Origin of the sequence: Actinomadura sp. SCN-SB (assembly GCF_043906805.1) — a bacterium.
Lineage (GTDB): Bacteria > Actinomycetota > Actinomycetes > Streptosporangiales > Streptosporangiaceae > Spirillospora.
The window spans coordinates 54,439-165,024 of sequence record NZ_JBIMPP010000011.1; the positions used below are offsets into that span (position 1 = coordinate 54,439).

Sequence of the window (110,586 nt, forward strand, 5' to 3'; positions counted from 1 at the left end):
ATCGGTCGTCATCGGGTCCTCCGCAGGAGCAGCCAGAGCAGATAGGGGCCGCCGAGGACGGCGGTCAGCACGCCGACGGGAAGCTGGACGGGCGCGAACGCGGTACGCGCGACGAGGTCCGCGAGCACGGTCAGCAGCGCTCCGGTGACCGCGGCACAGGCCGGCGGCGGGCGCTCGGCACGGACGATGCGCCGGGCGAGCTGGCCCGCGGCCAGGGCCACGAAGTCGACGGCGCCCGCCTGCGAGATGGCCAGCGCGGCGAGCAGCACCGCGATCGCGCCCAGCGCGAGACGCCGCCGCTCCACACGGACGCCCAGGCCGCGGGCCACGTCGTCGTCCAGTCCCGTGGTGCCCGTCGCCCGGCCCGCCCACAGCAGGGCCGGCAGCAGCACGACCAGCGGGATCAGCAGCACACGGGCCTCGTCGTATCCCGTCCCCGCCAGACTGCCCGCCAGGAAGATCTGCGCCCGTTGCCCGTCGATCGGGTCGGCGCCGACGATGAAGACCTCGGTGAGCGCCTTCGCCGCCATGGCCACGGCGATGCCGCACAGGACGAAACGCTCGGCGGCCAGCCCGTACCGCAGCGACACCACGAACACCACGGCGGCCGCCCCGAGCCCGCCCAGCAGCGCGAGCGGCCCCAGCCAGACGGCGCCCGCACCCGTGCTGACCGCGATGGTGGCCGCGAGCCCGGCGCCCTGGCTGATGCCGACGACGTCCGGGCTGGCCAGGGGGTTGCGCGCGATGGACTGCAAGAGCGCCCCGGACAGCCCGAACAGGGTCCCGACGGCGAGCGCCACCACGAGGCGGGGCAGCCGCAGGTCCTGGACGACGACGGTGAAGGGGCCGTCGCCCGCGAGCGCGCGGACGACCTCGCCCGGCGCGATGTACGTGCTGCCGACCCCGAGCGAGAGCACCGCCGCGCCCGCGGTGAGCACGGTCAGGACGAGGAACACGACGGCCGCGCGGTGCCGCAGCACGAAGGTCATCGGGCCGGCGGCCAGGACGGTGCTGCCCGCCGCCGGATGGGCCGTTCTCACGCGGTCACCGTCCGTCCGCGACGGACCAGCAGGATCAGCAGCGGCGCGCCGATGAGGGCGGTGACGACCCCGGCCTTGACCTCGGCGGGCGGCACGACCACCCGGCCGATCACGTCCGCGGTGAGCAGGAGGGCGGGGCCGAGCAACAGCGACACCGCCATCACCCAGCGGTGGGCGGCGCCGACCAGCCCGCGTGCCAGATGCGGCACGGCGAGCCCGACGAATCCGACCGGCCCGGCGGCGGCGACCGCGGCGCCGGCCAGCACGACCGCCGCGACGGCGGCGACCAGGCGCACCTTGTCCACGTCGCGGCCGAGCCCCCGGGCGACGTCATCGCCCAGGGCGAGCGCGTCCAGGCCGCTCGCGACGCCGAAGGCCATGACGGCACCGACGGCCACGAACGGCAGGACCCACAGCGCGACCTCGCCCGTCCGGCCCGCCAGGGACCCGACCGCCCAGAACCGGTACTGGTCGAAGGTCTGGGTGTTGAGGGTGAGGACGGCGATCACCACGCCGGTCAGGGAGGCGTCCAGGCCCGCCCCGGCCAGTGCCAGGGTGACCGGTGAGGCCCCGTCCCGGGTGCGTGCCGCCACGGCGTAGACGAAGGCGCCCGCCAGCGCGGCGCCGGCGACGCCGAACCAGATGTAGGAGCGCAGCGTGGTCAGCCCGAGAACGCTGATCGCCACGACCACGCCCAGCGAGGCGCCCGAGGAGACACCCATGATCCGTGGATCGGCCAGAGGATTGCGGGTCAGCGCCTGCATCAGCACCCCCGCCACGGCCAGGGCGGCACCGGCGGCCACGCCGACGACCGTCCGGGGCACCCGCAGTGAACGTACGATCAGGGTCTCGTCGTCGTTACCGGAATGCAGGAGGGCGTGCACCACGTCGCCGGGCGCGATGCCCCGGCTGCCCGCCGCCAGGCTCGCCAGCGCCGCGGCCACCAGCAGCACGGCCGAACCCGTCAGCACGGCCAGCCGCTTGCGCGTCCCCGCCACTCGCCACCTGCCGTTCCCCGAATCGACCCAACGAGTTAGGTTAGGCACACCTAATCGCGGCGCGATCTTAGAGGACGAGGGTCGTGTCCCACAAGTCCGTACATGTCACAGGCTGGATCGGGGGGCGGCGGGGTACCGGTCAAGCCAGGGGCCTCGCACCCCGGAAAAGGGACTTTCGGCCCTGGCCTGAGCCGTGCGCGACGGGCAAGGTGGCTCCGGTCGTGTGCGTGGCCGTGGAGGGTGGTCGCGTGATGAGGAGGCGAGCGATGCCCGGTGACGAGCGGTACCGGTCATGGGCGATGGCGGGACGCGCGTACGAGGTGGTGTCCCGCCGATCCGCGGCACCGGGCGAGATGACGCTCACGCTGCGCCCGGACCACGGTCACACCGGTCATGCCGAGCCCGCCGTCGCGGCCCTTCCGGGGCAGTACTGGGTCCTCCGTACGGCCACCGGGATGCGCCTGCCGGTGGTCGGCGCCCACGCGCCCGAGGGGCCGCTGGAGCTCACCACGGTACGGATGCCCTGCGGGCCCCCACCGGCCCAGGTGGGCGAGCGCGTCATGGTGCGCGGCCCGTTCGGCAGCGGCTGGGACCTGGAGATCGCGGTCGGCCGGACGGTGCTGTGCGTCGCCTGGGAGTCCCGGCTGGGACTGCTGCGATCGGCGGCGGACCAGCTGATCGCCTCCCGCCCCCGGCACGCCGGCCTGCGGATCTGGGTGGGCGGGCGCACCCCTCCGGCGGCCTCGTCCCGCGCCGACCTGAGCCGGTGGGCCCTGCGCGGAGCGGACGTCACGGTCGTCTCCGGGGGCGATGTCGCGATGACCGAGGCCGTCCGCCAACTGGACTTCCCCCCGGAGGCCGGCGTGGCGCTGCTCGCCGGTCCTCTCCCCATGATGAAGGCGACCGCCGAGGCGCTGGTCCGGCACGGCGTCCCGGCGGGACGGATCCAGCTCGCCACCCATCGGCTCATCCGGTGCACCAACGGGCGATGCGGCAACTGCCGGGTCGGGGGCAAGGGCCACCCCCTCTTCGCCTGCCAGAGCGGACCCGTGATCGGCTACGACCTGCTGACCGCGCCGTCACAGGGGTAGACCCCGCTTCGGAATCGGCCCGGCGTTACTCCGTGGATGCCACGGGAAGGGGACCTTCCACGTGGAATCGTATAGAGGGGGTCACGATGAGTGTCCTGGAACGCTGGGAGCCGAGGCATCTGTTCCCTGATCTGTTCGACTGGCTGGACTCGGCGCGTCCCGGCTTCAGCCAGGCCATCCGGGTCGAGGACTACTCCGAGAACGGCACCTACGTGGTCCGCGCCGAGCTTCCCGGCATGGACCCCGACAAGGACGTCGAGATCACCGTGTCCGACGACGTGCTGCACATCCACGCCGAGAGGCGCGAGGAGACGAAGGAGCCCCGCCGGTCGGAGTTCCGTTACGGTTCGTTCGACCGGTCTCTGGTCCTGCCCGCCAAGGTCAAGGCCGAGGACATCAAGGCGTCCTACGACAAAGGCGTCCTGACGGTGCGAGTTCCGATGCCAAAGGACACCCAGAAGGAGCCCAAGCGGGTCGCCATCGAGAAATAGCTCTCTCCCGCGAGGGTCGTGCCACCTGGGCACCGGGCCGTCTCTGGCCCGGTGCCCTTCACCCCGTACCCCCAGCCCCGGAACGAGGGACCCAGCATGGTCAGCGACAACTCCACCAGGCTCGCCGTGCTCATCGACGCCGACAACACCCGTCCCACGATCATCGAGGGGCTGCTGGCCGAGGTCGCCAAGTACGGAACCGCCCACGTCAAACGCGCCTACGGGGACTGGACCGGCACCGGGCTCAAAGGCTGGAAGGACCATCTGCTGGCCCAGTCCATCCAGCCGATCCAGCAGTTCGCCTACACGTTCGGCAAGAACGCCACCGACGCGGCGATGGTCATCGACGCGATGGACCTGCTGTACTCAGAGCGTTTCGACGGGTTCTGCATCGTCTCCAGCGACAGCGACTTCACCCGCCTGGCCGCGCGGATCCGCGAGTCCGGCCTGACCGTCTACGGGTTCGGCGAGCACAAGACGCCCAAGCCGTTCGTGGCGGCGTGCGACAAGTTCATCTACATCGAGAACCTCACCGCGCCCGACGGCGGGGCGCCGGCGCCCGCCCGCCAGGCCGCCAAGCTCAAGGCCGACACCGCGCTGGTGCGCCAGCTCCGCAACGCCGTGGAGGCCGCCTCGGACGATGACGGCTGGGCCCCGCTGGCTTCGGTCGGCCACATCATCACCAAACAGCAACCGGACTTCGACTCCCGCACCTACGGCTACACCAAGCTCAGCGACCTGATGGCCGCGACGAGCCTGTTCGCGCTGGACCGCCGCAGCCCCGGCGAGGGGAAACCGTCCGTCATCTACGTCCGCGACAAGCGCCACCGGAACAGCGGCCCCTAGGAACCGGCCGGTTCTTCGGGCCCGTGGACGACCGCCACAGGGCAGTCCGCGCTGTGGAGCAGGGCGTGGCTGACCGATCCGAGCATGAGGCCACGGATCCCGCCCAGCCCGCGTGAGCCGACGACGAGCAGGCGGGCACCCAGAGACGCCTCCAGCAGCACCTCATGCGGAACACCGGTCACGACCCTCCCTCGCGCGTCCACCTCGGGATGGCGCCTGCGCAACGGTGCCAGCAGCCGGGCCAGCCGTGTCTCGGCCAGCGCGCCCAGCTCGTGCTGCTCCACCAGTGGCGGCAGCGCGACCTCGGGTGAGGGGCTCCAGGCGACGATCGCGGTCAGCGGGACCCGATGGACATCGGCCTCGGTGAAAGCCAGCTCCAGGGCGGCCTGTGAAGCGGCCGAGCCGTCCACACCGACCACCACACGGCCCCGTTCCTCCCCCGCCCCGGCCTCGGGCTCGCCGCGGAGCACCACCACCGGGCAGGCGGCATGCGCGGCCACCTGGGCGCTCACCGAGCCCAGCACCAGACCGGCGAACCCGCCCAGGCCACGGGAACCCAGGACGATCATCTCGACCCGCCCGCTCAGCTCGATCAGCTTGGCGGCCGCCGATCCCCGTTCCAGGTCGGAGCGCACCTCAAGGCCGGGCGCGGCGTCGCGGAGACGCTCCACGCCCTCGTCCAGGATCTCTTGCGCCACGGTCCGCAGATCCACGACGGGCATGCCGATCGACGCGCCGAAGTTGAACTCCCACACGTACGTCACGGTGACGGGCAGCCCACGGGCCGCGGCCTCGTCCGCGGCCCAGCGGAGGGCCCGCGCACCGGCGTCGGAGCCGTCATAGCCGACGACGACGCCGGCCGGCTCGGCGTTCGTGGTGCTCATGCCCGCTTTCCCCCTGTCCAGGAACGACGCTGCCGGACTACCGATCCTTACCCTCAGCAGCGAACCCAATCAGCCTCGCCGCGGCAGTGGAGACGCTCAGTAGTTGGGCATGTACCTGATTCCAGGAGACGACGGCGAGGTACGAGCACGATGACCAGCGGACTGCTGACCGATCTGTACGAGCTGACGATGGCGGCGAGCTACCTTCGCCGCGGCATGACCGGCCCGGCCACCTTCAGCCTGTTCGTCCGCCGCCTGCCGCCCGATCGCGGCTTTCTCCTCGCCTGCGGCCTGGAGGACTGCCTGAGCTTCCTGGAGGACTACCGGTTCTCCCAGGACGACCTGTCCTACCTCGAAGAGCGACAGGGTTTCGACGCCCCGACGCTCCGGGCGCTGGAGGCGCTGCGTTTCACCGGGGACGTGTGGGCCGTCCCGGAGGGCCGCGTGGTGTTCGCCGGGGAGCCCCTGCTGGAGGTGACCGCGCCGATCAGCGAGGCCCAGCTGGTCGAGACCGCCCTGCTCAACCACATCACCTTCAACACCACCATCGCCACCAAGGCCGCGCGATGCGTGCGGGCGGCGGGCGGGGCCCAGGTCATCGACTTCGCCTTCCGCCGGACCCAGGGCATCGACGCCGGGATGACCGTCGCCAGGGCCTCCCACATCGCCGGGTTCTCCGGCACCAGCAACGCCGAGGCCGCCCGCCGGTACGGCATCCCGGCCGTGGGCACCATGGCCCACTCCTACATCGAGGCGTTCCGGGACGAAGAGGCGGCCTTCACCGCGTTCGGCACCGACTTCCCCGACCGCACCACGCTGCTGGTCGACACCTATGACACCCTCGACGGCGTCCGCACGGCGATCCGCACCGCCCGCCGGACCGGACTCGGCTCGCTCGCCGGCGTCCGGCTCGACTCCGGGGACCTGTACGAGCTGTCCGTCCAGTCCCGCCGCCTGCTGGACGAGGCGGGCATGACCGACGCCCGGATCGTGGCCAGCGGAGGGCTCGACGAGTACCGCATCGCCGAGCTCACCGAGGCCGGGGCACCGATCGACATCTACGGCGTCGGCACCAAGATGGGGGTGTCGGCCGACGCGCCCCACCTCGACAGCGCCTACAAGCTGGTCGCCTTCGAGGACAGGCCGGTCATGAAGCTGTCCACGGGGAAGGCGACGGCGCCGTGCGCCAAGCAGGTGTATCGCGGTCCGGAAGGCGACATCGTCGCGTTGCGGGACGAGCCCGCGCCACCGGGCACGCAACCGCTGCTCGTCCCGGCGATGACGGCCGGACGCCGTACGTCGCCCCCCGAGCCGCTGGACACGGCCCGCGAACGATGCGCGGCCGACCTCGCCGCTCTGCCCGATGCGTTCACCCGGCTCCGGAACCCGGAGACCGGCACGGTACGCCTGAGCGAGGCACTGGAACGCACCCGCGACCGCCTCCGCAGGGAGCTGGCGCCGGGCTGACGGCTTCCGCGAAGACCGCCGGGGGCGGGATCAGGGGGCGTCGAAGCCTGCCGCCGTAAGGACGTCCCTGCCCTGGGCTGACAGGACGAGCTGGAGGAACTGCTTGGCCAGGCCGGGTTGCGGTGCCTTGCTCAGGGTGACGATGGGGTAGTCGTTGATGGCCTGGGCGGACTCGGGGAAGTCGATGCCGATGACCTTGGCGCCGGCGGCCTTGACGTCGGTGCGGTAGACCAGGGCGGCGTCGGCCTCGCCCAGGGTGACCTTGTTGAGAGCGCTCTTGACGTCCCGTTCCAGGGACGCGGGCTTGACGGTCACCTTGGCGGCGGCCAGGGCCTTCTTCGCGGCGGCGCCGCAGGGGACCTGTTCGGCGCACAGCACGACCTTGAGGTCGGGATCGGCCAGGTCCTGGAGAGTGGCGACCTTCCCGGGGTTGGCGGCGGGGACGGCGATCTGGAGCCGGTTGCGGGCGAACGTCTGTGGCCGGTCATCGGCCAGGTCGGCGTCCGTGACGGTCTTCATGGTGGCGGGGCTGGCCGAGGCGAAGACATCGACCGGGGCGCCCTGGGTGATCTGCTGGGCGAGGCCCGAACTGCCGCCGAAGTTGAACCGGACCCTCACCCCCGGGTGGGACCGCTCGAAGGTCGTGCCCAGCGCGGTGAAGGTCTCGGTCAGCGACGCGGCGGCGAACACCGTCACCGTCTTACCGCCCCCGCTTGAGGCGCCGTTGTCGACGTCCCCGCAGCCGGCGATCGCCGTGGCGGCCAGGGCGAGGCCCAGGAGGGCGGTGGTCAGGTGTTTGAACGACACGGCGGGCTCCTTGGGAGGTGAGGCTCGGGTTGCGCCCCAGGTCAATGAGGAGTGGTGCGTTCGACCACGACGTTGGTCGACTTGATGACCGCTTCGGCGAGAACGCCGACCTCAAGGTCGAGCTGGTCCGCCGCCTCCCTGCTCATCAGCGACACCAGCCGGTAGGGACCGGTGGTGATCTCCACCTGCGCCATGACGCGATCGCGAACGACCTCGGTGACGATGCCGCGCAGGCGGTTACGCGCCGAGGAGGTCGCGGCGGTGTGCCCGGCCTCGCCGTCGGCGATCCTGGCGCGGGCGAAGGCGGCCAGGTCCGCGCCCTCGACCACGCGCCGTCCACCCTGGTCACGGCGCGCGGGCAGCCGACCGGCGTCCACCCAGCGGCGCACGGTGTCGGGGCTGACTCCCAGCACCGCCGCGACCTCGTTGATCCGGTACTCCGCCACGTTCCTCACCATACTCTCGCAAAATCCATGCCCCAAGGCCTCCTAGTGAGGCATCTGCGCTCGACTAGAGGGAATCGGCTTGCATCTGAGCAAGCTCATCGGAGCTGTCACGTCCGGGGGTGAACGCCCTGCCCGTTCTCACCCAAAGGCCAGTGAGAGGGCATCGCCGGGGGCGCGTGCGAGCGATCCATCCGAGCGACCGTCTCCGGGGCGAGCGGGCGGGTTTCACGCCTGGGCGCCTGGAGGGTCGGGGACGAGGACGATCTTGCCGAGGACATGGCCCTCCTGGACCTCGGCGAGCGCCTCACCGGCCTCGTCGAGCGGCCGGACCTGCGTGACGCAGGGATCCAGCCTTCCCGTTGCGACCAGCTCGGCGAGTTCTTCGAGAACGGCGGTGCTGCGGTCCCGCTCGACCGTCCGGCCGCCCAGCTCATGGACCAGCGGCCGGTCGGCCACCGACAGCAGCCTCGACCGGTCCTCGACCAGAGCCGCGACGGTGCTCAGGGCATCGCCGCCGACGAGGTCGAAAACGGCGTCCACCCCGTCCGGCGCGGCGGCGCGCACGCGATCCAGGACACCCTCCCCGTAGGCCACCGGGGTCGCGCCGAACCCGGCGACGAGGTTGTGCTTGGCCGGGCTCGCCACCCCTACGACCTTGAGCCCCCGGGCCCGCGCGAGCTGCGTGACGGGGATCCCCACGCCGCCACCCGCGCCATTGACCAGCAACGTCGCCCCGGCGGGCAGCGCGAGGTTCTCCAGCACGTCGTACGCGGTGCCCGCCGCGACCGGCAGGACCGCGGCCGCCTCCGGAGCCACGGCGCCGGGCCGGTGCGCCGCGAAGGACGCGGTGACCAGCGCCTGCTCCGCCCAGCCGCCGACCATTCCCGGGCAGCCGCCGAACACCTCGTCGCCGACCGCGAACCCCGTCACCTCCGGTCCGACGGCGGTGACGGTCCCGGCCACCTCACGCCCCAGCACCGCGGGGCCGACCGTTCCGTAGGAGCCCTCGCGGAGCCGCCAGTCGCCGGGGTTCACCCCCGCGGCACGCACCCGGACGAGCAATTCACCCGCACCGGGAGTGGGCACCGGGACATCGAGGAACGTCTCGTTCTCCGGCCCGCCAATCGCAGTGAATCCGTACGCCCGCACTCTCGCTCCCCACGACGTCGCGTCCCCCGCCGATCAGTCAGGGCCGCGATCATAGGACATCATCCAAGGCGAAGTTCGGTCCCGACGGGATCAGTGGCGGCTCGCGCGGGGCCTCTTGGGACGGGTGCCGTAGGCGCAGATCAGGAAGATCAGGGAGGCCACCGAGCAGATGACCGGGACCGCCGCCCTGTCCGCGGTCGTCCGGCCCGCCTGCTCCACGATGCCGCCCGGATCGGACTCGGGGTACTCGATGCGGACCTGAGAGCCGACCCCGTCCGGTTCGTCGTGCCAACGGTCCGATTTGATGGACGCCACGTGCCGTCTGCCGTCCGGCGTGGTGAAGGCCACGTCCCAGTACTTGGTCTTGTTCGAGGTGTATCCGCGGACCACGACGCCGTCCGTCTCGACGCCCCCGCGTGCGAGGCCGCGCTCGACGTTGGCGGTGATGAGCGCGGAGACGGCGAAGAACGCGGCCGCCACGAGGCAGAGCACCGTCATGCCCCACGGGAAGTTCACCGTCCGAAGCCGCGGCCGCTCCGAAGCGGCGGCGAAGCGCTTCGTGTGGCGGTTTTCGAGGGCCGCCATCCATGTGCTCCACACACCCATCGAAGCCTCCCTGTTCATGACAGGACGCCGACCGCTCCGATCTGGTGCCAGAGATGGCAGGTTATGGCCATCTTGGGCGGCATGTTGCGCCTTGGAGCGTCATCGGCTGGGACGCAGATGCCAGCGGCCGGTGCCGCCGTCCCCGTTGACCTGAAGCAGGGTCCACGGGCGCACCTCGATGCGTTCGTTACGGCCCGCCGCGATGACGTGTGTGGACGACGGGGCCATTGCGTCATCCAAGCGATGGATGGTGATTGCCTTCTTGCCTTTGTAGGAGGCGTCCACCATGGTGTGAGGTCCGGTGTACAGCAGGACCTCGGTGTCGCGTCCGTTCACGGAATCCTCGAATGTACGAAGGTGATTCACGCCGCGGCCATCCAGCAAGTCCTGGGTTCCGGGTGCAAGACGTAGTGGCAGGACCTTGAGGGACCAGTCACCTTCTCCACTGATTTGCAGCATGGCTCCGGCCGGGACGGCGAACACCGCGCGGAACGGGCTGCCGGGATACCGTCGCCATCTGTGCCACACGGCCGGGGCCGCATGGAGGGAACCGTATTCGAGGGTGAGGTCGGGCCTGCGCAGGAGCACCTGTGCGGCACCGGTGTTGCCGGTGAGGACACCAATGCCCGAAGGGCCTGTGTACGCGACCACGTCCGCGCCCTCGCCATGGATCTCCGAGTCGAACTCCGGTGCCGTCTCGGGCCCGGAAAGCGTGACCGTCCAGGAGCCGGACGCACGGATGCGCAAGTACCGTTCGTCTCCTCTGCGGGGCCCATCGGCGAGAACGACCCGAACGGGCGCCTGACCAGCACGCATGGACACCAGCGCACGGCCGCGGCCGTGTTCGGTCTGATGCAGCGTGGCGTCCAGTACGGTCGGGCCGTCGTTGCTGATTCGCGCCACGACCGGCTGCGGCAGCGCTCCCTTGATGGTGATGGTGCGATCGCCGACGCCGTGATGGGTGCTGCTTCTGCCATCCATGAAATGGTCGGTGGGCTGGAAACGGGGCTTTCGGACCACGGGGACCGAAGGACCCTGGCCGAGCCGGCGGCGCAGTTCCTCGGCGGTCCGTTCCGGTTGCCTCACTCTTAGCGAGATGCGCCGATAGGTCTCGTCGCGTCGTGGCAGGCGAGGCCGGTCGGCGAACTGCCGGCTCTCCACGAGCCAGATCCAGTTGCCCCACCTGAGATGCCGTCCGGGCAGACGTCGTTCGGCGCGGAGCAGAAGGTGAAGGTTGGGCTCCTCCCTGAAAGGGGTGAGTTCGGCGTATCGGCCGGGCACCAGGTACCCGCCTGTCTTGTGGTGCACTGCGGCGATGTCCTCACGGCGGATCCGCACGGTCTTCCACAGAAGGACGCTGTCCCGGAGGAGAATCGCGTCGCCGGTCACCCGCATCCTGGGGCGCAGTACCAGCATCCTGCCGATCTGCACCGCCATCCCCGTCAGAAACACAGAGAGAAGAGGGAACCAAAGCAGGACCAGCCTGTCCTCGAACTCCACAGTGCGAGGCAGTTCTTCCAGCGGCATCGCGAGCAGCCCGAACGCGAAGAACGCGAAGAGCGGCCACGCGGTTCCCCAGGCAATGGTCCTCCAGGGCGATCTGATCACGCGGACCCGTACGTCGGAACGGCCCCACGTGCTCACATCCCAGCGGTCGGGTTCCAGGATGCCGCGCACCCACCCACGGCAGGCAGCGATCACAGAGCGTCCCCGTGGCCGCCGCCTCACCCTGCTCCATGGCGTACGCCGGACAACGAGAAGGATCACTGCGGCGCCGAGCAATCCGGCCAACGACCCGAAAATCAGGGGCGCGGCCGCTTCGCTGGCCGGCGTTGGAGGGGTCGCCGTCGCGTACACGACCTCGCGCAACCCGACATCGATGGCGGGCACTCGCCGGCCTTGGACGATGGTCTCGTGGTCCGGGCCGCGTAACCTCACGCCCCGGCCCGGATCGCTCTCCGCCCGGTCGGTGGTGAACGTGCCGTGCCAGAAGCAGCCTTCGCGAGAGCAACGCAACCACGAGGCGGTGAACGTGCCGATCCGGCCGTCCCCGGCCACCGCACGCTCGGCGGCACGGTACTCGCGTATTCCGTTGCCAAGGCCGAACACGGCCCACACCACCAGAGACACGGCGGCCAGCCACCCCAACGAGAGAGGCAGCGACCTCGTGCCACCGGGGAGAGCGCGGACCATTGCACATCACCATCAACGGGCGGGAACGATGCCGTGGAAACACCGCGATGATCGCAGGATGCGGGCCGTACCGCATGCCCGGCCGGAAGATCCCGCTCTACCGGCGGCCATCGAGGTGGCGGTCTACCGGATCGCCGAGGAGGCGCTCACCAACACGATCCGGCCCCGCGGGCACACCGGTGCGGGCCACGTCCGGCACCTCACGACGGTGAGCGGCGAAGGGCTCCCTCGTATTGGGTGCGGGAGAACAGGAAGGGGCCCACGGCGGACAGGTCCCGGTCACGGCGCGAGTTGCGGAAACCCGACCACCGCACGGTGCCGTCCGCCACCTCGATCCGCGCCAGAAGTGACCAGCAGCCGGCCATGCCGCACCCCCGAGCAGGTGAGCAGCACGCTCTCGCCGTCTTCCCTGATGCCCCGGGGCTCGTCCTCCGGTTTCCCCAGGAAATGGCGGCTCGGCCAGTAAAAGTCCGTGAGCAGGCCGGTGTAGGCACCGGCCATCGCGAACGGCAGCTCCGCCTGACGCACCAGATCCACCAGCCGAACACCGTTGATCAGGATGCCGGATCGAGAGAACTCGATCGAGTCCATACCGGCACGATAGGACCTGGCCGTTCAGCCTGCGGGCTTCCAGATGCGTGGCGGCACGCGCCGCCGGCTCGTTTAACGTGCCTGGAACCTGCTTGGAACACGCCGTCTCTACGGTCGAGATCATGGAGAGGGAGGTCATCGGTGGCCGCCGCGAGTCCGTCCTGCTCGACAATTCCAGCCGCCGGGTCCGGCGGGCCTGGCATGTGGTCGCGGTGGCCGAGGACGTGGGCGACGAGCCCGTTCAGGTGTGGCTGCTCGGCGAGCCGTGGGTGCTGGTACGGCTCGACGGCTCGATCCGGGCGTTCCCCGACCGCTGCCCGCACCGGCTGGCGCCGCTGTCGGCCGGGTGGGTGAAGGACGGCACACTGCAATGCGGGTATCACGGCTGGCGGTTCGCCGGTGACGGAAGGTGCGTGGAGATCCCGGCGCTCGGCAAGACCGACCGCATCAGCCGCCGGGCGACGCTCGCGTCCCCCGCGGGGATCACCGAACGGTACGGGCTGGTGTGGCTGGCGCCCGAGGAGCCGCTCGCGCCGATGCCGGAGTTCCCCGAGTGGGAGGCCGCGGACTTCCAGCGGGCCATGTGCGCCACCGTCCGCACCCCGGTGAGCGCCGCCCAGCTCGTGGACAACTTCATGGACGCCTCGCACTTCCCGTACGTCCACGCGGCGACCTTCGGCGTCGACGAGAGCGCGCGGGTCGTCGACGCGGGGGTGGAACGCGACGGCTGGAGCGTGCACACCACCTTCTCGACGTGGTACCGCACGATGGACGACCCGCGCGCGGACGCCGGTGAACGCGACAGCCTGCAACGGCAGGACCTCTTCAAGCAGGGGTTCGCGTCCTACAACGTCTACCTGCGGCTGGACTTCCCGGACATCGGCTGGACGTTCGGGATCATGTTCTGCTGCCAGCCGGAGACCGCGGAGAGCACCCGCGTCTACAAGCTGATCGCCCGGCGCGACGACCTGCCGCCCGATCCGCGGCGCCTGGACGCCTTCGTCAAGGACGAGGACCGCATCACGGCCGAGGACCTCGGCATCCTTGAGCGCTACCCGCATCGCCACATCCATCTCGACCGGCACACCGAGATGCACACGAAGGCGGACCGGCTGAGCCTCGCCTGGCGGAACCTGATGGCGGAGATGCCCGGCTGAGTCCCGGGCCTCAGCCGTGCTCGGCGAGCAGCGGGTTGCGGTAGCTGTGCGTCGCGTCGAACCGGGACAGCAGGTACGGCCCGGCCGTCAGCGGCTCGTACCGTGGTGACCCGCCGGGTTCCAGGCAGGTGGGCAGGCAGCTGATCTCGGCGTTGAACGGCGGCGTGACGAACAGCGGCATCGAGTACCGGTCGGTGTCCGGCGGGTTGACCACCCGATGCGGGTTGGACACCCAGCGGTCGTTGGTCCAGATCGACATGAGGTCGCCCAGGTTCACCACCAGCGCGTCCGCGGGCACCCGCACCTCGATCCACGTGCCGTCCCGCCGCATGACCTGGAGGCCGCCGATGCCGTCGTCGGCGAGCAGGGTGACGGTGCCGTAGTCGGTGTGGGCGCCGCAGCCGAGCTGTCCCGCGGCGGGCCGGAGGTCGCGCTGCGGCGGGTAGTGAATGAGCCGCAGGTGGTACATCGTCTCGCCGCCGGGCAGCCCGATGATGTGCCCGTCGGGCATGCCGAGCGCCCGCGCCATCGCCCGCTGCACCCGCTCGGCCGCCTCGATCGCCTGGGCGCGGTACTCCTCCCAGGCCGCGCGGAACCCGGGCAGGTCGGGGAACTGGTTCGGCCCGGCCAGCGGCACCCCGGCGCGCACCTCGGGGTGGTCGGGGCCGCACTCGTTCCCCGTGTCCAGGGTCTCCTTCAGGTCCCCGGTGCGGCTCCCGGTGTCATCGATGACCTCGGACTCCATCGCGACATAGCCGCGGTGGGCGGGGGACCTGCCGATCGCGATGGCCTCCTTGTCCCGCTCGGGCAGCGCGAAGAACGCGCGCGCCGCGTCCAGCATCCGATCCTTCACGGCCGGGTCGATCCCGTGGCCGGTGACGAGGAAGAAGCCGATCTGACGGCAGATCTCGTCGATCAGCTTCGCGACCTCGTCACCGGCCGCTCCGGGATCGGCCCCGGTGGCGAACGGGCTCACGTCGACGACCGGCAGGCCGACATCCATAGCGCAGAACCTTTCCCTCGACCTTTTCCTACGTTCCGCCTCGTACGAAGGGGACGGCCAGCGCCCGGGGCGTGCGGCTGTCACGCGCCCGCACCATGAGCGCCACCAGGGTGACAAGGTAGGGGAGGGCGAGGAACACCTCGTAGGGCACCGCGGTCGCCGTCCCCTGCAAGCGGAGCTGGGCGGCGTCGCAGAATCCGAAGAGCAGCGCCCCCAGCACGCAGGGAACCGGCCGCCACCGCGCGAACACCACCAGGGCCAGGGCCACCCAGCCGCGCCCGGCCGTGACGTTCTGGACGAACAACCCCAGCGGCCCGCACACCAGCATCGCACCGGCCAGCCCGCCCAGGGCGCCGCCCGCGACGGTGGCGGCGAACCTGACCCGGTCCACCCGGTAGCCGAGGGCGTCCACCGCCTCGGGCGCCTCGCCCGCCGCGCCGAGGACGAGCCCGGCGGTCGTCCGGTTCAGCACGAACCAGACGACGACCAGCGCGACCAGCACCAGCACCACCAGCGGCGGCATCGACAGGCGCGGGATGCGCGGCGGCGACTGGCCGATGGCGTACGAGCGTTCGTAGAGGTAGGTGGTGGCCGACAGGGCGAGCAGGGTGAACGCCAGGCCGGTCACGATCTGGTTGGCCTGGACGACCACCACGAGCACCGCGAACACGGCGCCGCAGAACGCGCCCACCGCCAGTCCGCCGAGGATCCCGATCCACGGCGACCCGGACTCCAGGGTCACCAGGTAACCGGCGAGCCCGCCGGAGAGCATCATCCCCTCCAGCCCGAGGTTCAGCACCCCCGCCCGCTCGCTGACGAGCTCGCCGAGGGCGGCCATCGCCACCGGCACGGCGAGCCGCACCGCCGCGGTCAGCGTGGCCAGCGTCAGCAGAGTCTCCATGTCAGCGCCCCATCCGGTGTGCCAGCGCGTCCCCGGCGACGAAGAACACCACCACGAGCGCCTGGACGACGCCCGCGGTCGAGGACGGGATCTCATAGCCGCGTTCGGCGGCGTCGAAGCCGGTCGACAGCGCGGCCAGCGCGAACGCGGCGATCAGCACCCCGGTGGGACGCAGCCGCCCGAGCAGCGCGACGATGATCGCGGTGTACCCGTAGCCGGTGGCGAAGTCCGGGGTGACCCGCTCGGTGACGCCGGCGACCTCGACGTACCCGGCCAGGCCGGCGAGCGCCCCGCACACGGCCAGCACCGCGAGCGTGACCCGCGCCGGGCGCGCCTCGCCCGCGCCGAGGACCTCCTTGCCCGCGCCGAGCACGTCCACCCGATAGCCGAACCGGGAACGGGCCAGCAGCACGCCGGCGAGCGGGACGGCGGCCAGCGCCAAGACGAACCCGAGGTGGATCGCCGGCCCCGGCACTTCGGGCAGGCCCGCGGCGCCGATCGGGCGGCTCTGCGGGGTGAAGGCCCCGGGGTCCCTGATCCCGACCCGCACCGCCCAGGCCAGCAGCGCGGCGGCGACGTAGTTCAGCAGCAGGCTGGTGATCACGACGCTGGCGCCGAACCGGGCGTTCAGCCCGGCGGTCACGGCGGCCCAGCAGGCGCCCGCGGCCACGGCCACCATGAGCGAGGTGAGGACCAGGACCGGGCCCGGCCAGCCGCGCACCCCCTCGGCCGTCGCCCATCCGGTCGCGGCCACCGCGCCGACGATGTACTGGCCCTCGGCGCCGATGGTGAACACCTTCGCCCGGTACGCCACCGCGAGACCGAGCCCGATCAGCAGCAGCGGGGTGGCCACGACGGCGGTGTCGCGCAAGCCGCCGTCGAGGACGAAGACACCGCGCAGGACCTCGCCGTACACCGACATGGGCGCCACGCCCTCGACGCCCATGAGGATTCCGCCGGCCACCAGCGCCACCACCAGCGCGGCGACCGGGACGCCGATCGCCGCCACGAGCCGGTGCCGGCGGTCGTCATCCGGTGGCCGTACCGCCGCGTCCTCCACACGGTCCACGGTCGCCGTCATGAGGCTCCCGCCATGGCCAGGCCGATCGCGGTGCGGTCGTACGGCGGCGGGAAGGGACCGGCGGCCCGGCCCCCGGCCAGCACCACGACGCGATCGGCGACCGCGAACAGCTCGTCGAGCTCGGCGCCGAACCACACCACCGTCGTTCCGCGGGCGGCGGCCTCGGTGATCCGGTTCGCGACCGTCCGGGCGGACTCGGGGTCGAGCCCGCGGGTCGGATGGGCCGCCACGATCATCCGGGGCGTGGTGGCGAGCTCCCGCGCGAGCACGAGCTTCTGCGCGTTGCCGCCGGACAGCCGCGCGGCGGGGACGGCGGGTCCGGCGGACCTGACGTCCCACCGGCGCAGCGCCTCCGCGGCGTCCCGCAGGCGCCGCCGCCGCGGCGGGCGCCATCGCGGGCCGCGGCCCATTTCCAGGTTGTCGGCCAGCGAGAGCGGACCGGCCAGCGCGCGCCGGTACCGGTCGGACGGGATGTAGGCGATCCCGGCCGCGATGCGGGCGCGCGGGTCGCCGACGGGGACCGGCTCGCCGCCGACCGTCACCCGGCCGCGCTCCGGGACCGCGAGCCCGGCCAGCAACTCCTCCAGCTCGGCCTGGCCGTTGCCGTCCACCCCGGCGATCCCGACGATCTCCCCGGCGTCGGCCTCCAGGTCGAACCCGTTGAGGCGCCCGAGCGACGCCCCCCGCACCCGCAGCCGCGGCTCCCCTTCGGCCGGGGACGGCCTTGCCGTCGCGGGCGGGCGCGTTTCCGTAGGCGAGGGCCGGGTGCCGACCATGAAGGTCGCGAGGGCGGTGCGGTCGTGCTCGCTCACCGGCGCGCCCGCCAGCACCGTCCGGCCGCGCCGCAGCACGGTGACCCGGTCGCAGCCCGCGGACACCTCGCCCAGCCGGTGAGTGATGATCACGACCGTGCGTCCGCCGTCGGCCAGCCGCCGGCAGACGGCCAGGAGCCGCTCCGCCTCGGCGTCGGTCAGCACCGCGGTGGGTTCGTCCAGGATCAGCAGCCGGGCGCCCGCGTCCAGGGCGCGCAGGATCTCCAGCCGTTGCCGTTCGCCGACCGACAGCCGCTCGGCGGGCACGTCGGTGCGCACCGCGAGCCCGTGCTCCTCCACCAGCCGCTCCACGCGTTCCCGGGCGGCGCGCGCTCCGGACCGTATCCGTCCGAGGGGACGCGCCAGCGCGAGGTTGTCCCCCGCCGACAGTGTCGGGACCAGCGTGAAGTGCTGCTGCACCATGGCGACACCGGCCTCGCGCAACGCCCGCGGCTCCAGGCGCGTCACCGGCCGCCCGGCCACCGTCACCGTCCCCTCGTCGGGGTGGTCGAGGCCCGCGAGGATGCGCATCAGCGTGGTCTTGCCCGCGCCGTTCTCCCCCAGCAGAGCGTGCACCTCGCCCGAGGCCGCCTCGAAGTCGACACCGGCGAGGGCGACGGTGGCCCCGAACCGGCGCACGATGCCCGCCATCGCCACGGCGGCGGTCCCGTCCGGCCTGGTGGTGCCCGGGTCCTGCCTCGGCTCCGCCTGACGGTTCATTTCTTGTCGTTGTACGGGACGGTCAGGGTGCCGTTCTTGATCGCGGCGAGCTTCTGCTCGTACTGCGACATCGCCGACGGGGAGATCTTGCTCTTCCAGTTGGGGCTGATCACCACGTCCATGCCGCCGTCCTTCATGTCCACCTGGAAGTACCGGGTGGGGTTGACCTTGCCGGCCTCGACGTCGGCGGCCATCAGCCCGAACGTCTTGTCCAGGTTCCACTGGAACGACACCAGCACCGAATCGGCGAGCTTGGACATGTCGCCCACGTAGCCCGACGCGACCGCCTTGCGTTCCTTGGCGGCCTCGATCTGGCCGAACGTCGGGCCCTGCCCGCACCCGACGAACATCGTGGCGCCCGCGTCCGCCTGGGAGAGCGCCGCCTCCTTCGCCTTCTGCACGTCGTACCAGTCGCCGACCGCGACGAACGAGCCGGTGGTCGAGGGCCGTACGAGCTTCGCGCCCGCCAGGAAGGCGTTGTACATGGCGCGGCAGACCGGGATGTCGAAGCCTCCCGCCCCGGCGACCTTCCCGCCGGTGGTGGCGCCCGCCGCGAGGATGCCCTCCAGGTAGGTGGCCTGGTAGTACGGCTGGGCGTAGTCGGCGACATTGCCCTTGACGTCACCGAACCCGCCGCCGTAGGCGAACAGGGTCTTGGGGAACTCCTTGGCGACCTTCTTGACGTCGTCGCCGTAGTTGAACGAGTGGGCGATGACGGGGTTGTAGCCGCGCGAGGCGTAGTCGCGCAGCGCCCGCACGGCCGCGGCACCCGGGGGCACGTTCTCCTGCGTGGCGTAGTCGGAGATGGCGCCCTCGCTCTTGAGCTTCTGCACTCCGGTCAACGCCGCCTCGCCCCACGAGCCGTCCTTGAACTGGGCGCTGTAGACGATGGCGATTTTCGGCTTGGACCCGTCAGCGGGCGCGGCGGTCTCCTTCTTTCCCGCGTCGCCACAGGCGACGGCCGCCATGAAGACGGCCGAGATGGCCGCGACACGCACCAGACCGGCACGTCGGCGGGCAGCAGAGATCATTGGTCGGGCTCCTCCGCGTGAGATCCGGCGTGTCGCGCCGGGGGGTTTCTGCGGACCGTAAGTACGGCCGGTCACGCGGAAGTGAGCCCCGTGTTACGAGCACGAAAATCCAGCCGCGCCCTACCGCCGAGGTGGCGAAGCGTCCATCGCACCGCACCACGGCAGGGCTTCCGGGCCGGGAAGGGCACATGACGTTCCAGCTCGTTCAGCCCTGCCGCGATGTCGTCTTCGAGGTAGGTCCGGGTGCACGGATTCGACGGTGTCGGAGAGGGGCCCTGGCTCAGTGCTTGACGTCGTAGATGAGCTTCAGGATCCCGTTCGGGTAGCGCTCCGACTCCCGGAGCGTCAGCGTCTGCCTGTCGCGGTCGGCCCGCCCGAACATGCTCTTCCCGGCGCCGAGCAGCACGGGGAAGACCAGCAGGTTGTACCGGTCGATCAGGCCCGCGTCCGACAGCCGCCGGGCCAGCTCCGCACTCCCGTGAATGAAGATCGCGCCGCCCTCGCCCTCCTTGAGCGCGGCGACGTCCTCGGTCGAACGCAGGATCGTCGTCGGCCCCCACCCGTCGACAAGGGCGTCCTCGCCCAGCGTCGTCGACACCACGTACTTCGGCAGCTCCTTGTACGCGGCGTGGTCCTCCGAGCCGGGCCAGATCGGCGCGAACGCCTCGTAGCTGCGGCGGCCGAACATCAGCGCCGTCGTGTCGGCGAGTTCCTCGACCTTCAACGACCAGGCTTCCGGAACGAACTCAAGGCCCTTGAACACCCAGCCGGCGCTGCGGTGGTCCTCCCCCGGGCCCCCGCCGGGCGAGTCCACGACACCGTCGAGCGACATGAAACCGGTGTAGACCAGGTCACGCATATCTTCATCCCCTCATGATCGAACAAATCGCGCGGGGTTCACCGTAGATCGCCGGCAGGGGATCCGTCGTGTACGAAAACGACACCGGCTATGGGTGTGAGTTCCGGGTGGCGCGCGCCAGTTGGAGGAGTTCCATCGGCACCGGGAACGCGACGACGGATCCTTGCTGCGAGGCGACGTCCACCAGGGAGCCGAGGGTGCGCAGTTGCATGGCGGCCGGGTGCTCTTCGAGGATGCCGGCCGCCTCGCCGAGGTTCTGGGCCGCCTCCCGTTCACCGAGGGCGTGGATGACGCGGGCCCGCCGGTCGCGTTCGGCCTCGGCCTGGCGGGCCATGGCGCGGCGCATCGCCTCGGGCAGGGAGACGTCACGGACCTCCACCAAGGAGACCTTCACCCCCCACGGGTTGGTGAGGTCGTCGATGACCTGCGCGAGGAGCTGGTTGATCTCGTCCCGCTTGCCCAGCAGGTCGTCCAGGCTCCGCTGGCCCAGGATGCTGCGCAGCGTGGTCTGCGCGATCTTGGACGTGGCCACCTGGTAGTCCTCGATGGCGATCACGGACTTGACCGGGTCCAGCACCTGGAAGTAGGTGACGGCGTCGACCCGCACGGTGACGTTGTCGGAGGTGATGATCTCCTGTGGCGGGACGTCGGCGGTCAGGATGCGCAGGTCGACGCGGATCATCCGGTCGATGATGGGAATGATGAAGAACAGTCCCGGTCCCTTGGCGCCCTGGATGCGCCCCAGCCGGAAGATCACTCCGCGCTCGTACTCCGGGACGATCTTGATGGCGTTCGCCAGGAAGAGCAGCAGGATCGCGGCGGCCGCCGCCAAGCCTATGAGCAGTGCGTTCACGAATCGTCTCCTTCGGTCGGCGGTTCGACCACCAGGGTGAGGCCGTCCAGGTCGACGACCCGGGCGATGGCGCCCTCGGGCAGCGGCGGGCCGGCCGTGCGGGTGCTCCACCACGTGCCCTCAAGGAACGCGCGGCCGTGCCCGTCCCGGACGTCGCGAAGCTCGACCAGCCGGCCGACGAGTCCCTCGGCCCCGGAATGGGCGCGGCCTCTCTGCGCCTGCCGGGCATAGCGCCCGAGCAGGACGGCCAGCACCACGACCACGACCGCGATGGGCACCACGATGAGCGGATCCACCTGGACGCCCTCGGCCGAGCCGGAGAGGAGGAGGGCGCCCACCACGCGAGCGCGACCGATACGCCGTCTCCCGCCTGAGCCGGCGCATCCCACGAGCGCCCGCCCTCTCAGACGCACCCGCACTCCCCGAATGGACGCGTTCCCCGTCCGCGATCACTACCCGTTCCTGACCTGGGCATTCGAGCGCGAGCGTGGCTCGGACACCGGTAGCCGCACCCGATCCGACATGCCGGGCGCCTCGCCCGCTAGGCTCGTCGCCGGGTGTGCCGGGAAGTCTGGTCGGCGAGTCCCGTCCGCCGTTTCCGGGAGTGCGCCGATGACCGCCCTGCTGACCGCCTTCGCCGCGTTGCTGCTGCTGGCCGTGCTGGTGTCCAGCCTGGCCCACAGGACGGTGCTGTCCACCGCGGCGGTGTTCCTGGTCGGCGGGTTCCTGCTCGGCGACGGCGTGAGCGGGCTCGTGTCGATCCGCCCCGGCGACTCCCTGGTGTACGGGCTGGCCGAGCTGGCGTTGTTCGCGGTCCTGTTCACCGACGGCATGCACGCGGGCTGGCAGGACCTGCGCAGCGCGTGGCGGCTGCCCGGCCGCGCGCTCGGCTGGGGATTGCCCCTGACCCTGCTGGTCACCGCGTTGTTCGCACGGTACGTGGTGGGCCTGGGGTGGGTGGAGGCGCTGCTGCTGGCCGCCGTCCTCACCCCGACGGACCCGGTGTTCGCCGCGGCGCTGGTCGGCAACGAGCGGGTGCCGCCCCGGCTGCGGCACCTGCTGAACGTGGAGTCGGGGGTCAACGACGGGCTGATCCTGCCGTTCGTGGTGCTGTTCCTGGCGATCGCGCAGGGCTCGGACGACCTGCATCTGGGGGAGCTGGGCACGGAGCTGGTGCTGGGGCTGGGGATCGGCGTGGCCGTGCCATGGGCGGCGATCATGCTGGAGCGCACCCGGTGGTTCGCGATCTCGGCGAAGTACGAGCCGCTGAACGCGGTGGCGATCGGGCTGCTGGTGCTGGCGCTGGGCAAGGCCACCCACGGCAACCTGTTCCTGGCCGCGTTCGCGGCGGGCGTCACGGTGGCCAGCGTGGGTGAGCGGCACCGGGAGGCGTTCGAGGAGTTCGGCGAGCTGGTGGCCGAGCTGCTCAAGCTGGCGGCGCTGCTGGTGTTCGGGGCGCTGCTGTCGCCGTCGTTCCTGGGCGAGGTGGGCTGGCCGGGATGGGTGTTCGCGGTGCTGGCGCTGGTGGTGGCGCGTCCGGTGGCGATCTGGGTGTCGTTCCTGCGGTCCGGGCTGACCGTACGGGAGCAGGGCGCGGTGATGTGGTTCGGCCCCAAGGGCTTCGCCTCGGTCGTGTACGGGCTGCTGGTGCTGGAGTCGGGGATCGCGGCGTCCGACAAGATCTTCCATCTGGTGGCGGCCACCATAGCCCTGTCGATCCTGGCGCACTCGTCCACCGACGTGCTGGTCGCCCGCGGCTTCGACAGCGAGGGCGAAGTCCCCGCCTGGCACGGCCCCGTGCGCGATGGGGCCGGCACACCGGCGCGGAACCCGGGAAGCGCCGGCCCATCGGCCCGGGGCAGCACGGCGCCCGGCTGATCATTTCACCGTGTGCCGCGCCGTGGGCCACGGCGGCGGGCTCAGCGTTGCTCCGGTCCGTACCACTTCGGCAGGTCGAGTTCGGCGGGGGCCAGTGTGCCGCCGGCCTTCCGGCGGACACGGGCGGAGATCGCCTTCGACTCGTCGGTGCCGGCCAGGCGCAGGATGGCGGCGAAGCTCTCCCGCAAGTCCTCCTCGGTCGGCAGGTCCTGGCGCGAGCCGACGAGGGCCTTGGTGGTGGCGATGGACTGCGACGGGAAACCGGCGATGCGCCGCGCGAGGCGGTCGACGTACTCGTCGAGCTCGGCGTCCGGCAGCGCGCGGTTGACCAGCCCGTACAGTTCGGCGGTAGGGGCGTCGACGTCGTCCGCGCTCAGGATGATCTCCAGTGCGCGGGCGCGGCCGACGTGGCGCGGCAGCCACTCCAGCCCCCCGCCGCCGGGCACCATGCCGAAGCCGACCTCGATCTGGCAGAACGACGCCTTCTCCCGGCTCGCGAAGCGCAGGTCGTTGGCGAGGACGAACTCGTTGCCGATCCCCCGCGCCCGTCCCCGCACCTTGGAGACGCTGACCACCGGCGCCGAGCTGAGCCAGGTGCTGAACCGCGGCCAGTTCTCGATCAGGCTCCGGCCGCCGGGCGCCTCGGAGACCTCCGCGATCCGCGGGAAGTCGACGTGGGCGAAGAAGAAGTCGGGGTTGGCGGACTCGAACACCAGCACACGCACGTCGCCGGCCTTGTCCTCGACGTACCGCTGGAGCAGGCCGAGCCCCGCGAAGACCTCGGGGTCGAAGTAGTTCAGCGGCGGGTTGTCGAAGACGACGCGCAGGTAGCCGGGCGACTCCTCCGCGACGCGGACGACCTCGCTGTCGATGAGGGATGACGCGGGAGCGCCGTACCCAAGGCTCATCAGGCGTTTCCTTTCGGTTCGCGGACGCGGTCAGCGCAGGAAGTCGAGGACCTGGCGGCCGAACTCGTCGTAGTGCTGGAACAGGAAGCCGTGCCCGGAGTCGCCGTAGAGCACCAGGATCGAGTCGCGCACCCGCTGGACCATGGCGAAGGAGTTCATGGCGTGGACCATCACGTCGTGGGCGCCGTTCGCCACCAGCGCCCGCGCGGTGAGCTGGTCGAGCCGCTCCCACGCGGCGTCCTCGCCGGCGCCCCAGCGCCCGATGGCCTCCAGCTGGCTCTTCCAGCTCTCGGGCTTGACCCGCGCGTGGGAGACGTCCAGGCGGGTGCTCAGCCGGGCCAGCGACTCCTGTCCCAGGCGCCGGCCTTCGCTGTCCAGTCCGAAGAAGAGGAAGAGGAAGTCCTCCTCGGTGTTCGTCTCGGCGGTCATCGCCTTCAGCACGCGGGGGTCGCGTTCCGGATTTCCGGGAACGCCGCCGGGGCCGCTGCCGGCGACGACGATCCGGCGCACGAGGTCCGGGTGGTCGAGCGCGACGGCCTGCGTGACGAAGCCGCCCATGGACCAGCCGAGCAGGTCCACCTGGTGGAGGCCGAGAGCGCCCACGAAGTCGACGGCCGCGTCGGCCATCCCCTGGATCGTGTTCGGGGTCGTGCCGGTCGACCGCCCGACGCCCGCGCTGTCGAAGACGATCACGCGCCGCTCGGAGGCGAGCACGTCCAGGAAGGCCGGGTCCCAGTGGTCGATGGTCGCGCGGAAGCGGTGGAGCAGGACGAGCGGGGGTTCCGCGGACTCCTCGCCGAAGTCGCGGTAGGCGTACGTCGCGAGCCGTCCCTGGACTTCTCGGGTCTCGACGTCGTCGGAGAGGTGGGACATGGCGGCATCCTTCGGGTTCGGTCAGTGGTCATGACCGTCATGGCGGTCATGACGGCATATCCCATCTGACTTACGATTGCGAAAGTCAGCCTGACGCTATACGCTGACTTCGCGTCAGGCAAGCCAGCCACGAAGGTAGAGGGATGACGGACCTGCTGGACGACCGGGACGCCTGGTCCATGGCCAACTGCTCGATCGACAGGACGCTGGCGATCGCGGGCAACAGGACGGCGATGCTGATCATGCGCGAGGCGTTCTTCGGCACGCGCCGGTTCGACGACTTCGCCAAGCGCGTGGGCATCGGCGAACCCGCCGCCGCGGCGCGCCTGAAGGAACTGACCGCCGCCGGCCTGCTGGAGCGCACCCCCTACAAGGAGCCGGGCCAGCGGACCCGGTACGCCTACCGGCTGACCGAGAAGGGCCGGGACTTCTTACCGATCATCACGGCGCTGCGGCAGTGGGGCGACACCTGGGCCGCCGACGAGCACGGGCCGGCCGTGGTGGTACGCCACAAGGACTGCGGCGCCCCGGTCCGCGCGGTGCTCCGCTGCGAGGACGGCCACGACGTACCGCTCAGGGAGTCGACCGTCGACGCCGGACCGGGCCTGATCCGCGTCGAACCGGACACCTCCTGAACCCGGCGGGACGACTCCGCCGCAGAAGCGCCCGCACGTCACATCCGCACCACACCCCCTGAGGAGCTGCCGCATGTCCGAGGCACCGAAGACGTCCCCGAGCGCGGACGCGGCGACGCACCGGTCGCGCGCGTACAGCTGGGAGGATCCCACCACCTCCGCCGAGGCCATCCCCCGGCTCAGCGGTCTCGACTTCGTCCGCGGGATCCTGTCCGGGCGCCTGCCCATCCCGCCGATCGCCGCCGCCCTCGGCATGACCCTGGAGGAGGCCGAGCACGGACGCGCGGTCTTCGCCCTGGCGCCGGGCGAGGAGCACTACAACCCCATCGGCGGCGTCCACGGCGGCGTTTACGCCACGCTGCTCGACTCGGCGGCCGGGTGCGCCGTGCAGACCGTCCTCCCCCAGGGCATGGGCTACACCTCGATCGACCTGAACGTGAAGTTCCTGCGCCCGATCACCATCGACACCGGCAAGGTCCGCGCCATCGGCACCCTCCTCCACAGCGGCCGCCGCACCGCCCTCGCCCAGGCGGAGCTCCTCGACTCCGAGGACCGGCTGCTGGCCCACGCCACCAGCAGCTGCATGATCTTCCCGATCACGGCCCGCTGATCACCTCGGCGTCACACGACCGCGGCGCCGGCCCCCGCCGGCGCCGCGTCCCCCGGAGGGTCCGCCTCCACCAGTTCGGTATAGAAGCCGATCTTGAACTGGAGCTGGCCGCACTGTTCGCGCAACCGGGCGATCTTCTCCTCGACCCGTGCGTCGTGCCGCCGGAGCAGCTCGACGCGTTCCGGAACGGTGTGGTCACCGGCACGGGACAGCTCGGTGTAACGCAGCATCTCGGCTATGGGCATGCCGGACTCGCGCAGGCAGCGCAGCATGCCCAGCCAGTTCAGGTCGCCCTCGCTGTACACGCGGCGGCCCCCGGCATCGCGGGCGATGTCCGGCAGCAGGCCGATCCTTTCGTAGTAGCGCAACGTGTCGATGGTGAAACCGCTCTTCTCGGCGGCTTCCGCTGGCGAGTAAGAGGTCACGCCGCCAGCGTTCCACCTGGAGCGCGCTCCGGGTCAGCTCCCACCGGAAGCCGCGCAAAACGCCTTGACCCTGAGCGCGCTCCAGCTTGTTGGATCGAAGGCATGGACATCGCACTGGGCACCATGTGGTTCGGCACGTCGGTGAGCGAGGAGGAGTCGTTCGCCATTCTCGACCGGTTCGTCGAGGCCGGTGGGACGATGCTGGACACCGCGAACAACTACGCCTTCTGGCTGAACGGCGGCGTCGGCGGCGAGAGCGAGGAGGTGCTCGGCCGCTGGCTGGCGTCCCGTCCCGGAATGCGCGACCGGATCGTGCTGGGCACCAAGGTCGGCGCGAAGCCGCTGGCGCCGGGCTCCGGCCTGGAGAACGTCGAGGGCCTGTCCTCCGCCACGATCAAGTCGGCGGCCGAGGACAGCCTGCGCCGCCTCCAGACCGACCACATCGACCTGTACTGGGCGCACTACGAGGACCGGTCCGTGCCGCTGGAGGACACCATGAGCGGCTTCGGCGAGCTGGTCACCAGCGGGAAGGTCGGCCGGATCGGCGTCAGCAACCATCCGGTCTGGCGGGTCGAACGGGCGCGCACGGCCGGGCCCGTCCCGTACACCGACCTTCAGTACCGGTACTCCTACCTCCAGCCGCGGCCGGGAGCGACGCTGCCCGAGGGCGGCCACTACCACGTGAACGAGGACCTGCTCGGCTATGCGCGCGACGCCGGGCTCAGGCTGTGGGCGTACACGGCCCTGCTCTCCGGCGTCTACAGCGGACGTCCCGACAGGCCGCTTCCCGAGCACTACGAGCACGTCGGCAACACGCGCCGCCTCGCCGTCCTCAGCGAGGTCGCGGACGAACTGGGCGCCACACGGAACCAGGTCGTCCTGGCGTGGCTGATGGGCGGCGACCCGCCGATCATCCCGATCGTGGGGGTCAGCAAGCCGGCGCACCTGGAGGAGTTCCTTCCCGCCGCCGAGTTGCGCCTGGACGCCGAACTGCGCGAACGCCTGGACTCGGCCATATGACCTGACCCGGAACGCGAGATCCCGCCGGCCATCGGCGCCGTCACGTGCCGACCCTGTCACCGGACCACCGGACGGACATGCCGTGTTCCGCCAGCTCGTCGAGGAGGGACGCGGCCTTCGGGAACCGGTCGATATGGACCACGCCTCCCGGCCCGGCGTCGCCGTACAGCTCCTGGGCGACGAGCGCCGCGACCGCACCGGTGGCATGGCAGGTCTCGCGGCCGGTCACGGTTCCGGTGACCCCCGCCCCGGATCCGTCCGACGCGGACGCGTGGACGACGAACCCGTCCGATCCGAAGTGCAGCCGGCCCACCAGCGCGGCCAGCGGGGACCCGGCGCGCAGGCGGCGCAGCAGGGCGAAGAACCCGGCGGTCCGCAGGCCGAACACCACGGAGGTCACCAGGCGTGAGTCGAAGCAGATCCGCGTGGTGGCCCGCACGCCGAGCGCCTGACCGACCGTGTACTGGTCGGAGAACGAGAACGGATGGACGGTCCTGACCCCCGCCCGTCCCAGCCGCACCCGCGCCCGCCTGGGACGCGACCCGCGCCCGCCGGGCTCCAGAAGGTGATCCACGACCCATCGCACCGAGTCGGCCCCGTGCTCGCCGCCCAGGCCCAGCAGCAGGCTGAGGTCCACCGTCCGCGCGGCCGGCAGCCGCTCGGCGCAGTGCCGTGCCAGCAGGTTCGTCAGCCCCGGCGCCACCCCGACGCTCAGCACGGCCGTCGCGGCGTTGCTCACCGCGAGATCGTGGAGGGCGGCGATCGACTCCAGCACGGGGGCGGACGCGCTGACATCGACGTAATGCACGCCTCGTTCCAGGCAGGCACGTGCGACCGCTGTGTTGGCGCGTTCCACGCACATGACCACGAGGGCCGCGTCGCGCAGCACGCCGTTCAGCTCCTCGGGCTTCTCCACATCCACGCGCGCGGCCCGCAGCTTGGCGCCACTCGACCGCGCCAGGCGTTCCGCGCGGTCCCAGGAACGTCCCGCCACCACGACGCGTCCCGGAAACCGCCGTCCGAGGATCTCCGCGGCCGCCTTGCCGACCGCCCCGTACCCGCCCAGGACGACGATCGAGCCACCCCGTCCCCCGTTGTCATCGCTCATGCCGTCCAGCATCGAAGGTGGAAGGCATGCGAACAACTACGGGTTTGTGATCGTTGGTATGTCGTGAGTGCATAGCGATGAGGTGCGGCGCATGCTGGATCCCTGGACGTTGCGGGTCATGGTCGAGGTCGTCGAGCGGGGATCGTTCTCGGCGGCGGCCGAGGCGTTGACGATGACGCAGCCGGCCGTGTCCCGGCAGATCGGAGGGCTGGAGCGCAGGCTCGGCGTGAGCCTGTTCCGCCGTCTCCCGCGCGGGGTCGAGCCGACCCCCGCCGGGGAGATCGCCGCCGAGCAGGCGCGCGACATCCTGGCACGCCTCCGCGACCTCGAAGTCCGGCTCGGGACCTTCGCCAGCCTCGACGCCGGGACCCTGCGGATCGCCGCGCACGCCAGCGCGAACACCGCCTTCATGCCGGAGGTGATCCGGCGTTTCGGCCGCGCCCATCCGGGGATCTCGCTGAGCCTCACCCAGGTCGCCTCCGACGCGACGCTCACCGCCGTCCGGACCGGCCGGGTCGATCTGGCGCTGCTCACCGAGTGGAGCCTGTACGCCGACCTGCCCGCCGCCAGGACCGACCCGTCGCCCGAGCCTCTCGGCCCGGCCGCGCTCGCCGGACTCGACCTGGTCCCGCTCCTGGACGAGCGGTTCCAGGTCGCGCTGCCCGTCTCGCATCCGCTGGCCGCCCACCGCCGGGTACGGCTGAGCGACCTGCGCGACGAGACCTGGATCGAGGGCGGCCATCCCGACTGCCTCGGCCCCATCCCCCGGCTCACCGAGGCTTTGGCCGGGACGCCGCGCATCGGGTTCTTCTGCGAGGACTGGAACGGCAAACAAGCGCTGGTCGCGGGCGGCTCCGGCATCACGCTGGTGCCCACCCTCGCGCAAGGGGTCACCCACCCCGGCGTCACGCTGCGGCCGACCGTCCCCGAGCTTCCCGGCCGCCGCCTCTACTCGGTGTCGACGGCCCCGCCTTTCCGCTACCCCGCGGTGGAGGCGATGCTGAACGTCCTCACCGAGGCCGCCCGGGAATACGCCCCGCCTGATGGGTCTTCGCCCGGAAGACAGGCCGATGAGGCGGACGCGGCTCAGCCGCCGCCGAAGGACTCGGGGTGAAGCCCAGCCGCTGCGCGGTCTTGATCACCCGCAGCAGCGTCACGGCCTCGGGCGCCCGAGCCGGTCATCGCCGCGTCCCCGGGGCCTTGCTCATCCGGGCGGCGCGGGCGGCCAGCGCCTCCAGCACCGCGAGGTGCCGGTCACCGGCGCCGATCTGGAGAGCCAGCTCGCCGCCGGTCGCGGTCAGGGTGAAGGTGAAGAACGAGCAGCACCCCGTCTCACGGACCGCCAGTTCGGCCGCTCGCCCGGCCACCTCCGGGTCGGGACGCAGCATCAGTTGCACTTCGCCGGACGTGGCCGGGCGCACTTCGGTCACCGCCTCGGCGAACAACGCGTCGAACTCGGCCAGCCGCAACGGCCGCTCGGCCGTCGGCAGCGTGCACGCCTGCGGCGCCCATCCCTGGTCGTCCGGGCCCGCCGGTACCCGCTGAAGTTCCATGGTTCGACGGTAAGCCTGTACCTCGGTACCGGATGCAACCCCGTTCTGAAGTCATGCCTACCCGCGAGGGCCTTCCGCGCCTGAAGACACGGGCCTTTCTTCGTGTGCGATGGGAGAAGGCGTGGCCGTCTTCCGTGCTCGAAGGGCTCGTCGCGCTGACAGCGCCACGGCCAGGATGACCAGTCCCAGGATCACCATCGTGACGGGCCGTCCCAGCACGTAGCCCGGGTTCCCGTCGGAGTAGGCGAGGGTCTGGCGTAGCGAGGTTTCGAGCGTGGGCTGGAGGACGACGGCGAGCACGAAGGGGGCCATGCCGAACCCGGCGCGGCGCAGGACGAAGCCGAGCAGTCCCGCGATCAGCATGACCAGGACGTCGAACATCGAGTTGTTCTCGGCGTACACGCCCACCACGCACAGGCCGATCACGATCGGCATCAACGCCTGCGGCGGGACGGAGAGCAGACGGGTGAACAGCCCCACCAGCGGAAGGTTGAGCACCAGCAGCGCCAGATTGGCGATGTACATGGCGGCGATCACCGTCCAGAACAGCTCGGGCTGATCGTCGATCAGCGTCGGGCCGGGGACGATGCCGTTGAGCAGCAGCGCGGCGAGCACGAGCGCCATCGTCGGCGCGAACGGGATGCCGAGCGCCAGCAAGGGGACGAAGGCGGCACCGGCCGCGGCGTTGTTGGCCGCCTCGGGACCGGCCACCCCCTCCACCGCGCCCTTGCCGAACCGTCCGGGATGCTTCGAGAGTTTCCGCTCGGTGACGTACGAGGCGAACGTCGACAGCACCGCGGCAGGGCCGGGCACCAAGCCGAGCAGGAAGCCGAGCAGCGAGCCGCGCACCGCCGCGGGCGCCGCCTCGCGCGACTCCTGACGGCTGGGCAGGAGCTCCCTGAGCTTCGGGGCCTTGACGGTTTCCGGACGCCACCGCCGGCCGGTCGCCGCCAGCACCTCCGCGACGCCGAACACCCCCATGACCAGCGCGATGAAGCTGAAGCCCTCGGCCAGGACGTCCGACCCCAGCGTGAAGCGCAGATCGCCGCCGGCCGGGTCGATGCCGACCGTCCCGACCGCCAGCCCGGCGCAGATCATGACGACGGCCTTGGCGGTGGAGCCGTTGGAGAGCGCCGCCAGCAGCAGCAGTCCGGCCAGGCACAACGCCATGTACTCGGGGGGTCCGAGCTTGACCGCCACACCGCTCAGCCACGGGGCGAACACCATCAGACCGAAGATCGCGACGGTGCCCGCCACGAACGACGAGACCGCGGCGATGGCCAGCGCGGGACCGCCCCTGCCCCGTTTCGTCATCTCGTGCCCGTCGAGCGCCGTCACCACCGAGGACGCCTCACCGGGCACGTTCAGCAGGATCGAGGTCGTCGACCCTCCGTAGGTGGAGCCGAAGTAGATGCCGGCGAACAGGATCAGCGAACCCGTCGGTCCCAGTTGCGGCGTCATCCCGAGCAGGACCGACATCGCGCCGATCGGGCCGATGCCCGGCAGCACCCCGACGACCGTGCCGAGGACCACGCCGACCAGCGCGAGCAGGATGTAGGTGGGATCGCCGAAGGCGGCGAAGCCGGAGCCGAGGCCGCCGATCACGTCCGCCATGGGGCTTCCTTTCGTTCGGGACGCTCAGACCAGGCCGAGCGTGCCGGCGGGCAGGGGGACGACCAGCAGCCGGACGAAGACCAGCCAGGTCGCCGCGCCGAAGGCGGCGCCGAGGACGACGGCCCCGCTCCACCGGGCCAGGCCCATGATCTTGGCGGCCAGGGCCACGGAGATCGACAACGTCACGATCATCCCGACCGTGCCGCCCAGAACCGGCACCAGCAGGGCCGCGCCCAGGACCCCGGCGATCCGCCACCAGCGCACGTCACCGTCGTCCGCCGCGTCCTCTTCCGTGCCCGCTCCTCCGGCGGGCTCGTCGCGCCCCGTCGCGCGGCGGCCCTGGACGAGGACGGTGACGCTCGCGGCGACCAGGACGACCGCGACCACGAGGGGGAAGGCACCGGGTCCGCTGTCGGCCATCGAGCCGAGGCCCTCGCCCACGGCCAGTGCCCCGTACAGCAGGCCCAGGGCCAGCAGCGATCCGGCCGCGATCCGCTCGGGCGTGACTCTCATCGAACGCAAGCGCCGCATCGTCACTTCAGGGGGAGCAGGCCCGCCGCCGCCGTGGACTTCTCGGTCAGCCGCGTCCGCGCCGTCCTCCCGTCCGCCCCGCTGACCACGAGCCCCAGCCTCCGGGCGGTCTGGACGAACTCCGGGCTCTTGATGGCCGAGCCGAACGCCGTGGCCAGCGTGTTCTGGATGTCGGCGGGCAGCCCTTCCGGCGCGACCAGGACGTTGTACGCCTGCCACTCCAACTGAACGTTCTGCTCAAGGAAGGTCGGGATGTCGGGGGCGAGGTCGATGCGCTTGGCGGAGGCGATCCCGAGCGCGCGGAGCTTCCCGGACTTCAGCTGCGCCATGGCGCCGGCCAGCTGCATGACGCCCACGTCGACGTTCCCGCCCAGCAGCGCCGTGGTCGTGGCCTGGTCGCCGTCGAACTTGACGTGCTTGAACCGCGTTCCGGTGAGCTGTTCGAGCTTCTTCGCGGGGATCGCGTAGTTCAGCGGGCCTTCGGCGAGCGTGATGGCATCGGGACGGGCCTTGGCGGCGTCGACCAGGTCACCGACGTCCCGGTACGGGGAGCCCGCCGGCACCGCCAGCAGCACCGGGGAGGTGGTGACCTCGTTGATCACCGAGATCGCCTTGGGGTCGTAGGAGACTTTTTCGGTATGCGGAATCAGGGTCAGCGGGCCGTCCGGAACGAGACCGATCGTGTAGCCGGTCGGCTTCGCGTTGAGCGTCGCGGTGGTCCCCACCGAGCCGGCGCCGCCCGCCCTGTTCACCACCTGGACGCGGCGGCCGAGCTTGCGCTGCCCGTTGACGACCTCGGCCAGGGCACGGGCCGTGGTGTCGATGGCGCTGCCCGCGGGATAGGGCACGATGACCTGGACATCCCGCGTCGGATAGTCCCGCTGGGCGGACGACCCGCCGCAGGCCGCCGTGGCGAGGACGCAGGTGAGGATCACCGGCCACGCGACGCCGCGAAGCCTTCTGACGGGACGAGCGTTCATGGGGCACCTCTTGCCTGACCTGGGTCCACTTCCGCGAAGGCCCACCGTCCCACCGCCCCACGATGTACGTCAAAGACGTGAAATCAACGAGATCCATTGCGTGACGCAATGAGTCGTCCATTGTGTTCTTCAATACATCGCGCTTCGTTTTGCTCTTTGACGCACTAGGACGGCGTTGCCGAGGATGGGCGCGGTGTCGGAGCAGCGGATGATCGTGACGAGGGATGGTGCACCGGATGGATCGTCGGACCCCGATCGGCTCGGGAACCGTGCTGTTCGAGTTCGGCGACGGTGTCGGCACGGTGGTCCTCAACCGGCCCGAGCGCCGCAACGCGATCTCCTGGCAGCTCGTCGAGGACCTGCTCGCCGCGATCGAACGGGCCCGTTCGGAACGCGGCCTGCGCGTCCTGGTCATCACCGGCGCGGGGGGCGACTTCTGCGTGGGCGCCGACCTGGCGCGCGTCGCCTCGGGCAACGCCGAGGACAGGGAGACGCGCACGTTGCGCGGACGCTCGGTGGCGGACGACCTCGAACGGCTGACCCACGCGTCCACCGTCGTGGAGGCGCTCGTGTCCTTCCCGATGCCGACGATCGCCGCCATCGACGGGGCCTGCGCGGGCGCGGGGCTGGCCTTGGCGCTGGCCGCCGACTTCCGGATCGCCGCCGACCGCGCGGCGTTCAACACCGCCTTCGTCAGCGCCGGGGTGCCGGGCGATCTCGGCAGCGCCTGGCTGCTGACCCGTGCCGTGGGGGACGCCCGCGCGCGGGCGCTGCTCCTCGATCCCGGGAGGTTCACCGCCGCCGAGGCGTCCGACTGGGGCCTGGTCACCGAGACCACGGCCGACCTGCCGGGCCGTCTCCGCGAGCTGTCCGGCAAACTGGCGGCACAGCCTCCGAAGGCGATGCTGTACGCGAAGCAGAACCTGGCCGACGCCGGGCCGGCCACGCTGCCCGACTACCTCCGGCGCGAGGTGCCCCGCATGGTGGACTGCGCCCACAGCCGCGACGCGAAGCGGGCGGCCGAGGCGTTCCTGGAGAAGCGCAAGCCGGTGTTCACCGGAGAGTAGGAGCCGCATGACCACGCCACTCGCGGGTATCCGTGTCGTCGAGTTCGGCCATTACATCGCGGCGCCCGCGGCGACGCAGCTGCTGTCCGACCTCGGCGCCGAGGTCATCAAGGTCGAACCGCCGGACGGCGACCAGGCGCGTGGCATCGGCGCCTACGGCGAGGGCATCGTCCTCGCCTTCAACCGCGGCAAGCGCTCAGTGGTCCTGGACCTCAGGCGCGCCGAGGACAGGAGCACCGCCCTCAGCCTGATCGCGGAGGCGGACGTCGTCGTGCAGAACCTGCGGGCCGGGGCGCTGGCCCGGTTCGGCCTGGGGCCGGACGACCTGCGGTCCGCCTACCCCCGGCTCGTCTACGTCTCGGTCTCCGGCTTCAGCCCCAAAGGCCCCTCCGCGCACCGGCCCGGCCTCGACATCGCCGCGCAGGCCGAGAGCGGGCTGATGTCGATCAACGGGGAACACGACGGTGATCCGCTGCGGGTGGGGTTCCCGATCGCCGACGTCGCCGCGAGCTACGCGGTCGTCCAGGCCGTCCTAGCCGCGCTGCTGCGCCGGGAGCGCACCGGCGAGGGCGGGGTGGCCGAGGTCTCGCTGCTGGACGCCGCGATCCACCTGCAATCCGCCATGTGGGGCGAGTGGCACGTCTCGGGGCGGGAGCCGCGGCGCAAGGGGAACGGCCAGGCCACGGTGGCGCCCGCGGCCGACCTCGTCCGCACCGCCGACGGGACCATCGTCCTCTCCGCGTACACCCCGGACCATTTCGCGCGGCTGTGCCGGCTGATCGACAAGACCTGGATGCTCGACGACCCCCGGTTCGCCGACAACCCGTCCCGGGTCGCGAACCGGGAGGCGCTGCTGTCGGAGATCTCGCAGGCCCTCGGCGTCCTCCCGACGGAGAAGTGCCTCGCGCTGCTGGCCGACCACGGCATCGTCGCGGCGGCGGTACGGACCTACGGCGAGGTGGCCGAGGCGGCGGACGTACGGGCCGGCGGCATCCTCACCACGGGGATCGGCCCGGACGGTGACCGCTACGCCATCCCCTCCCTTCCGTTCACCCTCGACGGCGTCGCGCCCGCGGCGGACCGGGCGGTGCCGCGACCCGGCGCCCATTCGGACGCCCCCACCTGGTCAGAGCCTTGACCGGCCCGCGAGCCGCGCGTTGGATCGCCCCATGAACGTCCGCGAGCTCGAATGTTTCCTCGCCGTCGTCGACCAGGGCAGCATCACCCGGGCCGCCTCGGCGCTCTACCTCGCGCAGCCGTCCCTGTCACAGATCATCCGCCGGCTGGAGGCCGACCTCGGCGTGGAGCTGTTCCGCCGGGTCGGGCGCGGGCTGGTGCTGGCCCCTGCGGGCGAGGCGCTGGTCGGGCCGGCCCGGCAGGTGGTCAGGGACATGCATCACGCCCGCCAGGTCGCCGAGAGCTACCGCGGGCTCGAACGCGGCCGGGTCGACCTGGCGATCTCCGCCTCGCTCACGTCGAGCTTCCTGGCCGCGTGGGTGGGCCACTTCCGCCGCAGGCATCCCGGCCTCACCGTCCGGCTCACCCAGCACGACGGGGACACCGAAGAGATCGCCGCCCTGATCCGGACGGGGGAGGCCGAGCTGGCCTACACCACCGCGCCCGTGACGCGCCAGGGCATCGAGTGCACCCACATCGGCGACGGCGAGGTCGTGCTGGCCCTGCCGCCCGGCTGGCGCACCGAGTTCCCCGATCCGGCGCCCGTCGCGCTGCTGGACGGCCTCCCGATGATCGTCGATCGCGGTTTCGGGCGCGTCTACCTCGACGCCATCCGCGACGAGAGCGCCGTGGAGCCCGCGGTCGTGGTCGAGGTCAGCGAGCCCGCCGGGCTGGTGCCGTTCATCATCGCCGGCGCCGGAGCCGCCCTCCTGCCGATGCGCCAGGCCCTGGACGCGCGGCGCCGCGGGGCCCGCCTCCGCATGATCGACCCGCTGACCTCGCGGCCCATCTACGCCGTCACGCCCACGGCCCCGATGTCCATGCCGGCCCGCAAGTTCCTGGAGCTCAGCAAGGAGAATTTGGAACGGTGGGACCGGGCCATCACCACGCGCACCGACCGGGGCATGGGGCTCCTGGAAGCGGCCATCGACGCCGACAGCGTGATCGAGACCGCGTACCAGCGGCTGGAGGAGACCCCCTACTATCCCCCGAAGGACACCGCGAGCCCTGAACCCGGCCCGGGTTTCCGGGATTCGCCCATGGGGACGGACTACCGGGGGGTGCCGGATGAAGGCGATCGTGGTGACGGATCAGGCCGCGGGAACGGCCGGGATGACGCTCGTGGAGCGGCCCGAGCCGGAGGCGGCGGGGAACGACGTCCTCGTTGAGGTGCACGCGTCGGGATTCACCCGGGGCGAGCTGACCTGGCCCTCGACCTGGACGGATCGGCTCGGCCGTGACCGGACGCCCTCGGTCCCCGGTCACGAGCTGGCCGGGGTGGTCAGCGCCCTCGGCTACGGCACGACGGGCCTGTCGGTGGGCCGGCGGGTGTTCGGCCTCACGGACTGGACCCGCGACGGCACCCTGGCGGAGTACGCGGCCGTCGAGGCGCGCAACCTCGCGGGGCTGCCGGGCGACGTCGACTTCACGGTGGGCGCGAGCCTGCCGATCTCGGGCCTGACCGCGTGGCAGGGACTGTTCCAGCACGGACGTCTCCAGGTGGGGCAGACCGTCCTCGTGCACGGCGCGGCCGGCGCGGTGGGTTCGATGGCGGCCCAGCTCGCCAAGGAGGCCGGGGCGTACGTCATCGGCACCGGACGGGCCGCCGACCGGCAGGCCGCGCTCGACTTCGGCGCGCGGGAGTTCGTCGACCTCGGCAACGACGCCCTGGAGGACGTCGGCGGGGTCGACCTGGTCTTCGACGTGATCGGCGGTGCCGTCCAGAAACGGTCGGCGGGCCTGGTGCGCGCCGGAGGAACGCTGGTGACCATCGCCGGGCCGCCCGAGGCGCGGCCCGCCGACGGCCTGGCGATCGACTTCGTCGTCGAGTCCGACCGCGCTCGGCTCGGCGAGATCGTCCGGCGGGTGCGGGACGGGCGCCTGCGCACCAACATCGGCGATGTCGTGAGCCTGGACGACGCCGTCGCCGCCTTCAACTCCACCGAGCGCTCCAAGGGCAAGACGATCGTCCGCGTCCGTCCGTGAGGACCCGGTCAGGCCGAGTGTTCGAGGTCGGCCTCGATCCGGGACGCCGTCGCGAGCAGCTCGGGAAGCCATTCCCGTCGCATGACCTCCACCGAGGCCCGGGTGATGTGCGCGGAGATGTTCACGGCCGCCACCACGGACGCGCGATGGTCGCGGACGGGCGCCGCGATCGAACGCATGTCCTCGAACCGTTCCTGGTCGGCGATGGCCCATCCCTGCCGCCGGGTCCTGTCGATCTCCTCCGCGAGCGCGCGGGGATCGGTGATGGTCGCGTCGGTGAGGCTCCGGAGCTCGGCGCGGGCGAGGTGGTCGGCCACCTCCTCCGGCGACCTGCCGGCCAGCAGGACCCGGCCGGTCGAGGTGGCGTAGGCGGGCGCACGGGTGCCCACGGCGATCGATTCGCTGAGGATGCGCACGCCGTGCACCCGGGCGATGTAGAGGACGTCCTGCCCGTCCAGCACGGTGAGCGAGACGGTCTCGCGGACCTTGTCGGTCAGCGCTCCCAGGTGCGGCAGCGCGATGTCGGGCAGCCGGATGCTGGACAGGTAGGCGTTGCCGAGTTCGAGCACGCGCGGTCGCAGCCCGAAGGTCCGGCCGTCGAAGTGCACGTAGTGGAGGTCGTGCAGCGTGTGCAGGAAACGGCGCGCGGCGGCACGGGTGAGCCCTGTGCGGCGCGCGACCTCCGTGAGCGTGAGGCGTGGTGAGCCTGGCTCGAACGCGCGCAGTACCGCAAGCCCGCGGTCTAGGGACTGCACGTAGTACTCCCCGCGTTCCACGGGTGCGGGCATGTCTCCTCCTGCTGCCGTACTGGTGCCCTGGACGTACGGGCGTCCGTCGCGCGTGGATGGGCGTGCCATCATGAGCCGAGCGCGCGCGGGCGGTAGAGCGACGGGTAGACCCGCAGGTCCGCCTCGATCCGGGCGGCGGTGGCCTGGAGTGGTGCGAGCAGCGTGCGCAGGGTCTGCTCCACCGGGACGCGGGTCGTGTGCGTGGAACTGTTGAGCGCCCCTACCAACTGGTCGCCTCGCCATCGCAGCGGCACCGCGACGGCCACCACCCCCTCTTCCAGCTCCTGGTCCACCAGCGACCAGCCCTGGGCGCGGACCTTCAGCAGCTCGGCGCGCAACGCCGCCGGATCCACGATGGTGAACGGAGTCAGCGGACGGAGGACGACCCGCTCCAGGTAGGCGTCGAGTTCGTCGTCCGGCTTCCCGGCGAGGAGCACCCGCCCGGCGGCGGTGGCGAAGGCGGGGAGACGGCTTCCCACGTTGACCGCCAGCGTCATGGGCTGGTCGGCGCTCGCCCGCGCGAGGTAGACGGCGTCGTCGCCGTCGAGCATGGTGAGCGACGAAGCGGCCCGCAGCTCGGTGGCGACGTCCTCCAGATACGGCTGGACGATGTCGGGCAACGACAGGTTGGACAGTTGCGGGTAGCCGAGGGACAGGACGCTCGGCAGCACCGAGAACACCCCGTCGTCGTTGGCGAGGTAACCGAGGTCGACCAGGGTGAGGAGGAACCGCCGGGCGGCCGCCGGGCTGAGGTTCGCCGCGCGGGCCACCTCGCTGAGGGTCATCCGCGGATGGTCCGCGTCGAACGCCTTGATGACCGACAGCCCGCGTTCGAGCGAGCGTACGAACTCCTGCGAGCGCTCGCCCGGGGGCACCGCGGTCATCCGTGTCCTTCCTCGGCGTTGACGTGCAAGCGTTGCTCCCTCGTGACGCGGTTCCGTCGCGCCTCTGACAGCGTGGCACGGCCCGGCGGCCCGCCGCACCGGACCGCGGCGTGGAGCCACCTCTGCGCGTAGCGCACACATTCCTGTATCGCGAAATCTTACGCCGCGTGATCTCCCGCATCGTACGGATGGTCGCCGTGCTCCTGTGCTTGACGTCACAAGAAACGTCTGCGTAGCGTGTGATCCGCCTCATACGCACAATGTTCGGATAGCGAAAATCTTGATGATCGACGATTCGGCAGGCAGAGCCCGCGGGCGGCTCGCCGGGCTCGCTCGACGCGGAACCCGCGGGCGGCCCGGCGAGCGGCTCGGTCAGCACGGAGATCGGGGCACCCCGGACTCCGGGCCGGGCACGCCGACGGCGGGCTTCGGCACCGCCCTCGCGCTCGCGATGAGCGTCGGACCGCTCGCGACGTACGGGATCAGCGCGACCGGCCCCCTGGTGACGGAGAGCCTGGACCTCAGCCGCACCGAGCTCGGCTCGATCGCGACGGTCACGTTCATCGCGGCGGCGCTGGCCTCCGCGCTGATCGGCCGGGCCGCCGACGTCTTCAGCGGACGGGCCGTCATGGCGATCCTGTTCGCCGGCGCCGGGGCGGCGCTGCTGACGGTCGCCGCCGCGCCGTCGTACGCGTGGCTGCTGGTCGCGGTCACGGCCTCCGGTGTCTTCCAGGCGTTGTCCAACCCCGTGACCAACCAGCTCATCTCGGCGAACGTGCCCGCCGGCAGGCGCGGCGTGCTGATGGGCGTCAAGCAGTCGGGCGTGCAGATGAGCCAGTTCGGGGCCGGGCTCGCGCTCCCGAGCATCGCCCTGGCCCTCGGCTGGCGAGGCGCGACCGCCGTCTCCTCGGTGGTGGCGGTCGCCGGCCTGGTCCTCGTCCGCACCTCGGTGCCGGCCGCCGTGAAGACGCTCCGCGAGCCGGGACGCCGCCGCGCGGGCGGCCGGCTGCCGTCCGCCGTGTGGTGGCTGTGCGCCTACGGGTTCCTCACCGGCGCCGCGCTCCAGGCGATGAACGTCTACCTGCCCCTGTTCGGCTACGAACGGCTGGAGATGAGCGTGACCACGTCGGGGCTGTCCGCCGCGGTCGTGGGCGGGGTCGGGCTCGCCGCGCGCATCTTCTGGGGACGTGTCGCCGACCGGACCCGGCGGCCGCATTCCCTGCTCGCGCTGCTCGCGGCGGTGTCGGCGGGCGCGGCGCTGCTCCTCATGGCCGCCGCCCTGGCCGGGACCGCCTGGACGATGTGGCTCGCCGCCGTGCTGTTCGGCGCCTCCGGCATCGCGACCAACGTGGTGGTGATGCTCGCGGTGGTCCAGGTCAGCGAGCTGAGCGTCGTCGGGGCCGCGTCGGGCGTGCTCGCGTTCGGCCAGTACCTCGGCTTCGCCGTCGGCCCCGTCTCCCTCGGCGCCGCCGTGGACGGGCTCGGCACCTACACCTCCGGATGGGCGTCGGTGGCGGCGGTCTACGCGGCGGCGGCCGCTCTCGCGCTGCTGTGGCGCGGGCGGGACGGTCCCTCCGCGGGCGCCGCCCACGCATCGACCCCCCCGACCCCCCAGGCGCCGTGCCCGGGGCCGGACAGGCACGGACCCGGGCCCCGCGAGCAGGAAGGACGAGCATGCTGACGAGGGAAAAGAACGAACTGCTGGTCAGGACCGGACCCGGCACCCCCATGGGCGAGCTGTTCCGCCGCTACTGGATCCCGGCGCTGCTGTCCGAGGAGATCCCCGAGCCCGACTGCCCGCCCGTCCGGGTGAAGCTGCTGGGCGAGGAACTGATCGCCTTCCGCGACACCAAGGGCCGGATCGGGCTGCTGGACGAGTTCTGCGCCCATCGCACGGCGTCGCTGTTCTTCGGGCGCAACGAGGAGTGCGGGCTGCGCTGCTCGTACCACGGCTGGAAGTTCGACGTGGACGGCAACTGCGTCGACATGCCCTCCGAGCCCGAGACCTCCACGTTCAAGAACCGGGTCAGGCTGAAGGCGTACCCGTGCGTGGAGCTCGCCGGGATCGTCTGGACCTACATGGGCCCGCCCGAGCGGCGCCCGGCGCTCCCCGAGCTCGAATGGGCCACCCTCGACGCCGACCGGCGGTTCGTCTCCAAGCGCTGGCAGGAGTCGAACTACCTCCAGGCGATGGAGGGCGGAATCGACTCCAGCCACGTCTCGTTCGCGCACCGCTACAACATCGACGACGACCCCATGCACGCCGGCACCGAGGGGCTGAAGTACCTCAAGGCGGACACCCGGCCGAGATTCGAGGTGGCCGAGTCGGACGGCGGGCTGGTCATCGGGGCCCGGCGGACCGCCGGGGACCGGTCCTACTACTGGCGGATCACCCAGTGGATCATGCCCTGGTACACGATCATCCCCCCGTTCGGCACCCACAACCCGATGGGCGGCCACGCCTGGATCCCCATCGACGACGAGAACTGCTGGGCGTGGAGCATCAACTACCACCCGACCCGCGCGCTGACCGAGCCGGAACTGGCGTCCATGCGGGCCGGCGAGGGCATCCACGTCAAGTACATCCCCGGCACCTACCGGCCGGTGGCCAACAAGACCAACGACTACCTCATCGACCGGGAGGCGCAGAGGGAACGCCGCTCCTTCAGCGGGGTCGAGGGCATCTCCGCGCAGGACTTCTCGCTCCAGGAGTCCATGGGCGCCATCGTCGACCGCTCCAAGGAACGGCTCGGCACCAGTGACGCCGCCATCATCCTCGCCCGCCGCCGCCTGCTGGACGCCCTCAAGCTCCTGGACGAGGAGGGCCCGCTGCCGGGCGCCGCGCCGGAGCACCAGCGGGTGCGTTCCGCCTCCCTCGTGCTGCCCGACTCCGTCCCGTTCCAGGAGGGCGCGCGTGACGCCCTCATCGCGGTGCCCGGACGGGAATTCGTCTCCATCTGAAGCCGGCGGGCCTGGCAGGCCCCGAAAGGAAGGAACGACCGACATGAAGCCGATCACCAGGGCGTCCGGTGCCGGGATGGCGGCGCTGGTCGCGTCCGCGCTGCTCGCCGGTTGCGGCGGCTCGTCCTCCGACGCGGGAGAGTCGTGCTCCGGCCAGAAGGTCACCGTCGGCATCACGAACAGCGCCAGTGACGCCCCGCTGTACGTCGCGGACAAGCGGGGCCACTTCAAGGAGCAGGGCCTGACGGTCACGTTCCAGCCGTTCGACTCCGCCGCCAAGATGATCGCCCCGCTCGGCTCCGGCCAGCTCGACGTCGGCGCGGGCGCCCCCTCCGCCGGCTTCTACAACGCCGTCTCCCGCGGGCTGCCGCTGCGCATCGTCGCCGACAAGGGCTCGATGCCCAAGGGGTACGGCTACATGCCGGTGATGGTCCGCAAGGACCTGTACGACTCCGGCAAGGTCAAGAAGGCCGCCGACCTGAAGGGACTGAAGGTCGCCGAACCCGCGCAGGCGACCGCCACCTCCTCCACCCTCGCCGCCTACCTCCAGACCGGAGGGCTGAAGTACGACGACGTCGAGCACGAGTACATCGGCTTCGCCCAGCACGTCACCGCGTTCCAGAACGGCGCGATCGACGCGAGCCTCACCACCGAGCCGTCCGCCACCGTCGCCGAGCAGGCGGGCGTCGCGGTGCGGGTCGCCTCGCCCCCGGACTTCTACGACAAGCAGCAGCTCGCCGTCCTGCTCTACAGCGGGAAGTTCGCCGAGCAGAAGAACCTCGGCACCTGCTTCATGACCGCCTACCTCAAGGGCGCGCGGGACTACATGGCCGCCTTCGACGACGGCAAGCTGGTCAAGGGCGCCAAGGGCGACGAGATCGTCAAGATCGTGACGGCCGCGACCGGCCTCAAGGCGTCGGTCTACACCGCGGCCGTCCCCAACTACGTCGACCCGGACGGGAAGGTCAACGTCGCGGGTCTCAAGCGCGACTACGACTTCTTCAAGCAGCAGGGTCTGCTCCAGGGCGATGTCGACGTCGACGAGATGGTCGACTCCTCCTTCGCCGAAGCCGCGGTGGCCAAGCTCGGCGACGCCGGGTCGGCGGGCTCCTGAGCCGGCCGAAGCCGAGAGGAGAATGCGCATGTCCGCCACTGACACCGCCGACGGCAAGGTCGGCACCGGGACCGGCGCGGCCACACGGAGGCGGTCCCCCGCCGTACCGGAGAGGCGCCGCCTGTTCGGACGGCGCGGCAGGGACACGGCGCTCACCGCCGGCAGCCCCGTCGCGCTGCTGCTGGTCTGGGAGGCGCTGGTACGGACCGGGGCGCTGGACGCGCGGTTCTTCCCCGAGCCCAGCGCCATCATCGGTCAGATGTGGACGATGATGGGCAACGGCGAGCTGTGGGAGCACATAGGCGCGAGCATGCAGCGCCTGCTCCTGGGGTTCTGGCTCGGTCTCGTCCCCGGGCTGGTGCTGGGCGTCGTCATGGGCCTGAGCCGCCCGCTCCGCGCGGCGATCGGCCCGCTGGTCTCCGGCACCTACCCCATCCCCAAGAGCGCCCTGCTGCCCCTCATCCTGCTCATCTTCGGGCTGGGCGAGATGTCGAAGATCGTCATGGTGGCGATCGGCGTCTTCTACCCGGTGGTGCTGAACACGATGGCGGGCGTCATGCAGATCCAGCCGATCTACTACGACGTCGCCAAGAACTTCGGCGCCCGCAGATGGCAGGTGTTCCGGACCGTGGCCCTGCCCGGCGCGATGCCCAGCATCATGACCGGCGTCGAGCTCGGCACCGGCCTCGGGCTGATCCTCATCGCCATCGCCGAGATGGTCGGCGCCAAGACCGGCCTCGGCTACATGATCTGGAACGCCTGGGAGCTGTACTCCGTGGAGACCATGTACGTCGGTCTCCTCGTCATCGCGGTGATCGGCTACCTGCTGTCCCTGCTGATCTCCGGTATCTCCCATCTCGTCATGCCGTGGAGGGCGGACCGATGAGCGCCGACCCGCGGACCATCGACGCCGGGACCGGCACGGCCGACGTCAAGATCGCGCTGCGCGGGGTGACCAAGCGGTTCGGCTCCTCCGGCCGCGGCGTCACCGCGCTGGACGGCCTGACCCTCGACATCCCCCGCGGCCAGTTCTTCATGATCGTCGGGCCGAGCGGCTGCGGGAAGACCACGCTGCTGCGGATCCTGGCGAACCTGGAGCGGCCCACCGGCGGCGAGGTCGACGTCCGCAGGACGGCCGAGGACCGGCCGGAGAACTCCATGGTCTTCCAGGGCGACTCGATCTTCCCCTGGATGACCGTGTGGGCGAACACCGCCTACGGGCTGCGCATGCGGGGCGTGCCGGCGAGCGAGATCCGCGACATCGTCGGCCACTACCTGGACAAGACCGGGCTCACCGCCTTCCGCGACGCCTACCCGCACGAGCTGTCCGGCGGCATGCGGCAGCGCGTGTCCATCGCCAGGGCGTTCGCGAACGACCCCGACGTGCTCCTCATGGACGAGCCGTTCTCCGCGCTGGACGAGCAGAACAGGACCCTGTTGCAGGGCGAGCTGCTGCGGATCTGGGACGAGACCCGCAAGACCGTGGTGTTCATCACCCACTCCGTCGACGAGGCGGTGACGCTCGGCGACCGGATCATGGTGATGACGGCGCGTCCCGGACGGGCCAAGTCCTTCGTGGACGTCCCGTTCGAGCGGCCGCGCGACGTGCTCGAACTGCGGCACCGGCCGGAGTACGGGGAGATCGTCTACGACATCTGGCAGCACCTGCGCGACGAGGTCGACCGCAGCCAGAAGGCGCAGAGCACCCCGCCGCCGCGAAGCCTGGCGCAGCGGCTGGCCCGGCGCGGCGGGAGGTGAGCGTGGCGACCGGTACCGCGTTTTCCGCCGATACCGAAGCCCTGGCGAGCGTCGCGTTGGGCCACGGCCGCTCGGAGATGCGCGCGTTCCCCCTGCGCGACCACCCGCCGGACGCGGGCTGGCTGCGGGTGGAGGCCAGCGGTGTCTGCGGCACCGATGTCGGCCTGTTCGCCGGCGCGCTCGATGGGCCCCGCATTCTGGGGCACCACGTGCTCGGCCAGATCGCGGCGCTCGGCGACGTGGCGGCGGCCCGCTGGGGCCTGCGCCCGTCCGACTGGGTGGTCCTGGAGGAGTACCTGCCGTGCGGCGAGTGCCGGATGTGCCGCACGGACCGGTACCGGCTTTGCGCCGACACCGACCTGTGGAAAGGCGGGCGCAGGATCGGCCTCGTCGACGCCGCCGAGGAGCCGGGCCTGTGGGGTGGCAACGCCCAGTACCTCTACCTGCCGCCGAACGCCGTACTGCACCCGGTTCCCGAAGGGCTCGCGCCGAGCCTGGCGGTGTGGGCGCTGCCCCTGGCGAACGCGCTCGACTGGGTGCTCGGCGCCGGACGGCTGGCCAAGGGCGAGACGATCGTGATCCTCGGCCCCGGCTACCACGGGATCGCCGCGGCGGCGGTCGCGCGTGACGCCGGCGCCCAGCACGTCGTCGTGTGCGGCCTGCCCCGTGACCGGGCGCGGTTGAGGCTCGCCGAGTCCCTTGGCGCCACCACGCTGGAGCCGGCGGGGAACGACCTCGCCGGCGCCGTCGCCGACCTCACCGGCCGGCCCGGCGCCGACGTCGTCCTGGATCTCGTGGCGGCCGGCCCGGAGACGCTGGGCGACGGTGTCGGGCTGCTCGGGCAGGGCGGCCGCCTGGTGCTCGCCAGTCCGAAGTCTCCCGCTCTGGCGGGCGTGGACACCGCCGCCCTGATCCGCCTCACCGCCGGGGTCGTGGGGGTGCGCGGCCGTAGCCCTCAACGGGTACGGGAGAGCCTCGCGTTGCTGCGACGTGGCGGGCTGGGGCTGGAGCGGGTGCCCACCGAGGAGGTGCCGCTGGCGGAGGCCGGTTCGATGCTGGGACGCCTTGCCGCGGGCGAGGGGCCGGACACGCCTCATGTCGTGGTGCGCCCATGGATGGCCGATCGGTGAGCGCCACATCGAGCGTGACAGAGGAAACGGAGGATCGGTGATGGACCCCGCGAGGCGGGTCTACGAGGCCCGCGTCCTGATCATCCCGCAGGGGCCGTCGGCGCTCGCGGCCGAGGCGGAGATGCGTGAGCTCGGGCTCGACGGCGTCATGTCCCTCCACCCGGAGGCCGGCGCCAACGGCTCCTCCGGCCTGCGGATCCGGCCGCTGTCGAGCGGCGGCTGGGCACGGCCGGCGCCGGTGGACCGGGTGGGCGACGCCGTCGCGGGCGTCGACATCGTCGTCCTGTTCGCCGCCGACCTCGCCGAGGTCGACGCCGCCGCCTGCCACGCCGCCGCCGACGCCGCACGGGCGGAGGGCGCCCTGATCGCCGCGCTGATCGTCCGTCCGGACGTCGCAGGCGGCGCGATGGGCGGCACGGCGGCGATGGCGGCGTTGCGCGCCGCCGCCGACATGGTGGTGATCGTGCGCGGGCCGGGGTCGGCTGCCGCGTTCCTCGACGTCCTGCGCGGCGGGCGGCGGGAGACGGCCACCGTCTCCTGACCGCCCGGGGACCGCCCGGGGACCGCCCCGGCCTCGTGTCCCAGCTCTTGTCTCAACATGGTGCGTCAAGCTGGCCGTTCTCGTCCCGGCCGTGCCACTTCCGCAAGTGCGTGGCGTGGGTGTGCAGGTAGGCACCGGGTTGGAAGAAGCGGTCGTAGAAGTCGGTGTCCAGATGGTGGGCCTGGACGTAGTTCATGATGAACACGGTCGGCACCGTGCCGGGGAACCTGCCGAACGTGTCGAACACGTATTGGGCCTGGAGCGCCACGCACGCCTTGAACTCGTCGTCGTGCGCCTCGGCGCTTCCGCGGAAACCGGGACTGTCGGTCCAGGCTCCGGGGGTCTCGCGGTGGAAGGGACCGCCCGGCCCGAACTTGCGTTGGGCGAAAGCCTCGACGGCCGCCGCCATATCACCGTAATGGGGCGGGCAGTAGGCTTCGAAGACGCCTTCCCGCCCGGTGGGGTTGGGCGTCGGCCAACGTTCGTCCTCGTCATAGCGGAAGCCGAGGCCGGGCACCTCCGGGTCGCCCGAGGCGCCGAGCATCGAGAAACGGTCGATCCCGTCGAACATCCAGCCGCCGAGCCCCATCGCCTGGAGCATCAGTACGCCTCCGTAGCAGGAGGTGGCGAGTTCGGCCGTGGCCTCGGTCAGCGCGTACTGCTCGGCGAAGGTGAGCGGGTACGGGTCGTCGATGTCGACCCGGCGGTGGAACCGCTCAAGTCCCGGGAGCCTGCGGTCGTTGACGTCGTCGTAGATCGCGTAGCCGTTCTGGGCGAAGAAGCACAGAACCGCGAGAAGATGCTGCGCTATATCCGCCACCGGGATCACGAGCAGCGAGCCGGGAACGTTGACGCACCAGGTGTTGTGCCCCTCAAGGTAAGGCTCCTCCGCGGGAAGGTGGAGCCGCTCGGTGGAGAGCCGCCGCGGCCGCCCGCGATGGCGCTCGACCATCAGCTCCGGCGTGACCTCCTCCGTGGACGGGTCGACGAGCGCGCCGGTGTCCCGGGTGGGGAAGAAGTACAGGCCCGAGTCGTCGGTGAAGAAGAGCTCGGCCGTGTGGAATCCCGCCGCGGAGGGGAACGTCCGCCCACCGGCCGCGGCGGGATAGTTCGCGACGTGCGGCGCGTAACGGGCGTGGCGCGTTATCGAGTAGTGCCAGCCCGTCGTCCCGCCCATCGCGCTCAGCACGAGCATCCGTTCGAGTTCGGTGAGCGGAAGCGGCTCGTGCCTGGAACGGTAGGCGAGCGGGCCGTCCGGAATCTCGTCGCCCAGCGCGAACCGCCGGGAACGGCGACCGAAAAGCGCCTCCACGAGCGGGAAGGCCGCCAACTCCCGCAGTGCCTCGGCCTCGGTGGACAACTGCGTGGAACCCATCAGGCCGTACCCCCATCAGGCTTCAGGTCTTCGACCCTCGGACCTGCCCGCTGCGACCGGGGGCACACCATCGGTCCCGCGCGGCGTTCGTGGTCTCAGTCGTCGAACTCGAAGCCGTCGGCCTTCGCCGAGGTGATGAGCGCCCGCATGCGAGCGGGGTCGGTGGCGGCGGCGGCCATCAGCGTGCCCAGCTCCTCCAGGGCGGCCCGATCCGTGCCGTACGCGCAGAACATGTCGGCTTCCGGGTCGAAAGAGAAACGCTCGTCGAGGCCCGGCGCCTCCGTGCTCACCAGGAGCCGCGCGACGCCTTCCCAGAAATACCCGTTGGGCTCATGACCGAGTTCCTCGATGAGCTCGTCCACTTGTGCCGTCCCCGCGTACAGCAGCAACGAGAACTTCCCGGGCGCGGTCTCGATCAATCGCATCGGAGTCATCGGCGAAGCGTGGCAGCCCGGGACGGGACCGGCAACCTTTCCGCGTCAGCCCGAATGCGCGGAGGGACGGCGCCCCGCGTCGTCCGCGGGTTCGCCGTCCGTCGCGGGTTGCGGGGCCGGGATCCGGGCGGCCGTGACGATGCGTTCCAGCGCCGCCGCGTGCCGCTGGAAGGCGCGCCTTCCCTCGGGGGTCAGCCGCACGCTGGTGCGCCGCGTCCGCCCGCCGGTGTCCTTGCGTACGGTGACGTACCCCGCCGACGCCAGGGCGGAGATCTGCTTGGACAGCGCCGAGTCGCTGGTCTCGATCGTGTCCCTGAGGAAGCCGAAGTCGACCCAGTCGGCGGGCGCCAGCAGCGCGACGATCGACAGCCGCGCGGGGACGTGCAGGAATTCGTCGAACCGCGGATCCATGGATGGTCCCTGCCGTCCTAGTCGATGGCGGCCTTGATGCCCCGGCGGACCAGAGGCGTGATCGCGAGATAGGCGGCGACCGTCACCGCGGCGGCGACGACGGACTGGGAGACCACCCCTTCGGACGGCAGACCGAGCCAGAAGTAGGCGGTGATCCGGGAGGCGCCGAAGACCGCCAGCAGCGCGACCATCATCGCCAGGTAGATCCCCGCCTCCCGGGCGGTGGCCTTCCTGCGGACCGAGGCGAAGTGACCGTAGACGATCCCGACACCCGCCCACAGGGTGAACCCGAACACGGTGCCGGCGGTGGACCAGGGGTCCGGGAGATCGGCGGCCGCGAAGCCGGCGAAGAGCCCCAGCGCCGAGATCAGTACGTACGGCAGCGGGAACAGCCCGCGGACGATCTCCTGGCGGGTCCTGTCCTGGAGCCGATGGATGGTGTCGAGCGATGACTGGGCGTCCTGAGGATCCATGGCCTCCCCCGATGGTGTGCTTTCCTGACAGGAAAGTAGCACCTACTTTCCTCACGGGCAAGTCGCCGTCCGTGCCGCGCCAGGTTAGGTCCCCGAGGTGCTGGGGACAGCAGATGCCATGAGCACCATCACCGCCAAGGACGGCACGGAGATCTATTACAAGGACTGGGGTGAGGGTCCGGTCGTGACGTTCTCCCACGGCTGGCCGCTGAGCTCGGACGCGTGGGACGGGCAGATGCTCTTCCTGGTGCAGCACGGCTTCCGCGTGGTCGCGCACGACCGGCGCGGTCATGGCCGATCCGCCCAGGCCACCTCCGGGAACGACATGGACGGCTACGCCGACGATCTCGCCGCCGTGATCGAAACCCTCGATCTCCACGACGTCTGCCTGGTGGGCCACTCCACCGGCGGCGGCGAGGTCGCGCGCTACATCGGGCGGTACGGAACGGGGAGGGTCGCGAAGGCGATCCTGATCGCCGCCGTGCCGCCCATCATGGTCAGGACCGAGGCCAATCCCGAGGGGCTGCCGATCGAGGTCTTCGACGGAATGCGCGAATCCCTGTTCAAGGATCGCTCACAGTTCTACAAGGATCTGGCCATACAGTTCTATGGCGCCGACAAGACCGACGCCAACGTGTCACAGGGCATCCTCGACCAGTTCTGGCTCTGGAGCATGCAGTCAGGTCTCCTCAACGCCTACCAGAGCATCAAAGCCTTCTCCGAGACCGACTTCACCGAGGACCTCGCGAAGTTCGACGTCCCGACCCTGGTGCTGCACGGTGAGGACGACCAGATCGTCCCCGTCAAGGACTCGGCGCGGAAGTCGGCCCGGCTCATCAAGGGCGCGCGGGACATCTACTACCCCGGCGCCCCGCACGGCATCACCGCCACGCATCAGGACCAGGTGAACGCGGACATCCTGAACTTCCTGCGGAGCTGAGCCGACCGGCCGCTCAGAACCCGAACGCCCGCGCCACCCGTTCGACCAGTTCGTCCTCGTCCATTCCGGTGCCGACCTCGACCGCGGGCAGTCCGAGGCGCCCGGTCTCCTCACGCAGGCGATCGGTGAACATCCGGTCGCGCTCCAGCAGGTTGTGCCGGGCCCGTTCGGGATCGCCGGTCCTGCGTGGGATCTCCCAGCCGCGGTCGTCGAACACCGCCCGGCGGAACTCGGGTGCCGGCAGCAGCCAGACCGCGTGGCCGGGCTCCGCCAGCAGCGGCTTGACCAGCCGCGGCAGCAGCCGGAACCCTTCGGCGACCACACCGGTTCCCGCCGGCGCGCGCAGCAGATCCTCGACGATCAGGCCGAAGCCCTCGCCCCTGTACCAGTGAAAGGTGTCCAGCATCGTCTCCGGCGACCGGTTCACCCAGCGCTCGTCCATGCTCATCGCCTTGAACCTGCTCAGCCAAGGCGCGTCCTCAGGCGTGCTGCGTCCGGCGTGGTCGGACATCACCTCGTCGGTCGAGTACACGCGCAACCCGTGCAGGGCGGCGACACGCCGGGCGATGGTCGACTTGCCCGCACCGCTACCGCCGCCGATCCAGTAGACGTGCCGCAACCGTGCCCGCAGCACGCGGGTCCGCACGCTTTCCTCACGTTCGCCGGTTCGCACTCGTCCACCGTACGAACCTTTGTGCCCGGAATACCGACTGTCTTGGTGACGCGCGACGCGCGACAGGGAGGTGCGGTGAACCAGGACGGGCTGCTGGTGGTGCGCTGCCAGCTCGGGGAACGGGAGGCGTTCCGCGAACTGGTGCGTGTTTGGCATGCCCCGTTGTGGCGCTACCTGCGGGGCATGGTCGGCTCTGCGCACCTCGCGGACGACCTCGCCCAAGAGACATGGGTCGCCGTGGTGCGGGGGCTGCCACGGTTGCGGGAGCCGGAACGGTTCGCCCCGTGGCTGTTCACCATCGCCCGGCGCGCGCTCGCCGATCACCTGCGGCAGGCGTACCGGAACGCGGAGACGCCCGTGGACACGGCGGGCGCCGCCGTCGGCGACCCCCTGTCCAGCGTGCTGACCGCAACGCAGGTGGAAGCCGGGCTCGACGGGCTCCCTGCCCTGGAGCGCGAGGTGCTGATCCTGTTCCACCTCCAGGATCTCCCCCTCGCCGCCTGCGCGGAGGTCCTCGGCGTACCACCCGGCACGGTCAAGAGCAGATTGCACCGCGCGCGCCGCATGTTGCGGAGCGTTCTTGTCGAGAAGGGATATGAGGCGTGAGCGAGCAGACCCCCGCCCCTCACGGGGAGGTTCCCCAGGAACTTGAGCGCGCGCTGGCGGCGGAGATCTCACTGGGCTCCCGGATGCGCCACGTGGCCGTGGGACTGGCAGGGGGGTGCGCGGCGGCACTGGTGACGGTGCTGTGGGTCACCGAGCCGCGTCCGCTTCCGGCGCGCACCCAGGCCGCCTTCGCCGTGCTGGTCGCCATCGGGCTCGCCTGGGCGGTCTTCTGCGGGTGGGTGCTGAGCAGCCGCCGACCGTTGTACGCCCGGGACCGGGTGCTGGCGGCAGGGCTCGCGCTCGTGGTCAGCGCGGTGACCGGCGTGGCCGGGACGGCGCTGGCCGTGGCACGCGCCACCACAGCCCAGGCGATGGCCGTTGCCCTGGTGGGCGTCGCCCTCGTCACGGCGGCGGGACTCGCCCTGATCGGGGCACGGTCCCGACGTCGCGCATTGCTGCGGATGAGGGACGCCCGGCAACAGGAGCCCTCTTGATCTCGCTGTCCGCGTGGGCTCTAGAAATACCTGGGTTGCGGATAGATCTCGATGCGCTTCGGGTCGACGGTGGGCGGGACGCCGGTCGCCCTGATCCGCTGGATCGACCAGCCGGGCGGGAAGCGCGTCCAAGGGGCGGTGTCGGCCGGATGGGTACCGCCGACGATCTTGCCCGCCGAGTCGCGGAGGACGGCCGACGCCTTGCCGTCCTCCAGAACCTCCGACGCGCCGGACTCGACCCGGAAGGTGATCGTCAGATCGTGCCGGCGGGTGCGGTGCACCTCGGCCCGCAGCGGCGCGCCGAGCAGGTAGAACTGGTCCCGGTCGACGCGGTAGAGGTCGCCCTTGACCAGGCTCGCCGTGAGCCGGACGGCGCGCGGGTCCCCCGGCTTGAGCCATTCGGCCTTGCCGAGGGTGAACCGGAGCCGCCTGGCGCCGCCCCCTGCGACGTAGGTATCGTCGCCCAGGCCGAAACGGCCGCCGGGAGGAATGAAGGCGGTCCTGCGGTCGCGGGCGTGGCCGCTCGTCTTCGTGATCAGTTGCCGTCCCCGCGCGTCGAGGATGTCGACGGTGACGGGGACCGAGACGACGGAGGTCCTGCTGGTGTTCTCCACGATCAGGCCCCAGCTCACCCGGTGCTCACCGGACGGGTCCCGCAGGCGGGTGAAGCCGTGCTCGACGATGCGGACCGTCCCGCCGTCGGCCGCCGAGGCGCTGGGCGAGGCCAGGACCCGCGGTTTGGGGGCGGGCTCGTCGGCGAGGACGGGCTCGCCCGCGCCGCCGGGACGGGCGAAGGCCACGAGGAGGGCGAACACCGCCACGGCCGTCCACAGGGAGGGCCGGTTGATCGCCTGGGCGAGCCGGTAGGACTCTTCGTCCTCATCCATGGCGGTCCACCTCCCGTGGCGATTGTGGCGTGAGAACGGGTGAGCCGGTTCCGTACGTGGCCGGATACGGCCAAGGACGGGCGCGCGACGGGCGGGTGACATCTCATTCTCGCTCAAAGGATGCTCAGGGAAGAGGAACGAGGGGCGGCCGACGTGAAGGAATTCCGATACCGGCGGCGCCGGGCAGCGGCGGCCGGGATGTTCCTCGCCGGTATCGTGCTGGTCTCCCTGATTCAGTCGGCGCGCGCGGAACCCGACACGGTCGCTCTCGTCCGCGACTACCTGGAGGCGATCAAGGAGCGGGATGTCGGAAAGGCGTTGAGAATCGCTCGCGTCGACCGCCCGGAAGGTGAGGCGGGACGGTTCCTGGTGCCCGAGGCCCTCGACGAGGACTGGACGATCGTCCGCGTCACCGAGACCTTCGACTCCGCCTCCAGCGGTTACGCCGAGGTGACCGTCGTCCTGGCCGGCAAGGACCGGAAAGGGCACGAGTTCAGGGTCAAGGTGCTCACGGAGAACGGTGGCCTCCGGATCGAAGAGCCGCTGGTGACACGGCGCTTCACGATGACCCCGCTGCTCTACGTCGAGGTCGGCGAGGTCCGGATCCCTTTCCGGAAGGGAGCCGACGCGGCGAGCGTCGAATACCGCCTCCTTCCCGGCTTCTATCGTTTCTACCAGGGGCCCCAAAGCCTTATCAGCGTGAAGTCGGCACAGGAACCGGTGCTTCCCGGGGACGGCGGCGTTTACCGGGAACTCGCCGGCTCATCGAGCTTCACCGTCACACCGGCCGGGCAGCGCGCGGTGTCACTCGCCTACAACGCCTTCGTCGACCAATGCGCGAAGGCACGCGGCAGGCCCGACCCCACCTGCCCGTTCGGCTTCGACTCCGTGGGCTATGTGAGAACCCGGGACGGGACCGTCCTGGATCCGGAGGCGATCTCCTGGAAGGTGACCAAGTACCCGACGATCGTCGCCCTGCCCGGAGGGAGCGGCCTCGAACTCGTGGACCGGGAACGCGGGACGGTCGAACTCCACGGCATCGGCCGCGTCCAGGAGGACCGGCCGAAGCGAAGGTTCGCCATCCCCTGCGACACGATCTCCTATTCCCTCCAGGCGACGGTGGGAATGGACGGCAAGATCTCGATCATCCCGGCCGGCCGGCGCCTGGGCCGGCAGTCTCCGCCGATCAGGGAGACCTGCCGCCAAGCCCCGCTTCTGGTCCGCTGACACCCGGCCGGTGCGGACGGCCGCCGCCCGGTAATCCGCTTGGCGAGACAAGGTGGAGACCGCCGTCCGGCTGCATCACCTGCCCACCGGCATCGTCGTCACCCGGACCACCGGCCGGTCCCAGGCCGCACGACCTCGCCTCGGCCCGCACCGAGCTGGAGGGGCGGCTTCGCCTCCAGGACGCGCGCCGGGAGCGGCAGGACACCGATCGCCTGCGCCGGGTCCAGGTCCGGTCCGAACGGTCGGCCAAGACCTTCACCCACAACGCCCAGCGCGCGGAGGTCGCCGACCACACCACCGGCCGGCGCCGGCCCTTGCGGACCTGGCGGCAGGGCCGGCTCGACCGGTAGGGGCGCTCAGTGCTCGTTGCCCGCGCGGGGCGCGGACGAGTTCGGGGGCGGCGAAGAACAGCGGGCCGTGGGGGTCGAGCGGGTCGCCTCGACGGGCTGCTCGGGGTCGGGTGGCCAGGGCATGGAGCCCGCCAGATGGACGATGCCGGTGATGTCGTGGCACGCGCACTTGCTGATGTCCGAGCTGTCCAACCAGGCGTTGGCGCCGTACGGCATCGATGGCCGCGAGCTGGGGGTGCTGCTCGTCCTCGCCGGGCACGAGCCCGGTTCCCAACAGCAGGTGGCGCAGCGGCTCGGCGTCGATCGCACCACGATGGTCTCGCTCCTGGACACGCTCGAAGACAAGGGGCTGGTGTCCCGCCATCCGCACGCGAACGACCGGCGCCGCAACGCGGTCGAGCTGACCGAGACGGGCAAGAAGACCGTCCGGCAGGCCATCGAGGCGAGCGACAGGGCCGAACGCGAGTTCCTCGCCCCGCTCAGCCCGCGGGACGCGGAACGGTTCCGCGACGCGTTGCAGACGGTCGTCACCCGGCGGGACCAGTCACCGGACGGACAGGGTTGACCGAACAGGGTTAACGCTGAGCGGCCACAACGGCTCGGGCCAGCGCGGCGACCTCGCGGTCCATGGCCGCCTTGGACGGGCGGCCCCTCCGGTGGTAGTCGATGTAGAGCAGAAGGTTGGCGCGGCGTACCAGGATCCTGCTGCCGGTGCCGTCGACGTGATCCCGTTTGGCCTGGTCGCCGATCTCCGGCGCCGCGGAGCCGTCGCCCGGCCAGGCGGCGAACAACGCCTTCGCGACCGCCGTGGCGGATCGCCCGGTGGCCGCGCTCGGGGGCGGCGCCTCCACGTACACGGTCAGGTATCCCAAGCCGGGCGGGGCGTCGCCGTCCTCCCACTTGCAGCCGCCGCTCACCCCGGCGTCGCCGGGAGCGAGGTCACGCCGCCGTGCACCGGCGACCAGGCGGCGCGCGGCCGGGCCGGCTTGTGCGCACACGTTCCCGACACCGCGATGTTCGCCCCGCTGGTAGGCGGGTGGAGCGGCGGGCCGCGGCCGGGCCCCGAGCCGGGCGCCGATCTCACCGGCCGCGCTCATGAGCCCGGCTTCCAGCACGGCGAAGGAGGACACGGCCGGGCCGTACTCGCCGATGTCCGCCTCCTGCTCCGCGAAGAGGTCGACGACGATGTTGCGCACCCGTACCGCCAGGCGGACCTCATGGTGCTCGCCGGGCAGCCGGTTGACGTGAACGAGCTTTGCCTCGTCGCCCAGGCCGCGGACCGGGATCGCCCCGGGCGCCGTCGAGGTCGGGAGGTTCTGGAAGCGGAGCCGCGCCTCATCGGTGGCGCTGCCGCCGGAACGCCTGGCGGGTGTGTGCAGGTGCGCCTCCGCCTGCATCCGGGCGAACATGTCGTGCTCGTTCACGGCCCTCCAGAGACACCGCCGTTCACCCATGTCGGTGGCGGCGACGCGAAGCCGCCGCATGGTGGCGGCCGACACGGATCGGCACCACCCGGCGGGGACCCGCTCAAACTCGCCGGACCGCCACTGCGGCGACGCGCTCGCGCCTTGGGCACCTCCCGGGCCATCGTTACCCGAACACCCACTTGTCAGCAGCACCACCGCGCCCAGGACCGCGGTGGCCGACCGCGCCATGTCCATGTCCTAAAGAACGGTGAGGACCGGCAGGCCGTTCAACCGTCCCGGCTCCAAGAAAGAGCGGGCTCGCGGCCGGGCGATGGTGGGCTTTTGCCTACCTCGATCGGCGTCTTTTGACCATCGTCCCGGGCTCCGCCGGTTCCTAGCGTCGACATCGACCGCCGAAAAGCAGATCGATGGAGGTAAGAACGATGAGGGGACGCCGATATGGACCCGCGGCCAAGAGGCCCGTCGAGGAGGCGCTCCGGCTTGAGGGAGTGCGCAAGGTCTACGGTTCGGAGGACAACCGGGTCACCGCGCTGGACGGGGTCTGGCTGTCACTGTCATCGGGCACGTTCACGGCCGTCATGGGCCCGTCGGGCTCGGGCAAGAGCACCCTGCTGCATTGCGCGGCGGGTCTGGATCGGCCGAGTTCGGGCCGGGTGTTCGTGGACGGTGTGGAGTTGCCGGTGGGCGACGTCTCCCCGTCCACGAAAAAGGGGCGCGCCGGCGGTGGTGAGACGGCGCTGACCAAGTTCAGGCGGCGGCGGATCGGGTTCGTGTTCCAGCGGTTCAACCTGCTGCCGACGCTGACGGTGACGCAGAACGTGACGCTGCCGCTGAAGCTGTCGGGCAGGCGGGCCGACAAGGCCAGGGCTCGGGAGATCCTGGCCCGGGTGGGCCTGGGCGACCGTCTCGACCATCTGCCGTCCGAGCTGTCGGGAGGCCAGCAGCAGCGGGTGGCGATCGCGCGGGCGCTGGTGACCGAGCCGGCGGTGGTGTTCGCGGACGAGCCGACCGGGGCGCTGGACTCGCGCAGCGCGCGGGAGGTCCTGGCGCTGCTCCAGGAGTCGGTGCGGGTCTATGGGCGCACCGTCGTGATGGTCACCCACGACCCGGTCGCGGCCTCGTACGCGGACACGGTGCTGTTCCTGGCGGACGGCCGGCTGGTGGGCAACCTGCCCTCGCCCACCGCCGAGTCGGTGGCGGAGCGCATGACCCACCTGGCCGACGAGGTCGAGCGGCAGCGCGCCACCGAGGGGGTGTGAGGGATGTTCGGTCTGGCGGTCAGGTCCTTGCGCAAGCGGGCGGGCGGGTTCGCGGCGAGTTTCGTGGCGATGTTCCTGGGCGCGACGATGGTGATGGCGTTCGGTGCCATGCAGGACACCGCTATCTCCAGCGACGCCACCGGCGCCGCCGAGGAGACCCTGGTCACCATGTCGATCGTCGTGGGCGGGTGGGGCAGCGCGCTGGTGATCCTCGCCGTCAGCTCCACGCTGGCCCTGTCGGTCCGGCAGAGGGCCGAGGAGATGGCGCTGCTGAAGAGCGTCGGCGCGACCCCGGCCCAGATCGGCCGGATGGTGGTCGGCGAGGCCACCGGGCTCGCCCTCGTCGCCTGGCTCCTGGCGATCGGTCCGGGGCTCCTGGGGGGCGCGGCGCTGCTGTCGCTGCTGCACTCCACCGACCAGGTGCCCGAGAGCGTGCCGTACGCCTTCGGCCCGGTGGCCCTGGGCATCGGGCTGACGCTCACCCTCGTCTCGGCGGTCGCCTCGGCGATCATCGCCGTCACGCGCATCGCCCGGGCCGGGGTGATCCGGTCGCTGGCCGACGCGGCGGTGGGCCGTACGCGGATGAGCCGCAAGCGCGTCGCCTTCGGGATCGTGTTCCTGCTCCTGGGGCTGAACCTGGCCGTGGTCACCGCCACGGTGATGAAGGACGAAGGCATGGACGCGATGGCGACCGCGGGGCAGGCCGACATCATGGCCTCGCTGGGGCTGGCGCTGCTGGCCCCGTGGCTGATCCGGTGGGCGGCGGGCGTGCTGTCGCGTCCGCTGGAGCTGCTGTTCGGGGTGGCCGGTGAGCTGGCGGTGAGCACGCTGCGCCGGCGTACCGCGCAGATGGCCTCGGTGTTGATGCCGATCATCCTGTTCACCGGGGTCGCGACCGGCTCGCTGTACCTCCAGCAGATCGAGAACGACGCCACGGCCGCGGCCGGGCTGGTGTCCACGGTCGAGCAAAAGAACATCGCGACGCTCAACTTCGTGGTGATCGGGATGATCCTGCTGTTCACGGCGGTGATCCTGGTCAACACGCTGCTCGCGGCGACCGCCTACCGGCGCGGCGAGTTCGGCCGGCAGCGCCTCGTCGGCGCCACCCGCGGCCAGGTCGTCGGCGCGGTGGCGCTGGAGGCCGCGGTGCTGATCGGGCTGGGTCTGGTGTGCGGCGTCGTCGCGGCGATGTTCACGGTCGTGCCGTTCAGCGTCGCCCGCGCCGACGCGCTCGTCCCCGATATCGGGCCGCTCGTCTTCGTGGCGGTGGCCCTGATCGCCACGGCCCTCACGGCCGTCACCGCGATCACCGCGGCCCACCGCGCGGCCAAGATCTCGCCGGTGGAGGCCGCGAGCCTCTAGCGGCCCCGCCATGCGGGGGCGGGGCCCGCCGTCTCGGTGAGACGGCGGGCCCCGGCAGCAGGTGTTTCGTTACCTGCCGAAGTGGTGGAAGTGGCCATGGTGGTGGCCGTGACCATGGTGGTGATGGTGGCCGTGGCCATGGTGGTGGCCATGGTGGTGGCCGTGGTGATGGTGGTGGCCGTGATGGTGGTGGCAGGGACGTCTCGGCGGGCACACCTGGGACTGCGCCGCCTGAGCGGTGGCCGTTTCCGTCGCGTTCGCCGCGGCCGCGGGACCGAAGGCGGTGAGGCTCGCCACCGCGACGAAACCGGCGGCGGTCAGCGCCGCTGAGCGCAAAGGACTCGAAATCCTCATGGTTCCCTCCAGGGGTTGGGGCCACGAAGGCCCATGTGTCACATGTCACATACCCCCACCGCACCCATCCAACTACAGAGAGTAAGTAGATCATTCCGGCGGATCGGGCCCACCCCGGTCAGGGGTTCGGAGTCAGTCGATCGGGGTCTCCAGGACCATGAGCCGGGTGCCGCCGGGCTCCTCGCCGTCGTCGGGCGCGGCCCACATCCGCAGCACGCCGCCGGCGGTCTCCAGGTGAACGGGATTGCGGGGCGGCACTCAACCACCCCGTCCGGCATCTCCGGGACCCCGCGAATGATCGAAAGATGACCGTTGGATGAAACCCCAGGCCGCGTGGCCGGTGGGAACATTCGTCCAAGACCGGTGAGCGGACCTCGATGCATCGTTCGGTGCATGAGCGAGTCTGAGGTCAAGAGCTCCCATCGGATGCACGTGATCCACGACGGTTCGCGCCGGGCGTCGCCGCTGCTGCTCATTCACGGGTCGGGGGCCTCCAGCGGCTGCTGGGCCCCGCTGGTCCCGGCGCTCGCCGGCCGCCACCATGTCGTCCGGGTCGACCTGCCGGGCTGCGGCCAGTCCCCGCCCGCCGCGTCGTACGACGTGCCCGACCAGGCGGGGCGGGTGGCGCGGGTACTGGACGATCTCGGCATGGACCACGTCACCGTGGTCGGGCACTCCGGCGGTGGCTATGTCGCCACCGCGCTCGCCGAGCGGCGTCCCGACCTGGTGGGGTTGATCGCGCTGGTCAGTACCGGGCCGCGTCCGGACGCCCTCCTTCCGCAGCCGGTGATCCTGCGGGTGCTGCTGGGGCCGCCGTTCGGGCCGCTGCTGTGGTCGAGGCGTTCGGACGCGATGATCCGTAAGGGGATCGCGGCGACGGCCGCCCGGCCGGTGGACATCCCCGACGACATGGTGGCCGAGCTCAGGGGCACCACCTACCGCGCGTTCCGGGAGGTGCTGCGGAAGAACGGCGCGTACATCGCCGAACGGAGCGTGCCCGAGCGGCTCGCCGCCCTCGGCGTCCCCGTCCTGGTGGTCTTCGGTGCCGCCGATCCTCGCTGGGACCCGTCGTCGGCACGCCACTACGAGGCGGTGCCGGGCGCGCGGGTCGAGATGCTGGACGGCGTCGGGCACCTGCCCATGTTCGAGGCGCCCGAGGCCACCGGCGACCTGCTGTCGGCCTTCGCCGCCGCGGAACGCTGACCCCCTGCCTTGGGGCGCGGGCATAAACTGCTCGCATGCTGCCGGACGGGACGCCGTTCGACTGGACGGGTGCGGAGGTCGCCGTCCCGGATCCACCGCATCGGCTGCCGGGGATCAGCATGGCCGGGTTCCGGCATCGCGTCTCACGAGGCTCCGGCATCGCCATGGTCGCGCACCCGTCCGTCACCCTGCTCGTCGATCTGAGCGAGGGGGACGGCATCGTCTACGACCGCGACGGCCGGCGCGATCGCGGCAGCGTCGTCGTCGGGCTCCTGCCCGGCGAGCTGCGCGCCACCGGCCACGGGATCGGGGAGTGCTTGCAGATCCGGCTGGAGCCGGACGTGGCGGCCGCCGTGCTCGGCGTGTCCACCGAACTCACCGGGACGCTGGCGACCCTCGCCGATGTGTGGGGCCGCGAGGCCGGGCGGGCCGAGGACAGGTTGCGCTCCGCGACGTCCTGGGACGAACGGTTCGCGACCGCGGCGGACATCCTCGCCCGGCGGATGGGCTCCCACCCGACGGTGGACCCGGAGGTCGCCCACGCCTGGCGGCGGACGCTCACCAGCCGGGGCCGGGTGCGGGTCGAGCGCCTGGCCGAGGAGGTGGGCTGGAGCCGCAAGCGCCTCTGGGCCCGCTTCCGATCGCAGCTCGGCATCACCCCCAAACGCGCCGCCCGGCTCGTGCGCTTCGACCACGCCGCCCACCTTCTGGCGGCCGGTCACGCCGCCGCGGGCGTCGCCACCCGCAGCGGCTACGCCGACCAGTCCCACCTCCACCGCGAGGTCAAGGCGTTCACCGGGCTCACCCCCGCGGCCGTGGCCACGGCGCCCTGGCTCGCGATCGACGACGTCGCCTGGCCGCGGCCCCTGTCCTCCGGTCCGGCCAAGGCGCGTCACTCGGGGCGCTCTACGGCTGAAATCCCTATTTCCACACCGCGCCGGCGTCGATCGGCAGGGCCACGCCGGTGATGTAGCGGGCCATGTCGGAGGTGAGGAACAGGAGGGCGTTGCTGACGTCGACGGATTCGATCCAGTCCACCGGAAGCAGCGCCGTCGCGCGGGAGGCCGCGGCGAACTGCTCCTTGGTGGGGTTCTCCTCGTCGGGGACGAAGAGGCGGTACATCACGTCGTTCTGGATCATGTCGGTGTCGACCTGGGTGGGGTTGACCGTGTTGACCCTGATGCCGTGCGGTGCCAGCTCGACGGCGAGGGCGCGCATGAGCCCCACGACGCCGTGCTTGGCCGCGACGTAGTGCGCGACGTTCGGGTACGACTTGAGCCCGGCCACGGAGCTGGTCAGGACGATGGACCCGCCGCGCCCGCCCGCGAGGAGGTGCGGGATGGCGACCTTGGTCGTGCGCCACACCCCGGTGAGGTTGACGTCGATCATGTCCCGCCAGGCCCGCTCGCCCAGCTCGCCGAGGGACCCGCTCGACAGGATCCCGGCGTTGGCCACGACGATGTCGAGGCGGCCCAGCTCGCGCACGCCCTCATCGACGGCCGCCCGCAGGCTCCCGGTGTCGCGGACGTCGGCGGGGCGCGCGACGATCCGCCGGCCGAGCGCCTCGACCTGCCGTACCGTCTCGGCCAGGTCCTCCTCGGTGGCGAGCCCATAGCCGACCGTGTCCATCTGCTCGCAGAGGTCGACGGCGATGATGTCCGCGCCCGCGGCGGCCAGCGTGACGGCGTGGCTGCGGCCCTGGCCGCGGGCGGCGCCGGTGATGAAGGCGACCTGTCCGTCCAGCGAAACGTTCATCGGGCCAGCACCCCCGCGTCGACCGGCAGCCCGATCCCGGTCACGAACCGCGCCTCGTCGGAGGCGAGGAACGCGACCGCGTCGCTGACGTCGGACGGGTCGAGCCAGGGCGTCGGCAGCAGCATCCCGTCCTGGGACGCGGCGGCGAACTGCTCCCTCGTGGGTTCCTCGACGTCCGGGACGAACAGCCGGCGGACCAGCGGATTCTGGATCATGTCGGTGTCGACCTGGGTCGGGTTCACCGCGTTGACCCGGACGCCCTGCGCGCCCAGCTCCTGCGCGAGCGTCTTGGTCAACCCCATCAGCGCGTGCTTCGCCGCGACGTAGTGGGCGATGCCGCCGTACGGGCGCAGCCCCGCCGTGGAGCTCGTGATCACGATGCTGCCGCCGCCGGAGCCGATCAGATGCGGCGCGGCGGCCTTGCACGTGATCCACACCCCGGTGAGGTTGACGTCGACGAGGTCCTGCCACGCCTCGTCGGTCAGTTCCCAGCTCGGGACGCCGCCGCTGTGGACGCCGGCGTTGGCCACGACGATGTCGAGCCGGCCGAGCCGGGCCACGGCGTCGTCGATCGCGGCGCGCGTCTCGTCCAGGTCGCGCACGTCGGCCACCGCCGTGACGACCTCGCGGCCGGTGGCGGTGACGAGGCCGGCGGTCTCGGCCAGGTCGTCCGGTGTGGACAGCGGGTACGGAACGGTGTCGATCTGGCGGCAGAGGTCGAGCGCGATGATGTCGGCGCCCTCCTCGGCCAGCCGGACCGCATGGGCGCGGCCCTGGCCGCGTGCCGCGCCGGTGACCAGCGCGACCCTTCCTTCTGCGCGTTTACGGTTGACGGCCAACGAACGGCTCCTTCACAGGACGGGAGTGCCGCCACGGCCCACGACTATCCAGATCGACACCGACTCGACGTCGAACGGATTGTGCAGCCGGTGGGGTGTCATGGATTCAAAGCGGATGGAATCCCCGGCATTGAGCTCGTAATGGGTGAAGCCGACCTGAACGTGCAGCCCGCCGGAAATGACGTACCCGTACTCCACGCCGGGATGGTGGATCAGGCTGTCCGCGGGACAGGACTCCCCGCCGGGCGCGTAGACGACGTGCAGAAAGTCGTTCTCCGGATCGTGGTCGGAGGTCAACCGCCCCCACACCGCCTTGTCCATCCGCAGCTCGTGCCGGCGGTCGCCGCGCTGGAGCGGCGACCCCGGCTCGGTGTCGCGCGGGTTGGGCACCGAGGGGCGGCCCGCTCCCTTCTGGATCGGCTTGAGCCCTTGCGCCGGCGGGCCGGGCGACGCGGTGGAGTCCACGGGCATCAGGTCGTCGAGCGGCACACCCATCTCTGTGGCGATCGCGTACAGCGTGCCCACCGATGGTTTCGTGCGGCCGAGCTCGACCTGGGATATGAAGCTCGGCGACACGTCGACCCGCCTGGCCATCTCGCGTACGGACATCCCCGCGGCCAGCCGCGCTTTCCGCAACTTCTGCCCCACCGTGTCGAGGGGGGAGGCGGAATTGGGCGGCGGACCGTCTGCGGCGTCGCTCGATGTGCTCATGGGGTCCCCATTCACTGTTACGAGTTCACCTTCAAAAGGAAGTCTCAGGCAGGGCGGGCGTCATGGCAAAACCCATCCGCCGTCCACGGTGAAGGCGGCTCCGTGGATAAAGTCGGCGTCATCGCTCGCCAGGAAGAGCGCCATATGCGCGATCTCCTCCGGTCGTCCCCACCGGCCCGCGGGCGTGTTCGCGACGGCCTCGTCGACGTGCGGGTTCCGGCCCTCGGGGGTGAGCAGGTGCCCGGTCATCCCGGTGTGGATCGCGCCGGGGCAGATGGCGTTCGCGCGGATGCCCCGCTTGCCGTAGTCGAACGCGAGCTGCTTGGTGAAGCCCAGCAGCGCGTGCTTGGACGACGTGTACGCCGCGCCGCCGCCGCCCGCCACGAACGAGGAGATCGAGGCGGTGTTGATGATGACGCCCTTCTTCTGCGCGAGCATCGGCGTGAGGACGGCCCGCGAGAACAGGAACGGTCCGGTGATGTTGATCGCCATGGTCCGGTTCCACAGCTCGTCGGACGTGTCGAGCGCCGGCGTGTAGTCGTCGAGCACACCGGCGTTGTTGCAGAGGATGTCGACGCGGCCGAACAGTTCGAGCGTCCGCGCGACGACGCGCTCGACGTCCGCCCGCACGGACACGTCGGCGGTCTCGGCGACGCCGCGTCCGTCGCCGAGCAGCTCGACGGTCTCCCGCACGGGGTCGGCGCGCACGTCGACGGCGACGACGGTCGCGCCGTTCTCGCTGAACTCCTGGGCCATGGCCCGGCCCATGCCGGAACCGGCCCCGGTGATGATCGCGACGCGCTTGTCCAGCTTCATCCTGATCTCCTTCGTGGGTAGGGGTCCGACATCAGCCACCGCGCGGCGGCGGCGATGCCGGTCTCGTCGGGGATCCACGCCCGTTCGAGGCTCGGGGCGTACGGCGTCGGCGCGGTCGGGGCGCCGACCCGTGCGACGGGTGCGTCCAGGGACCAGAAGCCCTCGTGCACGGCCAGGGCCGCCAGCTCGGCGCCCACGCCGAACTCGGTGACCGCCTCGTGCGCGATCAGCAGCCGGTTGGTGCGCCCGAGGGACTCCAGCACCGTGCGCCGGTCGAGCGGGGCGATCGTGCGCAGGTCGATGACCTCGGCGTCGATGCCCTCCGCCGCGAGCGTCTCCGCGGCGTCGAGCGCGAGCCGCGCCATCCGGGACCACGAGACGATCGTGAGGTCGGTGCCCGCGCGGGTGACGCGGGCCTTGCCGAGGGGGACGCGGTGGCCGGGCGCGGGCATCGCCGCCTTGCGCTCGTACAGCAGCCGGTTCTCGATGAAGATCACCGGGTTGTCGTCGTCGATGGCGGTGCGGAGCAGGCCGTACGCGTCCTCCGGCGTGCTGGGCATCACCACGGTCAGTCCGGGGATGTGCGCGAGCAGCGCTTCGAGGCTCTGCGAGTGCTGGCTGCCCGAGGAGCGTCCCGACCCGAACTGGGTGCGCACGACCATCGGCACCGTCACCGCCCCGCCGGTCATGAACCGCAGCTTGGCGGCCTGGTTCATGAGCTGGTCCAGGCAGGTGCCGAGGAAGTCCAGGTACATGAGCTCCACGACCGGCCGCAGCCCGGCCATCGCCGCGCCCACGCCGAGTCCCATGATCGCCGTCTCGGAGATCGGGGTGTCCAGGACGCGGCCGGGGAACTCCTCCGCGAGCCCGCGGGTCAGCCCGAAGACGTTGCCTCCGCCGACGTCGATGCCCGCGAGGAACACCCTCGGGTCGTCCGCGAGCGCGTCACGCATCGCCTGGCGGAGGATCCGCGAGGTGGACACCGGCTTGGTGGCGTCGGCCGTTCGTGCCTGGAGGGTGGCCTGCGGCCGTTCCGCGACATCGGGGCGCGGGCTGGCCACGTAGTCGAGGACGGTCGCGGGATCGGGCTCGTCCGAGCCGGCCGCGAACGTCTCCGCTTCGGCGACCTGCCGGGCGACCTCGTCCTCGACCTGGTCCAGCTCACCGGCGGGCACGCCCAGCGCGGCGAGGCGCGCGCGGGTCCGCCGCAGCGGGTCCTCGGGCGCGTCGTCAGGGGTCTCCCCCGCGCGGTACCTCTGCGGGTCCCCCTCGTAGTGCCCGCGCACGCGCAGCGTCACCGCCTCGACGAACTGCGGGCCCCCGCCCGCGCGCACCTCGTCGAACACCTCGGCCATCGCCGCCTCCACGGCCTCGACGTCGTTCCCGTCGACGGCGCGGAACGGCAGGCCGTAGCCCGCGGCCCGGGAGGACAGCGGGACGGCGTGCTGGTCGCTCGTCCGGGAGAACTCCGAGAAGCCGTTGTTCTCGCAGACGAAGACGATCGGCAGGCGCCAGAGCGCGGCGAGGTTGACCGACTCGTGGAACGCGCCGGTGGCCACGGCGCCGTCGCCGAAGAACGCGATCGCGAGGGCGTCGGAGTCCCGTACGCGCAGGGCGTGGGCGGCCCCGGCGGCGATCGGCAGGCCGGCCCCCACGATGCCGTTGGCGCCGAAGATGCCCAGCGCCGGGTCGGCGACGTGCATGGAGCCGCCGCGGCCACGGCAGGTGCCGGTCGCCTTGCCGGTCAGCTCGGCGAACATGCCGGACGGGTCGAGTCCCTTGGCGAGCACGTGCCCGTGACCGCGGTGCGTGGACGTGATGATGTCGTCGGGTCGGGCGCGGAACAGCGTGCCGACGGCGACCGCCTCCTGGCCGACGGACAGGTGCACGAATCCGGGGATGGCGCCCTGGCCGTAGAGCACCGCGATCCGCTCCTCCATCTTGCGGATGAGCAGCATCCGCCGGAACGCGGTGAGCAGGTCGTCACGGTTCACCGGCGTTCGCCCCGGCCTTCGGCGAGCTCGCGGACCGCCCTCTCCCGCAGCCGGAACTTCTGGATCTTCCCGCTCTCGGTCCGCGGCAGCCGGTCGGTCACCAGCAGGTACTCCGGCAGCTTGTGCTTGGCGATGTCGTGCTCCAGCAGGAACGCGCCGAGTTCGCGCAGTGTCGGCGGTGGCGCGTCCTCGGGGGTGACGACGAACGCGCAGGCCCGTTCGCCCAGGGTGTCGTCCGGCACGCCGACGATGGCGACGTCCGCGACCGCGGGATGCTCCAGCAGGTAGTCCTCGACCTCCTTGACGCTGATGTTCTCGCCGCCGCGCACGACGATGTCCTTCACCCGGCCCGCGATCGTGATCCCGCCGTCGGGCGAGATCGTCGCCAGGTCACCGGTGCGGAACCAACCGTCGGCCGTGAAGGACTCGGCGGTGTGCTGTTCGTCGAGGTATCCGAGGCACAGCTCGGGGCCGCGCACCTCCAGCTCCCCGACGCCGTTCACCGGATCGGCGAGGCGGGCCTGGGAGGACCCGGTGAGCCGCCCGTCGGTGTCCGCGCGGATCCGTTCCGGGTCGTCGGGTCCGCCGCAGGTCACGGTCGGCATCTCGGTCAGCCCGTAGGCGCGGACCACGGCCGCGCCGAGCACCTCGGTGGCCCGCCGTACCAGGTTGGGCGGGACGTCGGCGCCGCCGCAGACGAACCCGGTCAGCGCCGAGGTCGTGCCGCGCCGGGCGTACTCGTCGCAGAGCCCGCGCAGGAACGGCGTCGCGCCCACGCTGAACGTGCAGGAGTCGGCCTCGACGATGTCCACCCCGGCCGCCGCGTCCCACTCCGCCTGAAGCACGACCGAGCCGCCGACCAGCAGGGGCATCATCACCCCGTACACCAGTCCGGTGATGTGGCCGACCGGGGACGGCATGTAGACCCGGTCGCCGTCGAGCCGGAACAGCCGGGCGATCGACCAGGCGTCGCTGAGCAGCGTCCGGTGGCTGTGCAGCACGCCCTTCGGGACGCCGGTCGTGCCGGAGGTGAACATCAGCACGCACACGTCGTCGAGGCCGGCGTCGAGCTCCGGCTCGGGCGCGGACACCTCGTCCTCGGGGGCCTCCGGGTCCCGTACGGTCAGGACCGGGACGTCCCGCCCGGCCCGCGCGGTCGCGGTGCGGATCATCTCCGGGTGGCGGGTGTTCCGGTAGCGGGCCGGTGCCACGAAGGCGGCGATGTCGCAGGCCGCGAGGATCCGCTCCAGTTCGGCCGCCCGGAAGTTCACCGGCACCGGGCACACCACGGCGCCCATCCCCCACAGCGCGTGGGCCGTCGCGACCGCCTCCCACCAGTTCGGAAGCTGGACGCCGACGACGTCGCCGCGCCGGACCCCCGCCGCCCGCAGCCGGGCCTGCTGGACGGCGACCGCCGACAGCAGCGCGCCGGAGTCCAGCCGTGTCGCGCCGTCCACCACCTGCGTGCGCGCGTCGCGCAGGGCGGCCGCGAGAACGGCGGGGGTGGCGGCGGTGATCTCCTCCGCCTCGGGATGGCGCGTCGTGGGCGCCCAGGTGCCGGTGAGCATGCGGTCAGACCTCGCGGACCGGGTTCGGGTTGCTGCCGGGAAGCACCGCGTGGCCGCCGTCGACGGGCAGGGCGACGCCGGTGATGTCGCGGGCGTCGTCGGAGGCGAGGAACACCACCGAGCCGCTGATGCTGCTCGGCTCCAGCAGTCCGCGCCCGGCGATGGCGGACCAGCCGTACGCGTTGTCCCGCCGGTCCTGCGGCGTGCCGCCCGGCCCGCCCGCCATCATGTCGTAGGCGCCCTGCCAGTCGTTCATCTTGGTGTCCACGATCCCCGGGCAGACCGCGTTGCACCGGATGTTGTACGGCCCCAGCTCGATGGCCGCGTTGCGCATCAGCCCGAGCACGCCGTGCTTGGCCGCCACGTAGTGGGTCATGCCGGCGCCGGCCTCGAAGCCGTTGACCGACGAGGTCAGCACGATCGACCCGCGCCTCTGCTCGATCATGGTCGGGACGACGGCCTTGACCGAGCGCCACGCCCCGGTCAGGTTGATGTCGAGCATCTCCTGCCACTGCTCGTCGGTGAGCTCCCAGAGCCGGCCGAGCGCCCAGATCCCGGCGTTCGCGACGAGGATGTCGATGCGCCCGAACTCGGCCACGCCGCGGCGGACCACGTCGTCCAGGCCGCCGCCGTCGCGGACGTCGCACTCGGCCGCGATCACCCGCCGGCCGAGTCCCTCGATCTCCTTCGCGGTGGCGTCGAGATCGGCTCGCGTCGCCAGCGGGTACGGGGCGGTGTCCACGTCCCGGCACAGGTCGATCGCGATGATGTCCGCGCCGGCCGCGGCGAGGGCGAGGGCGTGCGAGCGGCCCTGGCCGCGGGCCGCACCGGTGACGAACGCCACTTGTCCGGTCAGATCAGGCATGCTTCCTACGCTCCTTCGAGATCAGCAGGCCGAGGCCGCCGAAGGCCGACGGGGGCCGTACCGCGCTGACGGTCAACGCGACGATGGTGAGCACGCCGACGGCGATCAGATAGCCGCCCGTCGGCAGGTCGACGAAGGGAATGAAGTTCTGGACCTCGGCGACGAAGACCGCGCCGAGCACACAGCCGATGGCCGAGCCGCGGCCGCCGGTCAGCAGCGCGCCGCCGATCACCGGCACGGCGATGGACAGCAGCAGGTAGCCGGACCCGGAGTTCGGGTCGCCGATCCCCGTCTGCGCCGCGAGCGCCACCGAGCCGAGACCGGCGATCGCCCCGCCGACGACGAACATCGCCGCCCGGAAGAACGGGGTGCGCACGCCGAGCTGCGACGCCCGCGCCTCGGAGTAGCCGACCGCCCGCGACCGCAGCCCGGCCCGCGTGCCGTTGACCCAGAGGTCGAACGCGATCGCCAGCACGACCGCGACCAGGAAGAAGCTCGGGATGTACGCGACCCCCTGCCCCAGCAGCGTGGCCAGGTCGTTGTTGATGAGGCCCTCGGGCTCGGGACGCAGGATCCGCCCGACGCCCAGGAAGATCCCGAGCGTGGCGATCGTGGCGATCACCGCTGTGATGCGCAGCCTGACCACCAGGACGGCGTTCACGGCCCCGAGCAGGGCCCCGGCGGCGACCGCGAGGCCGATCAGCAGCGGCGGCGACAGCTCGGGGAAGAACGAGAGCAGCACGACGATCAGGCCCATCGTCGAGCCGATCGAGGCGTCGATCTCACCGACCAGCAGCACCGGGAGCTGCGCCAGCGCGGCGAGCACCAGCGGCAGGCTGAGCTGGAGGATCGTGCTGAGGTTGCCGATCGTCCCGAAGTTGCTGTCGCGGTACGCGCCGTACACCCACAGCCCGGCGAGCAGCATGCCGAGCAGGACGAACGTCGCCGGGGTCAGCGTGGACCGGCGGCCGGGCCGCCGGGCGCGGCCGGCGCTCCGCTCCTCCCGGTGCCGCCGCTCCTCCTGCTGTTCCTTCGCCGTGCTGAAGGCGTGGACGATCGCCTCCTCCGTCACCTCCTCGCCGGACAGCTCGGCCACGCTGCGGCCACGGGCCAGGACGACCACCCGGTCCGCCAGCAGCCGCAGCTCACCCGCGTCGCTGGAGGTGAAGACCACCGCCGTGCCCTGCTCGGCGACCGCGACGAGAGAACGGTAGATCTCGAACCGCGACCGGACGTCGACGCCCTCGGTGGGCTCCTCGATCAGCAGCGCCTTCGGCTCGCGGGCCACGGCCCGGCCGACGGCCACCTTCTGCTGGTTGCCGCCGGAGAGCGTCCCCACCGGCTGCTCGATCGAGCCGCGAGCCAGGTCGTAGGCGTCGGCGAGCTCGGTGGCACGGGCGACCTCGCGCCGCCGCGGCAGCCATCGCCACCAGCCCCCGGACGACGCGCCGAGCGCCAGCGTGTAGTTCTCCCGGATCGACAGCAGGCCGGAGAGCGACTCGTCGCGGCGGTCCGAGCTGACGAAGACCGCCCCGACGTCGACCGCGGCCTCGGCCCGGCGCAGCGGCACGCCGTCGACGACGACCGTGCCCCCGTCCAGGCCGTCCCCGGCCAGCGCGCGGATCAGCTCCCCCTGGCCGTTGCCCGCCGCGCCGCCGATGCCGACGATCTCCCCGCGCCGCACGCTGAGGTCGATCGGGCCGCAGGACGCCGCCCGCAGGCCCCTGCCCTCAAGGACGACCGGCGCGTCGGGACCGGCGGTGGCGGACCGCCGGGTGAACGCGGCCACCTCCCGCCCGGCCATGTACCGGACCAGCTCGTCGGTGCTCGCCCCCGCGGTGGGCAGCTCGGCCACGAGCACGCCGTCGCGCAGGATCGCGATGTCCGACGTGACGGCGAGGACCTCGTGCAGCCGGTGGGTCACGAAGATGACGCAGGCACCGCGTGCCGCCGCCGCGCGCATGCTGTCCAGGACCCAGGCGACACCGGTCTCGTCCAGCGAGGACGTCGACTCGTCGAACAGGATCACATCGGTCCGCCGGGCCAGCACCGCCGCGATCTCCACCAGGCGTTTCTCGTTGTTCGGCAGATCGCCGATGCGGCTCGCGGGATCGATGCCGCCGAGCCCGGCCGCGTCGAGCACCGCCCGTTGCCAGGAGGTGCCGTTCGCGGCCGGCCGGTACTCGGGCTCGACGATGAGATCGAGGTTCTGCGCGACGGTGAGCTCGTCGATGAGCGAGCCGTCCTGGTAGACACAGGCGATCCGCACGCCGTCCGCCGCCTCGGTCAGCGGCGTGCCGTCGAACCGGACCAGGCCGGCGTCGGCGCGGTGGATCCCGGCGACGATCTTCACGAACGTCGACTTGCCGGAACCGTTCTCGCCGATCAGGCCGTGCACGGCGCCGCGGGCGAACGTCGCCGACATCCCGTTGAGGGCGGTGGTGGAGCCGAAGGTCTTGGTGACCCCCTCGGCCACCAGGCCGCTCCCGTCGGACGTCGCCGGCTCGATCGCGACGGCGCCCGGCCCGGTGTTGCGTCCGGTCGGCCTCATCCTTTGCACCTCCTGTCGATGTGCCGGGGGTGACGGCTCAGCCGGCGTTGAGGACGGTCGTGAGCAGGGAGTCCGGCATGAGCGTCGGGCCGGGGGCGTTCGCGGGCTGGTCGGGCAGGTAGTCGCCCTTCTTCGCGGTCACGAACGGCAGCGGGAACATCAGCATCGGGGCGACCTTCTTGCCCGCCAGGTGGTTCATCAGCGCCGAGAGGGCGATGGCCCCCTCGAAGTTGATGCTGCTGGAGTAGGCGAGCTGCCACTCCTGCGGCGTGCCCAGGTCCTTCTCCCACATCTGGAGCAGGGAGTTGTCGGAGGTCCAGGTGACCTGCGCCGGGACCTTCAGCTTGGCCTTCTGGTAGGTCTGGACGATGTTGACGGTCTGCTTGGCGTAGTCGTAGAGCACCGCGTCGATCTTCTTGCCGGTCGAGATCAGCGCGGTGGTGGCCGACACGGCCCCGCTCTCGGTCCAGCTCGTGTTGGACCGGTTGACGACCTTGATGCCGGGGGCGTTCTGCTGGAACCACTTCTCCGCGCACGCCTGCCATCCGGCGCCCTGCGGGTTGCCGGGGGTTCCGGTGAAGAACGCGACGTTGCCGGAGTTCTTGAGCATCCTCGCCGTCGTCTGCGCCATCTGCTTGCCGTCGTCGCAGAAGTCGGAGGCGACCTGCGAGACGACCGCCTTGGTGGCGTCCTTGCCGGGGATGCCCCCGTAGGCCACGACCGGGATGCCCGCGTTGGTGGCCTGCTGGTACGCCGCGGTCATGGCCGGGCCGAAGTCGTCGTAGGTGACGATCCCGGTGACCTTCCGGGCGATCAGCGTCTTCAGGTTGGCCTGCATCGTCTGCAGGTTGCCGTCGGCCTGGAGGTAGATGACGGTGCCGATGTTGGGGTAGGAGGTGGCCTGCAGGGTGATCTGCGCGCGGGTGATGCGCCGCCACAGGTCCGAGCCGGCCCCGTCGAGGATCGCCAGGGTCAGCTTGCCGTCACCGATCTTGCAGGTCGGCTGGGACATGCAGCCCGCGGCCGTCTTGACCTGCGCCTCGGTGTAGTCGCGCCCGGCCTCGTTCAGTCCCTGAACGATCGTCGGGTCGAGCTGCTCGGCCTTGACGGCGTCGGTGAGGAACGCCTTCTTCAGGTTCTCGGCCTGCTTCTCGGGGGTGACGTTGAGCGGCGTCGGCGCGTACAGCGAGGCGTCGCCGTTGGACGCGCCGGAGGATCCGCTGTTGGTGGACGTGCAGCCGGACAGGGCCGCCGTGGCGGCGAGCGCGGTCGCGGTCAGGACGGCGGGAAGACGTAGTGGGTGGGTACGCGAAAATCGAAGGGTGACCACGGCATCCTCTTCTCTGAGTCGTGGACGGGCCGGGGGTGGCGATCGGAAGGAGAAGACCGGCGGAGTGCCGTCCAGGTGGCCGACCGGTGGTCAGGCGGCCTGCGCGGCCTCCGCGTCGGCGGTGCCACCGGTGCGCCTGCGGCGTAGCAGCCGGACGGCGCCGAGCCCGGTGGCCAGCATGGCGAGGATGAGAACGGCACCCTGGATGACCCCTTGGGTGCCGGGTGCGGCACCGGTTGCCGCGACGTCCTGGTTGATGAAGATGAGGAAGACCGCACCGGCGAGGGTCGCCGCCGGGTGCAGCCGGCCGCCGCTGAGGGCGGCGCCCCCGATGACGACGACCACGATGGTGGACAGCTGGTAGGCGTCGCCGAGCGTGGGCGTCGAAGTGCCGATGCTTCCGACGAGCAGGACACCGCCGACGCTGTAGAGCAGCGACGCGAGCACGTAGGTCGCGGCGCGATAGCGGCGTACGGCGATGCCCTGGTAGCGGGCGGCGCGCGGGCCGGTGCTGGCGGCGGTCAGCCGCCGGCCGACGGCCGTGTAGCTGAGAATGAGGCTGGTCAGCGCGACCAGGATGACGGACGCGACGAGGATGAGGCTGATGCCGCCGCTGAGCAGGTGGCCCGTGAACTCGCTCCAGTCCTCCGGCACCGCGAGGCGGTTCACGCCGTCGCTGTACCAGATGCTGGCGAGGCCGGCCATGACCTGCCCGGTCGCGAGGGTGGCGACCAGCGGGCTCAGGCCGACGTACTCGACGAGGACGCCGTTGGCGACGCCGCAGAGCAGGCCCGCCCCGACCGCGTACGCGATGGCGACGGGGATGGACGCGCCGTCGCCCGCGCTCTTCATGACCAGGACGATGCCGGCGACGGTGACGACCGACGACACGCTGAGGTCGATGCCGCCGGTGCCGATCACCAGCGACTGGCCGAGCGAGGCGACGATCAGCACTCCGAGCAGGGGGGTCATCGTCGCCAGGCCGCCGTAGCTGATGCTGCTCGGGAACAGCGCCGCGCTGGCCGCGAGCATCAGCAGGGCGACCGCCCAGGGCAGCGCGACCGGAGCGGCGCGCCACCGAAGGTCCACCCAGGTCCGCCGGGCCGGACCGGGCGTCTGACCGGGCGTCTGACCGGGCATGGCCTCCCTCCTCTCTCTCCGTGTTCGCCCACCGGCCTGTCAGGCGTACTTGACGATCTGGTTGGCGACCGTCGGCAGTTCCTTGAGGTGGCGGTCGAACCAGGAGCCGGCCGCGTGGGCGGCGTAGTCGAGGGCCGTGACGTCGCTGTAGAGCGTCATGTGGTCGGTGGCGGGAAGGACCACCAGTTCCTTGCGGGAGCTCGGGATGGCGTCGTACACCGCGATCTCCTGGTCCCACATGGTGATGTCGTCCTGGTCGGCGACGATCATCATGACGGGCATGTCGAGCAGCCTCGGCGCGTACGGCGCGGCGTTGTACTCCATCAGCCGTTCGAGCGAGGCGATCGTGTTGCGGTGCTCGTGCCGCGGGGCCTGGGTCGCCTTGAGCTCGTTGAAGATCGTGAGCACGTCGTCGTCGGGCCACACCGAGAACCGGTCGTCGGGCCCGGAGGGCACGCCGGACATCGCCATGTAGCCGTACTCGCCGGTCTCGGTCCGCTTGGCGCGATCCTCGGCGACGAACGCCTTCAGCTTGCGGAACCTGTCGGTCCCGTGCATCCGCCACATGGTCTCGTAGCCGTTGATGACCGGGACGTTGGAGACCACGGCCTTCACGCGCGGGTCGGTGGCGCCGACGATCAGCACGTGGCCGCCGCTGTACGAGATGCCCCAGATGCCGATCCGGTTCGCGTCGATCTCCGGCAGGCCGGCCGCGAACGTGATCGCGTTCTTGTAGTCCTCGATCTGGTCCCACGGATCGATGTGCTGGCGCGGCTCGCCGTCGCTGGCGCCCATCCGCCGGTAGTCGAAGATCAGGGCGGCGAACCCGCGACGGACGAACTCCGCGGCGTACTGCGGCTGGCGAAGCTCCTTGACGTAGCACCAGCCACCGGCCATCACCACCACGGGGAACGGTCCCTCGCCCTCGGGCAGCAGCAGGTCGCCGCGCACCGTCTCGCCTCCGCTGAGGAACTCGATCTCGCGCTGGGTCATCGTGGCCTCCGGAGTGTTTCGGCTGCGTAACTTCGGCAGGAGGGAACGTAATCCAGCTCACAAGCAGTGTCAAGCATTAGTTCACGATCGGAACCAGAGATGTACACAGAAGCCCAAGAACCTCTTGACAGAAGCCAATCAGAGCTGATCAGGTGATGTGTACTGCCACTGCACAGGCATGCCCGCGTCATAGGATGAGGGCATGCGGTCCGGGTCGCGCATGACGGCGATCGGTCTGGTGCTGCACCCGACCAAGCCGGTGGATCGGTCGATCGACACGATCCTGGAGGGCGCGCGCGGCCATCCCGTCCGGGTGCTGGCGCGCGAGCACGACCGGCATCGGGTGCCGGCCCAGGTCCAGCCCGTGCCCGACTCCACGTTCGTGGGCGAGGTGGACATCGTCATCGCGCTGGGCGGCGACGGCACGATGCTCGGCGCGATGCGGCTGATGATCGAACGGCCCGTTCCGGTGCTCGGGGTCAACTACGGCGACCTGGGCTTCCTCGTCGAGGTGACACCGGAGGGGCTGCCGGCCGCGCTGGAGCGGCTCACCCGCGGTGAGTTCACCCTTGAGCAGCACGGATGCCTGGAGGTGAACTCCGCGGGCGTCGATCCGGCGAGCCGGTTCGGGTTCAACGACGTGGTGCTGCGGCAGGGCGACGGCAAGGGCACCGTCTCGGTCGACCTGACCGTGGACGACCTGCGGTACGGCTACTACCGCGGCGACGCCGTCGTCATCTCCACGCCGACCGGCTCCACCGCCTACAACTACGCGGCCGGCGGCCCCGTCCTGTCCCCCTCCTCCGACGCGATCGTCATCACCCCGGTCGCGCCCATGTCCGGCATCAGCCGTCCGGTCGTGCTCGGCGTCCGTGACGAGGTCCGCTTCACCACGGCGAACGACGGCATGCCCATCGCGGTCGACATCGACGGGACCTCGGCGGGCGAACTCGTTCAGGGCCAGTGGCTGACCGCCGTGATGCGCCAGGACGCCGCGCAGGTCGTACGGCTCTCGGCGAGCGAGCACGCGCAGCGCAGCCGGGTCCGGCTCAGCCTGCTCGACCTGCCGCTACGCCCCGACCAGTTGCTCGAACTCATCCCGCCGGACCTGCGCCGCAACGCCGAGGCCGCCCTCAGCAGGAACACCAGGGCCGCCGACCGCTCGTCCTGAGCGTCCAGTGACACTTCCGGCCGGGCGCGCGGCAGGGCGCCGGGCGGCGCTCAGGCGCGCTGCCGTTCCTCTCGTCGCCGTACCAGCTCCTCGACCGCGCTCGGCAAGGTCGTCTCGAAGTCGATCAGCTTCGCCCAGGTGGGCGTCACGACGATCCGGACCATGCCGTCGCTGTAGAGCGAGCGGATCTCGGCCTCCCACTCGACCCGCTGCTCGGGCGTCATCCGGTAGGCGCCGGCCGTCGCCAGGTACTCCTCCGGGATGCCGTCGACGGCGTCCAGCTCGGCCCGGCCGCGGATGAGCAGGATCTTGGGCGGGTGCACCTCGGTGTCGATCGTCAGGGCGACGGCCGGGTTCTCGCGCAGGGACCGCAGCTTCGGCGCGTTCTTCGTGGTGCAGATGACGAGGTGCGTGCCGTTCCAGGTGAAGCCGACCGGCACGTTGCGCGGTGTGCCGTCCCTGGCGACATAGGCCAGGCGGACGATGTCACGACCCCGCAGCAGCTCCTGGCTGATCGGCCGGTTCAAGACCTCGGTCACCTCGTGCGGTTCCACGGCGTCCCCTCCTCGTGGTCGTGGTGGCGCCCACGAAGTGAATGTACGCCTCCTCGCCGTTGTCGGGCCTGGCGCAATTCGGGCATCAGCCCATCCCGGCGGGTTCACGTGGTGTGAGGTTCATGGTGATGTCCTCGGCGGCCCACAACACGAAACGCTCGACCGGCGTGATGTTCTGGCCGGGCGCGAGATGGAATTCGAAGCGCTTCAGCAGGATGGCCAGAACGAGCTGTGCCTCGATCATCGCCAGGGCGGCGCCTTCGCAACTGCGCGGGCCGAGGCCGAAGGGAATGTACGCGAGCCGGGGACGGTCGGCCGACGCCTTATCGGTGAACCGATCGGGGTCGAAGACCTCCGGATCGGGCCAGTACTCGGGGTTCATGTGCACGGCCCAGAACGGGTAGAAGATGATCGTTCCAGCGGGGACCGTGTAATCGCCCAAGCGCAGATCCTCGGTGGCCTCCCGCGCGCCGTACGGGCCGGGCGGGTACAGCCGCATCGTCTCCCGGAGCGCCGCGTCCAGAGAGGTGAGCTCCTTCACATCGGCGTAGTCGGGCGCGGCGCGGTCACCGAGCACCCGGTCGACCTCGTCGGCGACCCGGCCGGCCACCTCCGGGTACCGGGCCAGCAGGTACAGCGTCCAGGAGATCGCGACACCGGTGGTGTGGTGGGCGGCCAGCATGGTCATCAGGACGGTGTCCCTGATTCGCGCCGGGGACTCGCCGGACGCGGCCAGCGCGCCGATCAGGTCGCTGCGCTCGGAGTTCCCGCCATCGCGCTCACGGTACGCGGCCAGCACCCGGTCGACGCATGAGCGCAGGTAGGCCAGGGACGACGCGGCGGGGTCGTCGTCGGCGCCCGGCGTGTACCGCTGCGCCAGATAGGCGGTCAGGACGTCCTCGAACGCCGACACCACCCGCCCGGCGTCCCCGGCCGACTCCAGCCCGCTGCCCAGCGCGTACTCACAGATCATGCGCAGCGACAGCTCGCTCAGGTCCTTCTGCAGCGCGACCGGTCCTTCCGCCGCGCGCCGCTCCCACTCGTCGGCCAGCCCGGTCGTCAGCTCGGTGAAGGCCGCGAAGTGGGCCTCGTGCGAGGGACGCCCGGCGAGCACCGACAGCATCACCCGGCGCCACGGGCCGTGTTCCTCGGCCGGGATCGTCTGCAGGTTGCCCGACTCCTGCAAGGGCGCCAGGAACTCGAACAGTTTCTCCGGCCGTTTGTTGATCCGCGCGGTCGCCTCCAGCAGAACCGGATCGGCGATCGACACCGCCTCTTGACCACCGGGCAACGGCAGCCGTGCCACCGGCCCGTATTCGGTGTGCAGTTTCAGCTGGTAGTTGTGCAATCCTCCGGCCGCCATGATCGCCTCGGCGCCATCTTGACCCGAGGGCGGACCGGGGATCTGCGATGGGGGAAGTGCGTCGCCTGCCATGAAGGGCTCCCGCGTCAGGTTCGTGGATCCGATGGTTCGCACGCGATCGCAATGGTTACATGGACGGGCAACGTTCGCGATACCGGAAACAGAAGCCGTCACCATGGCAGACCCGCGGAAGACGATGGAAACCGTCGATCTGACAACGCCGAACGTCGCCCGCATGTACGACTTTCTCCTGGGTGGCAAGGACAACTTCGCCGCCGACCGGGAGGCCGTCGCCGATGTCGTCCGCCGTGCCCCCGACACGCCGTTCATGGCGCGCGAGAACCGCGCGTTCCTGCGGCGCGCGGTGCGGTTCCTGGCGGAGTCCGGCATCCGCCAGTTCATCGACATCGGATCGGGGCTGCCCACCCAGGGCAACGTGCACGAGATCGCCCACCAGGTGGCGCCGGACGCGCGCGTCGTGTACGTCGATGTGGAACCGATCGTGCTGACCCACGGGCGCGCGCTCCTGGCCGGCACACCCGGGGTGACGGTCATCCAAGGCGACGCGCGGCGCCCCGGCGAGATCCTGGACGACCCCGGGTTGCGCGAGCTCATCGACCTCGACCGGCCGGTCGGCGTGCTGACGCTGGCGGTCCTGCACTTCATCGACGACCGCGACGACCCGCCCGGGATCGTGGCACGCCTGCGCGACTCCATGGCGCCCGGCAGCCACCTGGTGGTCTCGCACGTGACCGCGGACTTCGACGCCGACAGCAGGGTCCGGTCCGCCGGCGCCGTCTACGACAACGCCACGTTCCAGATCACGCTGCGCAGCCGGGAGCAGATCATGCGGCTGTTCGACGGCTTCGACCTGGTGGATCCGGGCCTGACCACCCTGTCCCTCTGGCGCCCCGACCCCGGTGCGTCGCTCCCACCGGAAGCCGACCGGCAGTGGTGCTACGCGGGTGTGGGCCGCAAGGCCGACTGAAGGGTCAGCGAGCGTCGATGGCGCTCATCACGTGCTTGATGCGCGTGTAGTCCTCGAAGCCGTACATCGACAGGTCCTTGCCGTAGCCGGAGTGCTTGAAGCCGCCGTGCGGCATCTCGGAGACGAAGGGGATGTGCGTGTTGATCCACACGCAGCCGGAGTCGAGCTTGGCCGACATGCGCATCGCGGTCGCGTGATCCCGGGTCCACACCGATGAGGCCAGGCCGTACCTGACGTCGTTGGCGCACCGGACGGCCTCGTCCTCGCCGCTGAACGCCTGGACCGTGATGACCGGGCCGAAGATCTCGGTCTGGCTGGCCTCGTCGTGCTGGCGCAGACCGGACACCACGGTGGGGGCGTAGAAGTAGCCGCCGTCGCCGACCCGGGACCCGCCGTGGTGGACGGTGGCGTGGCCGGGGAGCCGGTCGACCATCCCGGCGACGTGGGCGAGCTGGGCGGCGTTGTTGAGCGGGCCGTAGTCGGCACCGGGGTCTGACGGACCGGCGGTGCGGGTCGCGCGGGCCCGTTCGGTCAGCGCGGCGACGAGGTCGTCGTGGACCTCGGCGGCGACCAGGACGCGGCTGGCCGCGGTGCAGTCCTGGCCCGCGTTGAAGTACGCGGCGCTCGCGATGCCCTCCGCCGCGGCGGCCAGGTCGGCGTCGGCGAACACCACGACCGGGGCCTTGCCGCCGAGCTCCAGATGGGTGCGCTTGAGGTCGGCCGCGGCGGCGCCCGCGACCTCCATGCCCGCCCGCACCGAACCGGTGACCGACACCATGTCCGGCCTCGGGTGGGCGACCAGCGCGCGGCCGGTGTCGCGGTCGCCGCAGATCACGTTCAGCACGCCGGGCGGCAGGAACTCGGCGCAGATCTCGGCGAGCAGGGTGGTGGAGGCGGGCGTGGTGTCGGACGGCTTGAGCACGACGGTGTTCCCGGCGGCAAGCGCGGGGGCGATCTTCCACACGGCCATCATCAGCGGGTAGTTCCACGGCGTGACCTGCGCGCACACGCCGACCGGCTCGCGCCGCACGAACGAGGTGTGCCCCGCCAGGTACTCCCCGGCCGACCGTCCCTCCAGGACGCGGGCCGCGCCCGCGAAGAACCGGAACTGGTCGGCGCACAGCGGGACCTCTTCGGTGGCGGTGAGGGCGCGGGGCTTGCCCGTGTCGGCCACCTCGACGTCGGTCAGCTCGTCGAGCCGCTCGTCGATCGCGTCGGCGATCCTGAGCAGGGCCCGCTGGCGTTCGGCGGGCGTCGTCCAGCGCCACGTCTCGAAGGCCCGCGACGCGGCGTCCATGGCGGCGTCCACGTCGGCCCGCCCGGACAGCGGCGAGGTGGCGTACACCCGCTCGGTCGCCGGGTCGATGACGTCGAGCGTCCGGCCGTCGGCGGCGGCCCGCGGCTCACCGTCGACGAGATTGCTGAAGGCCGTCTTGGTGATGGTCGTCACCGGCTTCCCTCCGTGGTCGGGTCGTTGTCGAGAGCGCGGGCGTCAGGAGTCGAAGCCCATGCCCAGCCGGTCCAGGGTGCGCAGCCACAGGTCGCGCCGGCCGCCGCGCTCGTCGGCGCGGGCCAGCGAGCGGCGGGTCAGCTCGACCCCGAGGTAGCGCACCGGTTCGGGCGGGAACGGGATCGGCCGGGAGCGCACCATGGCCGAGCGGGTCCGTTCGGTGTCCAGGCCCCAGAGCAGGTCGAGCATCACCTGGGCGGCGAACCGGGTGGCGGCGACGCCCAGCCCGGTGAAGCCCAGCGCGTAGCTCACCCGGCCGCCGCAGGCGGTGCCGTAGAACGCGGTGAACCGGGTGCAGGTGTCGATCGCGCCGCCCCACGCGTGCGTGAAGCGCACGCCGGCCAGCTCCGGAAAGGTCTCGGCGAAGTGCTCGGCCAGGCGGGCGAAGGTCTCCGGACGCCAGTCCAGCTTGGGCGACAGGCCGCTGCCGTAGTGGTAGATCGCGTCGTACCCGCCCCACAGGATCCGGTCGTCGGCCGTACGCCGGTAGTAGTGGAACCGGTTGCCGGTGTCGCTGACGCCCTGCGGCGCCCGCCAGAAACCGAGCCGGCCCGGCAACGGCTCGGTGACGAGGGCGTAGTCGTACACCGGGATCGTCGACAGCCGCAGCCGCCGCAGCAGCGGCCGGAAGGCGTTGGTGGCCAGCGCGATCCGCCGGGCGCCGACCTTGCCGTACGGGGTCCGCAGCACCACCCCGCGCCGCCCGGAGACCAGCGCGCGCACCGGGGTGCGCTCGTGGATCCGCACGCCCAGCCCGCGGCACGCCTCCCGCAGCCCCCGGACCAGCCTCGCCGGGTCGACGAGGGCGTAGCCATCGCGGTCGTACGCACCGGCCATGTACGTGGGGGAGTAGACCCGCTCCCGGATCTGCCACCGGTCGAGGTACTCGATGGAGCGGCCGTAGCGGCGGGCCAGGTCGCACAGCTTCCGCAGCTCGGCGACCTGGTGCGGCTCGGTGGCCACCCACAGCTTGCCGGTGCGCCGGAAATCGCAGTCGATGCCGTACCGGCGGACCGTCTCCCCGATCTCGTCCAGGTTGGCCAGGCCCATGCGCTCCAGGTCGGCCAGCTCGTCCGGCCAGCGTTCGGCGCCGTTGGCGAGCCCGTGGGTGAGGCTGGACGACACGAAGCCGCCGTTGCGTCCCGAGGCCGCCCAGCCCGCGGTCTCGGCCTCCAGCACCACCACGTCGAGGGACGGGTCGCGTTCCTTGGCCAGCAACGCCGTCCACAGCCCGCAGAAGCCCGCGCCGACCACCGCGAGGTCGCACGTGGTGTCGCCGGGCAGCGGCGGCGCGGGCGCCGGCGCGTCCGAGGCGTCCAGCCAGTACGGCACCGGCGACGCGGCGGCCAGGGAGTCGGGAAGGGACGGGGACACGGACACCGGGCGGCTCCTTCAGACGACGTAGAGGCCGTGGCCGTGGCGCGACAGGCTCTCGGGGCCGTCGGGCGTGCACAGCACGGTCTCGCCCATCTTGAGCCCGAAGCCCTCGTCGGGCAGCGCCAGGTTCGGCTCGATCGTGAACGACATCCCGGGGGCCAGCCGGTGCTCGTCGCCCGCCACCAGCGTCATCGGCTCCAGCCAGCCCGGCGGGTAGGCGACGCCCAGGCTGTAGCCGATGCGGTGGCAGCGCCTGCGGACGAGGTCGAGCTCGGCGAGCACCGCGTTGCAGGCGTCGTCGGGCGCCGGCGCGGCGGCCCCGGGCACGGCCGCGGCGATCGCCGCCTCGGTCGCGCGTTCCAGGCATTCGGCGACCTCGCGGACCCGCCCGGAGGCCCGTCCCACCACGGCGGTGCGCATGAGCACGGCGTGATACCGGTGCACGACGCCCGCGAACTCGACGCACACGACGTCGCCGCGCGACAGGGTCCGCCGCCCCGCGAGCGCGTGGACCAGGGCGCTGCGCTCGCCCGAGACCACCATGGGCGGGATCGCCGCGTGCTCGCTGCCCGCCTCGCCCAGCGCCTTCGCGGCGATCCCGGCCAGCTCGGTCTCGGAGATCCCCGGGCGGATCGCGTCGAGCACCACGTCCATGGCGTGGTCGGCCATCTCCGCGGCCTGCCGCTGGTACCCGATCTCGGCGGGGGACTTGACGAGGCGTTCCTCAGGGACGAGCAGGGACGCGTCCACCCACGTCACCTCGGGCAGCAGCGCGCGCAACCGGTCCCAGGTGCTGGGCAGCAGAGTGAACGCGTCCAGCTCCACCCCGACCGTCGCCTGGTCCAGCCCCAGCGTGCGCACGGTCTCCGCGATCACCTCGACGGCGTCCTCGACCGCGATGTCGTACAGCCGGGGCGCCGGCAACCAGGAATGCATCAGCACGCCCGGCTCCTCCGTCGTCCGCGTCACGTACTGGAGGTCGTCGGCGGAGATCACCAGCGCCTGCGGCCACAGGTAGCCCACCGAGCTGACGCCGGTGAGCCAGTTCACGGCGTCCGGCATGGTCAGCAGCAGACCGTCCATCGCCTGACCCGCCATCCGCTTCCGCACCCGGGCCAGCCGGTCGTGGTAGGTCGGCAGCGTGAACGGCAGTTCCATGAAGTCCTCCAATGAACGTGCGGGTGAAGGGTCACAGCGTCCAGTACGGGGCGAGCGCGGCCTTGACCCGGTCGAGCGCCGCCACCCCGCGTTCGGCGTCGTCGGGGATGTAGGCCAGCGGGTCGGCGAGCGCGGGCGCCAGGCCCAGGAGCCCTTCGATCGTGGCGTGCAGGCAGTACGCGGCGTACGCGCGCGCGTAGCCGCCTTCCTGGGTGAGGACGATGCGACCGCCGGTCAGCTCCTCGGCCAGCCCGCCCAGCAGCGCGCCGATCCGGTGGAAGCCCGCCATGGTGAGGTTGTGCCGCCCGTTGGGGTCGAAGGTGGAGGCGTCCTGGCCGGACGCGCACACCAGCAGCCCCGGCCGGTACGCGCGCAGCAGCGGCGCCACCACGTGCTCGATGGCGTCGGCGTAGGCACGGTCGCCGGCGCCCACCGGCAGCTCCACGTTGACGTTGTGGCCGAGACCGGCGCCGGTGCCCAGCTCCTCGGGCGCGCCCGTCTGCGGATGCGAGGGACCCCAGGAGCCGTGCGCCATGTGCAGCGAGATCGTCAGCACGTCCGCCCGGTCGTAGAAGCACTCCTGCGTGCCGTTGCCGTGGTGGACGTCCCAGTCGACCACCGCCACCCGCGGCACGCCGCGGTCCCGGGCACGCTGGGCGACCAGGGCGGCGTGGGAGAACACGCAGTAGCCGTCGGCCTGCGCGGGCTGTGCGTGATGGCCGGGCGGCCTGACCAGCGCGTACGCCATCCGGGCCGTCCCGTCCAGCACCGCGTCGGCGGCGGCCAGGCAGGTGCCGGCCGCGGCCAGCAGCGGCTCCCACGACGCGGCCGACACCACCGTCGTCGAGGTGAGCCGGCCGCCACCGCGTTCGCACGTCTCCCGCACCGCGGTCACGTACGCGGGGTCGTGAACGGTCGCCAGCTCTTCCTCGCTCGCCGGCCGGCCGGGCCGCAGGCGCACGTGCGGGGCGACCGGCCCGCGCTCCAGCACCGATTTCATGTTCCGCACCCGCACGGCGTTCTCGGGGTGCGTCTCCTGCTCGGCGAGCAGGTCGGAGGGCGCGGCCTCCCAGAGCCCCGCGCCGGTGTCGTGGTCGAGCACCCGCGCGTCCCAGAACAGGTCGATCATGGTCATTCCGGGGTCGGCGCCATCGAGTAGACGAAGAACGCGGGCTCGTCGCCGATGTTCTCCAGGTGGTAGGTCCAGCCGGGCGCCAGGTACACGCAGTCGTCGGGTCCCAGCTCGAACGCGCCCTCGTCCCAGGTGAGGCGGAGCCGGCCGCGGATGATGAAGTACGTCTCGTCCACCGGCCCGTACCAGTGGTCGCCCTCCGCCGTGTCGTCGACCTCGCGGGACGACCAGGTGTTGGTCTGTTCCCCCGGATCCATCCAGGACGCGCCGAGGAGCAGGTTCGATCCGCAGCGGCTCTTGGTGACGACGCGGGCGATGCGCACCTTGGTCACCGCGTCGGCGGCGGGGGTGACGGGAACGTCGGAGAGCGGGATCACCATGGGCTTGGCGCGGGTATCCGGCTCCGGCATAGGGCGTACCTCCTCGAATCCGTGGGGGTGGTTCACGCGGGCGCGGGCTCGCGGCCCGCGCCGTCGGGGATGAGCACGCCGCGGGCCACCGGCCAGGCGACCTGGACGGCCGCGCCCGGCGAGGCGGCGTACTCGAAGCCGGCGGGCTCGCGCACGGTCATCCGCACGCCGCAGCGCAGGTTCACCGCGACCCGGCGGTGCGAGCCGAAGTAGGTGACCTCGGCGACCGTGCCGGGCAGCGCGTTGTGCTCCGCGGGCGGCGCCTCGTCCCCGGCGAGCAGGCGCGTCCGTTCCGGCCGTACGACCAGCGCCGCCCGGCCGCCGGGGGTGCCCGCCGCGTCCTTGGGGACGGCGACCTCGAACCCGTCGCCCGCCAGCCGGCCCGACGCGCCGTACGAGCCGTCCAGGACGTTGGAGTCGCCGAGGAACCGCGCCACGAACAGGGTCGCGGGCCGCTCGTACAGTTCCTCGGCGGTGCCGACCTGCTCGATGCGGCCCTCGTTGAACACCGCGATCCGGTCCGACAGCGCCAGCGCCTCCTCCTGGTCGTGGGTGACGAACACGAAGGTGATGCCGAGTTCGCGGTGGATCCGGGAGATCTCGCCCTGCAACTGCTCGCGCAGCTTCTTGTCGAGGGCGCCGAGGGGTTCGTCCATCAGCAGCACGCGGGGGTTGAAGACGATCGCCCGCGCGAACGCGACCCGCTGCTGCTGGCCGCCGGAGAGCTGCCGGGGCAGCCGCTCTCCCATGCCCTCCAGGTGGACGAGCCGCAGCGCCTCCTCGACGCGCCGGGCGATCTCGTCCTTGGCGACCTTGCGCTGCTCCAGCGGGAACGCGACGTTCTTCGCGGCCGTCATGTGCGGGAACAGCGCGTAGTGCTGGAACACCATGCCGATGTCGCGGCGGTGGGCCGGGAGCGAGGCCACGTCCCGGCCGCCGACCTCGATCCGTCCCCTGGTGACCTTGTCGAAGCCCGCGATCAGGTTGAGCGTGGTCGTCTTGCCCGAACCGGACGGGCCGAGCAGGGTGATGAACTCGCCCGCGGCGACCTCCAGGGAGATGTCGTCCACGGCCGGCGCCGCCGAGCCGTACCGCTTGGTCAGCCCGATCAACCTGATCGGCGCGCCTTGGGTGCCGGTCATGACCGAGCCCTTTCACGTCGGAGGAGTTGCGGAAGCAGGATCAGCGCCGTCGTGACGACCAGGACGAGGCTGGAGGCGCTGGCGATGGTGGGATCAGTCTCGACCGTGACGCTGCTGAACATCTGCACCGGCAGCGTGTGCAGCGTCGGGCTCTGCAGGTAGAGGGCGACCACGACCTCGTCCAGGGACGTGACGAACGCGAACACGGCGCCCGACAGCACTCCCGGCAGGATGATCGGCAGCGTGATCCGCCGGAAGGTCGTCCAGGGGCCGGCGCCGAGGCTGGCCGCCGCCCGTTCCAGCCTGCGGTCATGGCCGCGCAGCGCGGCCGACACCGCCACCACCACGAACGGCAGCGCGATCGCGGTGTGCGCCAGCACGAAGCCCGCCACGGTGCCCGACAGCCGCCATTGCAGGAACACCGCGTAGACGCCGATGGCCGCCACGATCTGCGGGACGACCATCGGGGCCAGCAGCAGCCCGTGGATCAGGCCCTTGCCCGGCAGGCGCCCGCGGTCCAGCGCCAGTGCCGCCGCGGTGCCCAGCACGGTCGCGGCCACCGCGACCGCCAGCGCGATCTGCACCGACATCAGCAGGGAGTCCCGCCAGGACGGGTCGGTGAACAGGGTGCGGTACCACTCCAGCGACCAGTCGCTCGGCGGGAAGGCGAAGCTGCGCCTGCCGGTGAACGACAGCGGGAGCACCACGAGCGTCGGCCCCACGAGCACGGCCGCGACCAGGACCGCCCACAGCCGCAGTCCCACGCCGCCGCGGAAGTCCGCCATCTCGCTCACCCTCGCTCACCCTCTCGGAGGCCGAGCGCGGCGGCGGGGCGGGCCACCCGGGACACCGCGACCAGCAGCAGGGCGGTCACCGCGAGCAGCACCAGCGACAGCGCGCCCGCGCCGCCGAAGTCCAGCAGCTTCTCCACCTTCGTGCCGATCACCTGGGCGGCCAGCGACTCCTTGGGCGAGCCGAGCAGCCGCGGCGTGACGTAGAAGCCCAGGGACAGGACGAACACCAGCGTGCCGCCGGCGATGACGCCGGGCATGGACAGCGGCAGGTAGATGCGGCGGAAGCAGGTCACCTTGGTGGCGCCGAGTCCCTGAGCGGCGGTGAGCAGGCGCCGGTCGATGCCGTTCATGGAGCTGTAGAGCGGCAGCACCATGTACGGCAACAGCACCTGGATCATGCCTAGCGCGACTCCCGCCGAGGTGCCCAGCAGCGCCCCGTCGCCCAAGCCGAGCGCGCCGGTCGCCTTGGCCAGCGGGCCGCCCTCCTGGAGCAGCACGATCCAGGCGAAGTTGCGGGCCATGAGGCTGGTCCAGAACGGCAGCAGGACCAGGGCGAGCAGCACCGCCCGGGTGCGCGGTCCCACCGCCGTCATCAGGAAGGCGTACGGGTAGGCCAGCAGCAGCGTCACCGCCGTGACCACCAGCGCGGTGACCAGCGTCCGGACGATCACCCGCACGGTCGTGGGATCGTTCCACAGCTCGGTGAAGTTGCCCAGGCCCGTCTCCGGCTCGCTGAACGCCCGCCAGACGATCGACAGCACCGGATAGGCGAAGAACGCGACCAGCACGACCAGCGCCGGGGCCAGCAGCATCCACCGGTGGCGGTCGGCGACGCCCCTTCCGGCCGGGGCGTCCGGCGTTCCCGGGGCGCCCGAGGCCCGTGCCTTCATGGTGGTGGCCATCGATCAGCCTGTGGTCCACTGCGTCCAGCGTTGGGTGGCCTGGTCCAGGTTCGTGCCCCACCACTGGACGTTCTGGAAGAAGCCCTGGTCCTGGATGTCCTTGCGGGCGGTGTTCCACTCCTGCGCCAGCTTGTCGAGCTTGGGCCGTGCCTCGGAGTTGACCGGCGCGTACGGCTGCTTCTCGGCGAACCGGGCCTGGGGCTCGGCGCCGGTCGCGTAGGCGATGAAGTCCATGGCCAGGTCCTTGTGCGGGGCGCCCTTGGGGACCATGAGCACCGCGTAGGCCAGCATGTTGTCCTTCCAGACCGGGGCGAAGGGCGCGCCGTTCTTGACGGCCATGTACGCCCGGCCCGACCACACCAGCGCCATGTCGACCCGCTTGGCCTCCAGCGCCTGCTGGCTCTGCGCCGAGGTGTCCCAGAACTGGCTGTTCTTCCGGATGGTGTCCAGCTTGCGGAACGCGCGATCGTAGTCGAGCGGGTAGAGCTTGTCGGGAGTGACGCCGTCGGCGAGGAGCGCGGCCTCGATCGAGCCGCCGGAGGCGAACCCGGGCAGCAGCCTCCGGCCGGGGAAGCGCGCGGTGTCGAAGAAGTCGGCGATCGACGTGGGCGGGTTCGACCCGTACTTGTCCTTGTTGTAGACGAGGACCAGCGAGTACATCGCGTCGGGCACCGCGCAGTCGCTGACCGTCCCGGGCGGGAACACCGACTTGTCGATCTTGGTGAAGTCGAGGCGCTCGGCGTACCTGCCGCACGCGCCCACCGGGAAGAACGGCTCGGTGTCGACGACGTCCCAGCTCACCCGGCGGGACTCGACCTGCGTCCTGATCTTGGCGTAGTCGGTCGGCTGGTCCTGGACGACCTTCACCCCGTTGGCCTTCGCCCAGGGGTCCAGCCAGGACTGGACCTGCGCCTCCTGGTAGCCGCTGCCGTACGAGGTGAACGTCAGCGTCTTCTCGTCCGAGGTGCCCCCGCCGCCGCAGGCCGCGGCCAGCGCCATGACCAGGCTCCCGGCCACCAGCGCGAGGGGGCCGCGAGACGTCGCGTTCATGGGTTGCTCCGTTCGCCAGGTGGTCACAATATGGCCTTATTATCGTCATCGCCCGATCGAGCGCAATAGCCTCGTCTCGACCGCCCCCAGGAGGAACGCGCACATGAGCAGGTCGAACCCGGCCAAGGAGGAGCTCGATCTGGCGACCCGGCGACGGTTGCAGATCATGGCGGCCACGAGCGAGGTCATCTGCCGGCAGGGCGTGGACGGCGCCCGGCTCAAGGACATCGCCGACGAGGCGGGCGTGTCCCTCGGCATGCTCCAGCACTACTTCCGGCACCGCGAGGCGCTGATCGTCGAGACGATCAAGGCGCTGCTGGAACTGACGCTGGCGACCTGGCGCGTGGTGTCGTCCCGCGAACCCGACCCGGTGCGCCGCCTGTTCGCCCTGCTGCGCTTCCAGGTGGCGGGTTGGGCGCCGTTCCACAAACGCTGGTCGTTCTGGGTGGAGTTCTGGTCGGCGGCCGGCCGCCACGAGGCACTACGCGCCCAGGCACAGGACGTCTACCGCGAGTGGACCGAGCCGTTCCGCGAGACGATCGAGCAGGGCGTCGCCGCCGGGGCGTTCCGGCCCGACAGCTCCCCCGACGCCCTCATCGTCCGGCTCATGTGCGTCTCCGACGGCGCGGCGATCCGGGTCCTGTACGACCCCGAGACCCTCGACGCCGAGGGCATGTTCGCCCTGCTCGTCGACCTGGCCGCCACCGGACTCGGCATCGACCCCGCCGTACGCGACCAGGCCCTGGCCGAACTGCCCAGGGTGATCAGCGTCCACTACCCCTCGGAGCCGCCCCCGACCGACGGACTGGACTGGACGCCGATCCTCGACACCCTCCGCGACTGACCCGGCTCCTCTTCACCGCGGTCGACGCCGCGTCGCGGTGTCGGCGGACGTCGGCGAGGAACGCGGTGAGCTGTGCGAGGGTGAGGGCGGGCCGAGGACGAGGACGGCGATCGCGAGCCGCCCGAGGTCGGGTGCGAACCGGACGAAGTGACGGAGTCGCAGGTCGAAGAAGCCGGGTAGCCACCGCCAGACCGCGAGCGCGGACAGCGTTCCGAGTGCGCCCCCTCCGGCCGCGGCCAGCCCGGCGCGCCAGAGGGAGCGGCGTGGGGGTCGCCGCGGGATCAGGCGGCGGAGAGTCCACCCGAGCGCGCCGGCCAGCGCCAGGACCGATCCGCCGAGCCCGGTCAGCGCGATGGTCTCGGTGGAGGTGCCGGGCGCGGGGTCCGGGGTGCCGCCCAGCGCGATGGTCAGCGCGCCGAAGGCGGCGGAGTCCGAACTGGACCGGTACCTCGGCAGCGTCCTGCCCGGCGAGTGCCGCCAGTACGGCTGATCCGTCCGGTGCGGCCCGTGGCGAGGAGGCAGATCAGGCGAAATCTGTGGCCGCCTTCGAGTGTTCTTGGTCCGCCGAGCCGGTGGACGCTTGGAGGTAGCTGGTGACGATGGCCTCCAGCTCGCTGGGGTCGATCACGTCCTCGATCCGGTCGAAGCCGTCCGGGGCCCGGCGTTCGACCTCCTCGATGACCTGTTCCGGGCCGCCGAGCCGGTTGCGGAGGACGATCCGGGCGGTGGCGGGCAGCCGGTCGTGCTGGTAGGCGAGCAGGGCCTCGGCGGGGTCGCCGGACCGGCCGGCCAGGTGGCCGCTCAGGTTCACCGCGTCCAGGATGGCCTGGCCCGCGCCGTTGGAGCCCATCGGGTACATGGGGTGCGCCGCGTCGCCCAGCAGGGTGACGCGGCCCCGCGTCCAGCAGGGCAGCGGGTCGCGGTCGCACATCGGCAACTCGAAGCGGTCCCGGGTGGACTCGATCATGGCGGCATGGTCGAAGAGGCCCGGGGTGAAGCGCCCGACGTGCGCGGCCAGGTCGGCGGGGTCGGCCGGACGCGTCCACTCCTGCTCGCCGGGCGGCGGGTCGCCGGGACGGCCCGTCATGACGCCGATGGCCCAGTTGGTCAGCCGGGTGTCCGGGGTCGTGCCCGCCGCGATCGGATAGACGACCAGTTTGGCGGTGTTGCCCCCGGCGATCACCATGGTCCGACCCGTGCCGTACAGGGGCCACTCGGTGGCGCCGCGCCACAACATCATGCCGCTCCAGCGCGGCGGCCCCTCGTCGGGGAACAGGGCCGACCGGACCGTCGAATGGATGCCGTCGGCACCGATCAGAACGTCCCCGCGTGCCTCCGAACCGTTCGCGAAATGGGCGGTGACGGCCGTGGCGTCCTGCTCGAAGCCGACCAGGCGGTGCCCGGTGCGCACCGCGTCCGCGCCCAGCCGTTCGACCACCGCGTGGTGCAGCAGGCCCTGCAACCGGCCGCGGTGCACGCTGATCTGCGGGTGTGAGAACCCTGCCGCCAGGCCGCAGGGCCTGCGCATGATCTCCTGCCCCAGGCGGTGGGTGTAGATCAGCTCGCCGGTGCGCACCCCGGTCTCGTCCAGCCGGTCCAGCAGTCCCAGCGCGTCCAGTTCCGCGACCGCGAACGGCAGCGCGTTGATCCCCACACCGAGCTCGCGGATCCGCTCGCCGCGCTCGTAGACCACACAGCCGATACCTTCGGCGTGCAGGCGCAGCGCGGTGAACAGCCCGCCGATCCCGGCCCCTACGATCGTCACCCTCATGGCTTCTCTCCCCGAACGGGCCGGCTCGCCGAGCCCTTGCCTACCAGCCGTGCGCCCACGAACACGATGACCAAAGCGGCCACACCGGCCAGGCCGAGCAGCGACACCCGCAAGGTGGGCATCCACGGCCATCTCGGACCCGACGGCCCGGCCTGCGCGGCGGACGGTGGCGGCGATCTCAGGGTCCGGGTTCGCCGCGGCGGTGACGCCCGGGACCAGCAGGCGGTCGAGGTCGTCCCCGGCGGCGAGGCGCACGCGCGGGACGAAGGTCAGCCCGTGCCGCGACCGCACGGTCCCCGTGGCCGCGATCGCGACCGTCCGGGCGGCCTTGACCTCGGCGTACGGGCTGAACGCCGAGGCCGGTGCGAACTCGGCCAGGTAGGGGCGCGAGGTGTCGAACAGCATCAGGTCCCCGACCCCGAGGTCCACGCGCTCGCCGTCCTGCTCCCGCATGCCGGCGCCCGCACCATGCAGGCCGGCTTGAACACCTCGGGGTCGAACCGCCGGATGAGTTGGGGAGTGCGCCGAATCGTGTGCGGAGCGTGGTGATCAATGTCGCCTGCACGGAGCCGAAGCCGTTGACGGCCACCTCGGCCCGGAACCGGCGTTCCAGCCGCCGATCACAGCGCACCTCATAGGGCGCCCATAACCTGGAATTCAGTTCACGCCAGAAATCGAATCGCTCTTTCTCGGGAATCCCGGATGTGCCGATCACGTCCATACCCACTACAGTGCGGTCGCCGCGGGGTTCGGTCAGGTTCGAGCATCACCCGATGGCCCGCGTGAACACAACCCGGATCCGCACCACGCGCGGCCGGATCTTGCCGGATTCCGCCGTTCCACGATCGTCGCGGGCCTTTCGTCTCTACATTCGTCGGCAGGCGTGTGACGCGGCGGTCGGCGCGGCCCTCGACGCGGCCCTCGACGAGTGCGGCAACAGCCCGGTTCGCGCCCGCGGGACGCTCATGGCTCCCGCCGAGGTTCCGACCTGCCCGACGTCTGGAGGAACAGGGCGGAATGGAGATACCGGGCTACGAGATCCTGGAGACGCTGGGCACCGGCGGGTTCGGCGCGGTGTACCGCGCCCGCCAGCTCGCCGTCCGGCGCGAGGTGGCGCTCAAGATCGACAGCAGGGTGCTGGCGACCGAGCGCGACCGGCGCCGCTTCATGCGCGAGGTCACCGCCGCGGGACGGCTGTCGGGGCATCCGCACGTCGTCGCCCTGTACGACGCGGGCGTGCTCACCGACGGCCGCCCGTACATGGTCCTCGACCTGTGCCCGAACGGCTCGCTGAACGACCGGCTCCGAGCCTCCGGGCCGTTCCCCGCGGCGGAGGTCGCCGAGATCGGCGTGCACATCGCGGACGCGCTCGCCGCGGCCCATGCCTCCGGCGTCCTGCACCGTGACGTCAAGCCCGGGAACATCCTGATCGACCGGTACGGCGGCGTGGCCCTGGCCGACTTCGGCCTGGCGGCGATGCCGCAACCCGGTCTGGAGTCATCGGCGACCCGCGAGGCCCTCACCCCCGCCTACGCGCCGCCGGAGGCGTTCCGTCGCGCCGAGCCGGCCCCGGCCGGTGACGTGTACTCGCTCGCCGCGTCCCTCTACGCGCTTCTGTCGGGACGTCCCCCGCACTTCCCTCCGGACCGGACACCGGGCATCGCCGAGCTGATGGCGGCGCAGGCACGGCCGGTCCCCGATGTGCCGGGCGTCCCGGCCCCGTTCATGGCGGTGCTGCGGCAGGCCATGGCCTTCGACCCGGCCGCCCGCACACCGTCCGCTGCGGCGCTGAAAGACGCCTTGGCCGCCCTCGATCCACGGGCCTCGGCCGCCACCGGCCCCAAGTCCGTGCCGCTCGTCTACCAGGGATCTCCGGCCCCGCCTCCGGTGTACGCCGCTCCGTCCACCGACCCCTCGTCCGCCCACAACGGGATGGCGGGACCCGGCTCCGGCCCGGCCCACGCGATCACGACCTCGCCGGCGCGTCCCCGGCAGGGGGACGCCCGCCCCACGCTCTCGCGCGGCGTCCTGCTGGGCGCCGCCGCCCTGGTGACGGCCGGGATCGTGGGAGCCGGGGCGCTCATCGCCTTCTCACAGGCCGGCCCGGACGGCGACGGCGGCACACCGCGAACCCAGGCGGGCGCGCCCACCGGCAAGCCGAACGCCACGGCCACGGCGACCGGCCTGGGGGTGCCGGTCACCACGGCGAACTGCGCCGCCTCCAGGGTCGAGGGCGCCCAGGCCGCCTGCCCGCGAACCGCCGAGTGCTGGGGAGGCATGGTCTCGATCGGCGGCGACACCAGCGCCACCCGCCGCGACTGCCGGACCACCCACACCTGGGAGACGTTCGCGATCGCCGTCATGCCCAAGGACGGCGAGACGTGGAACAACTCCGAACTGGAGCGGCATCCGACGGTCCGCGGGTTGTGCTCAAGGACCGTCCTGCTCGCCTCACGCTCGGCCGCCGGACGGCGCGCGCCCTCCGGTGGCTGGACGGCGGGGGTGCTGCCGCCGTCCAAGTCCGCGTTCGAACGGGGCACCCGCGTCTACCGCTGCCTGGGCTCGCGGGGCCTCGACACCTTGCGCGGCGCGATGTTCGCCCCGCTCGACGGCTGAGACGGCCGCCGGACGTCAGTCGTCGTCATCCCCGTCGTCATGGTCGTCGTGGTCGTCATGGTCGCCGTGGTGCCCGTGGCCATGGGCCCGGGAATCGCGCTCGGTCCTGTGCCTGAGGACCTTGCCCGTCTGGGCGTCGATGTCGAGGTCGTGCTCGACGCCGCGCGCGATCACGTCGACGTCCCAGACGACGCGGCCGTGTTCCCGCTCGCGTTCGATCGATTCGACACGGCCATCGGGAACCGTCCGCAGGGCGATGCGCACCGCACCCGCCGGGTCGATCCTCGTCTGTGACGACGGTGGCGCGGGAGGCGGCGTGGGCGAGGCCAGCGGTACGGACGGGGCCAAGGCCGCCAACGTACGGTCGGGTGCTCCGGACGCCGTGCCCCCGCCGTCGTAGGCCAGCGCGATGCCGCCGCCGAGAACGATCGCCGCGCCCGCGGCCCCGGCGATCACTGTGGTCCTTCGCATCTGCGGTTCTCCTTCTTCTGCCTGCGTACCAGAAGGAGGTTGCCTCTGATCCGGATAGGGCCGCGCTACCACATTGCTAAGGCAAGGCTAAGGTCCGCCCAGATCGAGCACCACCAGGGCGCCGCCCTGCTCGGAGCGGCCGATCGTCAGCCGCCCGCCCGAGCCCTCGGCGGCGCGCCTGGCGATGTCGAGGCCCAGGCCGGTGGACCCCGACCCGCTGGCCCCGCGTTCCAGCGGACGGGACGTGGCGAAGCCGGGCCCCTCGTCGCTGATGGTCAGCCGCGCGCCGCCCCCGGTCCGGGGTTCCAGGCACACGGTGAAGGCGGTCCCCTCGGGCGTGTGGGCGAAGACGTTGCCGAGCAGCGCGTCCACGCCCGCCGACAGGTCGTCGCGGCTCAGCGCCACCGGCAGGGGCGCCGGGGAGACCCGGGCGGTGAGGCGCCGGTCCTGGTCGTCGGCCAGGACCGTCCAGAACCGCACGCGTTCGGCCACCACCTCGCTCGCGTCACAGGCGTCCGGGGCCGTGGCGCGGGCCGGGCGGCGGGCGTCCGCGATGACCTGGGTCACCGCGCGCTCCAGCTCGTCCACCGTGGCGCCGACCCGAGCGGCCTCGTCCGGGTCGCCCAGATCCTCGATCTCCAGGCGCAGCGCGGTGAGCGGGGTGCGCAGCCGGTGCGAGAGGTCGGCGGCGGCCTCCCGCTCCTGGGCGAGCAGCTCGGTGATCCGTCCGGCGAGATGGTTGAGGGCGGCCGACACCTCGCGGAACTCGGCGGGTCCCTCGGGACGGGCCCGCGCGTCCAGCTCCCCGGCGGCCAGCCGGTGCGACACGGCGGCGAGGTCGTGCGTCGGCCGGATGAGCGATCGCGCCATCCGCCGCGCGACCGCCAGGCTCATCCCCAGCAGGACGACCCCCAGCCCGGCCAGGATCAGCCACGCCCGCGCCACCCCCCGGGTCAGCGCCGCGTCCGGCACGAACGCGCGGACCACCGCGGTGCCCTCCGGAAGGCCCTGCACGGCCACCAGGACCTCACGCCCGCCGGGTGCCTGAGCCGTGATGCTGCCGCCCCGGGCGGCGAGGTCCACGGCGGGCGATCGGTTCGCGGGACGGCCCAGGACGTCGCCGTCCGGAAGGAACACGGTGACCGGCCACTGCCCGGTGCCCGCCCGGTCGAGGGCGAGCGCCAGCGCGGGCCGGTCCAGCGTGGACACCAGCGCGGCCGCCGACTCGGCCGCGATCGTCGCCGAGCTCATCGCCCGGTCGGCCGCCACGGTGCGCACCAGCAGCGCCAGCGGCATCAGGAAGGCCAGCAGGACCAGCGAGGTCGTGGCCGCCACCAGCAGCGTCAGCCTGCGGCTCATCGGCCCGGATCGACGAGCTTGACGCCGACGCCGCGCACCGTGTGCAGGTAGCGCGGCTCCTGCGCGGTCTCGCCCAGCTTGCGGCGCAGCCAGGACAGGTGCACGTCGACGGTCTTGTCCGCCCTCCCGTACACCGCCCGCCACACCTCGGTGAGCAGCTCCCGCTTGGTGATCACCTCGCCGGGCCGCTGCGCCAGGTAGTGCAGGAGGTCGAACTCCTTCGGGCTGAGATCGAGCGGCACGCCGTCCAGCACCGCCTCACGCGAGCGCGGCTCCAGCCGGAGCCCGCCGACCACGAGGGCCGGATCGCCCGCCTCCTCCTGCCGGGAGCGCCGCAGCACCGCGCGGATACGGGCGTCGAGCTGCGCCGCGCCGAACGGCTTGATCACATAGTCGTCGGCGCCCGCGTCCAGGGCCCGTACGATCTCCTGCTCGTCGTCGCGCGCCGTCGCCACGATCACCGGAACCCTGCTGACCGCGCGGAGCATGCGCAGCACCTCGCGGCCGTCGAGATCGGGCAGGCCGAGGTCGAGCACCACCACGTCGGGCCGGTCCTCGACGGCCTGGCTGAGCCCGCTCATCGCCGTGCGCGCCGAGGCGATCGCGTGCCCCTGCTCGCCCAGAGCACGCGCGAGATGTGTCCGGATCTTGGGATCGTCCTCGATCAGCAGCACCTGTGCCACCTCTGCACGGTATCTCCGCCCGGGCGGTGTGGACCGCTTCGAGCGGGCCTTACCACCCGCTTAACCTGGCCTTAGGAACGGCTCGACGATGGTGGGGGACATGAGGCGACGCGTCCTGCTCGGTATCGCCGGCTGGCTGGCGGCGCTGGTGGCCGCCATCGGCGTCGGCCTCGCGGCCATCGGGGTGCTGGAGGACGGCATCACCGGCTCGGGGGTGCGCACCCTCGACCGCGACTCCGTCCGCCGGGAGCTGAGCAGCCCGGCCGCTCCCGCCGGCGACGTCCGGCCGTCCCCGGAGACCGGAGTGTCCCCGCCGTCCGCGGGGACCGGGGCGCCGCGGCGGGACGAGATCACCAGGGTGCTGTCCACCGAAGGCGGCACCGTCACCGCCGCGTGCGCCCGAGGGCTGGCGCGGCTCGTCGCGTGGAGCCCGCGGCAGGGCTTCGAGGCCGAGAAGGAGGTCCGGGGACCGGCGGCCGAGGCGGCCGTGACGTTCGAGTCCGACGACGCGGAGTACGACGTCACGGTCACCTGCGGGCCCGGCGGACCGACCGCCGGAACGGTCAAGGACGACGGCCACGGCCGCCACGGCCGCGACCACGACTGACCGCCCCGGCGAACGGTTCCGGGCGCCTCGGCCGGGCCGGACTCAGGCGCCGCCCCGTCCGAAGGGGACGGCCCTGATGTGGCGGCCTCGCGGCGTCGGGTCGGCGAGGGCGTTGTCCTCGACGACCGGACGGCCGTTGACCAGGACGGTCTCGGGGCGGCCGGTGAGCCGCATGCCCTCGTAGGGGGTGTAGTCGGTGGCCATGTGCAGGCCGGAGGCGGTGACCTGCCACGTGGCCTCGGGGTTCCAGATGGCGATGTCGGCGTCGGCGCCCGGGAGCAGGGTGCCCTTGCGGGGGTAGAGGCCGTTGGCGCGCGCCGGGGCCGCCGAGGTCAGCTCGACGAAGCGGCTGACCGGCAGGCCCCGGCGGACGACGTACTCGGAGAAGATCACGGGAAGGCGGGTCTCGACGCCGGGCAGGCCGTTGGGCATCGCCCGGACGTCCTCGCGATGGATCTCCTTCTGCGCGGTGTCGTAGCAGCAGTGGTCGCTGCCGATCGTGGTGATCTCTCCGGTGAACAGGTGCCGTCCCAGGGCCTCGACCTGGCCCGCCGAGCGGAGCGGCGGGCAGCAGACGAACCGCTCGGGGTGGTCACCGGCGTAGCGGGAGTCGTCGAGCACCAGATGGTGGGCGACGGCCTCGGTATAGGCGCGCACGCCCCGGCGGCGGGCCGCGGCGACCAGCTCGACGGCCTCGGCGGTCGACTGGTGCACGAAATAGACCGGGGCGTCGACGGACTCCGCGATGGCCAGGACCTCGGCCACCGAGGCGGTCTCGGCCAAGGCCGGCCGTGTGGCGGCCATGTCGGTGGCGCCGATGCGCCCGGCGGCGGCGCGGCTCCGCTGGGTGTCGCCGATGATGTGGTCCGCCTCGCAGTGGATGACGACCATGCCGCCCAGGCCGGCGAGGGTCTTCATGGTGCGCAGCACGGTGTCCTCCGAGGCCATGGTCTCGCCCCGGTAGGTCGTGAACATCTTGAACGTGGTGATGCCGTCGCCGATGAGCGCCGCGAGCTGGTCGGGGACGGTGTCGTCCCATTCCACGACGCAGCCGTGGAGCGCGCTGTCGCACAGCCCCTGGGACGCCTTCTCGCGCTGGGCGTAGGCGACGTCGGCCGGGTTCTCACCGGGCCGCGGGATGGCGAAGTCCACGATGGTGGTGGTGCCGCCGTACACCGCGGCGGTGGTGCATTCCCGGTAGTCGTCGAGGCTGGTGAACTCACCCGAGGTGAAGCCGACGTGGCAGTGCGGGTCCACGCCGCCCGGCATCACCAGCCGCCCCGAGGCGTCGATGGTGGTCGCGGCCGTGGCGGTGCCCGTCTCCACCAAGGCGGAGACGCGGCCGTCGGAGATCAGGACGTCGGCCGGGCCGGACCACCCGGCCTCGACGACGGTGCCGCCCGTGATGAGGAGGTCGCCGCTCATCCGATCGCCTTCAGATACGCGCGCCAGCCTCCGGCGTCGGAGATGTCGACGGTGCCGGGGAGGCCGAGGGACTCCGGCCGCATCCGCATGGACAGGGAGCCGGACCCGTCGGACAGTTCGATCACGCCGAGTTCCAGCTCGGGCGGTTCGTTGGGCAGCAGGTGCTCGCGCAGGATCTCGTACGTGACGGAGTAGAGCTCTCCGGGCACGGCACGGCCGCCGGTCTCGACGGGGTGCAGACCGGGGAACTCGTCGCGTACGGAGTAGAACCGGTAGCGCGGGGCGGTCTCGGCCGGGCCGAGGAACGTGGCGGCGCTCAGCGCCCCGTTCAGCGAGCCGCCGGACATGGCCTGTCCGTTGACGAACATCCTGAGGGTTTCCATGGGTCCTTCCGGTGGAGCGGCAGGGTGGGGAGACGGTCAGGCGGACGGGTCCGGGACGGGGACGGCGTCCAGCAGCGACCGGGTGTAGGGATGGCGCGGGGAGCCGTAGATCTCCTCGCGGGTGCCGATCTCGACCAGCTCGCCCTGGTCGAGCACGGCCACCCGGTCGCAGAGGTAGTGCACGACGGCGAGGTCGTGAGCGATGAACAGGATGGCCAGGTCCAGGCGTTCGCGAAGGTCGCGGAAGAGGTTGAGGACCTGGGCCTGGACGGAGACGTCGAGGGAGGAGACGACCTCGTCGCAGATCAGCACCTTGGGCTCGACGGCCAGGGCACGCGCGATCGCGATCCGCTGGCGCTGGCCGCCGGAGAAGGACCGGGGGTGGCGGTCCAGGTCGGCGGGGCTGAGGCCGACGGTCTCCAGCAGCGCGGCGGCCCTGGCACGGCGGGCGCTCCGGTCGGGTTCCAGGCCGTGGACGAGCATGCCCTCCTCGATCAGGGCTCCCGCGGTCATGCGCGGGTTGAGGGAGGAGTAGGGGTCCTGGAAGACCATCTGCAGGTCGCGGCGGAGCGCCCGCAGGTCGCGGCGCGAGGCGGCGAGCACGTCGCGGTCGCCGAGCGTGATGCGGCCGGAGTCGGGACGGGTCAGCCGCGTGACGCAGCGGGCCACGGTGGACTTGCCGGAGCCCGACTCCCCCACCAGGCCCAGCACCTCTCCCGGCGCGACGGAGAAGGAGACGTCCCTGACGACGTGCCGTCCGCCGAAGCTCTTCACGAGGTTCTCCACCCTGAGCGTGGTCATCGGTCCTCCATCTCGACGGTGGACAGGCGGCGGTCTCGGTCGCCGTCGATGCGCGGCACCGCGGCCAGCAGCGCCTTGGTGTACGGGTGGCGAGGCGAGGCGTAGATCCGGCGTACCGGGCCTTCCTCCACCGGGGCGCCGTGCCGCATCACGACCACGCGGTCGGCGAAGTTCGCCACGATGCCCAGGTCGTGGGTGATGAGCAGGACGGCCATGCCGCGCTCGTCCGCGAGTTCGCGCATGAGCGTCAGCACCTGGGCCTGCACGCGGACGTCGAGCGCGGTGGTGGGTTCGTCGGCGATGAGCAGGTCGGGTTCGGCGATGACGGCGATCGCGATGACGACGCGCTGCCGCATGCCGCCGGAGAACTGGTGCGGGTAGTCGTCGAAGCGCCGGGCCGCGTCGCGCACGCCGAGGCGGCCGAGGAGGTCGATGCCGCGGCGGCGCGCCTCCTTCTTCCGGACGCCGCGGATGACCAGCGGCTGCATGATCTGCCACCCCACGGTCATGACGGGGTTGAGCGAGGCCAGGGGGTCCTGGAAGACCAGTCCGATCCGCGCGCCGCGGACCTCGCGCAGCGCCCGTCCGGGCAGGGACAGCAGGTCGGTTCCGTCGAAGTCGATCCGTCCCGTCACCTCGGCGTCCCGGTCCAGGCGCAGGATGGTGCGGGCGGTGACGGACTTGCCGGAGCCGGACTCGCCCACCAGCGCGACCTTCTCCCCGGCGCCGACCCGGAGGTCCACCCCGCGCAGCACCTCGGTCCCGCCGAGGCGGACGCGCAGGTCATGGATCGCGAGCAGGCTCATCGCGCCTCCCGGAGCGTCGGGTCGTTGCGGACGCGCAGCCAGTCGCCCAGCAGGTTGAACGAGATCGCGGTGATGACGATGGCCAGGCCGGGGAACAGCACCGCCCACCAGCCGCCGGTGATGTTGTTGGCCGCGGCGGCGATCATGGCGCCCCACTCGGCGGACGGGGCCTGGGCGCCCACGCCGACGAACGACAGGCCCGAGATGACCAGCATCACCGCCGACACGTCGAGCGTGGTCTGCACGTAGAGGGTGTTCAGCGCGTTCGGCAGGATGTGCTTGACGATGAGCCTCGGGGCCGGGACGCCCAGCGTGCGCGCGGCCTCGACGTACTCGGCGTCCTTGACGTCCCGTACCAGCGAGCGCACCAGCCGGGCGTAGCCGGGCCACCAGGTCAGGCACAGCGCGATCACCGCGGAGCGCAGGCCGGGGCCGAGCGCCGCGGCCAGGCCGAGCGCCAGGATGATGGCGGGCAGGGACAGGCCGATGTCGCAGATCCGCATGATGATCTCATCGACCACCCGGCCGCCGAGCGCCGCCAGGGTGCCCAGGAGGGTGCCGATGAGGGTGGCGACGGCGATCACGATGACGGTGGCCAGCAGCGACACCCCGGCGCCGTGGAGGACGCGGCTGAGGATGTCGCGCCCGTTGGCGTCGGTGCCGAACCAATGGGACGCGGACGGGGCGTTGAGCGCCTGGCCGAGGTCGACCGCGTAGGGGTCGTGCGGTGCGACGAGGGGTCCGGCCACGGCGATCAGGACCATCAGCCCGGCGATGACCATGGCGGCGCGTTCCAGGACCGAGGCACGCCCCCGCACCCATGGGAGGCGCCGCACCGCGGGGGCCGGGCCCGCCACGGCGGTCTTCATGACGCCTTCGCCGCGCTCGGTCATGACGCCCCCTCGGTGACGGCGGCCGCCGGTCCGGCCGCGGGCGCCTGGGCGCGGCGGCCGGTGTGCCGGAGACGGGGGTTGAGCCAGAGTTGCACGAGGTCGACGGCGAGGTTGGCCAGCACGAAGACCACTCCGATCACGAGCACGGTGCCGATCACCGCGTACAGGTCGTTCTGCAGGACGGCGTTGACCGCGTAGGCGCCGATGCCGGTGCGGCCGAACACCGACTCGATCAGCACGGTGGAGCCGAGCATCCAGCCGAGCTGCATGCCGAGGATGGTGCTGACCGGGACCAGCGCGTTGCGCAGACCGTGCCGGATCACCACCCGGCGTTCCGAGGCGCCGGTGGCGCGGGCCAGCGTGACGAAGTCGGCGTCCAGTACGGTGATCATGGACGACCGGACGGTGCGGGCGACCACGGCGACGAACGACGCGGCGAGCGTCACGGCGGGCAGCACCAGGTGCGCCACGGCGTCGCCGAACGCCGCCGGGTCCCCGGCCAGCAACGCGTCCACCGAGGTCAGGCCGGTGATCGAGGGCACCTCCCGGCCGAACCCGAGCTGCCCGGTCAGCGGCAGCAGCCCGAGCCGGTCGGCGAACACCAGTTGCAGCATCAGGCCCAGCCAGAACACCGGCACGGCGGCGCCGAGCAGGACGGTCAGGCGGGCCGCCACGTCGGCGGCGCGGCCCCGCCGGTACGCGGCGTACACGCCCAGCGGCACCGCGACCGCCACATTGATCAGCATGGCGGCGAGCACCAGCTCGACCGAGGACGGCAGGGCCTTGCCGATGTCGTCGAGCACCGGCCGCTGGGTGAAGACCGATGTGCCCAGGTCGCCGTGCAGCAGCCGGCCCAGGTAGCCGAGGAACTGGTCCCACGGCGACCGGTCGAGGCCGAGCCGTTCGGCCGCCGCCCGGACCTGCTCGGCCGTGGCGTTGCGGCCCGCGGCCGCCCGCGCCGGGTCGCCGGGCAGCACCTGCGTCATCAGGAACGTGACCACGGCCAGGCCGAACAGCACGACGACGCTGGTGACGAGCCGTCTCAGCAGGAAACGCGCCATGCTCTTGCCTCCCCTCGGTTCGGTGTCTCGGGCCGGACACCGGGCTCGGCCCGCCGATGGGTCCGGGCCCGCCGCCGGGGTGGCGGCGGGTCCGGAACGGGACTCATCCGGTCCTGATCGCGTAGACGTCGACGGTCTGGTGGTGGGAGGGCTGGTAGGCGTAGCCGGTCAGGCCCTTCCGCAGGACGGTCACGTACTGCGGGTTCGACATGTTGATCGACGGGACGTCCGCCGCGATCAGCCGCTGCGCCTGCTTGTACAGGTCGCAGCGGGCAGCCTGGTCGGTGAGCGCCTGGGCCCGCTCGACCAGCGAGTCGACCTTGGGGTTGTCGTAGCCGCCGCTGTTCTGCCCGTTGTTGATGAACCGCGAGTGGAACAGCTGGTACAGCACCGAGTCGGCGTCCGGGTTGGCCGGGAAGGCGTAGATCATCCCCAGGTCGGGGGTGGTGGCGTTGCTCTTGAGCCGCTGCACGTACTCGGGGTAGGTGATCGCCTGCAGCTTCAGCGTGACACCGATCTTGGCCAGGTCGGACTGCAGCAGGGTGGCGGCCTGCTCCATCTCCGCGGTCGCCTTCAGGTACGTCATGGTGAGGGTGACGTTGGAGAGCCCCGCGGCCCGCAGCGACGCCTTGGCCTTGTCGGGGTCGTACCCCGGCTGCGGGACGGTGGGGTCGAAGCACATCATGGCGGACGGCAGGACGCCCACGGCCGTCTTGCCCGCGCCCTTGAGGATCGACCCGGTGTGCTGGCCGTACTGGTAGGCCGACGCGATCGCCTCGCGCAGCGCCTTGTTCGACACCGGCGAGCCCTTCATCTTGAAGAAGACGTAGAGCTGGACGTTGGTGTCGGCCTTGTCGACCTGGAACTGCTTGTCGCCCTCGAACGAGGCCCAGTCGTTGGGGTCGATGTCCATGGCGATGTCGATGTCGCCGGACAGCAGGGCGCTCTTCTGGGTGGCGGCCTGCGGGAGGTACCGGAAGACGACGTTCTCGGCCTGGCCGGAGAAACCGCCCCAGTACTTGTCGTACCGCGCGAACTTGGCCTCCTGGTTGGTGGTGTACCCGGTCAGCCGGTACGGCCCGGAGCCTGCGTCATTGCCGGCCAGCCACTTCTGCCCATGGTCGCCTCCCTCGTTCGCCTGGACGAGCTTGGAGTTGAGCAGGTACACGCGGGTGAGCGCGCCGAGCATCGGCGCGTAGGGACGGCTCAGCTCGATGGTCAGATGGGTGTCGTCGGTGACCTTGGTGGACTCGTAGGCGGTGAGCAGCGCCGCCACCCCCACGTTGACCTTCTTGATGCGGTCGAGGGTGTACTTGACGTCGGTGGCGGTGAGCGTGTTCCCGTCGTGGAAGGTGACATCGCCCCGCAGGGTCAGATCGATCGACTTCCCGTCCTCGGCGACCGTCCACTTGGTGGCCACGCTCGGCTCCAGCCGGTTGCCCTGGCCGTACTTGACGAGGGTGTCGTAGGCGGGACGGGCGACCTCGTCGACCGTGGAGTTGTCGGCCTGCACCGGGTCGAACGTGGCGGGCGGCTCGTTCTCGGCGATGATCAGCGTCTGCTTCCGCTCGCCGGACGCCGAGGTCCCGCCGCCGCAGGCGGCCACCGCGAGCGCTCCCGCCACGAGCACGGCCGTCAGGCGCAGCCCGCCGCCGCGCGGCTTGCGGCGCCGCGGACGGTCGCCGCCTAGAGGGCCATGGGGTGGCCCGAACCCGGGGTCCGGCTCGCCGGTCCGGAGATGTGCGTGGACCACTGTTCTCTCCCCTTCATGATGTGTCCGGGCGGACGGGTCAAGCCTCGTGCCGTTCGGCACGGGCCGGTGTGGGGTGGTAGGTGCCGTCGGGGGCGACCACGAGTCCGTAGTCGCGCTCGGCGGCGTCTGGGGTGACGTAGCCGTCGAGGACGTCGGCCACGACGGCGGCGGGGTCGCGGTCCAGGGGGTCGCCGTACCCGCCCCCGCCCGCGGTGCGGTTGACGAAGCGGTCCCCCGCCCGCATGGCGGCCCGGTACATGCCGACGCGCTTCTCGCGTTCGGTGCCGGGCCACAGCGTCATCGCGCTGGGCTCGGGCTCCAGCCCGCCGTGCAACGCCCACGGCCTGGTCTTGCTCTTCTTCTTCATCGACAGCACCTCGCCGTCGGCGAGGTAGCGGACCTGGCGCAGCACGCCGACGCCCCCGCGGTACCGGCCGGCCCCGCCCGAGTCGGGGATCAGCTCCAGCCGCTCATGGAAGATCGTCGACTTGTGCTCCAGCACCTCGATCGGCGTGTTGCGCACGACGCTCTGGGACGGATGCTGCTGGGCGTTGGCGCCGTCGCGGTCGCGGCGGGCGCCCCAGCCGATGCCCTCGTTGTTGCTGATGACGAAGTCCTCGCCGGTGCGGGGGTCGTGGCCGAGCGCCATGAAGCCGGGCTCGTCGCCCCCGGAGGACGCCGGGATGGACTCGATGACCCGGGCCAGTGCCTTGTGCATCAGCTCGAAGGCGACGATGCCGCTCCACTGGGTGAACGTCGCCGCCGGGTACACCGCGTGGAAGAAGGTGCCCGGGTCCGCCTTGATCTTCAGGGCCCGGTAGTGGCCGGCGTTGGACGGCTCGGCGGGGGTGGTCAGCTCCTTGAAGGTGGCCTTGGCGATGCTCTCGGTGGCGCCGATCGGCAGGTTGACCGGGCCGAGCACCGCCCCGTCCGAGCCGTTGAAGTCGACCTCCATCCGGTCGCCTTCGATGGTGACCCGGACCTCCATGCGGATGGGGTCGTCGCTGATGCCGTCGTCGTCGCAGTAGTCGTGGGCGGTCCAGGTGCCGTCGGGCAGCGCGGCGACGGCCTTGCGCGCGACCCGTTCGCCGTGCTCGATGATCTGACGGACGGCCTGGTCGACGGTCTCGCCGCCGAACTTGTCCCAGACCTGCGCGAGCCGGTTCTCGCCGGTGCGCAGGGCGGCGAGCTGGGCGTGGAAGTCGCCGATGGTGAGGTCGGGCAGCCGCGAGTTGAAGCGGATCAGCTCGATGATGTCGCGCACCACCTCGCCCCGGTTCACGATCTTGGTGCCGGGGAAGATCAGCCCTTCCTGGTGCATGTCGGTGGAGTCCAGGACGTAGCCGGGGGACTTGGCGCCCAGGTCCATCCAGTGGGCGCGGACGGCGAGGTAGGCGGCCGGGCCTTCGTGCCCGTCGCGGAACACGGGGGCGAACAGCATCGCGTCGTAGGCGTGGGCCCCGCTCCAGTAGGGGTAGTTGAGCAGGTAGACGTCGCCGGGCGCCAGGTTCTCGCGGCCGACGTACTCCACCCCCTTGACCACCGCGTGGTCGTTGGCGCCGAGGAACGAGGTGATGCCCGCGGCCTCGGCCATCAGCTCCAGGTCGGCGGTGTAGAGGGAGATGCCGAAGTCGAGCACCTCGTAGATCACCGGGTTGAAGGCGGCCCGCACCAGCGTGCGGCGCATCTGCTCGCCCACCGACACCAGGTAGTTGCGGATCACCTCGACGGTCGCGCCGTCCAGCCTGCGGTCGTCGGTCATGGACTCTCCGTTCGCGGTCACCGGGCGGCCTCCGTGCCCGGGGCGGGACTGGTCACCAGCAGATGGCCGTGGCCGTCCACGGCGATGGCCTGGTCGCCGAAGACGACCGTGGTGGACGTGCCCTCCTCGACGATCGCGGGGCCGGGGATCCGGTGCCCGGGGGCGAGCGCGGCCCTGTCGTACACCGGGAACGGCACGGTGCCGCCGGTCGCCACGTCGAACGCGGGCCTGGAGCCCACGGGTACGGGTGGCGCGCCGGTGCCGGCGGCGGGCACCTCGCGCAGCCCCGGCTTGGCGAGCCCGCCGATCGCGCGGATCCGCAGGGTGAGGATCTGCCCGCCGTCCGGCATGGCGTGGCCGTAGCGGGCGCGGTGCTGGTCGTGGAAGCGGGCCAGGATCGCGGCGGCGTCGTCGCCGGGGCGCAGGTCGATGCCGAGCGCGTGCTCCTGCCCCCGGTAGCGGATGTCGAGACGGCGGATCAGCGTGCGGTCCTCGGGCTTGACGCCCTGCGCCGCCAGCACCTCCGCGCCCTGGGCCTCCAGGTCGGCGAACTCCGGCTCCAGCTCGGCCAGCGTGGCGTCACTGAGCGGCTTCAGCACCGTGGCGGCGAACTCGTGCTCCAGGTCCGACATGATCATCCCGAACGCCGAGAACGCGGCCGGGACCCGCGGGACGATCGTCTCGGCGATGCCCATCTCGCGGGCGAGCATGGGGCCGAGCAGCGGGCCCGCGCCGCCGAAGGCCAGCAGGGAGAACTCGCGCGGGTCCAGCGCCCGCTCCACGGTGATCTCGCGGAGGGCGCCGACCGTGCGGGCCAGCAGCACGCGGAACACGCTCTCCGCCGCCGTCGTCACGTCCACGCCGAGCGGCCGGGCCAGCTTCTCCTCGATGGCGGCGCGGGCGGCGTCCGCGTCGATGCTCATGTCGCCGCCGAGGAAGGCGGCCGGATCGAGGTAGCCGAGGACCAGCGCCGCGTCGGTCACGGTCGGCTCCGTGCCCCCGGCGCCGTAGGCCACCGGTCCCGGGACGGCTCCGGCGCTGTGCGGGCCCACCTTGAGCAGGCCCTCGTCGATCCAGGCGATGGAGCCGCCGCCCGCGCCGACGGTGCGGATGTCGAAGATGGGGATGAGCAGCGGGAACCCGTCGATCGCGGCCTCGTGCACCTCGCCGGGCGAGCCGTCCTCGATGACGCAGCAGTCCACGCTGGTGCCGCCGACGTCGAAGGAGATCAGCTTGGACCGGCCGAGCTCGCGGGCCAGGAACGAGGCGCCGACCACCCCGCCCGCGGGGCCGGACAGCACGGTCATCAGCGGTGCCCGGCGTGCCAGCTCCGCGGTCATCGCGCCGCCGCCCGACCGCATGATGTGGAGCGGGCGGGTGAGCCCCGCGCCGGTGAGCCGCCGCTCCAGCGTCCCGATGTAGTCGTTCAGGACGGGACGGATGTAGGCGTCGAGCGTGGCGGTGCTGGTCCGCTCGTACTCGCGGTACTCGCGGGTGATGTCGGTGGACACGGAGATCGACACGTCCGGGTAGGTCTCGCGCAGGATGCGGGCGGCGCGGCGCTCGTGCTCCGGGTTCGCGTAGGAGTGCAGGAAGCAGATCGCCAGCGACCTCAGGCCGTGCTCCTCCACCAGCAGGCGGCCCGCCTCGCGCACGGCGTCCTCGTCCAGCGGCTCGACCTCCTCGCCCTGCGCGTCGATGCGTCCGGGCACGCCGGTGCGGTGGCGGCGGGGCACGAGCGGGGGCGGCGGGGCGTAGGAGAAGTCGTACATGTGCTGGCTCGGCACGTTCGCACGGGCGATCTCCAGCAGGTCGCGGAACCCGTCGTTGGTGATGATCCCGACCTTGGCCCCACGGCGCTGCAGGATGGCGTTCAGGCCGAGCGTCGTGCCGTGCGCGAACGCCTCGACCCCGTCCAGGCGTTCGGCGAGACCGGCGACGGCGTCGGCCACGCCCCGGGCGGGCTCCCGCGGCGTCGTCGGAACCTTGTGCAGCCGCAGCTCGCCCGTGGCGTCGTCGTAGGCGATCGCGTCGACGAACGTGCCGCCGATGTCGACCGCGAGCCGGATACGGGGGGAGGGGGTCACGCGTTGCCTCCGATGGTGTCGGGAACGGCGGGAAGGTCGGAACGGACGACTCGGCCGCCCTGCATGACGAAGCGGATGCGGCGCAGCGCCGACAGGTCCGACAGCGGGTCGCGGTCGGTGACGACCAGGTCGGCCAGCAGGCCCTCCTCGACCGCGCCCGCCCGGCCGGCGAGCCCGACCAGCCGGGCCGCGTCGCTGGTCCCCGCGCGCAGCGCCTGCGCCGGGCTCAGCCCGGCGTCGGTGAGGAACTCCATCTCCCGGACCGCGACCACGGTGTCCTCGATGGGCTCGCCGGGCGGGTAGTCGGTGCCGGCGAGCATGGTGATGCCGGGCGCCTCCGGGTCGGCGGGGTCGGCGATCCCCGCGGCGACCGCGCGGCGGATGCTGGCCAGGTGACCGGGACCGACCTCCATGGCGCGCTCGATCTGCCACTCGGTGAAGTCGTGCTCGCGCATCCACTCCGGGCAGCGGGTCACGCACAGCGTCGGGGTCAGGAACACCCGCCTCGCGGCCATCTCCTTGGCGGTCGCGTCGTCCAGGTCGTAGGCGTGCTCGTAGCCGCGGACGCCGGCGGCGAGCGCCTCCCGGATCGCCGCGCCCGACCCCGCGTGCGCGGTGACGTAGCTTCCGTGCTCCTCCGCCGCCCGGACCACCGCGCGCATCTCGTCCGGCGTCATCTGAGCGCCGGTGAACGACTCGCCCTGGTGCGCGATCCCGCCGGTGATGAAGATCTTGACCAGGTCGGCGCCCGCCGCCAGCTCCTCACGGGCCGCGCGCAGGAAGCCGTCGTGCCCGTCGGCGTACGAGCAGGCCGAGCCGTGCCCGTGGCCGCCGGTGGTGGACACGGCGCGGCCGGCCCCGACGATGCGCGGGGCGTCCACCCAGCCCTGCTCGGCGGCCGTCCGCACGAGCAGGTCGGCGCGGTGCTGCTCGTGGACGCAGCGCAGCGTGGTGACGCCCGCGTACAGCGCGTCCTGCGCCCGCGACAGCGCCCGCATCGCGGTCAGGCCCGGGTTCTCCGCCTCGTCGGTGGCCGAGAACGGGTAGACGACCGACAGGTGGGTGTGCACGGAGATCAGGCCGGGCAGCAGGTAGCGGCCGCCCAGGTCGAGGACCTGGGAACCGGGCGGCGGCGGTCCGGCGCCGATCGACGTGATCGTGCCCTCGGTGACCGCCACGTCGACGTTCCGCCGGATCGTGCCGCCGACCACGTCCACGACGTGCCCGCCGGTCAGCCACAGCGTCCCCTCGGCCGGTGCGGGCCGTCGCGGGTTGAGCGATACCGGCACGCGCGTCTCCTCTCTCCTCGGGCCCGTCATCGGGCCTCCTCGTACGGCGGTGCGGCGGGCTCGGCGGGCTCCAGGAGCCGGTCCGGGCCGAGGTCGTGCACGTCCACCGGGGCCGGTGCCCCTTCGACCAGGCAGCGCAGGGTCTCGCCCCACAGCGGGGCGAAGGTGAAGGCGTAGGTGCCGCCGCCGACGAAGAAGCCGGGAGCGCCCGGCACCTCGCCGATGACCGGCATCTCGTCCGGGGTGGCGGCCAGCGGCCCGGCCCACGTGCGCAGGAGGCGGAGCTTCCGGACGAACGGCAGCACGCGGGCCGCCTGGGCGATGTTGCCCAGGACGCTGTCCAGGCTCACCCGGCTGCGTCCCTCCCGGTCCAGCGCGAGCGCGGGCCAGCCCCCGCCGATCAGCAGGTTGCCGGCGGAGACCTGCTTGACCGACAGCCCCTCGCCGATGTGCTGGACCAGGTGGCGGAGCGTCTCGGGCAGCCGGACGGTGACATGCATCTGGATGGCGACCGGCGACATCCGCAGCCGGATCCCCGCCAGCGCGGCGATCTCCCCCAGCCAGGGGCCGGCGACGTCGACCACCGCGGCCGCCTCCACGACGGCCCGCTCCGCCACGACCCGCCAGCCCGAGCCGGAACGTTCCAGCGCACGGACCGGGCTGAACGGGTACACGCGGGCGCCGTACCGGGCCGCTCCGGCGAGGTAGGCCGGGGTCACCAGCAGCGGGTTGGCGTAGCCGTCCAGCGGGCACCAGGTGGCGGCGGTGACGGTGGGGCCGAGCAGGGGCAGCGCTTCGCGGGCGGCGTCGCCGTCGAGCACCTCCGTGGGCAGCCCGGCGCGTTCCTCCCACGCGCGCTTGGCGATCAGCTCGGCGCGCTGCCCGGGTGTCTCGGCGATGGTGAAGCCGCCGCTGCGGCGCAGCTCGACCGAGGTCTCCAGCTCGGCCTCGACCGTCTCCCACCGATCGCTCGCGGCCCGCTGCAGCGGCAGGAACCGGGCGCTGTCGAGGGCGACCTCCTGCCCGGGACGCCGGGTGTGGACCGCCTGGACGTGCAGGTTGCCCGCCGTCGTCCCCGAGCCCTCGCGGCCGGGCGCCCCGCGGTCGAGGACCACCACGTCGTGGCCGGCGCGGGCGAGATGGAAGGCCGCGGCGGCGCCCACCACCCCGGCCCCGATCACCACCACGTCGGCGGTCGGCACGCTCATCGCCGCCCCTCCTCGGCCTCGGCCGGCTCCGGCTCGGCGAGCGCGAGGAGCGTCTCGACGTCGACCGGGCGGACCGGCTGGCGGGCGGTGAACACCTGTTCGGGTGCGGAGCCGCCGGACGGGTCGTGCTCGGTGGCGTGCCTGATCAGACCGGCCACGGCGTAGCCGCAGAAACGGCCCTGGCAGGGGCCCATGCCCGCACGGGTCCGGGCCTTGGTCGCGTTGAGGTCGCCGCCGGCCCGCCCCGCCGCGGCGGAACGCACGTCCGCGACCGTCACGGCCTCGCAACGGCAGGCCATGGTCTCGCCGGGAAGCGCCGGTGCGAGGACGTCCTGCAGCTCGCCGGGGCCGGGGTAGAGATCGGCCGTCAGCGCCGTGAACGCGGCGAGCCTCCGGCGGGCGGCGGCCAGCCGGACGATCTCGCGGGGCGCGGGCGGCGTCGGGCCGGGGCGGGACCTGGCCTCGCGCGCCAGGATGTGCGCGGCCGCCGTCGTCCCGCGGTTCCGTGCCAGGTGGACGCCGCCGATCCCGGCCGCCTCCCCGACCACGTAGACACCGGGCCGGCCGCCGCGGCCGAAGGCGTCGGTGACCGGCTCGGCGTCACCGGTGACCG

General features: G+C 71.9%; 111 protein-coding genes (2 of these 111 cut by a window edge). 37 read left to right on the top strand and 74 right to left on the bottom strand.

The features are described 5' to 3' along the window. The 3 genes in view from ACGWYJ_RS09810 to ACGWYJ_RS09820 are tightly spaced (each overlapping or abutting the next) and all read right to left on the bottom strand, a layout consistent with a single transcriptional unit that may run on beyond the window. On the bottom strand, positions 1–12 hold the 5' end (the start) of the coding sequence (locus ACGWYJ_RS09810) for an ABC transporter ATP-binding protein (protein ID WP_395105373.1). It extends 819 nt beyond the left edge of the window; the window shows 12 of its 831 coding nt (coding positions 1–12); its start codon is at positions 10–12; the stop codon falls past the left edge of the window. Next, the gene (locus ACGWYJ_RS09815) at positions 9–1,040 is read right to left on the bottom strand and encodes a FecCD family ABC transporter permease (RefSeq protein ID WP_395105374.1); all 1,032 of its coding nucleotides are present in this window, start codon (positions 1,038–1,040) and stop codon (positions 9–11) included. Before ACGWYJ_RS09815 ends, ACGWYJ_RS09810 begins: the two co-directional genes overlap by 4 nt. Continuing rightward, positions 1,037–2,038 (bottom strand): FecCD family ABC transporter permease, encoded by a 1,002-nt coding sequence (locus tag ACGWYJ_RS09820; RefSeq protein WP_395105375.1) that lies wholly within the window; start codon positions 2,036–2,038, stop codon positions 1,037–1,039. Before ACGWYJ_RS09820 ends, ACGWYJ_RS09815 begins: the two co-directional genes overlap by 4 nt. Before the next feature lie 266 nt (positions 2,039–2,304). Between ACGWYJ_RS09820 and ACGWYJ_RS09825 the strand changes: the two genes are divergently transcribed. The 3 genes from ACGWYJ_RS09825 to ACGWYJ_RS09835 all read left to right on the top strand — a co-directional run bounded on the left by ACGWYJ_RS09825 (position 2,305) and on the right by ACGWYJ_RS09835 (position 4,466). Further along, positions 2,305–3,129 (top strand): hypothetical protein, encoded by an 825-nt coding sequence (locus ACGWYJ_RS09825; RefSeq protein ID WP_395105376.1) that lies wholly within the window; start codon positions 2,305–2,307, stop codon positions 3,127–3,129. Between the two features lie 86 nt (positions 3,130–3,215). Beyond that, complete coding sequence (locus tag ACGWYJ_RS09830; RefSeq protein WP_395105377.1) at positions 3,216–3,620, top strand: Hsp20/alpha crystallin family protein; 405 nt, start codon at positions 3,216–3,218, stop codon at positions 3,618–3,620. A gap of 96 nt (positions 3,621–3,716) precedes the next feature. Continuing rightward, positions 3,717–4,466 (top strand): NYN domain-containing protein, encoded by a 750-nt coding sequence (locus tag ACGWYJ_RS09835; RefSeq protein WP_395105378.1) that lies wholly within the window; start codon positions 3,717–3,719, stop codon positions 4,464–4,466. On the opposite strand, the gene ACGWYJ_RS09840 is transcribed toward ACGWYJ_RS09835, so the two are convergent. Beyond that, positions 4,463–5,350 carry a universal stress protein gene (locus ACGWYJ_RS09840; protein ID WP_395105379.1) on the bottom strand — a complete coding sequence of 296 codons (888 nt, stop codon included), beginning with the start codon at positions 5,348–5,350 and terminating at the stop codon, positions 4,463–4,465. The genes ACGWYJ_RS09835 and ACGWYJ_RS09840 overlap by 4 nt on opposite strands. Before the next feature lie 150 nt (positions 5,351–5,500). Between ACGWYJ_RS09840 and ACGWYJ_RS09845 the strand changes: the two genes are divergently transcribed. Continuing rightward, positions 5,501–6,817 carry a nicotinate phosphoribosyltransferase gene (locus ACGWYJ_RS09845; protein ID WP_395105380.1) on the top strand — a complete coding sequence of 439 codons (1,317 nt, stop codon included), beginning with the start codon at positions 5,501–5,503 and terminating at the stop codon, positions 6,815–6,817. A gap of 30 nt (positions 6,818–6,847) precedes the next feature. On the opposite strand, the gene modA is transcribed toward ACGWYJ_RS09845, so the two are convergent. The 6 genes from modA to ACGWYJ_RS09875 form a co-directional block, all read right to left on the bottom strand. Then, complete coding sequence (modA, locus tag ACGWYJ_RS09850; RefSeq protein ID WP_395105381.1) at positions 6,848–7,624, bottom strand: molybdate ABC transporter substrate-binding protein; 777 nt, start codon at positions 7,622–7,624, stop codon at positions 6,848–6,850. 41 nt (positions 7,625–7,665) lie between these two features. After that, positions 7,666–8,082 carry a molybdopterin-binding protein gene (locus ACGWYJ_RS09855; protein ID WP_395105382.1) on the bottom strand — a complete coding sequence of 139 codons (417 nt, stop codon included), beginning with the start codon at positions 8,080–8,082 and terminating at the stop codon, positions 7,666–7,668. A 213-nt stretch (positions 8,083–8,295) separates the two neighbouring features. Then, positions 8,296–9,156 (bottom strand): NADP-dependent oxidoreductase, encoded by an 861-nt coding sequence (locus ACGWYJ_RS09860; protein WP_395105383.1) that lies wholly within the window; start codon positions 9,154–9,156, stop codon positions 8,296–8,298. A gap of 153 nt (positions 9,157–9,309) precedes the next feature. Continuing rightward, entirely contained in the window at positions 9,310–9,804 is a 495-nt protein-coding gene (locus ACGWYJ_RS09865) for a hypothetical protein (protein WP_395105384.1), read from the bottom strand. Positions 9,805–9,924: 120 nt separating this feature from the next. Next, complete coding sequence (locus tag ACGWYJ_RS09870) at positions 9,925–11,955, bottom strand: hypothetical protein (protein WP_395105385.1); 2,031 nt, start codon at positions 11,953–11,955, stop codon at positions 9,925–9,927. Positions 11,956–12,297: 342 nt separating this feature from the next. Next, the gene (locus tag ACGWYJ_RS09875; RefSeq protein ID WP_395105386.1) at positions 12,298–12,609 is read right to left on the bottom strand and encodes a hypothetical protein; all 312 of its coding nucleotides are present in this window, start codon (positions 12,607–12,609) and stop codon (positions 12,298–12,300) included. Between the two features lie 122 nt (positions 12,610–12,731). Between ACGWYJ_RS09875 and ACGWYJ_RS09880 the strand changes: the two genes are divergently transcribed. Further along, complete coding sequence (locus tag ACGWYJ_RS09880; protein ID WP_395105387.1) at positions 12,732–13,766, top strand: Rieske 2Fe-2S domain-containing protein; 1,035 nt, start codon at positions 12,732–12,734, stop codon at positions 13,764–13,766. Positions 13,767–13,776: 10 nt separating this feature from the next. Here ACGWYJ_RS09880 and ACGWYJ_RS09885 read toward each other — a convergent pair whose 3' ends face one another. From ACGWYJ_RS09885 to ACGWYJ_RS09920, 8 genes are all read right to left on the bottom strand, one after another. After that, positions 13,777–14,769 carry an isopenicillin N synthase family dioxygenase gene (locus tag ACGWYJ_RS09885; RefSeq protein ID WP_395105388.1) on the bottom strand — a complete coding sequence of 331 codons (993 nt, stop codon included), beginning with the start codon at positions 14,767–14,769 and terminating at the stop codon, positions 13,777–13,779. Positions 14,770–14,797: 28 nt separating this feature from the next. Continuing rightward, positions 14,798–15,670 carry an ABC transporter permease gene (locus tag ACGWYJ_RS09890; RefSeq protein ID WP_395105389.1) on the bottom strand — a complete coding sequence of 291 codons (873 nt, stop codon included), beginning with the start codon at positions 15,668–15,670 and terminating at the stop codon, positions 14,798–14,800. Position 15,671: 1 nt separating this feature from the next. Then, positions 15,672–16,751 carry an ABC transporter permease gene (locus ACGWYJ_RS09895; protein WP_395105390.1) on the bottom strand — a complete coding sequence of 360 codons (1,080 nt, stop codon included), beginning with the start codon at positions 16,749–16,751 and terminating at the stop codon, positions 15,672–15,674. After that, positions 16,748–18,283 carry an ABC transporter ATP-binding protein gene (locus ACGWYJ_RS09900; RefSeq protein WP_395105391.1) on the bottom strand — a complete coding sequence of 512 codons (1,536 nt, stop codon included), beginning with the start codon at positions 18,281–18,283 and terminating at the stop codon, positions 16,748–16,750. The genes ACGWYJ_RS09895 and ACGWYJ_RS09900 overlap by 4 nt, the downstream gene beginning before the upstream one ends. Continuing rightward, entirely contained in the window at positions 18,280–19,314 is a 1,035-nt protein-coding gene (locus tag ACGWYJ_RS09905) for a BMP family protein (RefSeq protein WP_395105392.1), read from the bottom strand. The genes ACGWYJ_RS09900 and ACGWYJ_RS09905 overlap by 4 nt, the downstream gene beginning before the upstream one ends. Positions 19,315–19,594: 280 nt before the next feature. Then, positions 19,595–20,173, bottom strand: a complete 579-nt coding sequence (locus ACGWYJ_RS09910; protein WP_395105393.1) for a dihydrofolate reductase family protein — start codon at positions 20,171–20,173, stop codon at positions 19,595–19,597. Positions 20,174–20,261: 88 nt separating this feature from the next. Beyond that, positions 20,262–21,026 (bottom strand): slipin family protein, encoded by a 765-nt coding sequence (locus ACGWYJ_RS09915; RefSeq protein WP_395105394.1) that lies wholly within the window; start codon positions 21,024–21,026, stop codon positions 20,262–20,264. After that, positions 21,023–21,364, bottom strand: a complete 342-nt coding sequence (locus ACGWYJ_RS09920) for an NfeD family protein (protein ID WP_395105395.1) — start codon at positions 21,362–21,364, stop codon at positions 21,023–21,025. The genes ACGWYJ_RS09915 and ACGWYJ_RS09920 overlap by 4 nt, the downstream gene beginning before the upstream one ends. 274 nt (positions 21,365–21,638) lie before the next feature. Here ACGWYJ_RS09920 and ACGWYJ_RS09925 point away from each other — a divergent pair, with 274 nt between their 5' ends. After that, positions 21,639–22,904 carry a cation:proton antiporter gene (locus ACGWYJ_RS09925; protein WP_395105396.1) on the top strand — a complete coding sequence of 422 codons (1,266 nt, stop codon included), beginning with the start codon at positions 21,639–21,641 and terminating at the stop codon, positions 22,902–22,904. 41 nt (positions 22,905–22,945) lie between these two features. On the opposite strand, the gene ACGWYJ_RS09930 is transcribed toward ACGWYJ_RS09925, so the two are convergent. Further along, complete coding sequence (locus tag ACGWYJ_RS09930; protein WP_395105397.1) at positions 22,946–23,812, bottom strand: enoyl-CoA hydratase/isomerase family protein; 867 nt, start codon at positions 23,810–23,812, stop codon at positions 22,946–22,948. 30 nt (positions 23,813–23,842) lie between these two features. Then, positions 23,843–24,685 carry an alpha/beta fold hydrolase gene (locus ACGWYJ_RS09935; protein ID WP_395105398.1) on the bottom strand — a complete coding sequence of 281 codons (843 nt, stop codon included), beginning with the start codon at positions 24,683–24,685 and terminating at the stop codon, positions 23,843–23,845. 143 nt (positions 24,686–24,828) lie between these two features. Here ACGWYJ_RS09935 and ACGWYJ_RS09940 point away from each other — a divergent pair, with 143 nt between their 5' ends. After that, on the top strand, positions 24,829–25,320 hold the full coding sequence (locus tag ACGWYJ_RS09940) for a winged helix-turn-helix transcriptional regulator (protein ID WP_395105399.1): 492 nt from the start codon (positions 24,829–24,831) through the stop codon (positions 25,318–25,320). 73 nt (positions 25,321–25,393) lie between these two features. Beyond that, complete coding sequence (locus tag ACGWYJ_RS09945; protein WP_395105400.1) at positions 25,394–25,930, top strand: PaaI family thioesterase; 537 nt, start codon at positions 25,394–25,396, stop codon at positions 25,928–25,930. A gap of 11 nt (positions 25,931–25,941) precedes the next feature. On the opposite strand, the gene ACGWYJ_RS09950 is transcribed toward ACGWYJ_RS09945, so the two are convergent. Next, positions 25,942–26,355 carry a MerR family transcriptional regulator gene (locus ACGWYJ_RS09950; RefSeq protein ID WP_395105401.1) on the bottom strand — a complete coding sequence of 138 codons (414 nt, stop codon included), beginning with the start codon at positions 26,353–26,355 and terminating at the stop codon, positions 25,942–25,944. Positions 26,356–26,457: 102 nt separating this feature from the next. On the opposite strand from ACGWYJ_RS09950, the gene ACGWYJ_RS09955 reads away from it, so the two are divergent. Next, positions 26,458–27,375, top strand: a complete 918-nt coding sequence (locus tag ACGWYJ_RS09955) for an aldo/keto reductase (RefSeq protein WP_395105402.1) — start codon at positions 26,458–26,460, stop codon at positions 27,373–27,375. A 40-nt stretch (positions 27,376–27,415) separates the two neighbouring features. Here the strand turns inward: ACGWYJ_RS09955 and ACGWYJ_RS09960 are convergent, their stop codons facing one another. Then, positions 27,416–28,483, bottom strand: a complete 1,068-nt coding sequence (locus tag ACGWYJ_RS09960) for a saccharopine dehydrogenase family protein (RefSeq protein ID WP_395105403.1) — start codon at positions 28,481–28,483, stop codon at positions 27,416–27,418. A 91-nt stretch (positions 28,484–28,574) separates the two neighbouring features. Here ACGWYJ_RS09960 and ACGWYJ_RS09965 point away from each other — a divergent pair, with 91 nt between their 5' ends. Further along, a complete protein-coding gene (locus tag ACGWYJ_RS09965; RefSeq protein WP_395105404.1) occupies positions 28,575–29,597 on the top strand; it encodes a LysR family transcriptional regulator in 1,023 nt (340 codons plus the stop codon). Positions 29,598–29,661: 64 nt separating this feature from the next. Here ACGWYJ_RS09965 and ACGWYJ_RS09970 read toward each other — a convergent pair whose 3' ends face one another. Genes ACGWYJ_RS09970 through ACGWYJ_RS09985 form a run of 4 tightly spaced genes read right to left on the bottom strand, consistent with a single transcriptional unit; the run spans position 29,662 to position 33,161 of the window. Further along, complete coding sequence (locus tag ACGWYJ_RS09970) at positions 29,662–30,036, bottom strand: hypothetical protein (RefSeq protein ID WP_395105405.1); 375 nt, start codon at positions 30,034–30,036, stop codon at positions 29,662–29,664. Positions 30,037–30,093: 57 nt separating this feature from the next. After that, a complete protein-coding gene (locus tag ACGWYJ_RS09975) occupies positions 30,094–31,650 on the bottom strand; it encodes a tripartite tricarboxylate transporter permease (protein WP_395105406.1) in 1,557 nt (518 codons plus the stop codon). A gap of 24 nt (positions 31,651–31,674) precedes the next feature. Further along, positions 31,675–32,163, bottom strand: a complete 489-nt coding sequence (locus ACGWYJ_RS09980; protein ID WP_395105532.1) for a tripartite tricarboxylate transporter TctB family protein — start codon at positions 32,161–32,163, stop codon at positions 31,675–31,677. 20 nt (positions 32,164–32,183) lie between these two features. Further along, complete coding sequence (locus ACGWYJ_RS09985) at positions 32,184–33,161, bottom strand: tripartite tricarboxylate transporter substrate binding protein (RefSeq protein WP_395105407.1); 978 nt, start codon at positions 33,159–33,161, stop codon at positions 32,184–32,186. Between the two features lie 236 nt (positions 33,162–33,397). Between ACGWYJ_RS09985 and ACGWYJ_RS09990 the strand changes: the two genes are divergently transcribed. Genes ACGWYJ_RS09990 through ACGWYJ_RS10005 form a run of 4 tightly spaced genes read left to right on the top strand, consistent with a single transcriptional unit; the run spans position 33,398 to position 37,390 of the window. After that, on the top strand, positions 33,398–34,228 hold the full coding sequence (locus tag ACGWYJ_RS09990) for an enoyl-CoA hydratase/isomerase family protein (protein WP_395105408.1): 831 nt from the start codon (positions 33,398–33,400) through the stop codon (positions 34,226–34,228). Between the two features lie 7 nt (positions 34,229–34,235). Continuing rightward, positions 34,236–35,366, top strand: coding sequence for a CaiB/BaiF CoA transferase family protein (locus tag ACGWYJ_RS09995; protein ID WP_395105409.1), 1,131 nt, complete (start codon positions 34,236–34,238; stop codon positions 35,364–35,366). Between the two features lie 31 nt (positions 35,367–35,397). After that, complete coding sequence (locus ACGWYJ_RS10000; RefSeq protein WP_395105410.1) at positions 35,398–36,573, top strand: LysR family transcriptional regulator; 1,176 nt, start codon at positions 35,398–35,400, stop codon at positions 36,571–36,573. Beyond that, complete coding sequence (locus ACGWYJ_RS10005; RefSeq protein ID WP_395105411.1) at positions 36,518–37,390, top strand: NADP-dependent oxidoreductase; 873 nt, start codon at positions 36,518–36,520, stop codon at positions 37,388–37,390. Before ACGWYJ_RS10000 ends, ACGWYJ_RS10005 begins: the two co-directional genes overlap by 56 nt. Before the next feature lie 8 nt (positions 37,391–37,398). Here ACGWYJ_RS10005 and ACGWYJ_RS10010 read toward each other — a convergent pair whose 3' ends face one another. Next, positions 37,399–38,178 carry an IclR family transcriptional regulator C-terminal domain-containing protein gene (locus ACGWYJ_RS10010; RefSeq protein ID WP_395105412.1) on the bottom strand — a complete coding sequence of 260 codons (780 nt, stop codon included), beginning with the start codon at positions 38,176–38,178 and terminating at the stop codon, positions 37,399–37,401. 68 nt (positions 38,179–38,246) lie between these two features. Beyond that, entirely contained in the window at positions 38,247–39,062 is an 816-nt protein-coding gene (locus tag ACGWYJ_RS10015) for an IclR family transcriptional regulator C-terminal domain-containing protein (protein WP_395105413.1), read from the bottom strand. A gap of 283 nt (positions 39,063–39,345) precedes the next feature. Here ACGWYJ_RS10015 and ACGWYJ_RS10020 point away from each other — a divergent pair, with 283 nt between their 5' ends. The 7 genes from ACGWYJ_RS10020 to ACGWYJ_RS10050 are packed head-to-tail and all read left to right on the top strand — an operon-like array spanning position 39,346 to position 46,566. After that, on the top strand, positions 39,346–40,743 hold the full coding sequence (locus tag ACGWYJ_RS10020) for an MFS transporter (protein WP_395105414.1): 1,398 nt from the start codon (positions 39,346–39,348) through the stop codon (positions 40,741–40,743). Next, positions 40,737–42,023: a Rieske 2Fe-2S domain-containing protein gene (locus ACGWYJ_RS10025; RefSeq protein ID WP_395105415.1), complete on the top strand. Its 1,287-nt coding sequence runs from the start codon at positions 40,737–40,739 to the stop codon at positions 42,021–42,023. Before ACGWYJ_RS10020 ends, ACGWYJ_RS10025 begins: the two co-directional genes overlap by 7 nt. Before the next feature lie 43 nt (positions 42,024–42,066). Then, a complete protein-coding gene (locus ACGWYJ_RS10030; RefSeq protein WP_395105416.1) occupies positions 42,067–43,137 on the top strand; it encodes an ABC transporter substrate-binding protein in 1,071 nt (356 codons plus the stop codon). A 28-nt stretch (positions 43,138–43,165) separates the two neighbouring features. Beyond that, positions 43,166–44,023: an ABC transporter permease gene (locus tag ACGWYJ_RS10035; protein ID WP_395105417.1), complete on the top strand. Its 858-nt coding sequence runs from the start codon at positions 43,166–43,168 to the stop codon at positions 44,021–44,023. Continuing rightward, complete coding sequence (locus ACGWYJ_RS10040) at positions 44,020–44,895, top strand: ABC transporter ATP-binding protein (protein WP_395105418.1); 876 nt, start codon at positions 44,020–44,022, stop codon at positions 44,893–44,895. Before ACGWYJ_RS10035 ends, ACGWYJ_RS10040 begins: the two co-directional genes overlap by 4 nt. A gap of 2 nt (positions 44,896–44,897) precedes the next feature. Then, positions 44,898–46,025 (top strand): zinc-binding dehydrogenase, encoded by a 1,128-nt coding sequence (locus tag ACGWYJ_RS10045; RefSeq protein ID WP_395105419.1) that lies wholly within the window; start codon positions 44,898–44,900, stop codon positions 46,023–46,025. Between the two features lie 40 nt (positions 46,026–46,065). Beyond that, positions 46,066–46,566 (top strand): hypothetical protein, encoded by a 501-nt coding sequence (locus tag ACGWYJ_RS10050; protein WP_395105420.1) that lies wholly within the window; start codon positions 46,066–46,068, stop codon positions 46,564–46,566. Positions 46,567–46,618: 52 nt separating this feature from the next. Here the strand turns inward: ACGWYJ_RS10050 and ACGWYJ_RS10055 are convergent, their stop codons facing one another. From ACGWYJ_RS10055 to ACGWYJ_RS10070, 4 genes are all read right to left on the bottom strand, one after another. Continuing rightward, positions 46,619–47,941, bottom strand: a complete 1,323-nt coding sequence (locus ACGWYJ_RS10055) for a hypothetical protein (RefSeq protein ID WP_395105421.1) — start codon at positions 47,939–47,941, stop codon at positions 46,619–46,621. Positions 47,942–48,036: 95 nt separating this feature from the next. Further along, complete coding sequence (locus ACGWYJ_RS10060; protein ID WP_395105422.1) at positions 48,037–48,375, bottom strand: immunity 51 family protein; 339 nt, start codon at positions 48,373–48,375, stop codon at positions 48,037–48,039. Between the two features lie 45 nt (positions 48,376–48,420). Further along, the gene (locus tag ACGWYJ_RS10065) at positions 48,421–48,786 is read right to left on the bottom strand and encodes a winged helix-turn-helix domain-containing protein (protein WP_395105423.1); all 366 of its coding nucleotides are present in this window, start codon (positions 48,784–48,786) and stop codon (positions 48,421–48,423) included. 17 nt (positions 48,787–48,803) lie between these two features. Then, positions 48,804–49,259, bottom strand: a complete 456-nt coding sequence (locus tag ACGWYJ_RS10070) for a hypothetical protein (protein WP_395105424.1) — start codon at positions 49,257–49,259, stop codon at positions 48,804–48,806. Between the two features lie 118 nt (positions 49,260–49,377). On the opposite strand from ACGWYJ_RS10070, the gene ACGWYJ_RS10075 reads away from it, so the two are divergent. Next, positions 49,378–50,199 carry an alpha/beta fold hydrolase gene (locus tag ACGWYJ_RS10075; RefSeq protein ID WP_395105426.1) on the top strand — a complete coding sequence of 274 codons (822 nt, stop codon included), beginning with the start codon at positions 49,378–49,380 and terminating at the stop codon, positions 50,197–50,199. Positions 50,200–50,212: 13 nt separating this feature from the next. On the opposite strand, the gene ACGWYJ_RS10080 is transcribed toward ACGWYJ_RS10075, so the two are convergent. Continuing rightward, positions 50,213–50,872 (bottom strand): hypothetical protein, encoded by a 660-nt coding sequence (locus ACGWYJ_RS10080; protein WP_395105427.1) that lies wholly within the window; start codon positions 50,870–50,872, stop codon positions 50,213–50,215. A gap of 75 nt (positions 50,873–50,947) precedes the next feature. Between ACGWYJ_RS10080 and ACGWYJ_RS10085 the strand changes: the two genes are divergently transcribed. Both ACGWYJ_RS10085 and ACGWYJ_RS10090 read left to right on the top strand, forming a co-directional pair. Further along, a complete protein-coding gene (locus ACGWYJ_RS10085; protein WP_395105429.1) occupies positions 50,948–51,478 on the top strand; it encodes an RNA polymerase sigma factor in 531 nt (176 codons plus the stop codon). Further along, positions 51,475–51,972 carry a transmembrane transport protein gene (locus ACGWYJ_RS10090; protein WP_395105431.1) on the top strand — a complete coding sequence of 166 codons (498 nt, stop codon included), beginning with the start codon at positions 51,475–51,477 and terminating at the stop codon, positions 51,970–51,972. Before ACGWYJ_RS10085 ends, ACGWYJ_RS10090 begins: the two co-directional genes overlap by 4 nt. Positions 51,973–51,992: 20 nt before the next feature. Here ACGWYJ_RS10090 and ACGWYJ_RS10095 read toward each other — a convergent pair whose 3' ends face one another. Then, the gene (locus ACGWYJ_RS10095; RefSeq protein ID WP_395105432.1) at positions 51,993–52,859 is read right to left on the bottom strand and encodes a hypothetical protein; all 867 of its coding nucleotides are present in this window, start codon (positions 52,857–52,859) and stop codon (positions 51,993–51,995) included. 153 nt (positions 52,860–53,012) lie between these two features. Between ACGWYJ_RS10095 and ACGWYJ_RS10100 the strand changes: the two genes are divergently transcribed. Then, on the top strand, positions 53,013–54,086 hold the full coding sequence (locus tag ACGWYJ_RS10100) for a hypothetical protein (RefSeq protein ID WP_395105434.1): 1,074 nt from the start codon (positions 53,013–53,015) through the stop codon (positions 54,084–54,086). A 366-nt stretch (positions 54,087–54,452) separates the two neighbouring features. Next, complete coding sequence (locus ACGWYJ_RS10105; RefSeq protein ID WP_395105436.1) at positions 54,453–55,001, top strand: MarR family winged helix-turn-helix transcriptional regulator; 549 nt, start codon at positions 54,453–54,455, stop codon at positions 54,999–55,001. 10 nt (positions 55,002–55,011) lie between these two features. Here the strand turns inward: ACGWYJ_RS10105 and ACGWYJ_RS10110 are convergent, their stop codons facing one another. Continuing rightward, positions 55,012–55,860: a hypothetical protein gene (locus tag ACGWYJ_RS10110; protein ID WP_395105437.1), complete on the bottom strand. Its 849-nt coding sequence runs from the start codon at positions 55,858–55,860 to the stop codon at positions 55,012–55,014. A 425-nt stretch (positions 55,861–56,285) separates the two neighbouring features. On the opposite strand from ACGWYJ_RS10110, the gene ACGWYJ_RS10115 reads away from it, so the two are divergent. The 3 genes from ACGWYJ_RS10115 (at position 56,286) to ACGWYJ_RS10125 (ending at position 58,814) form a co-directional block, all read left to right on the top strand. Further along, on the top strand, positions 56,286–57,122 hold the full coding sequence (locus tag ACGWYJ_RS10115; RefSeq protein ID WP_395105439.1) for an ABC transporter ATP-binding protein: 837 nt from the start codon (positions 56,286–56,288) through the stop codon (positions 57,120–57,122). 3 nt (positions 57,123–57,125) lie between these two features. Further along, positions 57,126–58,484 (top strand): FtsX-like permease family protein, encoded by a 1,359-nt coding sequence (locus tag ACGWYJ_RS10120; RefSeq protein WP_395105441.1) that lies wholly within the window; start codon positions 57,126–57,128, stop codon positions 58,482–58,484. An 81-nt stretch (positions 58,485–58,565) separates the two neighbouring features. Next, positions 58,566–58,814 carry a hypothetical protein gene (locus tag ACGWYJ_RS10125; RefSeq protein ID WP_395105443.1) on the top strand — a complete coding sequence of 83 codons (249 nt, stop codon included), beginning with the start codon at positions 58,566–58,568 and terminating at the stop codon, positions 58,812–58,814. 156 nt (positions 58,815–58,970) lie between these two features. On the opposite strand, the gene ACGWYJ_RS10130 is transcribed toward ACGWYJ_RS10125, so the two are convergent. Beyond that, positions 58,971–59,096, bottom strand: a complete 126-nt coding sequence (locus tag ACGWYJ_RS10130; RefSeq protein WP_395105445.1) for a hypothetical protein — start codon at positions 59,094–59,096, stop codon at positions 58,971–58,973. 135 nt (positions 59,097–59,231) lie between these two features. Between ACGWYJ_RS10130 and ACGWYJ_RS10135 the strand changes: the two genes are divergently transcribed. After that, entirely contained in the window at positions 59,232–60,041 is an 810-nt protein-coding gene (locus ACGWYJ_RS10135; protein WP_395105447.1) for an alpha/beta fold hydrolase, read from the top strand. Between the two features lie 35 nt (positions 60,042–60,076). After that, positions 60,077–61,009 carry a helix-turn-helix domain-containing protein gene (locus ACGWYJ_RS10140; protein WP_395105449.1) on the top strand — a complete coding sequence of 311 codons (933 nt, stop codon included), beginning with the start codon at positions 60,077–60,079 and terminating at the stop codon, positions 61,007–61,009. On the opposite strand, the gene ACGWYJ_RS10145 is transcribed toward ACGWYJ_RS10140, so the two are convergent. The 11 genes from ACGWYJ_RS10145 to ACGWYJ_RS10195 all read right to left on the bottom strand — a co-directional run bounded on the left by ACGWYJ_RS10145 (position 60,963) and on the right by ACGWYJ_RS10195 (position 74,603). After that, a complete protein-coding gene (locus ACGWYJ_RS10145) occupies positions 60,963–61,796 on the bottom strand; it encodes a mycofactocin-coupled SDR family oxidoreductase (RefSeq protein ID WP_395105451.1) in 834 nt (277 codons plus the stop codon). The two genes, ACGWYJ_RS10140 and ACGWYJ_RS10145, sit on opposite strands and share 47 nt — an antisense overlap. Beyond that, positions 61,793–62,635: a mycofactocin-coupled SDR family oxidoreductase gene (locus ACGWYJ_RS10150; protein ID WP_395105452.1), complete on the bottom strand. Its 843-nt coding sequence runs from the start codon at positions 62,633–62,635 to the stop codon at positions 61,793–61,795. The genes ACGWYJ_RS10145 and ACGWYJ_RS10150 overlap by 4 nt, the downstream gene beginning before the upstream one ends. 12 nt (positions 62,636–62,647) lie before the next feature. Beyond that, positions 62,648–63,346, bottom strand: coding sequence for a helix-turn-helix domain-containing protein (locus ACGWYJ_RS10155; RefSeq protein WP_395105454.1), 699 nt, complete (start codon positions 63,344–63,346; stop codon positions 62,648–62,650). A 60-nt stretch (positions 63,347–63,406) separates the two neighbouring features. Beyond that, positions 63,407–64,162 (bottom strand): glucose 1-dehydrogenase, encoded by a 756-nt coding sequence (locus tag ACGWYJ_RS10160; protein ID WP_395105455.1) that lies wholly within the window; start codon positions 64,160–64,162, stop codon positions 63,407–63,409. Continuing rightward, on the bottom strand, positions 64,159–66,156 hold the full coding sequence (locus ACGWYJ_RS10165; RefSeq protein WP_395105457.1) for a pyruvate dehydrogenase complex E1 component subunit beta: 1,998 nt from the start codon (positions 66,154–66,156) through the stop codon (positions 64,159–64,161). Before ACGWYJ_RS10165 ends, ACGWYJ_RS10160 begins: the two co-directional genes overlap by 4 nt. Beyond that, positions 66,153–67,724: an AMP-binding protein gene (locus ACGWYJ_RS10170; RefSeq protein WP_395105458.1), complete on the bottom strand. Its 1,572-nt coding sequence runs from the start codon at positions 67,722–67,724 to the stop codon at positions 66,153–66,155. Before ACGWYJ_RS10170 ends, ACGWYJ_RS10165 begins: the two co-directional genes overlap by 4 nt. A gap of 4 nt (positions 67,725–67,728) precedes the next feature. Further along, complete coding sequence (locus ACGWYJ_RS10175; protein ID WP_395105460.1) at positions 67,729–68,589, bottom strand: mycofactocin-coupled SDR family oxidoreductase; 861 nt, start codon at positions 68,587–68,589, stop codon at positions 67,729–67,731. Continuing rightward, on the bottom strand, positions 68,582–71,140 hold the full coding sequence (locus tag ACGWYJ_RS10180) for an ATP-binding cassette domain-containing protein (protein ID WP_395105462.1): 2,559 nt from the start codon (positions 71,138–71,140) through the stop codon (positions 68,582–68,584). Before ACGWYJ_RS10180 ends, ACGWYJ_RS10175 begins: the two co-directional genes overlap by 8 nt. A gap of 37 nt (positions 71,141–71,177) precedes the next feature. Then, positions 71,178–72,470, bottom strand: a complete 1,293-nt coding sequence (locus ACGWYJ_RS10185) for a substrate-binding domain-containing protein (RefSeq protein WP_395105464.1) — start codon at positions 72,468–72,470, stop codon at positions 71,178–71,180. A 90-nt stretch (positions 72,471–72,560) separates the two neighbouring features. Beyond that, entirely contained in the window at positions 72,561–73,610 is a 1,050-nt protein-coding gene (locus tag ACGWYJ_RS10190) for an ABC transporter permease (protein ID WP_395105466.1), read from the bottom strand. A gap of 39 nt (positions 73,611–73,649) precedes the next feature. Then, positions 73,650–74,603 (bottom strand): alpha/beta hydrolase, encoded by a 954-nt coding sequence (locus tag ACGWYJ_RS10195; RefSeq protein WP_395105468.1) that lies wholly within the window; start codon positions 74,601–74,603, stop codon positions 73,650–73,652. A gap of 202 nt (positions 74,604–74,805) precedes the next feature. Here ACGWYJ_RS10195 and ACGWYJ_RS10200 point away from each other — a divergent pair, with 202 nt between their 5' ends. Then, positions 74,806–75,774: an NAD(+)/NADH kinase gene (locus ACGWYJ_RS10200; RefSeq protein WP_395105470.1), complete on the top strand. Its 969-nt coding sequence runs from the start codon at positions 74,806–74,808 to the stop codon at positions 75,772–75,774. A 50-nt stretch (positions 75,775–75,824) separates the two neighbouring features. On the opposite strand, the gene ACGWYJ_RS10205 is transcribed toward ACGWYJ_RS10200, so the two are convergent. Together ACGWYJ_RS10205 and ACGWYJ_RS10210 are read right to left on the bottom strand one after the other, a co-directional pair. Further along, the gene (locus ACGWYJ_RS10205; protein ID WP_395105472.1) at positions 75,825–76,328 is read right to left on the bottom strand and encodes a pyridoxamine 5'-phosphate oxidase family protein; all 504 of its coding nucleotides are present in this window, start codon (positions 76,326–76,328) and stop codon (positions 75,825–75,827) included. An 85-nt stretch (positions 76,329–76,413) separates the two neighbouring features. After that, positions 76,414–77,763: a cytochrome P450 gene (locus ACGWYJ_RS10210; RefSeq protein ID WP_395105473.1), complete on the bottom strand. Its 1,350-nt coding sequence runs from the start codon at positions 77,761–77,763 to the stop codon at positions 76,414–76,416. A 124-nt stretch (positions 77,764–77,887) separates the two neighbouring features. Here ACGWYJ_RS10210 and ACGWYJ_RS10215 point away from each other — a divergent pair, with 124 nt between their 5' ends. Further along, positions 77,888–78,679 (top strand): SAM-dependent methyltransferase, encoded by a 792-nt coding sequence (locus ACGWYJ_RS10215; RefSeq protein WP_395105533.1) that lies wholly within the window; start codon positions 77,888–77,890, stop codon positions 78,677–78,679. Between the two features lie 4 nt (positions 78,680–78,683). Here ACGWYJ_RS10215 and ACGWYJ_RS10220 read toward each other — a convergent pair whose 3' ends face one another. From ACGWYJ_RS10220 to ACGWYJ_RS10260, 9 genes are read right to left on the bottom strand one after another with little or no spacing between them, the layout of a single operon-like run. Then, the gene (locus ACGWYJ_RS10220; RefSeq protein WP_395105475.1) at positions 78,684–80,129 is read right to left on the bottom strand and encodes a gamma-aminobutyraldehyde dehydrogenase; all 1,446 of its coding nucleotides are present in this window, start codon (positions 80,127–80,129) and stop codon (positions 78,684–78,686) included. A gap of 42 nt (positions 80,130–80,171) precedes the next feature. Continuing rightward, positions 80,172–81,563 carry an NAD(P)/FAD-dependent oxidoreductase gene (locus ACGWYJ_RS10225; RefSeq protein ID WP_395105535.1) on the bottom strand — a complete coding sequence of 464 codons (1,392 nt, stop codon included), beginning with the start codon at positions 81,561–81,563 and terminating at the stop codon, positions 80,172–80,174. A gap of 18 nt (positions 81,564–81,581) precedes the next feature. Further along, the gene (locus tag ACGWYJ_RS10230; protein ID WP_395105477.1) at positions 81,582–82,724 is read right to left on the bottom strand and encodes a M24 family metallopeptidase; all 1,143 of its coding nucleotides are present in this window, start codon (positions 82,722–82,724) and stop codon (positions 81,582–81,584) included. Between the two features lie 31 nt (positions 82,725–82,755). Beyond that, a complete protein-coding gene (locus ACGWYJ_RS10235) occupies positions 82,756–83,859 on the bottom strand; it encodes a class II histone deacetylase (RefSeq protein ID WP_395105479.1) in 1,104 nt (367 codons plus the stop codon). Further along, positions 83,856–84,266 carry a cupin domain-containing protein gene (locus ACGWYJ_RS10240; protein WP_395105481.1) on the bottom strand — a complete coding sequence of 137 codons (411 nt, stop codon included), beginning with the start codon at positions 84,264–84,266 and terminating at the stop codon, positions 83,856–83,858. The genes ACGWYJ_RS10235 and ACGWYJ_RS10240 overlap by 4 nt, the downstream gene beginning before the upstream one ends. A 32-nt stretch (positions 84,267–84,298) precedes the next feature. Beyond that, positions 84,299–85,408: an ABC transporter ATP-binding protein gene (locus ACGWYJ_RS10245; RefSeq protein WP_395105483.1), complete on the bottom strand. Its 1,110-nt coding sequence runs from the start codon at positions 85,406–85,408 to the stop codon at positions 84,299–84,301. Beyond that, complete coding sequence (locus ACGWYJ_RS10250) at positions 85,405–86,193, bottom strand: ABC transporter permease (protein WP_395105537.1); 789 nt, start codon at positions 86,191–86,193, stop codon at positions 85,405–85,407. The genes ACGWYJ_RS10245 and ACGWYJ_RS10250 overlap by 4 nt, the downstream gene beginning before the upstream one ends. Before the next feature lie 5 nt (positions 86,194–86,198). Then, positions 86,199–87,104, bottom strand: coding sequence for an ABC transporter permease (locus tag ACGWYJ_RS10255; protein ID WP_395105485.1), 906 nt, complete (start codon positions 87,102–87,104; stop codon positions 86,199–86,201). 3 nt (positions 87,105–87,107) lie between these two features. Next, positions 87,108–88,154, bottom strand: coding sequence for an ABC transporter substrate-binding protein (locus ACGWYJ_RS10260; RefSeq protein WP_395105486.1), 1,047 nt, complete (start codon positions 88,152–88,154; stop codon positions 87,108–87,110). Positions 88,155–88,257: 103 nt separating this feature from the next. Between ACGWYJ_RS10260 and ACGWYJ_RS10265 the strand changes: the two genes are divergently transcribed. After that, entirely contained in the window at positions 88,258–88,998 is a 741-nt protein-coding gene (locus ACGWYJ_RS10265; RefSeq protein ID WP_395105488.1) for a TetR/AcrR family transcriptional regulator, read from the top strand. A gap of 352 nt (positions 88,999–89,350) precedes the next feature. Continuing rightward, complete coding sequence (locus tag ACGWYJ_RS10270; protein WP_395105490.1) at positions 89,351–89,488, top strand: hypothetical protein; 138 nt, start codon at positions 89,351–89,353, stop codon at positions 89,486–89,488. A 33-nt stretch (positions 89,489–89,521) separates the two neighbouring features. Here ACGWYJ_RS10270 and ACGWYJ_RS10275 read toward each other — a convergent pair whose 3' ends face one another. Further along, on the bottom strand, positions 89,522–91,222 hold the full coding sequence (locus tag ACGWYJ_RS10275) for an FAD-dependent monooxygenase (RefSeq protein ID WP_395105491.1): 1,701 nt from the start codon (positions 91,220–91,222) through the stop codon (positions 89,522–89,524). A gap of 564 nt (positions 91,223–91,786) precedes the next feature. Here ACGWYJ_RS10275 and ACGWYJ_RS10280 point away from each other — a divergent pair. Continuing rightward, the gene (locus tag ACGWYJ_RS10280) at positions 91,787–93,385 is read left to right on the top strand and encodes a protein kinase (RefSeq protein ID WP_395105493.1); all 1,599 of its coding nucleotides are present in this window, start codon (positions 91,787–91,789) and stop codon (positions 93,383–93,385) included. 15 nt (positions 93,386–93,400) lie between these two features. Here ACGWYJ_RS10280 and ACGWYJ_RS10285 read toward each other — a convergent pair whose 3' ends face one another. The 3 genes from ACGWYJ_RS10285 to ACGWYJ_RS10295 form a co-directional block, all read right to left on the bottom strand. Continuing rightward, positions 93,401–93,856: a PepSY domain-containing protein gene (locus ACGWYJ_RS10285; RefSeq protein ID WP_395105495.1), complete on the bottom strand. Its 456-nt coding sequence runs from the start codon at positions 93,854–93,856 to the stop codon at positions 93,401–93,403. Positions 93,857–93,943: 87 nt separating this feature from the next. Continuing rightward, positions 93,944–95,215, bottom strand: coding sequence for a sensor histidine kinase (locus ACGWYJ_RS10290; RefSeq protein ID WP_395105497.1), 1,272 nt, complete (start codon positions 95,213–95,215; stop codon positions 93,944–93,946). Continuing rightward, positions 95,212–95,898 carry a response regulator transcription factor gene (locus ACGWYJ_RS10295; RefSeq protein ID WP_395105499.1) on the bottom strand — a complete coding sequence of 229 codons (687 nt, stop codon included), beginning with the start codon at positions 95,896–95,898 and terminating at the stop codon, positions 95,212–95,214. The genes ACGWYJ_RS10290 and ACGWYJ_RS10295 overlap by 4 nt, the downstream gene beginning before the upstream one ends. Before the next feature lie 100 nt (positions 95,899–95,998). Between ACGWYJ_RS10295 and ACGWYJ_RS10300 the strand changes: the two genes are divergently transcribed. Next, positions 95,999–96,505 carry a hypothetical protein gene (locus ACGWYJ_RS10300; RefSeq protein ID WP_395105501.1) on the top strand — a complete coding sequence of 169 codons (507 nt, stop codon included), beginning with the start codon at positions 95,999–96,001 and terminating at the stop codon, positions 96,503–96,505. Between the two features lie 42 nt (positions 96,506–96,547). Here the strand turns inward: ACGWYJ_RS10300 and hydA are convergent, their stop codons facing one another. The 12 genes from hydA to ACGWYJ_RS10360 form a co-directional block, all read right to left on the bottom strand. Next, the gene (gene hydA, locus ACGWYJ_RS10305; protein ID WP_395105503.1) at positions 96,548–97,930 is read right to left on the bottom strand and encodes a dihydropyrimidinase; all 1,383 of its coding nucleotides are present in this window, start codon (positions 97,928–97,930) and stop codon (positions 96,548–96,550) included. Further along, positions 97,927–98,313 (bottom strand): gamma-glutamylcyclotransferase, encoded by a 387-nt coding sequence (locus ACGWYJ_RS10310; RefSeq protein ID WP_395105505.1) that lies wholly within the window; start codon positions 98,311–98,313, stop codon positions 97,927–97,929. The genes hydA and ACGWYJ_RS10310 overlap by 4 nt, the downstream gene beginning before the upstream one ends. Positions 98,314–98,349: 36 nt before the next feature. Then, the gene (locus ACGWYJ_RS10315; protein WP_395105507.1) at positions 98,350–99,114 is read right to left on the bottom strand and encodes an ATP-binding cassette domain-containing protein; all 765 of its coding nucleotides are present in this window, start codon (positions 99,112–99,114) and stop codon (positions 98,350–98,352) included. Then, complete coding sequence (locus tag ACGWYJ_RS10320) at positions 99,111–99,920, bottom strand: ABC transporter ATP-binding protein (RefSeq protein WP_395105510.1); 810 nt, start codon at positions 99,918–99,920, stop codon at positions 99,111–99,113. Before ACGWYJ_RS10320 ends, ACGWYJ_RS10315 begins: the two co-directional genes overlap by 4 nt. Beyond that, positions 99,917–100,813 (bottom strand): ABC transporter permease, encoded by an 897-nt coding sequence (locus tag ACGWYJ_RS10325; RefSeq protein WP_395105512.1) that lies wholly within the window; start codon positions 100,811–100,813, stop codon positions 99,917–99,919. The genes ACGWYJ_RS10320 and ACGWYJ_RS10325 overlap by 4 nt, the downstream gene beginning before the upstream one ends. Further along, positions 100,810–101,874: an ABC transporter permease gene (locus ACGWYJ_RS10330; protein WP_395105514.1), complete on the bottom strand. Its 1,065-nt coding sequence runs from the start codon at positions 101,872–101,874 to the stop codon at positions 100,810–100,812. Before ACGWYJ_RS10330 ends, ACGWYJ_RS10325 begins: the two co-directional genes overlap by 4 nt. A 103-nt stretch (positions 101,875–101,977) precedes the next feature. Next, the gene (locus tag ACGWYJ_RS10335) at positions 101,978–103,627 is read right to left on the bottom strand and encodes an ABC transporter substrate-binding protein (protein WP_395105515.1); all 1,650 of its coding nucleotides are present in this window, start codon (positions 103,625–103,627) and stop codon (positions 101,978–101,980) included. A 37-nt stretch (positions 103,628–103,664) separates the two neighbouring features. Further along, positions 103,665–105,410, bottom strand: coding sequence for a hydantoinase B/oxoprolinase family protein (locus ACGWYJ_RS10340; RefSeq protein ID WP_395105516.1), 1,746 nt, complete (start codon positions 105,408–105,410; stop codon positions 103,665–103,667). Then, on the bottom strand, positions 105,407–107,476 hold the full coding sequence (locus ACGWYJ_RS10345; protein ID WP_395105517.1) for a hydantoinase/oxoprolinase family protein: 2,070 nt from the start codon (positions 107,474–107,476) through the stop codon (positions 105,407–105,409). Before ACGWYJ_RS10345 ends, ACGWYJ_RS10340 begins: the two co-directional genes overlap by 4 nt. Further along, positions 107,473–108,765: an amidohydrolase family protein gene (locus ACGWYJ_RS10350; RefSeq protein ID WP_395105519.1), complete on the bottom strand. Its 1,293-nt coding sequence runs from the start codon at positions 108,763–108,765 to the stop codon at positions 107,473–107,475. The genes ACGWYJ_RS10345 and ACGWYJ_RS10350 overlap by 4 nt, the downstream gene beginning before the upstream one ends. 26 nt (positions 108,766–108,791) lie before the next feature. Further along, positions 108,792–109,973, bottom strand: coding sequence for an NAD(P)/FAD-dependent oxidoreductase (locus ACGWYJ_RS10355; RefSeq protein ID WP_395105521.1), 1,182 nt, complete (start codon positions 109,971–109,973; stop codon positions 108,792–108,794). Further along, positions 109,970–110,586 carry the 3' end of an NAD(P)/FAD-dependent oxidoreductase gene (locus ACGWYJ_RS10360; RefSeq protein ID WP_395105523.1) on the bottom strand. Its footprint extends 862 nt past the window's final position, so 617 of the gene's 1,479 nt are visible here — the last part of the coding sequence; its start codon lies beyond the right edge, outside the window; it ends in the stop codon at positions 109,970–109,972. The genes ACGWYJ_RS10355 and ACGWYJ_RS10360 overlap by 4 nt, the downstream gene beginning before the upstream one ends.

Bases quoted from the DNA above. Each gene is read 5' to 3' on its own strand.
- ACGWYJ_RS09955 (WP_395105402.1), top strand. From the start codon at position 26,458: ATGGACATCGCACTGGGCACCATGTGGTTCGGCACGTCGGTGAGCGAG.
- ACGWYJ_RS10180 (WP_395105462.1), bottom strand. From the start codon at position 71,140: ATGAGGCCGACCGGACGCAACACCGGGCCGGGCGCCGTCGCGATCGAG.
- hydA (WP_395105503.1), bottom strand. From the start codon at position 97,930: ATGAGCGGCGACCTCCTCATCACGGGCGGCACCGTCGTCGAGGCCGGG.
- ACGWYJ_RS10280 (WP_395105493.1), top strand. From the start codon at position 91,787: ATGGAGATACCGGGCTACGAGATCCTGGAGACGCTGGGCACCGGCGGG.
- ACGWYJ_RS09830 (WP_395105377.1), top strand. From the start codon at position 3,216: ATGAGTGTCCTGGAACGCTGGGAGCCGAGGCATCTGTTCCCTGATCTG.
- ACGWYJ_RS10250 (WP_395105537.1), bottom strand. From the start codon at position 86,193: ATGGCGGACTTCCGCGGCGGCGTGGGACTGCGGCTGTGGGCGGTCCTG.
- ACGWYJ_RS09895 (WP_395105390.1), bottom strand. From the start codon at position 16,751: ATGACGGCGACCGTGGACCGTGTGGAGGACGCGGCGGTACGGCCACCG.
- ACGWYJ_RS09965 (WP_395105404.1), top strand. From the start codon at position 28,575: ATGCTGGATCCCTGGACGTTGCGGGTCATGGTCGAGGTCGTCGAGCGG.
- ACGWYJ_RS09935 (WP_395105398.1), bottom strand. From the start codon at position 24,685: ATGTCCCACCTCTCCGACGACGTCGAGACCCGAGAAGTCCAGGGACGG.
- ACGWYJ_RS10070 (WP_395105424.1), bottom strand. From the start codon at position 49,259: ATGGATCCTCAGGACGCCCAGTCATCGCTCGACACCATCCATCGGCTC.
- ACGWYJ_RS10015 (WP_395105413.1), bottom strand. From the start codon at position 39,062: ATGACCGCGGTGCCCCCGGGCGAGCGCTCGCAGGAGTTCGTACGCTCG.
- ACGWYJ_RS10255 (WP_395105485.1), bottom strand. From the start codon at position 87,104: ATGGCCACCACCATGAAGGCACGGGCCTCGGGCGCCCCGGGAACGCCG.
- ACGWYJ_RS09865 (WP_395105384.1), bottom strand. From the start codon at position 9,804: ATGGCGGCCCTCGAAAACCGCCACACGAAGCGCTTCGCCGCCGCTTCG.
- ACGWYJ_RS09970 (WP_395105405.1), bottom strand. From the start codon at position 30,036: ATGGAACTTCAGCGGGTACCGGCGGGCCCGGACGACCAGGGATGGGCG.
- ACGWYJ_RS10035 (WP_395105417.1), top strand. From the start codon at position 43,166: ATGTCCGCCACTGACACCGCCGACGGCAAGGTCGGCACCGGGACCGGC.
- ACGWYJ_RS10060 (WP_395105422.1), bottom strand. From the start codon at position 48,375: ATGACTCCGATGCGATTGATCGAGACCGCGCCCGGGAAGTTCTCGTTG.
- ACGWYJ_RS10000 (WP_395105410.1), top strand. From the start codon at position 35,398: ATGAACGTCCGCGAGCTCGAATGTTTCCTCGCCGTCGTCGACCAGGGC.
- ACGWYJ_RS09855 (WP_395105382.1), bottom strand. From the start codon at position 8,082: ATGGTGAGGAACGTGGCGGAGTACCGGATCAACGAGGTCGCGGCGGTG.
- ACGWYJ_RS10330 (WP_395105514.1), bottom strand. From the start codon at position 101,874: ATGGCGCGTTTCCTGCTGAGACGGCTCGTCACCAGCGTCGTCGTGCTG.
- ACGWYJ_RS10160 (WP_395105455.1), bottom strand. From the start codon at position 64,162: ATGAAGCTGGACAAGCGCGTCGCGATCATCACCGGGGCCGGTTCCGGC.
- ACGWYJ_RS10320 (WP_395105510.1), bottom strand. From the start codon at position 99,920: ATGAGCCTGCTCGCGATCCATGACCTGCGCGTCCGCCTCGGCGGGACC.
- ACGWYJ_RS10235 (WP_395105479.1), bottom strand. From the start codon at position 83,859: ATGACCATGATCGACCTGTTCTGGGACGCGCGGGTGCTCGACCACGAC.
- ACGWYJ_RS09930 (WP_395105397.1), bottom strand. From the start codon at position 23,812: ATGAGCCTTGGGTACGGCGCTCCCGCGTCATCCCTCATCGACAGCGAG.
- ACGWYJ_RS10210 (WP_395105473.1), bottom strand. From the start codon at position 77,763: ATGGCAGGCGACGCACTTCCCCCATCGCAGATCCCCGGTCCGCCCTCG.
- ACGWYJ_RS10275 (WP_395105491.1), bottom strand. From the start codon at position 91,222: ATGCGGGAGCAGGACGGCGAGCGCGTGGACCTCGGGGTCGGGGACCTG.
- ACGWYJ_RS09925 (WP_395105396.1), top strand. From the start codon at position 21,639: ATGACCGCCCTGCTGACCGCCTTCGCCGCGTTGCTGCTGCTGGCCGTG.
- ACGWYJ_RS09875 (WP_395105386.1), bottom strand. From the start codon at position 12,609: ATGGACTCGATCGAGTTCTCTCGATCCGGCATCCTGATCAACGGTGTT.
- ACGWYJ_RS10055 (WP_395105421.1), bottom strand. From the start codon at position 47,941: ATGGGTTCCACGCAGTTGTCCACCGAGGCCGAGGCACTGCGGGAGTTG.
- ACGWYJ_RS10155 (WP_395105454.1), bottom strand. From the start codon at position 63,346: ATGAGCACATCGAGCGACGCCGCAGACGGTCCGCCGCCCAATTCCGCC.
- ACGWYJ_RS09990 (WP_395105408.1), top strand. From the start codon at position 33,398: ATGGATCGTCGGACCCCGATCGGCTCGGGAACCGTGCTGTTCGAGTTC.
- ACGWYJ_RS09880 (WP_395105387.1), top strand. From the start codon at position 12,732: ATGGAGAGGGAGGTCATCGGTGGCCGCCGCGAGTCCGTCCTGCTCGAC.
- ACGWYJ_RS10040 (WP_395105418.1), top strand. From the start codon at position 44,020: ATGAGCGCCGACCCGCGGACCATCGACGCCGGGACCGGCACGGCCGAC.
- ACGWYJ_RS09945 (WP_395105400.1), top strand. From the start codon at position 25,394: ATGTCCGAGGCACCGAAGACGTCCCCGAGCGCGGACGCGGCGACGCAC.
- ACGWYJ_RS10020 (WP_395105414.1), top strand. From the start codon at position 39,346: ATGATCGACGATTCGGCAGGCAGAGCCCGCGGGCGGCTCGCCGGGCTC.
- ACGWYJ_RS09900 (WP_395105391.1), bottom strand. From the start codon at position 18,283: ATGAACCGTCAGGCGGAGCCGAGGCAGGACCCGGGCACCACCAGGCCG.
- ACGWYJ_RS10170 (WP_395105458.1), bottom strand. From the start codon at position 67,724: ATGCTCACCGGCACCTGGGCGCCCACGACGCGCCATCCCGAGGCGGAG.
- ACGWYJ_RS09960 (WP_395105403.1), bottom strand. From the start codon at position 28,483: ATGAGCGATGACAACGGGGGACGGGGTGGCTCGATCGTCGTCCTGGGC.
- ACGWYJ_RS10260 (WP_395105486.1), bottom strand. From the start codon at position 88,154: ATGAACGCGACGTCTCGCGGCCCCCTCGCGCTGGTGGCCGGGAGCCTG.
- ACGWYJ_RS10240 (WP_395105481.1), bottom strand. From the start codon at position 84,266: ATGCCGGAGCCGGATACCCGCGCCAAGCCCATGGTGATCCCGCTCTCC.
- ACGWYJ_RS10145 (WP_395105451.1), bottom strand. From the start codon at position 61,796: ATGAACGTTTCGCTGGACGGACAGGTCGCCTTCATCACCGGCGCCGCC.
- ACGWYJ_RS09995 (WP_395105409.1), top strand. From the start codon at position 34,236: ATGACCACGCCACTCGCGGGTATCCGTGTCGTCGAGTTCGGCCATTAC.
- ACGWYJ_RS09910 (WP_395105393.1), bottom strand. From the start codon at position 20,173: ATGCGTGACCTGGTCTACACCGGTTTCATGTCGCTCGACGGTGTCGTG.
- ACGWYJ_RS10025 (WP_395105415.1), top strand. From the start codon at position 40,737: ATGCTGACGAGGGAAAAGAACGAACTGCTGGTCAGGACCGGACCCGGC.
- ACGWYJ_RS10300 (WP_395105501.1), top strand. From the start codon at position 95,999: ATGAGGCGACGCGTCCTGCTCGGTATCGCCGGCTGGCTGGCGGCGCTG.
- ACGWYJ_RS09890 (WP_395105389.1), bottom strand. From the start codon at position 15,670: ATGGAGACTCTGCTGACGCTGGCCACGCTGACCGCGGCGGTGCGGCTC.
- ACGWYJ_RS09885 (WP_395105388.1), bottom strand. From the start codon at position 14,769: ATGGATGTCGGCCTGCCGGTCGTCGACGTGAGCCCGTTCGCCACCGGG.
- ACGWYJ_RS10215 (WP_395105533.1), top strand. From the start codon at position 77,888: ATGGAAACCGTCGATCTGACAACGCCGAACGTCGCCCGCATGTACGAC.
- ACGWYJ_RS10120 (WP_395105441.1), top strand. From the start codon at position 57,126: ATGTTCGGTCTGGCGGTCAGGTCCTTGCGCAAGCGGGCGGGCGGGTTC.
- ACGWYJ_RS09980 (WP_395105532.1), bottom strand. From the start codon at position 32,163: ATGAGAGTCACGCCCGAGCGGATCGCGGCCGGATCGCTGCTGGCCCTG.
- ACGWYJ_RS09840 (WP_395105379.1), bottom strand. From the start codon at position 5,350: ATGAGCACCACGAACGCCGAGCCGGCCGGCGTCGTCGTCGGCTATGAC.
- ACGWYJ_RS10115 (WP_395105439.1), top strand. From the start codon at position 56,286: ATGAGGGGACGCCGATATGGACCCGCGGCCAAGAGGCCCGTCGAGGAG.
- ACGWYJ_RS10285 (WP_395105495.1), bottom strand. From the start codon at position 93,856: ATGCGAAGGACCACAGTGATCGCCGGGGCCGCGGGCGCGGCGATCGTT.
- ACGWYJ_RS09975 (WP_395105406.1), bottom strand. From the start codon at position 31,650: ATGGCGGACGTGATCGGCGGCCTCGGCTCCGGCTTCGCCGCCTTCGGC.
- ACGWYJ_RS10030 (WP_395105416.1), top strand. From the start codon at position 42,067: ATGAAGCCGATCACCAGGGCGTCCGGTGCCGGGATGGCGGCGCTGGTC.
- ACGWYJ_RS10050 (WP_395105420.1), top strand. From the start codon at position 46,066: ATGGACCCCGCGAGGCGGGTCTACGAGGCCCGCGTCCTGATCATCCCG.
- ACGWYJ_RS10200 (WP_395105470.1), top strand. From the start codon at position 74,806: ATGCGGTCCGGGTCGCGCATGACGGCGATCGGTCTGGTGCTGCACCCG.
- ACGWYJ_RS09985 (WP_395105407.1), bottom strand. From the start codon at position 33,161: ATGAACGCTCGTCCCGTCAGAAGGCTTCGCGGCGTCGCGTGGCCGGTG.
- ACGWYJ_RS10005 (WP_395105411.1), top strand. From the start codon at position 36,518: ATGACGCTCGTGGAGCGGCCCGAGCCGGAGGCGGCGGGGAACGACGTC.
- ACGWYJ_RS10355 (WP_395105521.1), bottom strand. From the start codon at position 109,973: ATGAGCGTGCCGACCGCCGACGTGGTGGTGATCGGGGCCGGGGTGGTG.
- ACGWYJ_RS10075 (WP_395105426.1), top strand. From the start codon at position 49,378: ATGAGCACCATCACCGCCAAGGACGGCACGGAGATCTATTACAAGGAC.
- ACGWYJ_RS10190 (WP_395105466.1), bottom strand. From the start codon at position 73,610: ATGCCCGGTCAGACGCCCGGTCAGACGCCCGGTCCGGCCCGGCGGACC.
- ACGWYJ_RS10135 (WP_395105447.1), top strand. From the start codon at position 59,232: ATGAGCGAGTCTGAGGTCAAGAGCTCCCATCGGATGCACGTGATCCAC.
- ACGWYJ_RS10315 (WP_395105507.1), bottom strand. From the start codon at position 99,114: ATGACCACGCTCAGGGTGGAGAACCTCGTGAAGAGCTTCGGCGGACGG.
- ACGWYJ_RS10095 (WP_395105432.1), bottom strand. From the start codon at position 52,859: ATGGATGAGGACGAAGAGTCCTACCGGCTCGCCCAGGCGATCAACCGG.
- ACGWYJ_RS10175 (WP_395105460.1), bottom strand. From the start codon at position 68,589: ATGCCTGATCTGACCGGACAAGTGGCGTTCGTCACCGGTGCGGCCCGC.
- ACGWYJ_RS10195 (WP_395105468.1), bottom strand. From the start codon at position 74,603: ATGACCCAGCGCGAGATCGAGTTCCTCAGCGGAGGCGAGACGGTGCGC.
- ACGWYJ_RS10265 (WP_395105488.1), top strand. From the start codon at position 88,258: ATGAGCAGGTCGAACCCGGCCAAGGAGGAGCTCGATCTGGCGACCCGG.
- ACGWYJ_RS10010 (WP_395105412.1), bottom strand. From the start codon at position 38,178: ATGCCCGCACCCGTGGAACGCGGGGAGTACTACGTGCAGTCCCTAGAC.
- ACGWYJ_RS09845 (WP_395105380.1), top strand. From the start codon at position 5,501: ATGACCAGCGGACTGCTGACCGATCTGTACGAGCTGACGATGGCGGCG.
- ACGWYJ_RS09825 (WP_395105376.1), top strand. From the start codon at position 2,305: ATGCCCGGTGACGAGCGGTACCGGTCATGGGCGATGGCGGGACGCGCG.
- ACGWYJ_RS10140 (WP_395105449.1), top strand. From the start codon at position 60,077: ATGCTGCCGGACGGGACGCCGTTCGACTGGACGGGTGCGGAGGTCGCC.
- ACGWYJ_RS10270 (WP_395105490.1), top strand. From the start codon at position 89,351: ATGGTCTCGGTGGAGGTGCCGGGCGCGGGGTCCGGGGTGCCGCCCAGC.
- ACGWYJ_RS09905 (WP_395105392.1), bottom strand. From the start codon at position 19,314: ATGATCTCTGCTGCCCGCCGACGTGCCGGTCTGGTGCGTGTCGCGGCC.
- ACGWYJ_RS10245 (WP_395105483.1), bottom strand. From the start codon at position 85,408: ATGACCGGCACCCAAGGCGCGCCGATCAGGTTGATCGGGCTGACCAAG.
- ACGWYJ_RS10325 (WP_395105512.1), bottom strand. From the start codon at position 100,813: ATGACCGAGCGCGGCGAAGGCGTCATGAAGACCGCCGTGGCGGGCCCG.
- ACGWYJ_RS10290 (WP_395105497.1), bottom strand. From the start codon at position 95,215: ATGAGCCGCAGGCTGACGCTGCTGGTGGCGGCCACGACCTCGCTGGTC.
- ACGWYJ_RS09940 (WP_395105399.1), top strand. From the start codon at position 24,829: ATGACGGACCTGCTGGACGACCGGGACGCCTGGTCCATGGCCAACTGC.
- ACGWYJ_RS09835 (WP_395105378.1), top strand. From the start codon at position 3,717: ATGGTCAGCGACAACTCCACCAGGCTCGCCGTGCTCATCGACGCCGAC.
- ACGWYJ_RS10230 (WP_395105477.1), bottom strand. From the start codon at position 82,724: ATGGAACTGCCGTTCACGCTGCCGACCTACCACGACCGGCTGGCCCGG.
- ACGWYJ_RS10065 (WP_395105423.1), bottom strand. From the start codon at position 48,786: ATGGATCCGCGGTTCGACGAATTCCTGCACGTCCCCGCGCGGCTGTCG.
- ACGWYJ_RS10310 (WP_395105505.1), bottom strand. From the start codon at position 98,313: ATGGAAACCCTCAGGATGTTCGTCAACGGACAGGCCATGTCCGGCGGC.